Origin of the sequence: Phyllobacterium sp. NPDC097923 (genome assembly GCF_044760925.1) — a bacterium.
GTDB classification, from domain to species: Bacteria; Pseudomonadota; Alphaproteobacteria; order Rhizobiales; family Rhizobiaceae; genus Phyllobacterium; species Phyllobacterium calauticae.
The window spans coordinates 1-115,343 of record NZ_JBIWBL010000007.1; the positions used below are offsets into that span (position 1 = coordinate 1).

103 protein-coding genes (1 of these 103 running past the window's edge) are annotated in these 115,343 nt (G+C 62.0%); 61 read left to right on the forward strand and 42 right to left on the reverse strand.

All coding sequences use genetic code 11. From position 1 onward, the window contains the following. Window positions 1–34 precede the first annotated feature (34 nt). The 7 genes from ACIQWS_RS22825 to ACIQWS_RS22855 all read left to right on the forward strand — a co-directional run bounded on the left by ACIQWS_RS22825 (window position 35) and on the right by ACIQWS_RS22855 (window position 5,634). Window positions 35–301, forward strand: coding sequence for a flagellar biosynthetic protein FliQ (locus tag ACIQWS_RS22825; protein ID WP_105735188.1), 267 nt, complete (start codon window positions 35–37; stop codon window positions 299–301). A gap of 504 nt (window positions 302–805) precedes the next feature. After that, entirely contained in the window at window positions 806–2,896 is a 2,091-nt protein-coding gene (gene flhA, locus ACIQWS_RS22830) for a flagellar biosynthesis protein FlhA (protein WP_403184601.1), read from the forward strand. 11 nt (window positions 2,897–2,907) lie between these two features. Beyond that, complete coding sequence (fliR, locus tag ACIQWS_RS22835) at window positions 2,908–3,666, forward strand: flagellar biosynthetic protein FliR (protein WP_403184603.1); 759 nt, start codon at window positions 2,908–2,910, stop codon at window positions 3,664–3,666. A 1-nt stretch (window position 3,667) separates the two neighbouring features. Further along, window positions 3,668–4,078, forward strand: a complete 411-nt coding sequence (locus tag ACIQWS_RS22840; RefSeq protein ID WP_403184605.1) for a hypothetical protein — start codon at window positions 3,668–3,670, stop codon at window positions 4,076–4,078. A gap of 49 nt (window positions 4,079–4,127) precedes the next feature. Beyond that, window positions 4,128–4,688, forward strand: a complete 561-nt coding sequence (locus tag ACIQWS_RS22845; RefSeq protein ID WP_403184608.1) for a rod-binding protein — start codon at window positions 4,128–4,130, stop codon at window positions 4,686–4,688. Between the two features lie 26 nt (window positions 4,689–4,714). Further along, the gene (locus ACIQWS_RS22850; RefSeq protein ID WP_308526412.1) at window positions 4,715–5,152 is read left to right on the forward strand and encodes a flagellar protein FlgN; all 438 of its coding nucleotides are present in this window, start codon (window positions 4,715–4,717) and stop codon (window positions 5,150–5,152) included. Next, window positions 5,149–5,634 carry a hypothetical protein gene (locus ACIQWS_RS22855; RefSeq protein WP_223615455.1) on the forward strand — a complete coding sequence of 162 codons (486 nt, stop codon included), beginning with the start codon at window positions 5,149–5,151 and terminating at the stop codon, window positions 5,632–5,634. The genes ACIQWS_RS22850 and ACIQWS_RS22855 overlap by 4 nt, the downstream gene beginning before the upstream one ends. Window positions 5,635–5,640: 6 nt before the next feature. On the opposite strand, the gene ACIQWS_RS22860 is transcribed toward ACIQWS_RS22855, so the two are convergent. From ACIQWS_RS22860 to ACIQWS_RS22885, 6 genes are all read right to left on the reverse strand, one after another. Then, on the reverse strand, window positions 5,641–5,982 hold the full coding sequence (locus tag ACIQWS_RS22860; protein WP_346307662.1) for a PilZ domain-containing protein: 342 nt from the start codon (window positions 5,980–5,982) through the stop codon (window positions 5,641–5,643). 195 nt (window positions 5,983–6,177) lie between these two features. Continuing rightward, window positions 6,178–7,443, reverse strand: a complete 1,266-nt coding sequence (locus ACIQWS_RS22865) for an ABC transporter substrate-binding protein (RefSeq protein ID WP_403184611.1) — start codon at window positions 7,441–7,443, stop codon at window positions 6,178–6,180. Between the two features lie 25 nt (window positions 7,444–7,468). Beyond that, window positions 7,469–8,305 carry a carbohydrate ABC transporter permease gene (locus tag ACIQWS_RS22870; protein ID WP_288193878.1) on the reverse strand — a complete coding sequence of 279 codons (837 nt, stop codon included), beginning with the start codon at window positions 8,303–8,305 and terminating at the stop codon, window positions 7,469–7,471. Beyond that, the gene (locus ACIQWS_RS22875; RefSeq protein WP_403184614.1) at window positions 8,302–9,246 is read right to left on the reverse strand and encodes a carbohydrate ABC transporter permease; all 945 of its coding nucleotides are present in this window, start codon (window positions 9,244–9,246) and stop codon (window positions 8,302–8,304) included. Before ACIQWS_RS22875 ends, ACIQWS_RS22870 begins: the two co-directional genes overlap by 4 nt. Continuing rightward, a complete protein-coding gene (locus tag ACIQWS_RS22880; protein WP_403184617.1) occupies window positions 9,239–10,393 on the reverse strand; it encodes an ABC transporter ATP-binding protein in 1,155 nt (384 codons plus the stop codon). The genes ACIQWS_RS22875 and ACIQWS_RS22880 overlap by 8 nt, the downstream gene beginning before the upstream one ends. After that, entirely contained in the window at window positions 10,390–11,226 is an 837-nt protein-coding gene (locus ACIQWS_RS22885) for a metallophosphoesterase family protein (RefSeq protein WP_403184619.1), read from the reverse strand. The genes ACIQWS_RS22880 and ACIQWS_RS22885 overlap by 4 nt, the downstream gene beginning before the upstream one ends. Window positions 11,227–11,548: 322 nt before the next feature. On the opposite strand from ACIQWS_RS22885, the gene ACIQWS_RS22890 reads away from it, so the two are divergent. The 4 genes from ACIQWS_RS22890 to ACIQWS_RS22905 all read left to right on the forward strand — a co-directional run bounded on the left by ACIQWS_RS22890 (window position 11,549) and on the right by ACIQWS_RS22905 (window position 16,364). Continuing rightward, window positions 11,549–12,736, forward strand: coding sequence for a serine hydrolase (locus tag ACIQWS_RS22890; protein ID WP_403184621.1), 1,188 nt, complete (start codon window positions 11,549–11,551; stop codon window positions 12,734–12,736). A 59-nt stretch (window positions 12,737–12,795) separates the two neighbouring features. Next, entirely contained in the window at window positions 12,796–14,052 is a 1,257-nt protein-coding gene (locus ACIQWS_RS22895) for an ATP-binding protein (RefSeq protein ID WP_403184623.1), read from the forward strand. A 346-nt stretch (window positions 14,053–14,398) separates the two neighbouring features. Beyond that, window positions 14,399–15,691, forward strand: coding sequence for an NCS2 family permease (locus ACIQWS_RS22900; RefSeq protein ID WP_346307670.1), 1,293 nt, complete (start codon window positions 14,399–14,401; stop codon window positions 15,689–15,691). Window positions 15,692–15,764: 73 nt separating this feature from the next. Then, the gene (locus ACIQWS_RS22905) at window positions 15,765–16,364 is read left to right on the forward strand and encodes a deaminase (RefSeq protein WP_403184848.1); all 600 of its coding nucleotides are present in this window, start codon (window positions 15,765–15,767) and stop codon (window positions 16,362–16,364) included. Between the two features lie 59 nt (window positions 16,365–16,423). On the opposite strand, the gene ACIQWS_RS22910 is transcribed toward ACIQWS_RS22905, so the two are convergent. Further along, window positions 16,424–16,555, reverse strand: a complete 132-nt coding sequence (locus tag ACIQWS_RS22910) for a hypothetical protein (RefSeq protein ID WP_403184626.1) — start codon at window positions 16,553–16,555, stop codon at window positions 16,424–16,426. A 6-nt stretch (window positions 16,556–16,561) separates the two neighbouring features. Between ACIQWS_RS22910 and ACIQWS_RS22915 the strand changes: the two genes are divergently transcribed. Next, window positions 16,562–17,176 carry a LysR substrate-binding domain-containing protein gene (locus ACIQWS_RS22915; RefSeq protein ID WP_403184628.1) on the forward strand — a complete coding sequence of 205 codons (615 nt, stop codon included), beginning with the start codon at window positions 16,562–16,564 and terminating at the stop codon, window positions 17,174–17,176. 124 nt (window positions 17,177–17,300) lie between these two features. On the opposite strand, the gene ACIQWS_RS22920 is transcribed toward ACIQWS_RS22915, so the two are convergent. Both ACIQWS_RS22920 and puuE read right to left on the reverse strand, forming a co-directional pair. After that, window positions 17,301–17,804: an ureidoglycolate lyase gene (locus ACIQWS_RS22920; RefSeq protein ID WP_403184630.1), complete on the reverse strand. Its 504-nt coding sequence runs from the start codon at window positions 17,802–17,804 to the stop codon at window positions 17,301–17,303. Window positions 17,805–17,813: 9 nt separating this feature from the next. Continuing rightward, window positions 17,814–19,232: an allantoinase PuuE gene (gene puuE / locus ACIQWS_RS22925; RefSeq protein ID WP_403184632.1), complete on the reverse strand. Its 1,419-nt coding sequence runs from the start codon at window positions 19,230–19,232 to the stop codon at window positions 17,814–17,816. A gap of 181 nt (window positions 19,233–19,413) precedes the next feature. Between puuE and uraH the strand changes: the two genes are divergently transcribed. Genes uraH through xdhC form a run of 4 tightly spaced genes read left to right on the forward strand, consistent with a single transcriptional unit; the run spans window position 19,414 to window position 24,481 of the window. Continuing rightward, complete coding sequence (uraH, locus tag ACIQWS_RS22930; protein ID WP_403184635.1) at window positions 19,414–19,782, forward strand: hydroxyisourate hydrolase; 369 nt, start codon at window positions 19,414–19,416, stop codon at window positions 19,780–19,782. A 6-nt stretch (window positions 19,783–19,788) separates the two neighbouring features. Next, entirely contained in the window at window positions 19,789–21,267 is a 1,479-nt protein-coding gene (gene xdhA, locus ACIQWS_RS22935) for a xanthine dehydrogenase small subunit (protein ID WP_403184637.1), read from the forward strand. A 9-nt stretch (window positions 21,268–21,276) separates the two neighbouring features. Continuing rightward, window positions 21,277–23,613, forward strand: coding sequence for a xanthine dehydrogenase molybdopterin binding subunit (gene xdhB / locus ACIQWS_RS22940; RefSeq protein ID WP_403184639.1), 2,337 nt, complete (start codon window positions 21,277–21,279; stop codon window positions 23,611–23,613). Between the two features lie 7 nt (window positions 23,614–23,620). Next, entirely contained in the window at window positions 23,621–24,481 is an 861-nt protein-coding gene (gene xdhC, locus ACIQWS_RS22945; protein ID WP_403184641.1) for a xanthine dehydrogenase accessory protein XdhC, read from the forward strand. A 3-nt stretch (window positions 24,482–24,484) separates the two neighbouring features. On the opposite strand, the gene ACIQWS_RS22950 is transcribed toward xdhC, so the two are convergent. Then, on the reverse strand, window positions 24,485–25,399 hold the full coding sequence (locus ACIQWS_RS22950; RefSeq protein ID WP_105735167.1) for a LysR family transcriptional regulator: 915 nt from the start codon (window positions 25,397–25,399) through the stop codon (window positions 24,485–24,487). A 134-nt stretch (window positions 25,400–25,533) separates the two neighbouring features. Between ACIQWS_RS22950 and ACIQWS_RS22955 the strand changes: the two genes are divergently transcribed. Both ACIQWS_RS22955 and guaD read left to right on the forward strand, forming a co-directional pair. Next, window positions 25,534–26,775, forward strand: a complete 1,242-nt coding sequence (locus ACIQWS_RS22955; protein ID WP_403184643.1) for a urate hydroxylase PuuD — start codon at window positions 25,534–25,536, stop codon at window positions 26,773–26,775. Next, entirely contained in the window at window positions 26,772–28,127 is a 1,356-nt protein-coding gene (gene guaD, locus ACIQWS_RS22960; RefSeq protein ID WP_403184645.1) for a guanine deaminase, read from the forward strand. The genes ACIQWS_RS22955 and guaD overlap by 4 nt, the downstream gene beginning before the upstream one ends. 43 nt (window positions 28,128–28,170) lie before the next feature. On the opposite strand, the gene ACIQWS_RS22965 is transcribed toward guaD, so the two are convergent. Then, entirely contained in the window at window positions 28,171–29,001 is an 831-nt protein-coding gene (locus ACIQWS_RS22965) for an IclR family transcriptional regulator (protein ID WP_403184648.1), read from the reverse strand. Window positions 29,002–29,168: 167 nt separating this feature from the next. Between ACIQWS_RS22965 and gcl the strand changes: the two genes are divergently transcribed. From gcl to ACIQWS_RS22985, 4 genes are read left to right on the forward strand one after another with little or no spacing between them, the layout of a single operon-like run. Beyond that, window positions 29,169–30,953 carry a glyoxylate carboligase gene (gene gcl / locus ACIQWS_RS22970; protein ID WP_403184650.1) on the forward strand — a complete coding sequence of 595 codons (1,785 nt, stop codon included), beginning with the start codon at window positions 29,169–29,171 and terminating at the stop codon, window positions 30,951–30,953. A 25-nt stretch (window positions 30,954–30,978) separates the two neighbouring features. Further along, entirely contained in the window at window positions 30,979–31,794 is an 816-nt protein-coding gene (gene hyi / locus ACIQWS_RS22975; protein WP_403184653.1) for a hydroxypyruvate isomerase, read from the forward strand. A 4-nt stretch (window positions 31,795–31,798) separates the two neighbouring features. After that, window positions 31,799–32,683, forward strand: a complete 885-nt coding sequence (locus ACIQWS_RS22980) for a 2-hydroxy-3-oxopropionate reductase (RefSeq protein ID WP_346305692.1) — start codon at window positions 31,799–31,801, stop codon at window positions 32,681–32,683. 33 nt (window positions 32,684–32,716) lie between these two features. Continuing rightward, window positions 32,717–33,994: a glycerate kinase gene (locus tag ACIQWS_RS22985; protein WP_403184656.1), complete on the forward strand. Its 1,278-nt coding sequence runs from the start codon at window positions 32,717–32,719 to the stop codon at window positions 33,992–33,994. Here the strand turns inward: ACIQWS_RS22985 and ACIQWS_RS22990 are convergent. Together ACIQWS_RS22990 and ACIQWS_RS22995 are read right to left on the reverse strand one after the other, a co-directional pair. Continuing rightward, complete coding sequence (locus tag ACIQWS_RS22990; RefSeq protein ID WP_403184658.1) at window positions 33,991–34,158, reverse strand: DUF1127 domain-containing protein; 168 nt, start codon at window positions 34,156–34,158, stop codon at window positions 33,991–33,993. The two genes, ACIQWS_RS22985 and ACIQWS_RS22990, sit on opposite strands and share 4 nt — an antisense overlap. Before the next feature lie 130 nt (window positions 34,159–34,288). Continuing rightward, a complete protein-coding gene (locus tag ACIQWS_RS22995; RefSeq protein ID WP_223615429.1) occupies window positions 34,289–34,741 on the reverse strand; it encodes an Lrp/AsnC family transcriptional regulator in 453 nt (150 codons plus the stop codon). 123 nt (window positions 34,742–34,864) lie between these two features. Between ACIQWS_RS22995 and ACIQWS_RS23000 the strand changes: the two genes are divergently transcribed. After that, entirely contained in the window at window positions 34,865–37,918 is a 3,054-nt protein-coding gene (locus ACIQWS_RS23000; protein WP_403184661.1) for an aminotransferase class III-fold pyridoxal phosphate-dependent enzyme, read from the forward strand. An 85-nt stretch (window positions 37,919–38,003) separates the two neighbouring features. Then, on the forward strand, window positions 38,004–39,020 hold the full coding sequence (locus ACIQWS_RS23005; protein WP_403184663.1) for an amino acid ABC transporter substrate-binding protein: 1,017 nt from the start codon (window positions 38,004–38,006) through the stop codon (window positions 39,018–39,020). A 54-nt stretch (window positions 39,021–39,074) separates the two neighbouring features. Here the strand turns inward: ACIQWS_RS23005 and ACIQWS_RS23010 are convergent, their stop codons facing one another. From ACIQWS_RS23010 to ACIQWS_RS23030, 5 genes are all read right to left on the reverse strand, one after another. Beyond that, window positions 39,075–40,622, reverse strand: coding sequence for a DHA2 family efflux MFS transporter permease subunit (locus tag ACIQWS_RS23010; RefSeq protein ID WP_403184665.1), 1,548 nt, complete (start codon window positions 40,620–40,622; stop codon window positions 39,075–39,077). Continuing rightward, the gene (locus tag ACIQWS_RS23015) at window positions 40,615–41,835 is read right to left on the reverse strand and encodes an HlyD family secretion protein (protein ID WP_403184667.1); all 1,221 of its coding nucleotides are present in this window, start codon (window positions 41,833–41,835) and stop codon (window positions 40,615–40,617) included. Before ACIQWS_RS23015 ends, ACIQWS_RS23010 begins: the two co-directional genes overlap by 8 nt. Then, window positions 41,828–42,292: a MarR family winged helix-turn-helix transcriptional regulator gene (locus ACIQWS_RS23020; RefSeq protein WP_105735155.1), complete on the reverse strand. Its 465-nt coding sequence runs from the start codon at window positions 42,290–42,292 to the stop codon at window positions 41,828–41,830. The genes ACIQWS_RS23015 and ACIQWS_RS23020 overlap by 8 nt, the downstream gene beginning before the upstream one ends. Window positions 42,293–42,464: 172 nt before the next feature. Further along, entirely contained in the window at window positions 42,465–43,319 is an 855-nt protein-coding gene (locus tag ACIQWS_RS23025) for a ferredoxin--NADP reductase (RefSeq protein WP_346307656.1), read from the reverse strand. Between the two features lie 250 nt (window positions 43,320–43,569). Next, a complete protein-coding gene (locus ACIQWS_RS23030; protein WP_346307655.1) occupies window positions 43,570–44,556 on the reverse strand; it encodes an aldo/keto reductase in 987 nt (328 codons plus the stop codon). 177 nt (window positions 44,557–44,733) lie between these two features. On the opposite strand from ACIQWS_RS23030, the gene ACIQWS_RS23035 reads away from it, so the two are divergent. Genes ACIQWS_RS23035 through ACIQWS_RS23045 form a run of 3 tightly spaced genes read left to right on the forward strand, consistent with a single transcriptional unit; the run spans window position 44,734 to window position 47,371 of the window. Then, window positions 44,734–45,594, forward strand: coding sequence for an ABC transporter substrate-binding protein (locus ACIQWS_RS23035; RefSeq protein WP_346307654.1), 861 nt, complete (start codon window positions 44,734–44,736; stop codon window positions 45,592–45,594). Continuing rightward, a complete protein-coding gene (locus ACIQWS_RS23040; protein ID WP_346307653.1) occupies window positions 45,591–46,586 on the forward strand; it encodes an iron ABC transporter permease in 996 nt (331 codons plus the stop codon). Before ACIQWS_RS23035 ends, ACIQWS_RS23040 begins: the two co-directional genes overlap by 4 nt. Next, complete coding sequence (locus ACIQWS_RS23045) at window positions 46,583–47,371, forward strand: ABC transporter ATP-binding protein (RefSeq protein WP_346307652.1); 789 nt, start codon at window positions 46,583–46,585, stop codon at window positions 47,369–47,371. Before ACIQWS_RS23040 ends, ACIQWS_RS23045 begins: the two co-directional genes overlap by 4 nt. Window positions 47,372–47,639: 268 nt before the next feature. On the opposite strand, the gene ACIQWS_RS23050 is transcribed toward ACIQWS_RS23045, so the two are convergent. Next, window positions 47,640–49,904, reverse strand: coding sequence for a mechanosensitive ion channel family protein (locus ACIQWS_RS23050; RefSeq protein WP_403184672.1), 2,265 nt, complete (start codon window positions 49,902–49,904; stop codon window positions 47,640–47,642). 207 nt (window positions 49,905–50,111) lie between these two features. Between ACIQWS_RS23050 and ACIQWS_RS23055 the strand changes: the two genes are divergently transcribed. Both ACIQWS_RS23055 and ACIQWS_RS23060 read left to right on the forward strand, forming a co-directional pair. Further along, window positions 50,112–51,356, forward strand: coding sequence for an efflux RND transporter periplasmic adaptor subunit (locus ACIQWS_RS23055; protein ID WP_346306940.1), 1,245 nt, complete (start codon window positions 50,112–50,114; stop codon window positions 51,354–51,356). Continuing rightward, window positions 51,353–54,475, forward strand: a complete 3,123-nt coding sequence (locus ACIQWS_RS23060; RefSeq protein ID WP_403184675.1) for an efflux RND transporter permease subunit — start codon at window positions 51,353–51,355, stop codon at window positions 54,473–54,475. The genes ACIQWS_RS23055 and ACIQWS_RS23060 overlap by 4 nt, the downstream gene beginning before the upstream one ends. A 13-nt stretch (window positions 54,476–54,488) precedes the next feature. Here ACIQWS_RS23060 and ACIQWS_RS23065 read toward each other — a convergent pair whose 3' ends face one another. After that, window positions 54,489–56,177, reverse strand: coding sequence for an AMP-binding protein (locus ACIQWS_RS23065; protein ID WP_403184677.1), 1,689 nt, complete (start codon window positions 56,175–56,177; stop codon window positions 54,489–54,491). Window positions 56,178–56,239: 62 nt separating this feature from the next. Then, on the reverse strand, window positions 56,240–57,997 hold the full coding sequence (locus ACIQWS_RS23070; RefSeq protein ID WP_403184680.1) for an ABC transporter ATP-binding protein: 1,758 nt from the start codon (window positions 57,995–57,997) through the stop codon (window positions 56,240–56,242). Between ACIQWS_RS23070 and ACIQWS_RS23075 the strand changes: the two genes are divergently transcribed. From ACIQWS_RS23075 to ACIQWS_RS23105, 7 genes are all read left to right on the forward strand, one after another. Continuing rightward, window positions 57,990–58,373 (forward strand): hypothetical protein, encoded by a 384-nt coding sequence (locus tag ACIQWS_RS23075; RefSeq protein WP_403184682.1) that lies wholly within the window; start codon window positions 57,990–57,992, stop codon window positions 58,371–58,373. The two genes, ACIQWS_RS23070 and ACIQWS_RS23075, sit on opposite strands and share 8 nt — an antisense overlap. A 70-nt stretch (window positions 58,374–58,443) precedes the next feature. Then, window positions 58,444–58,713 carry a hypothetical protein gene (locus tag ACIQWS_RS23080; RefSeq protein WP_223615414.1) on the forward strand — a complete coding sequence of 90 codons (270 nt, stop codon included), beginning with the start codon at window positions 58,444–58,446 and terminating at the stop codon, window positions 58,711–58,713. A gap of 250 nt (window positions 58,714–58,963) precedes the next feature. Continuing rightward, window positions 58,964–61,678 carry a magnesium-translocating P-type ATPase gene (gene mgtA / locus ACIQWS_RS23085; RefSeq protein ID WP_403184685.1) on the forward strand — a complete coding sequence of 905 codons (2,715 nt, stop codon included), beginning with the start codon at window positions 58,964–58,966 and terminating at the stop codon, window positions 61,676–61,678. A gap of 72 nt (window positions 61,679–61,750) precedes the next feature. After that, window positions 61,751–62,053, forward strand: coding sequence for a hypothetical protein (locus tag ACIQWS_RS23090; protein ID WP_346305746.1), 303 nt, complete (start codon window positions 61,751–61,753; stop codon window positions 62,051–62,053). Window positions 62,054–62,092: 39 nt separating this feature from the next. Further along, on the forward strand, window positions 62,093–62,584 hold the full coding sequence (locus tag ACIQWS_RS23095; RefSeq protein WP_403184687.1) for a DUF2493 domain-containing protein: 492 nt from the start codon (window positions 62,093–62,095) through the stop codon (window positions 62,582–62,584). A 21-nt stretch (window positions 62,585–62,605) separates the two neighbouring features. Beyond that, window positions 62,606–63,325: an MgtC/SapB family protein gene (locus tag ACIQWS_RS23100; RefSeq protein WP_346305744.1), complete on the forward strand. Its 720-nt coding sequence runs from the start codon at window positions 62,606–62,608 to the stop codon at window positions 63,323–63,325. 192 nt (window positions 63,326–63,517) lie between these two features. After that, complete coding sequence (locus tag ACIQWS_RS23105; protein WP_346305743.1) at window positions 63,518–64,234, forward strand: L,D-transpeptidase; 717 nt, start codon at window positions 63,518–63,520, stop codon at window positions 64,232–64,234. A gap of 44 nt (window positions 64,235–64,278) precedes the next feature. Here ACIQWS_RS23105 and ACIQWS_RS23110 read toward each other — a convergent pair whose 3' ends face one another. Continuing rightward, complete coding sequence (locus ACIQWS_RS23110; protein ID WP_105735390.1) at window positions 64,279–64,701, reverse strand: helix-turn-helix domain-containing protein; 423 nt, start codon at window positions 64,699–64,701, stop codon at window positions 64,279–64,281. A 70-nt stretch (window positions 64,702–64,771) separates the two neighbouring features. Between ACIQWS_RS23110 and ACIQWS_RS23115 the strand changes: the two genes are divergently transcribed. After that, window positions 64,772–67,036 (forward strand): heavy metal translocating P-type ATPase, encoded by a 2,265-nt coding sequence (locus tag ACIQWS_RS23115; protein ID WP_403184690.1) that lies wholly within the window; start codon window positions 64,772–64,774, stop codon window positions 67,034–67,036. 35 nt (window positions 67,037–67,071) lie between these two features. Here the strand turns inward: ACIQWS_RS23115 and ACIQWS_RS23120 are convergent, their stop codons facing one another. The 7 genes from ACIQWS_RS23120 to ACIQWS_RS23150 form a co-directional block, all read right to left on the reverse strand. Further along, a complete protein-coding gene (locus ACIQWS_RS23120) occupies window positions 67,072–67,758 on the reverse strand; it encodes an ABC transporter ATP-binding protein (protein WP_403184851.1) in 687 nt (228 codons plus the stop codon). Then, a complete protein-coding gene (locus tag ACIQWS_RS23125) occupies window positions 67,755–68,504 on the reverse strand; it encodes an ABC transporter ATP-binding protein (protein ID WP_403184692.1) in 750 nt (249 codons plus the stop codon). Before ACIQWS_RS23125 ends, ACIQWS_RS23120 begins: the two co-directional genes overlap by 4 nt. Then, on the reverse strand, window positions 68,497–69,480 hold the full coding sequence (locus ACIQWS_RS23130; protein ID WP_403184694.1) for a branched-chain amino acid ABC transporter permease: 984 nt from the start codon (window positions 69,478–69,480) through the stop codon (window positions 68,497–68,499). The genes ACIQWS_RS23125 and ACIQWS_RS23130 overlap by 8 nt, the downstream gene beginning before the upstream one ends. A gap of 8 nt (window positions 69,481–69,488) precedes the next feature. Continuing rightward, on the reverse strand, window positions 69,489–70,409 hold the full coding sequence (locus tag ACIQWS_RS23135; RefSeq protein WP_346305739.1) for a branched-chain amino acid ABC transporter permease: 921 nt from the start codon (window positions 70,407–70,409) through the stop codon (window positions 69,489–69,491). A 75-nt stretch (window positions 70,410–70,484) separates the two neighbouring features. Next, entirely contained in the window at window positions 70,485–71,621 is a 1,137-nt protein-coding gene (locus ACIQWS_RS23140) for an ABC transporter substrate-binding protein (protein ID WP_130272211.1), read from the reverse strand. Between the two features lie 70 nt (window positions 71,622–71,691). Then, window positions 71,692–73,110, reverse strand: a complete 1,419-nt coding sequence (locus ACIQWS_RS23145) for a 3-hydroxyacyl-CoA dehydrogenase NAD-binding domain-containing protein (protein ID WP_403184698.1) — start codon at window positions 73,108–73,110, stop codon at window positions 71,692–71,694. Window position 73,111: 1 nt separating this feature from the next. Beyond that, on the reverse strand, window positions 73,112–73,876 hold the full coding sequence (locus ACIQWS_RS23150; protein WP_403184699.1) for an enoyl-CoA hydratase-related protein: 765 nt from the start codon (window positions 73,874–73,876) through the stop codon (window positions 73,112–73,114). Window positions 73,877–74,013: 137 nt separating this feature from the next. Between ACIQWS_RS23150 and ACIQWS_RS23155 the strand changes: the two genes are divergently transcribed. From ACIQWS_RS23155 to ACIQWS_RS23185, 7 genes are read left to right on the forward strand one after another with little or no spacing between them, the layout of a single operon-like run. Continuing rightward, window positions 74,014–76,311 carry a bifunctional salicylyl-CoA 5-hydroxylase/oxidoreductase gene (locus ACIQWS_RS23155; RefSeq protein WP_403184700.1) on the forward strand — a complete coding sequence of 766 codons (2,298 nt, stop codon included), beginning with the start codon at window positions 74,014–74,016 and terminating at the stop codon, window positions 76,309–76,311. Between the two features lie 3 nt (window positions 76,312–76,314). Then, window positions 76,315–77,076: an SDR family NAD(P)-dependent oxidoreductase gene (locus ACIQWS_RS23160; protein ID WP_403184853.1), complete on the forward strand. Its 762-nt coding sequence runs from the start codon at window positions 76,315–76,317 to the stop codon at window positions 77,074–77,076. Then, complete coding sequence (locus ACIQWS_RS23165; protein WP_346305733.1) at window positions 77,073–77,576, forward strand: MarR family transcriptional regulator; 504 nt, start codon at window positions 77,073–77,075, stop codon at window positions 77,574–77,576. The genes ACIQWS_RS23160 and ACIQWS_RS23165 overlap by 4 nt, the downstream gene beginning before the upstream one ends. Then, on the forward strand, window positions 77,569–78,381 hold the full coding sequence (locus ACIQWS_RS23170) for an enoyl-CoA hydratase family protein (RefSeq protein ID WP_403184702.1): 813 nt from the start codon (window positions 77,569–77,571) through the stop codon (window positions 78,379–78,381). The genes ACIQWS_RS23165 and ACIQWS_RS23170 overlap by 8 nt, the downstream gene beginning before the upstream one ends. A gap of 1 nt (window position 78,382) precedes the next feature. Then, window positions 78,383–79,537 carry an acyl-CoA dehydrogenase family protein gene (locus tag ACIQWS_RS23175; RefSeq protein ID WP_403184704.1) on the forward strand — a complete coding sequence of 385 codons (1,155 nt, stop codon included), beginning with the start codon at window positions 78,383–78,385 and terminating at the stop codon, window positions 79,535–79,537. Window positions 79,538–79,542: 5 nt separating this feature from the next. After that, the gene (locus tag ACIQWS_RS23180; RefSeq protein ID WP_346305730.1) at window positions 79,543–81,168 is read left to right on the forward strand and encodes an AMP-binding protein; all 1,626 of its coding nucleotides are present in this window, start codon (window positions 79,543–79,545) and stop codon (window positions 81,166–81,168) included. A gap of 29 nt (window positions 81,169–81,197) precedes the next feature. After that, window positions 81,198–81,596, forward strand: coding sequence for a RidA family protein (locus ACIQWS_RS23185; RefSeq protein ID WP_288193455.1), 399 nt, complete (start codon window positions 81,198–81,200; stop codon window positions 81,594–81,596). A gap of 23 nt (window positions 81,597–81,619) precedes the next feature. Here ACIQWS_RS23185 and ACIQWS_RS23190 read toward each other — a convergent pair whose 3' ends face one another. The 5 genes from ACIQWS_RS23190 to ACIQWS_RS23210 are packed head-to-tail and all read right to left on the reverse strand — an operon-like array spanning window position 81,620 to window position 85,696. Continuing rightward, complete coding sequence (locus tag ACIQWS_RS23190) at window positions 81,620–82,120, reverse strand: GAF domain-containing protein (protein WP_403184708.1); 501 nt, start codon at window positions 82,118–82,120, stop codon at window positions 81,620–81,622. A 23-nt stretch (window positions 82,121–82,143) separates the two neighbouring features. After that, complete coding sequence (locus ACIQWS_RS23195) at window positions 82,144–82,884, reverse strand: ABC transporter ATP-binding protein (RefSeq protein WP_403184711.1); 741 nt, start codon at window positions 82,882–82,884, stop codon at window positions 82,144–82,146. Then, window positions 82,881–83,717 (reverse strand): ABC transporter ATP-binding protein, encoded by an 837-nt coding sequence (locus tag ACIQWS_RS23200; RefSeq protein ID WP_403184712.1) that lies wholly within the window; start codon window positions 83,715–83,717, stop codon window positions 82,881–82,883. The genes ACIQWS_RS23195 and ACIQWS_RS23200 overlap by 4 nt, the downstream gene beginning before the upstream one ends. Next, the gene (locus ACIQWS_RS23205; RefSeq protein ID WP_223615392.1) at window positions 83,714–84,619 is read right to left on the reverse strand and encodes an ABC transporter permease; all 906 of its coding nucleotides are present in this window, start codon (window positions 84,617–84,619) and stop codon (window positions 83,714–83,716) included. Before ACIQWS_RS23205 ends, ACIQWS_RS23200 begins: the two co-directional genes overlap by 4 nt. 9 nt (window positions 84,620–84,628) lie before the next feature. After that, the gene (locus ACIQWS_RS23210; protein ID WP_403184855.1) at window positions 84,629–85,696 is read right to left on the reverse strand and encodes an ABC transporter permease; all 1,068 of its coding nucleotides are present in this window, start codon (window positions 85,694–85,696) and stop codon (window positions 84,629–84,631) included. 203 nt (window positions 85,697–85,899) lie between these two features. On the opposite strand from ACIQWS_RS23210, the gene ACIQWS_RS23215 reads away from it, so the two are divergent. From ACIQWS_RS23215 to ACIQWS_RS23270, 12 genes are all read left to right on the forward strand, one after another. Next, window positions 85,900–86,481, forward strand: a complete 582-nt coding sequence (locus tag ACIQWS_RS23215; protein WP_346305724.1) for an XRE family transcriptional regulator — start codon at window positions 85,900–85,902, stop codon at window positions 86,479–86,481. Window positions 86,482–86,532: 51 nt separating this feature from the next. Beyond that, window positions 86,533–88,122, forward strand: coding sequence for an ABC transporter substrate-binding protein (locus ACIQWS_RS23220; protein WP_403184716.1), 1,590 nt, complete (start codon window positions 86,533–86,535; stop codon window positions 88,120–88,122). A gap of 72 nt (window positions 88,123–88,194) precedes the next feature. Further along, window positions 88,195–89,283, forward strand: coding sequence for a Xaa-Pro peptidase family protein (locus tag ACIQWS_RS23225; RefSeq protein WP_346305722.1), 1,089 nt, complete (start codon window positions 88,195–88,197; stop codon window positions 89,281–89,283). A gap of 112 nt (window positions 89,284–89,395) precedes the next feature. Next, window positions 89,396–89,983 (forward strand): ANTAR domain-containing response regulator, encoded by a 588-nt coding sequence (locus ACIQWS_RS23230; protein WP_403184719.1) that lies wholly within the window; start codon window positions 89,396–89,398, stop codon window positions 89,981–89,983. Between the two features lie 30 nt (window positions 89,984–90,013). Continuing rightward, complete coding sequence (locus ACIQWS_RS23235; RefSeq protein WP_403184859.1) at window positions 90,014–91,288, forward strand: CmpA/NrtA family ABC transporter substrate-binding protein; 1,275 nt, start codon at window positions 90,014–90,016, stop codon at window positions 91,286–91,288. A gap of 348 nt (window positions 91,289–91,636) precedes the next feature. Next, complete coding sequence (locus ACIQWS_RS23240) at window positions 91,637–92,935, forward strand: CmpA/NrtA family ABC transporter substrate-binding protein (RefSeq protein ID WP_403184721.1); 1,299 nt, start codon at window positions 91,637–91,639, stop codon at window positions 92,933–92,935. A gap of 10 nt (window positions 92,936–92,945) precedes the next feature. Beyond that, the gene (gene ntrB, locus ACIQWS_RS23245; protein ID WP_346305718.1) at window positions 92,946–93,836 is read left to right on the forward strand and encodes a nitrate ABC transporter permease; all 891 of its coding nucleotides are present in this window, start codon (window positions 92,946–92,948) and stop codon (window positions 93,834–93,836) included. A gap of 10 nt (window positions 93,837–93,846) precedes the next feature. Further along, entirely contained in the window at window positions 93,847–94,644 is a 798-nt protein-coding gene (locus ACIQWS_RS23250) for an ABC transporter ATP-binding protein (RefSeq protein ID WP_403184725.1), read from the forward strand. Between the two features lies 1 nt (window position 94,645). Continuing rightward, the gene (gene nirB / locus ACIQWS_RS23255; RefSeq protein ID WP_403184727.1) at window positions 94,646–97,111 is read left to right on the forward strand and encodes a nitrite reductase large subunit NirB; all 2,466 of its coding nucleotides are present in this window, start codon (window positions 94,646–94,648) and stop codon (window positions 97,109–97,111) included. A 4-nt stretch (window positions 97,112–97,115) separates the two neighbouring features. Then, complete coding sequence (gene nirD / locus ACIQWS_RS23260) at window positions 97,116–97,445, forward strand: nitrite reductase small subunit NirD (RefSeq protein ID WP_403184729.1); 330 nt, start codon at window positions 97,116–97,118, stop codon at window positions 97,443–97,445. Window positions 97,446–97,451: 6 nt separating this feature from the next. Beyond that, window positions 97,452–100,121, forward strand: coding sequence for a molybdopterin-dependent oxidoreductase (locus ACIQWS_RS23265; RefSeq protein WP_403184731.1), 2,670 nt, complete (start codon window positions 97,452–97,454; stop codon window positions 100,119–100,121). Continuing rightward, window positions 100,093–101,028, forward strand: coding sequence for an NAD(P)-dependent oxidoreductase (locus ACIQWS_RS23270; protein WP_403184734.1), 936 nt, complete (start codon window positions 100,093–100,095; stop codon window positions 101,026–101,028). Before ACIQWS_RS23265 ends, ACIQWS_RS23270 begins: the two co-directional genes overlap by 29 nt. On the opposite strand, the gene ACIQWS_RS23275 is transcribed toward ACIQWS_RS23270, so the two are convergent. Both ACIQWS_RS23275 and gcvA read right to left on the reverse strand, forming a co-directional pair. Beyond that, window positions 101,025–101,759, reverse strand: coding sequence for a glutathione S-transferase (locus tag ACIQWS_RS23275; RefSeq protein WP_403184736.1), 735 nt, complete (start codon window positions 101,757–101,759; stop codon window positions 101,025–101,027). The two genes, ACIQWS_RS23270 and ACIQWS_RS23275, sit on opposite strands and share 4 nt — an antisense overlap. Continuing rightward, window positions 101,749–102,678 (reverse strand): transcriptional regulator GcvA, encoded by a 930-nt coding sequence (gcvA, locus tag ACIQWS_RS23280; protein WP_403184739.1) that lies wholly within the window; start codon window positions 102,676–102,678, stop codon window positions 101,749–101,751. The genes ACIQWS_RS23275 and gcvA overlap by 11 nt, the downstream gene beginning before the upstream one ends. Before the next feature lie 143 nt (window positions 102,679–102,821). Here gcvA and ACIQWS_RS23285 point away from each other — a divergent pair, with 143 nt between their 5' ends. From ACIQWS_RS23285 to ACIQWS_RS23305, 5 genes are all read left to right on the forward strand, one after another. Then, entirely contained in the window at window positions 102,822–103,292 is a 471-nt protein-coding gene (locus tag ACIQWS_RS23285; RefSeq protein ID WP_403184740.1) for a RidA family protein, read from the forward strand. 2 nt (window positions 103,293–103,294) lie between these two features. Continuing rightward, entirely contained in the window at window positions 103,295–104,488 is a 1,194-nt protein-coding gene (locus ACIQWS_RS23290) for an aminotransferase class V-fold PLP-dependent enzyme (protein WP_403184742.1), read from the forward strand. Window positions 104,489–104,514: 26 nt separating this feature from the next. Beyond that, entirely contained in the window at window positions 104,515–105,297 is a 783-nt protein-coding gene (locus tag ACIQWS_RS23295) for an SDR family oxidoreductase (protein ID WP_403184744.1), read from the forward strand. Window positions 105,298–105,474: 177 nt separating this feature from the next. Further along, window positions 105,475–106,311: an oxidoreductase gene (locus ACIQWS_RS23300; protein WP_346308355.1), complete on the forward strand. Its 837-nt coding sequence runs from the start codon at window positions 105,475–105,477 to the stop codon at window positions 106,309–106,311. A gap of 156 nt (window positions 106,312–106,467) precedes the next feature. Beyond that, window positions 106,468–106,611, forward strand: coding sequence for a hypothetical protein (locus tag ACIQWS_RS23305; protein ID WP_163364476.1), 144 nt, complete (start codon window positions 106,468–106,470; stop codon window positions 106,609–106,611). Window positions 106,612–106,673: 62 nt separating this feature from the next. Here ACIQWS_RS23305 and ACIQWS_RS23310 read toward each other — a convergent pair whose 3' ends face one another. The 6 genes from ACIQWS_RS23310 to ACIQWS_RS23335 form a co-directional block, all read right to left on the reverse strand. Further along, the gene (locus tag ACIQWS_RS23310) at window positions 106,674–107,891 is read right to left on the reverse strand and encodes an adenylate/guanylate cyclase domain-containing protein (RefSeq protein WP_346308356.1); all 1,218 of its coding nucleotides are present in this window, start codon (window positions 107,889–107,891) and stop codon (window positions 106,674–106,676) included. Window positions 107,892–107,964: 73 nt separating this feature from the next. Next, window positions 107,965–109,149 carry an SGNH/GDSL hydrolase family protein gene (locus tag ACIQWS_RS23315; RefSeq protein ID WP_403184748.1) on the reverse strand — a complete coding sequence of 395 codons (1,185 nt, stop codon included), beginning with the start codon at window positions 109,147–109,149 and terminating at the stop codon, window positions 107,965–107,967. Beyond that, window positions 109,146–110,243 (reverse strand): glycoside hydrolase, encoded by a 1,098-nt coding sequence (locus ACIQWS_RS23320; RefSeq protein ID WP_403184750.1) that lies wholly within the window; start codon window positions 110,241–110,243, stop codon window positions 109,146–109,148. The genes ACIQWS_RS23315 and ACIQWS_RS23320 overlap by 4 nt, the downstream gene beginning before the upstream one ends. 62 nt (window positions 110,244–110,305) lie before the next feature. After that, window positions 110,306–111,481 (reverse strand): polysaccharide pyruvyl transferase family protein, encoded by a 1,176-nt coding sequence (locus ACIQWS_RS23325; RefSeq protein WP_223615922.1) that lies wholly within the window; start codon window positions 111,479–111,481, stop codon window positions 110,306–110,308. 46 nt (window positions 111,482–111,527) lie between these two features. Next, window positions 111,528–112,703, reverse strand: a complete 1,176-nt coding sequence (locus tag ACIQWS_RS23330) for a polysaccharide pyruvyl transferase family protein (RefSeq protein WP_105735376.1) — start codon at window positions 112,701–112,703, stop codon at window positions 111,528–111,530. 28 nt (window positions 112,704–112,731) lie between these two features. Next, a protein-coding gene (locus tag ACIQWS_RS23335; protein WP_403184753.1) for a glycosyltransferase crosses the window boundary here: on the reverse strand, window positions 112,732–115,343 show its 3' portion. It continues 76 nt past the right edge of the window; the window shows 2,612 of its 2,688 coding nt (coding positions 77–2,688); the start codon falls outside the window, past its right edge — the gene reads right to left on this strand; its stop codon occupies window positions 112,732–112,734.

The window sequence follows — 115,343 nt, forward strand, 5'->3', positions numbered from 1 at the left end:
GGCATCGTCATCAGTTGACAGCCCGCCGCCGACCATGAATGAGGCCGATGCGCTCGACATCGTCAACCAGGCGATCTGGACGGTGATTGTCGCCGCCGGCCCGGCCGTGGGCGCCGCCATGCTGGCGGGCGTCATCATTGCCCTGTTTCAGGCCCTGACCCAAATCCAGGAAGTCACGCTGACCTTCGTGCCGAAGATCATCGTCATTCTCGCCGTGCTTGCGCTGACTGCCCCCTTCGTCGGCTCGCAGATCAACACGCTGACCCTGCTCACCTATTCGCGGATCGAAAAGGGCTTTTGAGCCTTTGGTGCGTGGTTCGACAGGCTCACCATGAGGGAGCCCGGCGCTCCGCAAAAATGCAACCTCCCTCATCCTGAGCTTGTCGAAGGGCGCACGGCAGCTTTGCAACGCATCCCTCATCATAAAAAATCGCGCCAACTTATCCACCACATCTCAACCCGCATTATTCTCATCCCTGTCCTTTCCGGCGGGAATGCTTCCGGAAACCTTCGAAAGTCGCGAAAGGACCGGCGCTTCGGCCTCGCAGGGAAGAAAACCTGTGCGGCTGGAGAGGGAGCGTTCAATGATGCCGCATTGAGCGAAACCGGTTGCCGGGACAGGTGGTCCCCAGGATCGCAAGCATAGCATACCAGAATACCCAAGACCCGCGTTCCAGGGACCGCCCGTCTTTCCCACCTTCTCAATGGCCAGACGCAATTGCGGGCGTGGCGACCGGTCGACGTGGCCGCTTTGGCTTCGCGTAAGCTTCGCTCCCTATGCTTGCTGTGATCATAGGAGAATGCTGTGCAACAAGCTGCCGTAAAGAAACTGGGTGACAAGGGCTATCTGACCGGCAGCGATGTCGGGCTGGCGCTCGGCATCGTCATCATTCTGACCGTGCTCTTTCTGCCCGTCTCGCCGATGGTGCTCGATATTGGCCTTGCCTTTTCCATTGCGCTCTCGGTTCTCATTCTCATGGTGTCCCTGTGGATCCAGCGCCCGCTCGACTTCTCGGCGTTTCCGACGGTCCTGCTGATTGCCACCATGATGCGCCTGTCGCTCAACATCGCGACAACCCGCGTCATCCTCACCCACGGCGATGAAGGCTATGCCGCCGCCGGGCAGGTGATCCACGGTTTCTCCCAGTTCGTCATGGGCGGCGACTTCGTCATCGGCCTCGTGGTCTTTGCCATCCTGATCATCGTCAATTTCCTCGTCATCACCAAGGGCGCCACGCGTATCGCGGAAGTCGGCGCGCGGTTCACGCTCGATGCCATTCCCGGCAAGCAGATGGCGATCGATGCGGATCTTTCCTCCGGCCTGATCGACGAAAAGGAAGCGCAGCACCGCCGCCGTGAGCTGGAAGAGGAAAGCGCGTTCTTCGGTTCGATGGACGGTGCGTCGAAATTCGTGCGCGGCGACGCCATTGCCGGCCTGATCATCACCGCCGTGAATATTTTCGGCGGCATCATCATCGGCGTCACCCGCCACGGCATGGAAGTCAGCCAGGCGGCCGACGTCTTCACCAAGCTTTCCGTCGGTGACGGTCTGGTCACGCAGATTCCGGCGCTGATCGTCTCGCTGGCGGCGGGCCTGCTGGTGTCCAAGGGTGGCACGCGCGGCTCCACCGACAAGGCCGTCTTCGGCCAGCTCGGCGCCTATCCCAAGGCTCTGTTCGTGGCCGCGCTGCTGCTGTTCGTGCTGGGTGTCCTGCCGGGTCTGCCTTCCTTTCCCTTCTTCATTCTCGCCCTTGGTCTCGTCGCCATCGGCATTGCCGTTCCGCGCAAGATCGCCCGGGTGGCGGCAGCAGCCGTAGCCGAGCAGAACCAGAGGAAGAAAGAGGCGGAGGACGAAGATCGCAATTCCGTCCGCGCCTCACTGGAAACGGCGCAGATCGAACTATGCCTCGGCAAGCAGCTGTCGACCCGCCTGATGGCCTCGCAGCTGGAACTGGCGCACCGCGTCAACAAGATGCGCAAGAAGTTCGCCACCGAATACGGCTTCGTGGTTCCCGAGATCAAGGTCACCGATGATTTCCTCATCCCGCCGAAGGTGTACCGCATCAAGATCCACGGCACGGTCGTGGTCTCGCAGGAGCTGCGGGTCGGTGAAATCCTGGTGATCCCCGGCGACAGGCCCATTCCGGAAATTCCGGGTGAAGAGGTGCGCGAGCCCGCCTTCGGCATGAAGGCCTATTCGGTGCCGGAAACCTTTGCCGCCGATCTGAAGCGCGACAACTACATGACCGTCGACAATCTCTCGGTGCTGCTGACCCACCTGAGCGAGATCGTCCGCAACAATCTGGCGCAGCTCCTGTCCTACAAGGACATGCGCGCGCTGCTCGACCGGCTCGGTCCGGAATACCGCAAGCTGCTTGACGATATCTGCCCCGTGCACCTGTCCTATTCCGGCCTGCAGGCCGTGCTCAAGCTGCTGCTGTCGGAGCGCGTGTCGATCCGCAATCTCAACCTGATCCTGGAAGCCATTGCGGAAGTCGCGCCGCATATCCGCCGTGCAGAAATGATCGTCGAGCATGTGCGCATGCGCATGTCGCAGCAGATCTGCGGCGATCTGGCGGACAATGGCGTGCTCAGCGTGCTGCGCCTCGGCAACCGCTGGGACATGGTTTTCCACCAGAGCCTCAAGCGCGATGCCAAGGGCGAAATCGTCGAGTTCGACATCGATCCGCGCCTGCTCGAACAGTTCGGCACCGAGGCCAGCACCGCCATCCGCAAGCATCTGGACGCGGGCGAGCGCTTCGTGCTTGTCGCGTCGCCGGAAGCGCGCCCCTACATCCGCATGATCATCGAGCGGCTGTTCGCCACGCTGTCCGTGCTGTCCCATGTGGAGATTGCCCGTGGCGTCGAAGTGCGTTCGCTCGGCACGATCTCGTGAGGCCTTGATCGATGCTGCAGAACCTGGCGCTCAGCGACATGGTGATCGCCGCCTTTCTGGTGTTCGCCCGCGTCGGTTCGTGCCTTCTGATCATGCCGGGCATTTCCAGCCCGCGCATTCCCATGCAGATAAGGCTGTTTCTCGCCCTGACCTGTTCGCTGATGGTGGTGCCGCTGGTGTTCAAGCAGATGGCGCCGGTGGCCAATGCAGCGCCACTGGTGCTGATGCGCATCATCCTTATCGAAGCCGTCGTGGGCGCGCTGATCGGCATCCTGGCGCGCATATATTTCTGGGCTTTGCAGTTCATGGCCAATACCATCGCCATGGCGACGGGCTATTCCGGCGCGCCGGGGGCGGGCATCGAATCGGAGGAGCCGCAGGCGGCCATCGCCACCATCGTCACCTTGTCGGCACTGCTCATGTTCTTCGTGATGGATCTGCATCTCGAGGTGCTGCGCGCCCTGCTTTCATCCTATTCGGCCATTCCGGTGGATGGGGTATTCCAGCCCGCGACCGCCATGGTCAACCTCACCGATACGCTGTCCAAGGCGTTCTTCAGCACCATCCGCATCGCCGCGCCGTTCATTGTCTTCGCCATTGTGGTGAATATTGCGGTCGGGCTGATCAACAAGCTGACGCCGACTATTCCCGTCTACTTCATCTCCATGCCGTTCGTTCTCGCGGGAGGCTTGATGCTTCTCTATTTCAGCATGCCGGATCTCCTGCGCTTCTTCACCAGCGAGGCCGGCACTTACCTACGGAACTTCTGACATGAGCATCAGGCCCGGCTCGCGCCAATCCCTGCGCGGAATGATCAAACTGCAGCGGCTGACCAAGGCCCGGCACGAGATGGCGCTGGCGCGCCTGAATGCGCAGTCCGCGGCCATCGCGGAAGAGAATACGGCATTGTTCAGGATGCAGAACGACCGCTTCGAGAATGGCGCGGGGATCGTCCCGCCCGATCTCGTCATGAAACGGCTGGAAACCAACAAGGCGAAGCAGGCGGGCCTGTCCGAACAGATGGTGCGGGAAAAGCGCGATCTTTTGGCGGTATCGCGCACCATCGATATTCTGTGCGGCCGCCTGCGCCAGCTGGAACAGGTGATGGAACGGGCCGCTGCTGCCGAGGAAATCGAGGAATATGTCATCCATACAATCGTTGGCGGCACAAGCCTCCCGTAAGTTTGGCGCGGTAAGGTACGAAGCATGAAACACGATGGGACAGTGACCGATGGCCATTAATCCACCTTCCGATCTGGTGCTGGATGTTGCCAATGCAGCCGATCCGGCAACCCTGCAGGCGTCGGTCGAGAAGCTGCGCAGCCTTGCCGCGGCGCGCGTCGAAGCCCAGACACGGCTGTCGCGCGAGACATTCGCGTCCATCCAGCAGGCCGGGACACCAACGGTTTCCGTCGGCAGCACCAGTGCGCCGGGCGCGCCGAACCCCGCCTACAAGAAATTCGAGTCGTTCATGCTGCAGTCCTTTGTCGAATCCATGTTTACCGGCGACAACCAGGCCGTGTTCGGCAAGGGTATTGCCGGTGACTACTGGAAATCGATGATGGCGGAGGCGGTGGCCAAGAAGATGGCCGATGCCGGCGGCATCGGCGTGGCGCGGATGCTGGAACAGCAAAGCGCCAACAAGGCGAAAAGCGCGGCGGCGAGCGCCGCGCCTGCGGTCTCCGGCGATCAGACCCCGGACCCGAATGTCATTTTGTACCAGATCGAACGGCAACTCATTCACAAGCAATTGAAGACGACGAAACCTCTTGACGCGATCAAACGGGGCTGATGCCGGCAAGATTGGAGGAAATGAATATGGATATAGTCAACGATAATGAAGAGAACGGCACCGTGATCGAACACGCTCCCCTTGTACCCGAAGTCGAACCGGCGCTTGAGCCTGTCCTCTTTGCCATCAAGCGCCTCGAAGAGGTCGTCGAGCGCGAAACCAAACTGCTGCTCGATGGCGAGACCATCGATCTTGCTGAAATCAACTCGCACAAGAGCCGTGGCCTGCGCGATTTCAACAAAGCGATGAACAAGGCTGCGAAAACCGCCGGCGTACCGGCGCTCAAATCGCTGCAACCGGTGCTGGATGCCTTGAAGCAGAAGCTGGACCGCAATTGTGATGCCATCAAGCTGCATCTGCGTGCCGTGACCGAGCTGACCGGCCTCATCCGGGATGCGCTGGAAACGCAGGAAGCCGACGGCACCTATACCGCCCAGCAGATGAGGAACGGGCAAGGCGCATGATCCGTATTGTCCTGATCGGCCTCTGGATCTGCGGCGTGGCGCTGGGATCGCTGTATTTTGCCGTGTGGCAGAATTCGGCGACGGCGGCTGTGTCGTCGCAGAGCAAGGATGTGCTCGATTTCGGCAAGACCGACAGTTTCAGTGTCCCGATCATTCTGGACGGGGCAGTGGAAGGCTATATCGTGGTGCAGCTCGGCTATACGCTCGACAGCCGCGTCAAGGCCTCGGTCACCGTGCCCGTTGCGCCGTTCATCAATGATGAAATCTTCCGCCAGTTCTATGGCCGCTTCTCCGATGTGAAAGACGTGCAGAAGGTTGAATTTGCCAGCGTCAAGCAATCGGTCATCGACGGAGTCAACGCCAAATTCCCCGAACCGCTGGTGCGCGATCTCCTGGTCGAGCAGTTCAACTACATCACCGCCAAGGAAATCCGCGACCAGAACACCAAGGGCCTGCAGCGGCAGGCACCCGCGGCGCCCTGATCCACCTCACAAGGAATAGTATTTTCCGGCAAGGGCGCTGAGGACCGCTTCGCTCAGCGGTGTCACATTCGCATCTTCGATGAAGCGCACGCCGAAGTCGCCATCCCGGTGCCAGACAATCTCGGTCATCAGCGCCCCGCGATACTGGTCGTCGAACAGCCAGAAGCGGTTGGGAATGGTACAGGGCCCCACGGTGCGGATGCGGGCACCGCCGCCGGCAATGTTGTGAAAGTGGCACTCGGTCAGAAACTGGCCTTCAAGCGTTGCAAGCTTTCCTGAGCGCAGGCGTGTCCGCTTGCGTTCTTCAATACGCTTTTCCGTCTTGTGGCCGGATTCGGTTGGTGGCATCGATGGCTGGTCCAGCAAGGATTGATGGTCCGGCGCGAGTACGTATCCGGGATACATATTTCAAGCCGGTGGTTGTCCCTGATGGTCATAGTCTCAAACCATTGCAAAACCGTTATACCAAGTTGGCAAATGCGTGTGATGCGGACAGGCGCCTTGTCCCGGCGGGCAGGGCGCCTGTCCTTGATTGAACCGGTGTCAGCGGCGTGGCAGAAGCTTCTGGACCTCGTCGGCCGCGTTGTTCAGGGCTTCCTGCGGTGTGGCCGACTGTTCGACGACACGTGAGAGGTTGTCGACGATGGTCTGGGTCACCTTGACGCCATTGGTGCCGGGGAAGGCATACCAGGGGATCATGCGGTTCATCTGGTTGAGACCAGCCTGGAACAGCGGGTTCTGCTTGTAGAAATCGGCGAGATAGTCCGGCGACTTCGCAGCAAGTTCGTTGTTCGGCACATAGCCGGTGCCGGGAACCACCACCGAAGCGCCGTAGGGACCGGCGGCGAACTTGGCGAATTTCCATGCGGCCTGCTGCTTGGCGGCATCCTTGGTCAGGATGACGACGGCATTGCCGCCCGTGGGCAGATGGCCCTTTTCCGGATTGAGCAGCGGCAGCGGGCCGGTGCGCAGGTCGAACTTCGTGCCGACATTCTTGATCGTGTTGCGCAGCGCGCCCGTGGTCTGGAAGGCAAAGCCCACCTTGCCGGCAACGAAGGCCTGTTCACCCGCCTGCTTGGTCAGGACGGGCATGCCGCCTTCCTTGACCAGACGGCTGACGAGGTTGAAGGCGGCGATGCCTTCCGGGCCGTTGAAGGCGACTTTCTTTTCATCCGGCGAAAGCATGGTGCCGCCGGCGCCGAACAGCAGGGCGGAGAACATCCAGTCATCGCCCTGCCAGCGGAAGTCGATACCTTCATTGCCATTGCCGAGCGCCTTGACCTTGGCACCGAGGGCAATGACCTCGTCCCAGGTCTTCGGCGGCTGGTCGGGATTGCCGCCCGCCTGCCGGATCAGGTCGGCATTGTAGTACATGATCGGGTTGGAGGTGGCGAAGGCAAGGCCGACCTGCTGGTCGCCGACCTGGGCAAGGCGAAGGATGTTGTCGCTGAAGCCCTGGGCCGCCATATCAGGCTCCTTGGCGATCAGCGGCTTCATGTCGACATTGACGCCGCGCTCGGCAATCATCCGCAGGCGGTTGAGGCCGATGAAGGTGATATCGGGCATTTCGGCGGTTCCCGCCTGCCGCAGGATCGTCTGGATGCCTTCCTCATAGGTGGCCGAGGGGCTGACGAAGCTGATCTTGATATCGGGGTTTTCTTCCATGAACTTCTTGGAGATGACATCCATCACATCCTTGAAGAAACCGGGCATCGGGTAGTGCACGTTCAGGGTGGTTTCCGCGAAAGCGGGAACACTGAACGCGGTGGCGATAGCGGCTGCCGCAATCGTCTTTCGGAAGAAGCTCATTGTTATCTCCTGGTCTTGGGAACGGTCAGCCTTTGAGGCCGGTGAGGGTGATGCCTTCGATGAAACGCCGCTGCGCCAGCAGAAAAGCGGCAACGAGCGGCAGGGTGATGATGAGGGTTGCGGCCATCAGCGCGCCGTAGTCGTCGCCGGCTTCGGCGGCGCGGAAGAACAGGAGGCCCAAAGGCGGTGTCGCCCGTTCGCTGCCGGTGATGACGATGAGCGGCCAGAACAGGTCGTTCCAGTGCGCGACCACCGAGAAGATGGCGAAGGCGGTGACCGCAGGCCAGGCATTGGGAACGATCACCCGGTTGACGATGGCAAGCTCCGACATGCCGTCGAGCCGGGCGGCCGAGATCAGGTCGTCCGGCATGGCGCGGAAAAACTGCAGGAACAGGAAGATGCCGAAGACCGAGATGAAAAACGGCGCGGACAGGGCAAAATAGCTGTTGAGCATGCCGGCCTTGTTCAGGGCGACATAGATGGGCAGGGCAGTGGCATGAATGGGGATGAGCAGTCCGAGCATGACAAGCGTCATCATCGTGCGGGCGGCGCGGAATTTCAGCTTGGCCATGGCATAGGCGCAGGGAATGGCGATGACCACCTGGAAGAAGAAGATCAGGCCGCAGACCACAAGCCCGTTCCACAGGAGCTGGCCCATCGGCACCCGGGTGAGCGCCTTGGCAAGGTTTTCCCACAGCGCCCAGTGCTGCGGCAAAAGGGTGAGCGAGGAGGAAAAGATTTCCTCGCGGGATTTCGCCGCGGTGGAAATCATCCAGATATAGGGCGCAAGGAAAACGAGGGCTCCGGCCGAAAGCATGGCGAGGCGCAGGTTGCGCATGGAGAAGAAGGCGGTGTTTTTCATGTGTAGTGCACCCGTCTGTCGAGAACCCGGTATTGGACGAGCATCAGCACGATGAGGAAAGCGAGGAAGATGACGGTCATGGCCGAGGCATAGCCGACGCGCAGATAGACGAAGCCCTCCTGATAGATGGTCCACAGAAGCACTTCCGAGGCTTTGTTCGGGCCGCCTTCGGTCAGCGTCTTGACCGTCTCGAACACCTTGACCGCATTGATCACGCTGATCGTGGCGACGAACAGGGTCGTCGGTCCGAGCATTGGCCAGGTGACGAGCCGGAAGCGCTCCCAGCTGCCCTTGGCGCCGTCCACTTCCGCCGCGGCATAGAGCTCGCGCGGGATGGCGGTGAGGCCCGCGAGAAACAGCACCATGTTGAACCCGACCGACTGCCAGATGCCGATGATCGCCAGGCTGATCAGCACCGTGCTGCTGCTGCCGAGCCAGTTGGGACCGGCAATGCCAAGCATGGACAGCATGGCGTTGACCGGGCCGATGGTCGGGTGCAGCAGGTACTGGAACACCGTGGCCATGGCCACCAGCAGCGAAGCGACGGGCAGGAAGTACACGGTGCGAAAGAAGGCGCGGCCGCGCGTCTCGCTCTCGATGAGGAGGGCGACGCCAAGGCCGATGAACACGGAAAAGGGCGTAACGATGGCGGTATAGACGGCGGTGTTCTTCAGCGAGATGAGGAATGTCCGGTCGGCGAAGAGCTCGATGTAATTGCCGAGGCCGATGAACTGGAAATCATCATAGCCGAGCTCGTAATTGGTCAGGCTGAAGACAAAGACGGCAAGTGTCGGCAGCAATATCAGGACGATGATGAGCAGGATTGCCGGTGCAGCCAGCTGCCAGGCCACGCGCTCTTCGCGTTTGGCGGCGCGGATGGCTGCCTGCCGGGCGGTGGTCCGGGCGGCGGGAAGAAGATCGGGTATCGCGGTCTCATGCATCGACGGCAACCCTTGCCGTTGCCCGCAGCGGCACGCGCAGCCCGTCCTGCCCGAAGACGAGGCAGGCATCTCTGTCGATCTCGAGCGTGACCGGCGATCCCATACCCAGATGGGTCACATCGGCCGGGGCGGCCTTGATGACAATGCCGTCTCCGGCGCCATCGGCCTGCGTTGTCACCAGCACTTCCGAGCCGAGGAACTCCAGCCGGGTGACGGTGGCGGCAATGCCCTTGGCGCCCTGCGGCCTCAGCCTGATGCGCTCCGGCCGTATTGCGAGCTGGACCGGGGTGCCGACCGGACCGGTAACGCCGTCGACCACGGCCTTGCCGCTGAAGAACACCGTGCCATTGTCCGCGGTCACGGCATCGATGATGTTGATGCGCGGGCTGCCGACGAATTTTGCCACCTCGACATGGCGCGGATCGTCATAGATCTCGGCGGGCGAGGCGAATTGCAGCACCTTGCCGCCCATCATCACGGCGACCCGGTCGGCCATGCTGAGGGCTTCGGACTGGTCGTGCGTGACATAGATGGTCGGCACGCCGGTGCGCCGGTGCAGGTCGACGATCTCCGCGCGGGTGTGCACGCGCAGATTGGCGTCGAGATTGGAAAGCGGTTCATCCATCAGGAACACGCCGGGCTGGCGCACCAGCGCCCGGGCGAGCGCCACGCGCTGGCGCTGGCCGCCGGACATCTGCCCCGGCTTGCGTTCGAGCAGGTGGTCGATCTTCAGGCTGGTTGCCGTGGCCAGCACCTGCTGTTTGATTGCCGCCTGCGCGGCGCTCCTGCCCGCGATGAAGCGGCCAAGCAACGGCATGCGCTGCAGGGTGGAAAGCGTGCGCATGGCCAGCGGCACGGCAATGTTCTGCTCGGCGGTCAGGTGCGGATAGAGCGCATAGGACTGGAACACCATCGCCACATTGCGGTCGGCCGGATGCTCCGCCGTGATTTCGCGGTCGCCCATCCAGATGCTGCCGGCATCGCCATGGTCAAGACCGGCGGCAATGCGAAGCAAGGTGCTCTTGCCGCAACCCGACGGCCCGACGAGGGCGATGAACTCGCCGTCTTCCGCTTCGATGCTGACATCGTTCAGGATGCTGTTCGTGCCGTAGGATTTCGAGATATTCCTGAGGGCGAACGCGCTCATGCGGCTGTCTCCGGTGCCTGCGCGATGCGCGCACGCGGATAGACCTCCTCGATGACGTCGTCGAGGATGAAGCGCGAAAGGCTGCCGATCTCGACGATGTCTGTTTCAACAGTGTCGGTCAGCGTATGGATCGCCGCGCCGACAATGCGCTGGCCGGGCATGTCCCGCTCCATATCCCCGACGACGAACGACGAAGCCGGGGCCCAGACGAGACTGGTGTCGTTGTGCATGCCTTGCCAGGCGCGGTGCAGGTGTCCGCTGGCATGCAGGGCCACATCATATTCCCCGATCAGGTCGAGCAGCCGCTTGCGCGGCGCAGGGCGAACGCTCCAGTAACCGGTTTCGCCTTCGTCGGCCGCGTCGACAAACAAGGGCTTGTGCGCGAAGAGGGCGATGCGGCGGGTCTCCGCTTCGGCAAGCGCGTCCTCAAGCCAGTCGAACTGTTCTTCCTCTTCGAGGCTGTCATTGCCGAGGATCAGGCTGTTGAGACCGACCAGCCGCCAGCCGTCCATGTCGTGAATCCAGCGGTCCGGTCCGACCATTTCGCGCCAGCGGTCGATGCGCGTGGCGTTGACCGGCTGCGGGCTGCCGGGCATGTGGCCGATATCGTGGTTGCCGGGCAGGCTCAGGACCTTGACGGGAAGCGCGTTCAGCAATCCGGCGGAGAAGGCCAGGTCGTCCTCGATATCCGCGCCGTTGATGGACAGATCGCCCGTGTGCACCACCAGGTCCGGCTTCTGCTCGGCGACCCATTGGGCCAGGGGTGACCAGTTGGCGTTGAAATGGGCCTTGGAAGGGCTGAGGTGAGTGTCGGTGATCTGGATGATCCGCACAGGATATCTCTCTTCAAAATCGAACAATGGGGGCGCATGTGGTGCTGGGGGAAAGCCGTTTCCGACCCGACCCGGCGCGGGGTCTTCTTAGGCTTGGTCTGTGACAGCTGCGTTTCAAGCCAATGACAATTCAATGAACCTCGTTGCCCCATGCGGGTCGGACGGGGCGGATAGGCCGGCCGCAATTTCTGCTCAATCAGCGGTGAAGATCAGGCCGTTCACCATGGTTGTTTACACCTTATCAACCTCGGCCTCAGTAGTCTCAACCGACGCCCAACCCGTTGAATTATGCCCTTCGCCCCTTTCGCATGGAGATCCCGCAATGCTGCTTGGTTTCGCTCGTCAAAGCCTGTTGTACCGCGTCAGAACGCTTGCGCTGGCCTGTGCCCTTGCCACCGGTTTGGCGGGCGCGGCGCAGGCAGCGGACCAGCCTTGGCTGGTGCTCGACGTGCCGACCGGCAAGGTCCTGGGCGAGGGCAACGGCTATGCGCCGCACGGACCGGCCTCGCTGGCCAAGATGATGACGCTGTATCTGACCTTCGAGGCGATCCGGAAGGGCAAGCTGAAGTGGGATGATCGTATCGTCATGTCGGCCAACGCTGCCCGGAAGATTCCGGCGAAGCTGTGGATGCGCGGCGGCGATACGCTGAGCGTGCGCGAAGCCGTGGATGCCATGATCATCCTTTCGGCCAATGATGCGGCTTCCGCCATGGGTGAGCATCTGGCCGGATCGGAGGCGCGTTTTGCACAGCAGATGACCCAGCGTGCACGGCAGCTTGGTCTCAGAAACACGGTGTTCCGCAATGCATCCGGCCTGACGGAAAAGGGACAGACGACAACGGCGCGGGATATGGCTGTGCTGGGCGTGGCCGTGATGCGCGATTTCCCCAAGGAGTATGGTCTTTTCTCGCAGCGGTCCTTCGTCTTCCGCGGCAAGCAGATCAACGGTCACAACAATCTGATGTATCGCTATGCCGGCGTTGACGGGATCAAGACCGGCTATACCGACGCTTCAGGTTTCAATCTCGTATCCTCGTTCACTGACAACAACAGGCATATTGTCGGTGTTGTCCTCGGCGGCAAGACCGGACGGTCGCGCGATGACCGGATGGCGGAGCTTTTGACCCAGTACATGCCGCTTGCAAGCGATGCGGGCAAACGTGGCAATAATCTTGTTGCCAAAGCCGAACCGCAGCGCAAACCCGGCATTGCCGAACTTATCGATGAATCCAATATCGAACAGGGCGATGGCGGGTTACAGCCTTTGCAGACAAGCGGCCAGTGGAATATCCAGATCGGTGCGGTGGATACGCGCGCCGATGCCAACCGGCTGCTGGGCAAGGCGGATCGGCTGGTCCGTTCGATTTTGCCCGAGGCCAAGGGTTATATTGAACCCGCAGCCAAGCGCTTTCGGGTGCGGTTTGGTGGTTTCACGGATCTACAGGCTGCAAGTGCCGCCTGTTCCGAACTGAAGCGCCGCTCGTTCGCCTGCATCACCTCACGCATGTAATTTTAAAATAGACGTCTATTCGCTTTAAATCAGACGGTAAATGATTTAAGAGTGGACGCATGAGTGATTCCCCGCCTGAAAAGCATGGCCTGATCGAAAGACGCGTCGGGCCGCACGTCGCAACCGCCCTGTCGGATACGCGGGTCGTGCTGATCGCCGGTCCGCGCCAGGCGGGCAAGACGACGCTGGCCCGCCAGTTCTCGGGTGCCGACAGGCCCTATCTGACATTGGACGATGCCGCGACCCTGCAGGCGGCCCGTACCGATCCGGTCGGCTTCATCCGCGGGCTGAAACGGGCCGTCATCGACGAGGTGCAGCGCGCGCCGGAACTGATGCTGGCGATCAAGGAGAGCGTCGATACGGATCAGGAGCCTGGGCGGTTCCTGCTGACGGGATCGGCCAATCTCGCCACGGTTCCGGCCATCGCCGATTCCCTCGCGGGACGCATGGCGGTCATCCCGCTGCTGCCGTTTGCCCAATGCGAACTGGCGGGAACGCCGGGCAATTTTCTCGACCGGCTGTTTGCCGGGGACGATCTGCAGCTGGCAGCCCGGCCGGTCACCGGACAGGCCTTGAGCGATATCGTGCTGCGCGGCGGCTACCCCGAGGTCGTGCGCCGGTCGTCGCCAGCGCGCCGCAAGGCCTGGCTGGAAGACTACGTTGCCCTCATTCTCGACCGCGACGTGCGGGACATCGCCAATATCGATCAGCTGGACCGCCTGCCGCGGCTTCTCGACGTGCTGGCCGAACATGCGGGCCAACTGACCAACCATTCCAGTTTCGGTGCGGCGCTCGGCCTTTCCAGCGTGACGGCGCAGAAATATGTCGCCATTCTCGAACGCCTGTTCCTGGTGCGCACCTTGCCGCCCTGGTCCACCAACCGCCTGACCCGGCTGATCAAGACGCCCAAGCTGCATTTTCTCGATACCGGTTTGCTCGGCGCCCTGCGCGACACCGATGCCGACGATGTGCTGAGTGACCGCACGCGGTTCGGCGCCATCCTGGAAAGCTTTGTCGTGTCGGAAATCTTCAAGCTGGCGGCCTGGTCGGAGCGCCGCCTGACCTTTTCGCATTACCGCACTAAGGATCAGGATGAGGTCGATCTGGTCATCGAGGACAGGCGTGGCCGGGTCATCGGCATCGAGGTCAAGGCGGCGGCCACCGTGCGCCAGCAGGATCTGCGCGGGCTGCGCCAGCTGCAGGAGGCGGTCGGCGACCGCTTCGTCCATGGCATTGTGCTGCACGATCACGACCGGATAACGCCCTTCGGCGAAAAGCTGCATGCAATGCCGCTGTCCGGCCTGTGGTTGAGTTAAGTCAGCGCAGGATGCTTGCGGGATGCGGCAAATGTTTCTATGAATGCGAGGGATAGCCGCCGCCGCTATCTGCTTCTTTTCCCATCCGAAACTTAGCTGGCATCAATAAAATATTGAAGCTGTTTCGCTCATGTCTGCGGAAATCATGGCCTAGCATCGCCGCGCCGGAAGACGCACTATCAGCCCCGCAGTGGAAGCACTGAGGAGAGGCTGGCTGTGGAGGAGCTGCGCCAGTTTTCTCTTGATTGAAGACGTTCGAAAACTCAAAACAGGCAGCCATGCGACTCGCCGATCCAAGGGGGTCACGCAGCAACCGGAGACTCGGCGAGAGCCAGGGGGAGGAATCATGCTCGAAAAGCTTTTCAAGCTACGAGAACACAACACATCCGCACGCATCGAAATGCTCGCGGGACTGACGACATTCCTGACGATGTCGTACATCATATTCGTCAATCCGGAGATTTTGTCGTCGACGGGAATGGACCGCAATGCCATCTTTGTCGCCACCTGTATCGCCGCGGCGGTCGGATCGCTGGTCATGGCGTTTGTCGCCAACTGGCCCATCGGCATGGCGCCGGGCATGGGCCTCAATGCCTTCTTCGCCTTCACGGTCGTGGCGGCGATGGGCTTCTCCTGGCAGCAGGCGCTGGGTGCCGTTTTCATTTCCGGATGTATTTTCATCCTGCTCACCGTTACGGGCGTGCGCAGCTGGCTTGTTGCCGGCATTCCCAAATCGCTGCGCAGTTCCATTGCGGCGGGCATCGGCCTCTTCCTTGCCTTCATCGCGCTGAAGAATTCCGGGATCATCGTCGCCAACCCCGCCACCTTCATCGGTCTGGGCCATCTCGGCAGCACGCCCGCCCTGTTCGCCATGCTGGGCTTCTTCATCATCGCGGCGCTGGATGCCCTGAAGGTGCGCGGTGCGATCCTCATCGGCATTCTCGTGGTCACCGTCCTGTCGATGGCCGTGGGCGCCAGCGAGTTCAAGGGCGTGTTTTCCGCGCCGCCGAGCCTGGCGCCGACATTCCTGCAGCTTGATATCATGGGCGCCCTGCATACGGGCCTGCTGCAGGTGATCCTGGTTTTCGTGCTGGTCGAGGTATTCGATGCCACGGGAACGCTGATCGGCGTGAGCAAGCGTGCCGGCCTGATCGAGGAGGGGAAACCCAACCGTCTCGGACGCGCCCTGTTTGCCGACAGCACCGCCATCGTGGCCGGTTCGCTGCTGGGCACCAGCAGCACGACCGCCTATGTCGAAAGCGCATCGGGCGTTCAGGCCGGCGGTCGGACCGGATTGACGGCACTCACCATTGCCGTCCTGTTCCTGGCGGCCCTGTTCATCTCGCCGCTGGCCGGTTCCGTTCCCGGTTATGCCACGGCACCGGCCTTGCTCTACGTCGCCGGCCTGATGATGCGTGAACTCACCGACATCGAATGGGGTGATGTGACCGAGGCCACTCCGGCGGCACTGACCGCGCTGATGATCCCGTTCACCTACTCGATCGCCAACGGTCTTGCCTTCGGCTTCATCAGCTACGTCGTGATCAAGACGTTCACCGGCCGGGTCAAGGACGTGCATCTGGCAACGTGGCTCGTGGCGATCCTGTTTGTCGTCCGTTACACCCTGTTCCCTGTGTGAAAAAGCGGCCCGGATGCATGCCGTATCCGGGCCAGACTGTTTGCAGGCTTAAGCGAAGGACACGTCAATGACTGTGGAAAGACCAACGATCGCGACGATCGATGCGCTGCTCGACGCGATGGAGCATCACATCATTCCGATGACGGAAAAGGGTGTGGCGGCAGGCAACAAGATTTTCGGCGCCGCCTTGCTGCGCAAATCGGATCTGTCGCTCGTTCTGGCGGAGACGAACAACGAGACGGAAAACCCGCTCTGGCACGGCGAGGTGCATACGCTCAAGCGCTTCTACGAGGTGAACCCGGACAAGCGCCCGGACCCCAGGGATCTCATCTTCCTGTCGACGCACGAACCCTGCTCGATGTGCCTTTCGGCCATCACCTGGGCCGGCTTCGACAATTTCTACTATTTCTTCAGCCATGAGGATTCCCGCGATGCCTTCGCCATCCCGCATGACCTGAAGATTCTGAAAGAAGTCTTCACGCTGGAGCCCGGCGGTTACAACACTGAAAATGCGTTCTGGAAAAGCTATGCCATCCACGCGCTGATTGCGGCGCTGCCGGAGCCGGACCGCGGCAGGCTGCATGCCCGTGCCGCCCGGATCGCCAAGAAATATGCGGATCTGTCGAACCAGTACCAGGCGGGCAAGGATCAGAATTCGATCCCGCTGAACTAGAGCTTGACCCATCGATACATGGACGAGACGGGGTGTGCGCCCCGTCTCGTCTGTTTTGGCTAGTTGCTGCCGAGAAGTGGCAGTGTCCGCAGCGATTTTGCCAGCCGGATCGCGCTCCACGGCATGTATTCGGCGATCGCCAGCCCGACAATATCGGCTTCGGCATCCACGGCCCGCAAAATTCCGGCCACGTCGCGGTGACACCGGAGGGCGAGGAATATTACCGTCATGCGGCCCGTCTGGTGGCGGAGATCGACGAGGCCGACGGTGCGGTGCGCGGCAGCAAGCTGACACCGCGCGGGCATCTGCGCATCGAGTCCACCGCCACGTTCGCCCAGAATATCCTGATCCCGCACCTGCCGGATTTCCATGCGCAATACCCGCACATCACCATCGCCTTGGGCACCAGCAACCGAACGGCGAACATCGTCGGCGAGGGCGTGGACTGCGCGATCAGGGCCGGGGACATTGGCGACCTGTCCCTCGTGGCACGGCACCTGTTCGATGCCGGGTTCGTGACGTGCGCGTCGCCAGCCTATCTCGAGCGCATGGGGACGCCTGCGGCCCCGCAAGAGCTTGAGGGCCGCCACTGCAAGGTTGGCTTCTTCTCGCATGCGGACGGCAAGGCCAAGCCGATGTTGTTCGTGAAACCCGGTGACAGGTACACCGTCAGCGAGCTGCAATTCTCCGCCAATGAGGACAATGGCCAGATCGCCATGATGCTGGCAGGGCTCGGTATCGGACAGAATCTCAGGCCGTTCGTCCAGCCTTATCTGGAGTCCGGGCAACTCGTTGAAATCCTCGGCGAATGAAGCCATCCGCCGCTGCCGTTCCATGTGGTGTATCCGCCCGGCAGGCATCAGAGCGCCCGGCTGAAGGCCTTGATCCAGTGGCTTATCGAGCGCTTCGGCAAAGCCGGCATGCCGCCGGCCAGGCTCAGCGGACGATGAACGGTTCGGGGTAAAAATGTTCCTCGAGATTGTTGCCGTCGCCGCCGCGATCCACGACGATAAAATCCGAGATGCCGCCGAGGGGCGTGAGGATGCCATGCCAGATATTGCGATGGATGTTCACACCCTGTCCCGGTCCCGTCAGGAAGGCGATGGGATCGCCCGCCCCGTCGGGCAGGTCATGGGCGATCACGACCAGCAGGGGATGGGCGGACAGCGGCATGAAGGCCTGGCTGCCGAGCGGGTGCCGTTCCACCATCGTCAGCGTCAGCGGCAAATCATAGGGCTTGCCGCGCAGGAGGCTGATCAGAACGCGCGGGTTTTCCCCGGTTGTCTCGACCTTCGCCAGGTCGTGGTAGCGCGTGCACATGCCGTGATTGATGGGAAAGCTGGACGATCCCTCCACCTCGATCACGTCGCCGAAGGGCTGGAACGCTTCACGGGTAAGGGGCTGTATCCGAATCTCGCGCGTGGCTGTTGAACCTGACATGGTCATCCCTCAGTTTGGCAGCATGCCCTGCAGGCGCAGAAACGCGATCCGCTCCACCTGCCGGCAGGCGGTGTTGAATTCGGTTTCCCGGTCATTCTTGACGCGTGCCCTGAAGGCTTCAAGGATGCCATCCTTGCTGTGGTCCTTGACCGCGATGATGAAGGGGAAGCCGAAGGTTTCGACGTAGAGGCCGTTGAGCGCTTCGAACTGCGCTCGCTCCGCGTCGGTCAGGGCATCGAGACCGGCGGATGCCTGTTCCTGCGTGGAACTTTCCGTCAGCCGCTTGGCCTGCGCCAGTTTACCCGCCAGATCCGGGTGGGCGGTAAGCACGGCAAGCCGTTCCTCCGCCGACGCGCCGCGGAAAACGGTGGTGAGCAGGGCATGCAGCCCCGCTGCCGTGTCGTGCCCATAGGAAAGCTCGCAGGCAAAGGCGCGCTGCGCGATCCATTCGGAATGTTCGAACACGCCGCCAAAGCGCGTCACGAATGCCGCTTCCGCCAGTCCCGACGGGCGCGGTTCGCCGGATGGCTGCGGATGGGTTTCTGCCCAGTGCCGGGCAATGTCGATGCGCCGCGCCAGCCAGACATGGCTGTGGCTCTGCACATAGTCGATGAACCTTGCGACAGCGGCCGCACGCCCCGGCCTGCCGGCAAGGCGGCAATGCAGGCCGATGCTCATCATCTTGGGAGAACCCGCTTCGCCTTCGGCGTAGAGCGTGTCGAAACTGTCCTTGAGGTAGGAGAAGAACTGCTCGCCGGAATTGAAGCCCTGCGGCGTGGCGAAGCGCATGTCATTGGCATCCAGCGTATAGGGGATGATCAGCTGCTGCCGCCCGGCGGCCGCGTGCCAGTAGGGCAGGTCGTCGGCATAGGAATCCGACACATAGTCGAAGCCACCTTCCTCTGTTGCAAGGTCGACAGTGTTGACCGAGCAGCGGCCGGTGTACCAGCCCTTCGGCCGCTCGCCGGTGATATCCGTGTGGATGCGGATGGCCTCGCGCATGTGCTCGCGCTCCGCCTCCCTGGTGTAGTCCTTGTATTCGATCCACTTCAGCCCGTGCGAGGCGATCTCCCAGTCCGCATCCAGCATGGCGCGGACCTGTGCCGGCGAGCGTTGCAGGGCGGTTGCCACGCCATAGACGGTTACAGGCACCTTCCGGTCGGTGAACAGGCGATGCAGGCGCCAGAAACCGGCCCGCGCGCCATATTCGTAGATCGATTCCATGTTCCAGTGCCGCTGGCCCGGCCAGGCCTGCGCGCCGACGATTTCCGAGAGAAAGGCTTCCGATGTGGCATCGCCGTGCAGCACGCAGTTTTCGCCGCCTTCCTCATAGTTCACAACGAACTGGACAGCGATTTTTGCGCCGTCCGGCCAATGGGCCTGCGGCGGGGTTTCTCCATATCCATGCAAGTCTCTGGGATATCTCATGGCAGCGATCCGTCCTCCACTCTGCTGGTCCGATCCCATGAATAATCAAATAAGCGGAGATGCATTCCCCCAGAAAATTTTGAAAGTCCTGCAAGGAAGCGCCGCCTACTGCACCGGCGCCGCGCCGGGCAAACTGGGCGATGCAAAAGTGGAAAATCCGCCTTGGGAGGGAGGAACGCTCATGAGTTCTCAGAACGAAACGACAGGCCGTCTGACGACGCATGTGCTGGATACCGCCAGCGGCAAGCCTGCCGCCAACCTACGGGTCGATCTCCTGCGTCTTGACGGCGAGCAGTTCTCGGCACTGCGCAGCACGCGCACCAATGCGGACGGGCGCTGCGATGCGCCGCTTCTGGCCGGTGCGGAGATGCGTGCCGGCACCTACGAGCTGCGGTTTCATGTCGGCGCCTATCTCGGCGGGCAGGCCGATGGCGCCGTGCCGTTCCTCGATGTGGTGCCCATCCGCTTCGGCATTGGCGATGAGGCCGCGCACTACCACGTGCCGCTGCTCGTCGCGCCCTACGCCTATTCGACCTATCGCGGGAGCTGACCGGCCATGGATATCCAGACCCGCACCAGCCTCCGCTTCCTGCTCAATGACCGGCTCGTCGAACTGACCGATGTGGCGGCAACCCAGACGCTGCTCGATTTCCTGCGCCTCGATCGCCGGTTGCGCGGCACGAAAGAAGGCTGCGCCGAAGGCGATTGCGGTGCCTGCACCGTCCTGGTCGGCCGCCTGACCCATGGCCAGCTGACCTATGAATCTGTCAATGCCTGCATCCGTTTTGTCGGCTCGCTCGATGCCTGCCATGTCGTCACGGTGGAGGCGCTTGCCGCAGCCGACGGCACGCTGCATCCGGTGCAGCAGGCGATGGTCGACACCCACGCGTCCCAGTGCGGCTTCTGCACACCCGGTTTCGTCATGTCGCTCTACGGCCTGTGGATGCACAATCCGAGCCCGGCAGTGCGGGACATCGAGAAGGCGCTGCAGGGCAATCTGTGCCGCTGCACCGGCTATGCCGCCATCATCCGCGCGGCGCAAAGCGTGTCGGCGCGCAATGCCGGCAGTGATCCGCTTGTCGCCGAGCGCGCACGGGTCATCGAACAGCTGCAGGCGCTGAAGGACGGCAGGCGCGTCGATATCGGCGAAGGAAAGCAGCGTTTTATCCTGCCCGCCGATGTGGATGATTTCGCCACTGTTCTCGACGCCAATCCCGGTGCCACCATCGTTGCCGGTTCGACCGATGTCGGGCTGTGGGTGACGAAATTCATGCGGGAGATCGGTCCCGTCATCTTCACCGCGCATCTCGACGGGCTGCGCCGGATCACGGCTGACAACAGAGGACTGACACTCGGTGCCGGTGTGAGCTACACCGACGCCTATCCGGTCATCTCGGAACATTTCCCGCAATTGTCGGAGCTGTGGAACCGCATCGGCGGCGAGCAGGTGCGCAACATGGGCACGATCGGCGGCAACGTCGCCAATGGTTCGCCCATCGGCGATACGCCGCCGGCGCTGATTGCGCTCGGCGCAAGCGTGCACCTGCGCAAGGGGCCGAACCGCCGGTCCGTGCCGATGGAAAAATACTTCATCGACTATGGCAAACAGGACCGCGTGCCGGGAGAATTCGTCGAGGCCATTCACATTCCCGCCCTCAAGCCGGGCGAACTGTTCGCCGTCTACAAGATATCGAAACGGCTCGACGAGGACATTTCGTCGGTGTGCGGCGCATTCAAGGTGCTGCTCGATACCGCGGGCAATGTGCAGGCTGCCACCATTGCCTTCGGCGGCATGGCGGGCACGCCAAAGCGCGCTGCCGCCGTCGAAGAGGTGCTGACGGGCTCCTCATGGGATGAGGCGACCGTCGAGCGGGCCATGGCGGCCTTTACAGCGGATTTCACGCCGCTGACCGACTGGCGCGCCTCGGCGGACTACCGCCTTTTGACCGCCAGGAACCTGCTGCGCCGCTTCCATCTGGAGACGACGGGCGAAGACAATATCCGGCTGAACCGTTATGCCGCGGTTGCGGGCTAGGAGGAGAGCATGAATTCGATCCAGCCGATGGCCCGCATCAAGGGCGGGGTGCACGAACAGCAGCCGCATGAATCCGGCCACAAGCACGTTTCCGGTTCCGCCGAATATATCGATGACATGCCCGAACCGGCCGACACGCTGCACGCCTATCTCGGCCTGTCGCAGCGTGCCCATGCGGAAATCCTGTCGATTGATTTCGAAGCGGTCAGGGCATGTCCGGGTGTCATCGGTGTGCTGACGGTGGACGATATCCCCGGCCACAATGATGTGAGCCCGGCCGGCAAGCATGACGATCCGGTCTTTGCGGTGGGCAAGGTGGAGTTCCATGGCCAGCCCATGTTTGCCGTCATTGCCGAAACGCGGCAGATTGCCCGGAATGCGGCCGCGAAGGTCAAGGTGGAGTACCGCGATCTCGATCACGCCATCGACGTGCTCGATGCTGAAAAAGCCGGCTATCCGCTGGTCATCGATCCACTCAAGCTCGAGCGCGGTGACATTGCCGAGGGGCTTGCCAAAGCAACGAACCGGCTGAACGGTGAAATGCGCATCGGCGGGCAGGATCATTTCTATCTCGAAGGCCATATCGCCTTTGCCATGCCCGGCGAGGATGACGAGGTGACGGTGTATTCCTCGACCCAGCACCCGAGTGAGACCCAGCACATGGTCGGCCACGTTCTCGGCGTACCCGCCAATGCGGTCACGGTCAACGTGCGGCGCATGGGCGGCGGCTTCGGCGGCAAGGAAACGCAGGCCAACCTTTTCGCCGCCGTCGCTGCGGTTGCGGCGAAGAAATACAAGCGGGCGGTTAAAATCAGGCCGGACCGCGACGACGACATGGTTGCCACAGGCAAACGCCACGATTTCCATGTGGCCTATGAACTGGGTTTTGACGATGACGGCCGCATCGAAGCGGTGGACGCGACGTTTTCGGCGCGTTGCGGTTTCTCCGCCGATCTGTCCGGACCGGTCACCGACCGGGCGCTGTTCCACGCCGACAACTGCTATTTCTACCCGAATGTCCGCCTGCGTTCGCGGCCGCTCAAGACCAATACGGTGTCCAACACGGCGTTTCGCGGCTTCGGTGGCCCGCAGGGCATGGTCGGAGGCGAGCGGATGATCGAGGACATCGCCTATGCGCTGGGGAAGGACCCGCTGGAGATCCGCAAGGCCAATTTCTACGGCGATGCCGGCAGGAACGTCACGCCCTACCATCAGACCGTCGAAGACAATATCATTCCACAGATCGTCGCCGAACTGGAGGCATCGTCGGACTACGCTGCGCGGCGCGAAGCGGTTCTTGCCTTCAACCGCGACAGCCGGATCATCAAGCGCGGTATCGCGCTGACACCGGTCAAGTTCGGCATCTCCTTCACCAAGACCGAATACAACCAAGCGGGCGCGCTGGTGCATGTCTACAGCGACGGCTCGATCCATCTGAACCATGGCGGCACGGAAATGGGGCAGGGGCTCTACACCAAGGTGGCGCAGGTGGTGGCCGATGAGTTCCAGGTCGATCTCGACCGCGTCAAGGTGACCGCGACGACCACGGCGAAGGTGCCGAACACATCGGCGACGGCAGCCTCGTCCGGGTCCGATCTCAACGGCATGGCCGCCGCCAATGCGGCGCAGCAGATCAAGGCGCGGCTGGTGGACTTCGCTGCCGAACATTATGCGGTTGCGAAGAGCGAAGTCTTCTTCGAACCCAACGCGGTTCGGGCCGGCAATCGCCTTATCCCGTTTGCCGATTTCATCCGGACGGCCTATGGCGCGCGCGTGCAGCTGTCGGCGGCGGGTTTCTACAAGACCCCGAAAATCCACTGGAACCGCGCGGAAGGCAGAGGCCGGCCGTTCTATTACTTCGCCTATGGCGCCTCGGTCTCGGAAGTCAGCATCGATACGCTGACCGGCGAATATCAGGTCGACCGGACGGATGTGCTGCATGATGTCGGGAAGTCGCTCAATCCGGCGCTCGATCTCGGGCAGGTCGAAGGCGCCTTCGTGCAGGGCATGGGGTGGCTGACCACCGAGGAACTCTGGTGGGATACCAAGGGACGCTTGCGCACCCATGCACCCTCCACCTACAAGATCCCGCTCGCCTCGGACCGTCCGCGCCAGTTCAATGTGGAGCTGGCCACCTGGTCCGTCAACCGCGAGGAGACGATCCGCCGTTCCAAGGCGGTCGGCGAGCCGCCTTTCATGCTGGCCATCTCCGTGCTCGAGGCAATCTCCATGGCAGTCGCCAGCGTTGCCGACTACCAGGTCGCGCCGCGCCTCGATGCCCCGGCGACACCGGAACGCGTGCTGATGGCGGTCGAACGGCTGCGCGCTGCGCGGAACGGGAAGTGAGCGTCCCATGCCGTCGAACCGCGATGATATCAGGGATTTTCTCAACCGGCGCAAACATGTGGTGCTGGTCGAGGTGAAATCCGCCAGCGGCTCGACGCCGCGTGAAGCGGGCGCCTGGATGCTGGTTGCGGTCGATTGCATTTTTGGGACCATCGGCGGCGGCCAGCTCGAATTCATGGCCATCGACCATGCGCGGCGGCTGCTGAGCGAAGGCGGGGCGGATGCGGACGATATCTCCGTTCCGCTCGGACCGGAGATCGGACAATGCTGCGGCGGGCGGGTTGGCCTCGGTTTCAAGCGGGTGGACAGGCCCCTGCGCTCGGCGCTGGTGGAAAAGGTCGATCTGGAAATCGCCCAGCGCCCGCATGTCTACATCTTCGGGGCGGGGCATGTCGGCGACGCGCTGGCCATGGCCCTGTCGCTGGTGCCGCTGCGCATCGTTCTCGTCGACACGCGCGAGATCGAACTGTCCGCCACGCGGGTCCCCGGCATCGAAACCTGCCTGACGGCAATGCCGGAAATGGTGGTGCGCGATGCGCCGGCGGGCAGCGCCTTCGTTGTCCTCACCCATGACCATGCGCTGGATTTTCTCATCACGGCCGAAGCCCTGGCGCGGGGCGATGCCGCCTATGTCGGCATGATCGGTTCGAAGACCAAGAAGGCGACCTTCCGCAGCTGGCTGGAGCGGGAAGTTGGCCGCCCGGACATTTTTGACGGGCTGGTCTGCCCGGTGGGGGGAACCGCGGTCAAGGACAAGCGCCCGTGCGTCATTGCGGCGCTGGCGGCGGCCGAAATCATGACCTCAGCCCTCAACCACCGGATCGGCGAGGAGCGCCTGCCCAGGCAGAAGGCGCGCCTGCACGCCTGATGCCTATTCGAGCATGGCGCTGATCAGCCGCTGGCAGCGCTCGGTCATGAAATCGATCATCAGCCGCACCTTCGGGTCCTGGAACCGCTTGTGCGGATAGATCGCCGCAAGCTGGATGCTGACCGGTGGCGTATTCTCAAGGATCGGCTGCAATGTCCCGTCATTGATGTGGTTTTTGACCTCGAAGAGCGGCTTGTTGATGATGCCGCGGCCATCGAGCGCCCAGCGGGTCAAAACATCCCCGTCATCGGAATCATAGGGGCCGCTGACCTCCAGCTTGCGCGGGCCTTCCGGCGTCTGCAGCGTCCAGTAATATTCCTTGGAGCCGGGATAGCGCAGAAGCAGGCAATCGTGATGCCCGGTTATGAGCTCGTCCGGGCTGGCCGGGATGCCGCGCTTGGCAAGGTAATCCGGCGAGGCGCAGATCACCCGCTCGCAGTTCATGATGCCGCGCATGCGCAGGTTGGAATCCTCGAGAATGCCGAGCTTGAAGGCGACGTCGACGCCCTCGCTCATGATGTCGATATTGTGGTCCGACAATCGCAGCCGAACCTCGATATCGGGATATTTGTCGTGGAATTCCGGCACGCCGGAGGCGATCAGCCGGCGGCCGATGCCGAGCGGCGCGGTGATGCGGATGGCGCCCTTCGGCTTTTGCGACAGGTCGGCAATCGCCGCTTCCGCCTCGTTGATCGCCTCGATGATCTTGACCGCCCCTTCATAGAAGACGCGGCCATGCTCGGTCGGCGTCAGCTTGCGCGTGGTGCGGTTGAAAAGGCGCACGCCGAGATAGCGCTCCAGCTCCTTGATGCGGTTGCTGGCGACAGCCGGGGACGCCCGCTGGTCCCGGCCGGCGGCAGAAAGGTTTCCCAGTTCGACGACGCGAACGAAAACACGAAGATTATCGAAATATGACATGGTTCCCACCCCTGTCTTACACCGTTCCATGCTGTAGCATTTTATAGTTTTTTTTGAAAGAGATGGGCGATTTATGGCGTTTTCCTGCGGCTCAGGCTTTGGCACATACTCTTTCGCATAAAAGGGAGAGCCGCATGTATGAATATGCCATAGCCTGGGAATGGCTGAATTTTGCCGTCCGCTGGTTGCACGTGATCACCGGCATTGCGTGGATCGGCTCGTCATTCTATTTCGTGGCGCTTGATCTTGGCCTGCGGCAGCGTCCGGACCTTCCGGTCGGCGCCCATGGCGAGGAATGGCAGGTGCATGGCGGCGGTTTCTATCACATCCAGAAATATCTGGTCGCCCCGGCGCAGATGCCCGAACACCTCACCTGGTTCAAATGGGAATCCTATGCGACGTGGCTGTCCGGCTTCGCCATGCTGTGCATCGTCTATTATGCCGGCGCCGACCTCTACCTGATCGATCCGCATGTGCTCGACGTGTCGCGCCCGGTGGCCATCGCGGCCTCGCTGGCCTCGATCTTCGGCGGCTGGGTGGTCTATGACACGATCTGCAAGTCGCCGCTGGGCCGCAACGATACGCGGCTGATGGTGCTGCTCTATTTCATTCTGGTCGGAATGGCCTGGGGCTATACCCAGCTGTTCACCGGCCGTGCCGCCTTCCTGCATCTCGGCGCCTTCACGGCGACGATCATGTCGGCAAACGTGTTCATGATCATCATTCCCAACCAGAAGAAGGTGGTTGCGGACCTCATTGCCGGCAAGACGCCAGACCCGAAGCTGGGCAAACAGGCCAAGCAGCGCTCCACCCACAACAATTACCTGACGCTGCCGGTGCTGTTCCTGATGCTGTCGAACCATTATCCGCTGGCATTCGGCACCCAGTACAACTGGATCATCGCGTCGCTTGTCTTCCTGATGGGCGTCACCATCCGCCACTGGTTCAACACGCGCCATGCCCGCAAGGGCGACCCGACCTGGACGTGGCTGGTCACCGCCATCCTGTTCATCGTCATCATGTGGCTGTCGACGGTGCCGAAAATCCTGTCGGGAGGCCCGGCCGCCGACAAGGTATCGGCCGTGCAGCAGCCCTTCATCGCCTCGGCGGAATTTCCCAAGGTGCGCGATACGGTCCTCGGCCGCTGCTCCATGTGCCATGCGAAGGAGCCGGGCTGGGAAGGGCTTATCGCCCCACCCAAGGGTGTCATGCTGGAAACCGATGGCCAGATCGCAGCGCATGCCCGCGAGATTTATCTCCAGGCCGGGCGCTCGCACGCCATGCCGCCGGCCAACGTGACCGCTATCTCCAACGAGGAGCGGCAATTGCTGGCCAAATGGTATGAGAACACAGTCAAGGGAGGAACAATCCAATGAGCCAACTGCTGCTGCGCGGCCGGGTGCTGACCTTTACCGATGCGCCGAAGGCCATCGATGACACCGCGTCCTATTCCTATTTCGAAGATGGTGCCGTTCTCATCGAAAACGGCAGGGTTGTCCGCGTGGGTGACCATGCAACGCTTGCGCCTCAGGCCGGGCCGCAGGCGCAGATCGTCGATCACCGCCCGCACCTGATCCTGCCGGGCTTCATCGACACGCATCTGCACTTCCCGCAGACGCAGGCCATCGCCTCCTACGGGGCGCAGCTGCTGGAATGGCTCAACACCTATATTTTCGTCGAGGAGCAGAAGTTCGCGTCCTCCGTCCATGCCGATTTCATCGCCGGGCGCTTCATGGATGAGCTGCTGCGCAACGGCACCACTTCGGCAGTTGCCTATTGCTCGGTGCATCCGGAAAGCGTCGACGCCTATTTTGCGGCAGCGGAAAAGCGCAACATGCTGATGATCGGCGGCAAGGTCATGATGGACCGCAATGCGCCGGAAGGGCTGCGCGACACGGCGCAAACAGGTTACGACGAGACCAAGGCGCTCATTGCAAAATGGCACGGCCGGGGCCGGGCGCTTTATGCCATCAGCCCGCGCTTTGCCATCACCTCGACGCCCGAGCAGATGGAGATGAGCCGGGTTCTCGTGCGTGAACATCCCGAATGCTACGTGCAGACGCACCTGTCGGAAAACCGTGACGAGGTTGCCTATGCCACGTCGCTGTACCCCGCCGCCAAGGATTATACCGACATCTATGCAGGCTATGACCTCCTGGGCAAAAAGATGCTGCTCGGACACTGCATCTACCTCTCCGACCGCGAAATTGCGGCGCTGGCCGAAACCGGGTCCGTGGCGGTCTTCTGCCCGACCTCCAATCTGTTCCTCGGCAGCGGCCTGTTCGACCGCGACCGGTTCCAGACGCTGGGGGCGCGGTTTTCGGTGGCGACGGATGTCGGCGGCGGCACCAGCTTCTCCATGCTGGAGACGATGGCCGAGGCCTACAAGGTGCTGCACGTGCAGGGCCAGCGCCTCTCGCCCTTCGCGTCCTACTACATGATGACGCTCGGCAATGCGCGGGCGCTCGGCCTTGAAGACCGGATCGGATCGCTGCATGCGGGCGCCGATGCCGATATCACGGTTCTCGACAGCCGCGCCAAGCCGGCGATGGAATTGCGCATGCGCACGGCAACCACGCTGGCCGAAGAGCTGTTCATCCTGCAGACCATGGGGGACGACCGTTCGGTGGCCGAGGTCTATGTGGCGGGCAAGCCGATGAAGAGCAGGCTCGACAAACATCCGGCGGCGGGGCCGGCCCGGTCGTCGGCCGATCTGCAGATCGCCTGAGGATGACGAAAAAGGGGCCAGCGGCCCCTTTTTGCTTTTCCCGCTAGAGTTCGTGCGGTTTGCGGCCACCCATGGCCTGCGTCAGTTCATCGGCGGTCCGGCGGATGACTGGTCCAAACACATCCAGCTTGTTCTTGGGCAGGCGCACGGCCGGGCCTGAAATCGAAATCCCGGCGATGGCCTCGCCGTGTTCATTGAAAACGGGTGCTGCGATGCAGCGCATGCCGAGCGTGTGCTCCTCGTCGTCGATCGACCAGCCGCGTGCGCGGATCTGCTGAATGTCCTTCAGGAGGGCGGGCAGCGTATCGAGCGTGCGGTCGGTGAAATGCGCCAGCGTCTTGCCGCTGAGCATCTGGCCGATATCGGTGTCGGACCAGGTCGACAGGATCGCCTTGCCGATGCCGGATGCATGGATGGGGCCGCGCCGTCCTGGCCGGAAGAAGGCGCGCATCGGCGCATGGCTCTCGATCTGCGAGATGAACACCACATCGCCTTCGTCCTCGATCGCGACATTGGCGGTCTCGCCGCACGCGTCCATCAGCTTTTTCAGGAATGGCCGGCTGATGCTGCCGAGCTTGCGGTAGCGCAGGAAGGCATTGCCGATTTCAAAGGCGCGCACGCCGACCGTCCATTCGCCGGATTCCGGGTCATGCGCGAGCATGCCGTGATTGGCAAGCGAAGTCAGCAGGCGATGGACGGTCGATGGCGCCATGCCCGTGTGGTCGGCGAGGTCCGTCAGCGTCGATCCGTCATTGTCGGCGACGATGCTGAGCAGATGGAGGCTGCGGTCAAGCACCTGAACCGAGGAAGGCACGGCATTCTCCCCCGCCTTGCGTCCCCGTCTGCCTTTCGCTGCTGTCGACTGTGAGGCCATGCTGCCGTCTTTCCCCTTGCATTACGATGCATTGGCATAATCCGGCGCGGTTGATTTTACCAGTTTTATTGAAAATCTTTATTTCCATATAATGAGAATGATTTCCAGAAATTCATTGTGCGATTCATGAAACGGATTATGATCCCACTAAATCTGGAGGAATGATCATGACCAAAATGCGTGCTGTCGATGCTGCGGTTCTTATCCTGGAAAAGGAGGGGATCGATTGCGCTTTCGGTGTGCCGGGCGCGGCCATCAACCCGTTCTATTCGGCGCTGCGCGCCCGCGGTTCGGTCCGCCATATTCTGGCGCGCCACGTGGAAGGCGCTTCGCACATGGCGGAGGGCTATACCCGCGCCAATCACGGCAATATCGGCGTGTGCATCGGCACATCCGGCCCGGCCGGTACCGATATGATCACCGGTCTTTACTCGGCCTCGGCCGATTCCATCCCCATCCTCTGCATCACCGGACAGGCGCCGCGCGCCCGTCTCGACAAGGAGGATTTTCAGGCCGTCGATATCGCTTCCATCGCCAAGCCGGTGACCAAATGGGCGGTGACCGTGATGGAACCTGGCCTCGTCCCCTACGTCTTCCAGAAGGCTTTTCACATCATGCGCTCGGGCCGTCCGGGGCCGGTGCTGATCGACCTGCCGCTGGATGTGCAGCTGGCGGAAATCGAATTCGACGCCGACACCTATGAACCGCTTGAGCCGTACAAGCCCGCCGCAACGCGCGCGCAGGTGGAAAAAGCACTGGCCATGCTCAATGCGTCGGAACGCCCGCTGATCGTGGCGGGCGGCGGCATCATCAATGCGGACGCCTCCGATCTCCTGGTGGAGTTCGCTGAAATCACCGGCGTTCCCGTTATCCCGACATTGATGGGCTGGGGAACGATCCCGGACGATCACCGGCTGATGGCGGGCATGTGCGGCCTGCAGACCTCGCACCGCTACGGCAATGCCACGCTGCTGGCATCGGACTTCGTGCTGGGGATCGGCAACCGCTGGGCCAACCGCCATACGGGCAATGTCGCGACCTATACGGAAGGGCGCACATTCGTGCATGTCGACATCGAGCCGACCCAGATCGGCCGCGTTTTCGCGCCGGATTTCGGCATTGTCTCCGATGCGGGCAAGGCGCTGAAGCTGTTCCTCGACGTGGCCACCGAATGGAAGGCCGCAGGCAAACTGCGCGACTGGTCGGCATGGGCGCGGGAATGCCAGGAGCGCAAGCGCACCCTGCTGCGCAAGACGCATTTCGACCAGACGCCGCTGAAGCCGCAGCGCGTCTACGAGGAGATGAACAAGGCGTTCGGCCGCGACACTTGCTATGTCACGACCATCGGCCTCAGCCAGATCGCCGGGGCGCAGTTCCTGCATGTCTATCGCCCGCGCAACTGGATCAATTGCGGTCAGGCCGGGCCTCTCGGCTGGACCTTGCCCGCAGCCCTTGGCGTGCGTGCCGCCGATCCGCACCGGCCGATCGTGGCGCTCTCCGGCGACTATGATTTCCAGTTCATGATCGAGGAACTGGCCGTCGGCGCCCAGCACAAGCTGCCCTATCTGCACGTGGTCGTGAACAATTCCTATCTCGGGCTGATCCGCCAGGCGCAGCGCGGCTTCAACATGGATTTCGAAGTGTCGCTTGCTTTCGACAACATCAATGCTTCTGATGATGCGGAGAAAGGCTACGGCGTCGACCATGTGGCGGTGGTCGAGGGTCTCGGCTGCAAGGCCATCCGCGTGCGCAGCCCCAACCAGTTTGCCGACGCCTTTGCGCAGGCGCAGGCGCTGATGGACGAACACCAGGTGCCGGTGGTCATCGAGTTCATCCTCGAGCGGGTGACCAATATCTCGATGGGCGCCGACATCAATGCGGTAGTCGAGTTCGAGGAGCTGGCCGAACAGAAACAGGATGCGCCGACCGCCGTCGCGGCATTCCTTGACTGACATTCACTGACTTTCCGGAGGTCTCATGCCCAAATTTGCAGCCAATCTGACGATGCTCTTCAACGAGGTTCCGTTTCTCGATCGCTTTGCACTGGCCAGCCAGGCGGGTTTCGATGCGGTGGAATATCTCTTCCCCTATGAATTCGACGCCGCCGTTCTCAAACAGAAACTCGGACAGCACCGGCTGGTGCAGGTGCTGCACAATCTTCCGGCCGGCAACTGGGCGGGCGGCGAGCGCGGCATCGCGGTGCTGCCGGACCGCATCGATGAGTTCCGGCGCGGCGTTGCCACGGCCATCGACTATGCCACCGAGCTGGGATGCAGGCAGATCAACTGCCTTGCCGGCATCGCGCCGGTCGGGCTGGCGGCCGATGTGCTGCGCACGACATTCGTGCACAATCTGCGCCTGGCGGCGCAGGAGCTTGCCAGGCATCAGATCCGCCTGCTGATCGAGCCGATCAACGCCTATGATATTCCCGGTTTCTACCTGAATACCGTCGAACAGGCCGCATCGATCATCGACGAGGTCGGCAGCGACAATCTCTTCATCCAGTACGATCTCTATCACCAGCAGCGCACGCGCGGCGAACTGGTGGCGACCTACCAGCGCCACAAGGACCGGATTGCCCATATCCAGCTGGCCGACAATCCCGGCCGGAATGAGCCGGGCACGGGCGAAATCAACTATCCCTTCGTGTTCGAGGCTCTGGACGAGGCCGGTTACACCGGCTGGATCGGCTGCGAATACAAACCAAAGACTGAAACGCAACGCGGACTGGGCTGGCTGAAGGATTTTTCCGACGCGCAGAAATCCGCCGACATCTTGAGAATGAGGAGCTGAGGATATGGCTGACATAGGTTTCATCGGACTGGGCATCATGGGCACGCCCATGGCACGTCACCTGCAGGATGCGGGGCATGACGTCTACACCTCGAAATTCTTCATCGAGCCGCGCCCGGAACTGGTCGAGAACGGCCTGAAGATCGTTGAAAGCCCCAAGGCTCTCGCCGAAAAGACGGATATCATCATCCTGATGCTGCCGGATACGCCCGAGGTCAAGGACGTGCTCTTCGGCGAAAACGGCGTGGTCTTCGGCTTGAAGCCGGGCAAGCTCGTCATCGACATGAGCTCGATCTCGCCGATTGAAACGAAGGAATTCGCCAAAAGGGTTCGCGAGACGGGCAGCGAATATATCGATGCGCCGGTGTCCGGCGGCGAGGTGGGCGCCAAGAACGCCACGCTCAGCATCATGGCGGGCGGCGAGCAAAGCGCCTTCGACCGGGCCCTGCCGCTGTTCAAGCTGATGGGCAAGAACATCACGCTTGTCGGCGATTGCGGCGACGGCCAGGTGACCAAGGTTGCCAACCAGATCATCGTTGCGTTGACCATCGAAGCCATTTCGGAAGCGCTGGTGCTGGCGTCGAAGGCGGGTGCCGATCCGGCGCGGGTGCGCGAGGCCCTGATGGGCGGCTTTGCCTCCTCGCGCATTCTCGAACTGCATGGCGAGCGGATGATCAAGCGGACATTCGAACCGGGGTTCCGCATCTCGCTGCACCAGAAGGACCTCAACCTTGCCTTGCAGAGCGCCAAGACGCTGGGCGTCTCGCTGCCCAACACGGCATCGACGCAGGAACTGTTCAACAGCTGTGCGGCGAACGGCGACAGCGGTCTCGACCACTCCGGACTGGTCAAGGCGCTGGAGCGCATCGCCAACCACGCGGTCGCCTGAGTTCGACAGACAAGGCCATGGGGGCGGACAATAATGACATTGAAAACCGCCCCCAGGGCATTGCTGACATCCCTGTTTGACGCCGCCGTGGCGGCGGCGCAGGCCGAGCGCACCGTTGCCGCCAACCTGCCGGACCGCCCGAAAGGGCGTACCATCGTCATCGGCGCCGGCAAGGGCTCGGCGCAGATGGCGCGCGCCTTCGAACAGGCCTGGGATGGCCCGCTGCAAGGGGTTGTCGTCACCCGTTACGGTTTCGGCGTGCCATGCGAGCGGATCGAGATCATCGAGGCGGCACATCCGGTGCCCGATGCGGCAGGTCTGAAGGCCACGGCAAGACTGTTTGACGCGGTTGCCAATCTGACAGAGGACGATCTTGTGGTGGCGCTGATATCGGGCGGCGGTTCTGCGCTGTTGCCGGCACCGCCGGAAGGCATGACGCTCGATGACGAGATTGCGGTCAACAAGGCATTGCTGGCATCCGGCGCACCCATCGCCGCGATGAACACGGTGCGCAAGCACCTTTCAACCGTCAAGGGCGGGCGGCTGGCCGCCGCCGCCTTTCCGGCCAGGGTCGTTACCTTGGTCATATCCGATATTCCGGGCGACAACCCGGCTCTGGTCGCATCGGGTCCAACCGTGCCGGATGAAGCATCGCTCGACGATGCACGGGCGATCGTGCGCCAGTACAATCTTGCATTGCCGTCCGCGGCCTTGCGGCATCTGTCGCTGGATGCGGCCCGCGCACCCAATCCCGGCGATCCCGGTTTTGCCCGCAACACGGTCCGCATCATCGCTTCGGCGGCGGTCTCGCTCGAGGCGGCCGCAGCGGCGGCGCGGCATCAGGGCGTCGACGCGGTCATCCTGTCCGATGCCATCGAGGGGGAGGCGCGGGAAGTCGCGCATGTGCATACCGCGCTTGCCCGCGAAGTTTTGACCAGAAACCGGCCGTTCACGGCGCCGGTGGTTCTCCTTTCCGGGGGAGAAACCACGGTCACCGTGCGCGGGAAGGGCAAGGGCGGGCGCAACACGGAGTTTCTTCTGTCTTTTGCGCTTGGTATCGCCGGGGCCGGGGGCATCTCGGCACTGGCCGCCGATACGGACGGCATCGATGGTTCGGAGGACAATGCCGGAGCCTTTGCCGATGGCAGCACCGCCGCGCGGCTGGCGGGTCTTGGGAGGGACGCGCGCAGCCTGTTGAATGCCAATGATGCGTGGTCGGCGTTCGATGCTCTCGGTGATCTTTTCGTGCCGGGCCCGACGGGCACCAATGTCAATGATTTCCGGGCCATTTATATCGATGGCAGTAGCTAGTTCCTTTCGCGCTGATTGCCCGAATAGGAGCGGACGGGAATGCCAAGGACATGGCTGAGGGGATCAATGCCCAGGTCTGCCAATTGATCCAGCGGCAGGCTGTTGAGTTCGGCAATGGTGCGGCGCGCATTGCGCCAGGCAATAAAGTTGCGGTAAATGTTCATTTTCATACCTCGTCTTTGTTCGTCAAATAGACCTGTGAACACGACGGAGTATGCGCGGCCATGTCAAAAACCGGTATCCCGTTTGGCCGAAGAGATTGCCTGATCCTCCGAGAGTGAATCCGGCCGGCGGTTATTCTCCCGCGTCGCCGCCCATCCGGTCGATGTCGCGGCGCAGAATGATCGATGTGGTGACGTCATCCACTTCCTCCAGCAGCGCCACCGTGTTGCGGATCGTGTTGAGGTGATTCATCGACGGCACCTCGACCTCGACAATCAGATCGAGCTGCCCGCTGACCGAGGAAACGCGCCGGACTTCCGGACGGGCCGCAAGCTGGTCCAGCACGCCGAGCGCCGGGGTGCGCACCAGGCTGATCAGCAGGAAGGCGCAGATCACCCCCTCGTTCAACTGTCCGATATCGGCCCGGTAACCGCGGATGACCCCCGACCGTTCGAGAAAAAGAATGCGCTCGCTGGTTGCGCTGCGTGACAGACCGATCTTTCCGGCGAGCGTCTTCAGCGGAATCTTGGCATCGCGCGACAGGATGCTCAGAATGTTCCGGTCCTTTTCATCGAGTTCCTTCATTGCCCTCTTCTCTTCCCCCGACCAAATGCCGGTTCAGGCCGTCCTTCTGACGGTCAAACCGGCGGATTAACGGATGCCCCATTTTGAGGCCCGTGCCAAGCTCTGGCGAAAAGGAGTTGATGCATGATCAATCTGTCCCATCCGGCACCGGCATTTTCGAATGCGGAAGCACTCGCCATCGCCAAGGAGCATTTTGGCGTGGAGGGCCGGATCAGTTCGCTCGCCAGCGAACGCGACCAGAATTTCCGGATCGATGCATCGGATGGCTCCATCTGGATTCTCAAAGCCGTCAATTCCAGCGAGCCGAAGGACCAGAGCGATTTCCAGACGGCGCTGCTGCATCATCTCGAAGCCAATGCCTCCGATCTGCCGGTGCCAAGATTGCGTCGGTCGCTGGACGGGCAGGTGCTGGTGCAGGTTCAATCCTCGACCGGCGATCAGCATTGCATCCGCATGGTGTCGTGGCAGGACGGCGATCCCCTGGCCGAACGCGAACGTACGCCGGCGGTCCTGCAAAGCCTCGGCGGGATGCTCGGGCGGCTGGACAGGGCCATGCAGGGCTTCATGCATCCCGGCGCGCTCAGGACATTCGACTGGGACATGCGGGCGGCGGGCCTGTCGCGCCAGCGCCTGAAATATATCGACAATGCCGAGGATCGTGCGTTGCTCGGCCGCTTCCTCGACCGGTTCGAAGCGCGGGTGGCGCCGCGTCTGCCATCCCTTCGTGCCGCCGTCATCCACAATGACGCCAATGACTGGAACGTGCTGGTCGATCCGGATAATCCCGCCGAGATCGCCGGCCTGATCGATTTCGGCGATGCGCTGCACAGCGTGCTGATCGCGGAAGTGGCGGTGGCCTGCGCCTATTCCATTCTCGATCTCGACGATCCCATCGGCGCGGCAGTCGCCATCGTTGCGGGCTTCCATGCGGAATATCCTCTGCAGGAACAGGAGCTGGATCTGCTGTTCGACCTGATCGCCATGCGGCTGGTCACCAGCGTCACGCTGTCGGCGCAGCGCAAGGACAAGACGGATGATAATCCCTATCTCGCCATCAGCGAGGCCCCCGCATGGGCATTGCTGCGGCGTCTCGATGTGATCAATCCGGGCTTTGCCACGGCGATTTTCCGCCATGCCTGCGGATATGATGCGTCTGCCGGGGCCAAGGCGGTTGCCGGCTGGATCAAGCGCAACAACCGGACTTTTGCTCCGGTTCTCGCGCAGCATCCGGCCACCGCGGCCAAGGCGCTGGTTCCCTATGGCGATCCCGAAAATGCCATGACCGTCTGGTCCGCGGCGCAGCAGCCGGACAAGGCAACCGCGTGGTGGGATGGCTATTGTGCGGAAAACGGTATTGCGCTTGGCATCGGGCCGTGGGGCGAGGAACGCTCCGTCTATACCGGCGTGATGTTCGAATCGCGTTTCATTGCCGGCGAGCGGCGCACCCGGCATCTTGGCCTCGACCTCTTCATGGCTGCGGGCACGAAACTGTTCACGCCCATCGCGGCGACTGTCGCAGAAGTCGTCATCGAGCCAGATCCGCTCGGCTATGGCTGCCTCGTCAAGCTCGAGCATGCGCCGGACGGCTGCCCGCCCTTTGCGACGCTGTGGGGGCATCTTGCGCATGAGGCCCTGACGCGGCTGCGCCCGGGCGACGTGCTTCAAGCGGGCGATCTCGTCGGCCAAATGGGCGCGCCGGCGGAGAATGGCGGCTGGGCACCGCATCTGCATCTGCAATTGTCGGTTGATACATCCCTGTCCGCAACGGCCATCCTCGGCGTCGGCGAAGCGCGCTATCTCCCGGTCTGGGGCGAGCTGTTCCCGGATCCGGCCAATTTCATCGGCCTGCCACGCGAGACATTCCAGCAGACGGGGCGCAGCCGGGAGGCTATCGTCGCGGCGCGCCGCACGTCGCTCCTGCCCAATCTCTCCATTTCCTATGCGGAGCCGATCAAGTTCGTGCGCGGCGACGGTGTCTGGCTGATCGACGATCGCGGCCGGGCCTATCTCGACTGCTTCAACAATGTCTGCCATCTCGGCCATGCCCATCCGGATGTGGTGAGGGCCCTGTCATGGCAGGCGGGCCTGCTCAACACCAACACGCGCTATCTCCACGACAATATCGTCACCTATGCGGAGCGGCTGACCGCGACACTGCCGGGAGACCTCGCGGTCGCGACCTTTGCCTGTTCGGGCAGCGAGGCCAACAGCCTGATGTTGCGGATGATGCGGGCGCATACGGGCCGCGAGGAGGCGATTGTGCTCGATTGGGCCTATCACGGCACGACGCAGGAACTGATCGAGCTCAGCCCCTACAAATACAAGCGTCGGGGCGGCAAGGGCCGCAAGCCGCATGTCTATGAGGCCGCCATTCCCGATCCTTACCGCGCGCCCTCCGACTGGCAGCAGGCGGAGATTGCCAGCCGCTATGCGGAAAGCGTTGCCGAACAGATCGAACAGATGCGCCGGGCAGGCAAGGCGCCGGGCCTGTTCCTTGCCGAGTCCATTCCCAGCGTTGCCGGTCAGGTGTTCCTGCCGGATGGTTACCTCAAAGAGGTCTACGCGATGGTGCGTGCCGCCGGCGGTATCTGTGCGGCGGATGAAGTGCAGGTCGGTTTCGGCCGCGTCGGCAGCCATTGGTGGGCGTTCGAGACGCAAGGCGTGGTGCCCGACATCGTCACCATGGGCAAGCCCATCGGCAATGGTCACCCCATGGCGGCGGTGGTGACGACGCGCGAGATCGCCGCCTCGTTCAACAACGGCATGGAATATTTCAACACATTCGGCGGCAATCCGGTGTCCTGTGCCGTGGGCCTTGCGGTGCTCGATGTGATCGAGCGCGACAATCTGCGGCAGAATGCGCTGGAGACAGGCAATTACCTGCTGCAGCGCTTCGAGGAGATGAAAGCCCGCCATGCCGTCATCGGCGATGTGCGCGGACAGGGCCTGTTTCTCGGCATCGAGCTGGTGACGGACCGCAGCACCAAACATCCGGCCACGGAGATAGCCCGCGCCATCAACAACGGTGCCAGGGAGCGCGGTATCCTGATGGGAACGGAGGGACCGCACGACAACATCCTGAAGCTGCGCCCGCCGATGATTTTCAGCCGGGCCAATGCGGATTATCTGATCGACGTGTTGGAGGACACGTTCACGGCCGTCCTGGCGAACCAGTGATCCAAACACCGAAGAACGAACGAACCGCCGGGCAGCTGTCCGGCGGACGGGAAAGATTTATTCAATCACAATGAGGGAGAACACCATGAAACGGACTGCACTTCTCGCCCTGCTGCTGGCATCGGCAGCCTTTACCGCCACCCCGGCCAAGGCCGACACGCTGTCGGTGATCAAGGAACGCGGCCGCGTCAATTGCGGCGTCAGCCAGGGCGTCCTCGGCTTTTCCAATGCGGACAGTACGGGCAAATGGACCGGCTTCGACGTTGATTTCTGCCATGCGGTGTCAGCGGCAATCTTCGGCGACCCGGACAAGGTCAACTTCATTCCGCTTTCCACCAAGGACCGCTTCACCGCGCTGCAGTCCGGCGAAGCCGATCTGCTGTCGCGCCAGACCACGTGGACCCTGTCGCGCGATACCACCATGGGCCTCAAATTCGTCGGCACCGCCTATTATGACGGGCAGGGCTTCATGGTGAAGAAGTCGCTGGGCGTGAAGAGCGCAAAGGAGCTTTCCGGCGCCTCGCTGTGCACGGAGACCGGCACGACAACCGAACTCAACGTTGCCGATTATTTCAAGGCGAACAACATCACCTACGAGATCGTCTCGTTCGAACGCCCGGATGAAACCATTGTCGCGCTGAACAACGGCCGCTGCGATGTCTACACGACGGATGCCTCCGCACTCTACGCGCAAAGACTGACCCTGTCCGACCCCGAGGGGTTCATGGTGCTGCCCGAGATCATTTCCAAGGAGCCGCTGGGACCGGCGGTGCGCCAGGGCGATGACCGCTGGTTCAACATCGTCCGCTGGACGCTGTTCTCGATGATCGAAGCGGAAGAGCTGGGCATTACCAGGGAGAACATCGCCAAGCAGGTTGAATCCGGCAATCCGTCGATCAAGCGCTTTCTGGGCGCCGAGGGGGATACGGGCGCGCCGCTGGGCCTCGACAAGGGCTGGATCTACAACATCGTGTCGACAACCGGCAATTACGGCGAAATGTTCGACCGCAATCTCGGCAAGGGCAGCCCCCTGAAGATCGACCGGGGCATCAACGCCCTGTGGAATGCCGGCGGCCTGATGTATGCGCCGCCGGCGCGGTAAGACGCGTTACCATGATAAAAGGGCGGGCGGTCCGGTGGACCGCCCGCCCTTGTTTCATTCCATCACCGCATGTTCCGGCGGCGCGGCGCTGGGTGCCGGCTTGCGCAGCAGGAACACCAGCGGGATGGCCGCCAGCGACATCAGCATCAGCAGCTTGAAATCGTCCATATAGGCGATGATCGTGGCCTGCAGGGTGATGATGCCGTCAAGCGAAGCACGGCCCGCCGCCTTCAGCGGGTCGAGATGCTGCATCACGGCAGGCGCATTGAAGGCGTGGTTGAACGGCGTGACATAGGCGGCGATCGAGGCGTGGTTGGTCTGCACATTCTCGGTGATCAGCGCCGTGACGATGGAAATGCCGACGCTGGAACCGATGTTGCGCGACAGATTGTACAGGCCCGTGCCTTCGCCGCGCATGCTGGCGGGCAGGGTGGCAAAGGCAATCGTCGTCAGCGGCACGAAGAGGAAGCCGAGGCCCGCACCCTGGATGAAGCCCACCGAAACGATGGTCCACTGCGATACGTCAGGCGTCCAGCCGGTCATGTCGTACATGGCCCATGCGGTCAGCCCGAGGCCGAGCACCAGGAGGAAGCGCGTGTCGACCTTGCCGATGAGGCGGCCGACGATGAACATGCACACCATCGTGCCGACACCGCGCGGGCCCATGACGATACCTGCCGTGGTGACGGGATAGCCCATGAGCGTCTGCAGATACGGCGTCATCAGGGCAAGCGAGGCGAGATAGGTCACGCCGACGATGAAGATGAAGAACATGCTGACGGCAAAGTTCCGGTCAAGGAACAGCCTTGGATTGACGAAGGACCGTTCGGCCGTGAAGGTGTGGCTGAGGAACAGGTAGAAGGCGCTGACGCAGACCAGCGCTTCCAGCTGGATCTCGCCGGAGGAAAACCAGTCGAGCTGTTCGCCGCGGTCGAGAAAAAGCTGAAGGGCGGCGATGGCAAGGCTGAGCGTGCCGAAGCCGAACCAGTCGAGCTTGGCCTTCAGCTCCCGCCCGGTTTCGGTGACGAAGGCAACAATGCCGACAAAGGCGAGAAGGCCGATGGGAACGTTGATGTAAAACACCCAGCGCCAGCTGATATTGTCGGTCAGCCAGCCGCCGATGACAGGGCCGAGCACGGGACCGACCATGACGGAAACGCCGAACAGCGCCATGGCCGAGCCGCGCTCCTCGACGGAATAGATGTCGAGAAGAATGCCTTGCGACAGGGGGACGAGCGAGGCGCCGAACAGGCCCTGCAACAGCCGGAAAGCCACGATCTGCGGCAGCGACTGGGCGATGCCGCACAGCACCGACGCCACGACGAACCCGGCGATGGCGGTGAGCAGCACGCGCTTGCGGCCGAAGCGGGCGGCGAGAAAGCCCGACGGCGGCGTCATGATGGCAGCAGCGACGATGTAGGAGGTCAGGACCCAGTTGATCTGGTCGGCGCTCGCCGCAACGCTGCCCTGGATATAGGGCAGCGCCACGTTGGCGATGGTCGTATCGAGCGCCTGCATGATCACGGCGAGAATGACACAGGCCGTGATCGCGCCGCGATTGGCAACCGGCGCGGTGCCCGGCAGTGCGACGGTGCTAGACATGATCCTTGCTGCCCAGGAGCGATTGCACGAACTGCGGCAGGCCGCGTGCATGACCGGTATCGACTTCGGCCGTCACGCTCATGCCGACGCGCAGGGGCGGCTTGCCAGCCATATCGTTAATGCTGACGAGCATGGGGATGCGCTGAACAACCTTAACCCAATTGCCGGTTGTATTCTGCGCGGGCAGCAGCGAGAAGCTCGAGCCGGAGGCCGGGCTGATGCTGGCAACCGTGCCCTTCCATTCGACGCCCGGATAGGTGTCGACGGTCACTGTCACGGGCTGGCCGGGCTTCACATAGGTCAGCTCGGTTTCCTTGGGGCTGGCGGCGACCCACATATGGGTTGTCGAAACCAGGCTGAAACCGGCCTGCGAGGCCTGGAGATAGGCGCCGACCTGCAGCGAACTGACATTGGTCACGATCCCATCGAAGGGCGCACGCACCGTGGTCGCGTCAAAATCGTGCTGGGCCTTGTCGACGGTTGCCTTTGCCGCGAGATAGGACGGGTTCTGCTCAACCGGCTGGTCGGCATTGTTGCCCAATTGGGCGAGCGTGGTGGCAGCCTGTGCCCTGGCGACATCGACCTTCTGCTGCGCGGCGTCGAGATCATGCTTGGCCTGATCATAGGTGGCCTTGGAAACGGCGGCGGTGTTGGTCAGGTCCGCCTGGCGCTGCAGGGTCTTCTGATAGAAGGGAATGTCGGATTCCGCCTGGGCGATTTCCGCCAGCGTCTGCTTGTAGCTCGCCTGCAGGTTGAGAATCTGGTTGCGAACGGTGCCGAGCTGCGCCTGCGCACCCTCCAGAGCGATGCGGTAGACGTCGGGGTTGATGCGGAACAGGATCTGTCCCTGCTTGACGACCTCGTTGTCATGCACGTCGATGGCGCTGACCAGCCCCGATATATCGGTGGAAACGCCGACCATGTCCGCCTGCACATAGGCGTTGTCGGTGGACATGACCTGCCCGCCGGTGACGTAGAAATAGCCGCCGACCACGAGGGCAAGCGGCAGCGCGGCGAAGAGCACGGGGCGCAGACGGTTGCGGCGGGTTTTCGGCGGCGTGATATCGGGCAGCGGCACCGGTTCGTTGACGCGGGCGGTTACCGGCGCTTCGCCGGGTGCTTCGGTCTTTTCCAGAACGGGCGCGGCATGCCCCGGCGCGGCGGGGTGATCGGTATTGGCGGGAATGCGGGAGTTGAGAGATCCGTCAGCCATGGTGTGTCTTCCTGTCATCGACCGGTGTCTGACAGGCATCGATCAAATTGGACTTCATAAGGGTTAGAGTGCGGATGAGATGTTCGCGGTCTTCCGCCGGCACATTTTCGAGGGCTTCGGACCGGGTGACTTCGCCGATGACGCGCATATCCGCCAGATGCGGGCGCGCTTCATCGCGCAGGAACAGCAGCCAGATGCGGCGGTCGGTCGGGTGCCGGCGCCGCTCGATCAGGTTGCGCTCCTGCAGCTTGTCGAGGATGCGCACCAGCGTGATCGGCTCGATTTCGAGGATTTCCGCGAGGCCAGCCTGATGAATCCCCTCGTTCTTGGACAGATAGGCCAGCGTCTGCCACTGCGACCGGGTCAGGCCGAGGCATTTCGCCCGCTGTTCAAACCGCTTGCGCAGCAACCGCGCAACATCGTGCAGCAGAAAGCCAAGAGTGGGTGTGTCGTCCATGATGTGGGGTTTTGAAACTCATAAGGGTGCTTATAACATTCACACATATAGCATGTGGACTCATGTTTTAGAAGAGACAAGGTGTCACAAGTCAGTGAGGCAAGCCGCATAACAAAATGCCCGGCCTCAAGGAGGCCGGGCACGATATTCCAGATGTTTCTGCAGGCAGGTTTCAGCCGACGAAGGCCCGCTCGACCACATAGGTCGCCGGTTTGTTGTTGGCGCCTTCGACCAGGCCGAAGGATTCCAGAATGGCCTTGGTGTCGTGGATCATGTGCATCGAGCCGCAGATCATGCCGCGGTCGGTTTCGGGATCGAGCGGCGGCAGGCCGAGATCGTTGAACAGCTTGCCGCTCTGCATCAGGTCGGTGATGCGGCCCATATGGGTGAATGGTTCACGCGTGGTCGTGGTGTAGAGCCGCAGGCTGTCGGCGGCGAATTCACCGATCAGCGGGTCATCCTTGATGCCCTCGACCATTTCGGTGATGTATTTCAGCTCGGCGATATCCCGGCAGGTCTGGATCAGGATGACCTCTTCGAATTTTTCGTAGGTCTCGGGGTCGCGGATCAGGCTGGCGAAGGGGGCGACGCCGGTTCCCGTCGACAGCATGTAGAGCCGCTTGCCGGGAAGAAGTGCATCGAGAACCAGCGTTCCCGTCGACTTCTTGCGCAGGAGGACCGTATCGCCGCGCTTGATCTTTTGCAGATGTTCGGTCAGCGGGCCGTTGTCGACCTTGATCGAGAAGAATTCGATTTCCTCGTCCCAGGACGGGCTGGCGATGGAATAGGCGCGATAGACAGGCTTTTCCGCATTGGGCAGGCCGATCATGACGAATTCGCCGGAACGGAAGCGGAAGCTTGTGGGCCGCGTGATACGGAAACGGAACAGGCGATCGGTATAGTGGCGCACCTCGGTGACCGTTTCCGCGAACACATTGTCGGGAATCGCAAATGCAACCGGTGCCGAAAGGTCATCCGTTGCATGAATAGGTGCCGCCGTGACGGTCGCTGACGAAGATGCAGTCATCCCTGGGTCTCTCGCTCAATACTTCGTGTCAACACATGAAAGAGAGCCGGGCGTTGCTCCATTCATTGCCTGATTTCCGGCCGCCGCATATGCCAGCCGGGCGCGCTGAACGAAGTCAGCGAGCCCTTATGTAATCAGATGAGCGGAATATGCAATGGCTGATATTGCAAGGCAGATCAGCAAATTAGCGGTTGCTGCCACCCGATGAAACCCATGCCGATACTAATCCGGAGCGATCTTTTAGAAGAATTTAGCGAAGGACGAAACGTTCGCAGTCGGTGTATACAGATTCCGGGACTTTCGTGGATAAAATTTCCAGATTGCGGGTCAGGCTCGAGGGCTTGGCGGTGCCGATCAAAACATTCGCCACAACCGGTTCACGGAACGGAAACTGGATGGCGGCGGCTGCCAGCGGCACATTTTCAGCTTCCGCGACGGCCTGCATGGCGCGGACGCGCTCGAGAATATCCGCGGATGCCGGGCCATAATCGAAGTGCGCGCCGGGCACCGGCCCCGTCGCCAGAATGCCGGAATTGAACACGCCGCCAATGACGAGGGAGGTGTTCTGCGTCCGGCAGAGGTCCAGCAGGCCGCGTTCGGCCGCGCGGTCGAGCAGGGAATAGCGCCCGGCGAGAAGAATGCAGTCGAGCGGATGCCGGGCCAGCACATCGAGGCAGACCTCGACCTCGTTCACCCCCAACCCATAGGCGGCAATCGCCCCGGCCGACTTGAGTTCGTCCAGCGCCTTCAGCCCGCTGCCGAGCAGCTGGTCCATATAGACGGCGTTTTGTTCGGTGCCGTGGGTGTAGGCACCGATATCGTGCACGTAAAGGATGTCGGTCCGGTTCAGGCCGAGGCGCGCCAGGCTGAATTCGAAGGAGCGCATGATGCCGTCATAGCTGTAGTCATAGTCGACGGCGAAGGGCAGGGGATTGACGTAGGAATGATCGGGGACCTGATCCTCCGGCACCGGGCGCATGAGGCGACCGACCTTTGTCGAAAGCACGTAGCTGTCGCGCGGCTTGTCGCGCAGGAAGTCGCCGGTGCGGCGCTCCGACAGGCCGAAACCGTAAAACGGCGCCGTGTCGAAATAGCGTATGCCGGCATCCCATGCGGTCTGCAGGGTTTCCATTGCGGCGTCGCGCGTGCATTCACGATACAGCCCGCCAATCGCCGCCCCGCCGAAGCCGATTTCAGTGACGGCCAGCGGCGTTTTACCAATCTTGCGAATGTCCAATTGTCTCTCCCGGAATCTGTCCCATGGTGGAAGCGGCAAAACGGGATGTCAACCGGTCAGACGATGGATATGCCGCAGGAATGACTATACGCCGGACGATATTGATGGCAGCTATAGGCAGGTCGCCGCATGCCGCCAAGGTTTCGGCTGTATGAGGGGCAAGGGGAGTTTGCGGGCGTGAGCAGGGGATACAGACGGGCTGTCGGCGCAGGCGCGGCGTGGTTGGCATCCGCCATTGCGCTGCTTGCCACGGTCGATTCCACGTCGGCCGAAGCACCGGGGCGTGTCGTCTCCATGAACCTTTGCACTGATCAGCTGGCGATGCTGCTGGCATCGGGCGGGCAGCTCGTTTCCGTGTCCTATCTCGCCGCGGATGCGACCGTATCGGTTCTGGCCGGGGAGGCGGGGGCGTTTGCGCTCAATCATGGTCAGGCGGAAGAGATATTCCTGATGCAGCCGGATCTCGTCCTGACCAGCACCTACACCACGCGGGCCACGACCGCTATTCTCAGGCGGCTGGGATTTCGCGTCGAGGAATTCCCGCCGGAAGCCTCCTTCGACGATATCCGCGCCAATGTGCGGCGGATGGGTGCCCTGCTCGGGCGCGAAGCCAGGGCGGAAGAACTGCTGGGCGCCATGGACACGGCCCTGGCAAGCATTCCGGCACGCAGCGCCGATGCACCCACCGTCGCGCTCTATTATGCCAACCAGATTACCGCGGGCCGCAGCACCCTGGCCGGTGAGGTCGTCAACCGGGCGGGGCTGATCAATATGGGCGAAAAGCTGGGCCTCGACGGCACGCAAAAATTGTCGCTGGAACAACTGGTCATGGCCAAGCCGGACCTGATTGCCACCCACAACGCCTATCCGGCGCCTGCCCTTGCCTATGACGCGCAGCTCCATCCGGCGTTCCGGGCGGCGCTGCAGGGGCGGCAGCCCGTCGATATCCCCGACAAGTACTGGATATGCGGCGGACCGTTCACGGCAGAGGCCGTCAAGCTGCTGTCGGATGCGGCACGGCGGGAGGGCTCCAGATGAAGGATCATTACCGTCTTCTCCTGTCCGGGCTTGCGCTGTTGACCCTTGTCCTGTTCGTGCTGTCGCTGCTCGCCGGTCCGGCCGCACTGGGCATGTCGGACAGTATCCGCGCCCTGCTGACGGGACAGGGCGATGCCATCGTCATCGTCATGCGGGAAATACGGCTGCCGCGCGCGCTGCTCGGCCTGATGATCGGGGCGACCCTCGGGCTCTCCGGCGCGGTGCTGCAGGGCTATCTGCGCAATCCGCTGGCGGAACCGGGCCTTCTCGGGGTGAGTGCGTCGGCATCGCTCGGCGCGGTGATCGCCATCTATACCGGCCTGTCCCTGGCTTTTCCGCTTGCCCTGCCGCTGATGGCGCTGGCAGGCGCCGTTCTCGCGGTCTTCCTGGTGCAGGCGCTGGCCGGCCGCGGCGCGGGCACGCTGACCATCATTCTCGCCGGTGTCGCCGTCTCGAGCTTTGCCGGGGCGATGACCACGCTGGCGCTGAACCTGTCACCCAACCCGTTTGCCGCGATGGAGATCGTCTACTGGATGCTGGGATCCCTCACCGACCGCTCCATGCTGCATGTGCAGCTTGCCGCCCCGTTCATCCTTGCGGGCTGGGCGCTGCTGTTCAGCCTCGGCCGCGCGCTCGACGCCCTGACACTCGGCCCCGATGCCGCTGCCAGCATGGGCATCAACATCCGGCGGGTACAGTTCTTCGCCATTCTGGGCACGGCCGCATCCGTCGGGGCGGCCACCGCCGTTGCCGGTGCCATCGGCTTTGTCGGCCTGATCGTGCCGCATGTGCTGCGGCCGCTGGTGGGTGCCCGGCCGTCGCGCCTGCTGCCGGCCAGCGCGCTTGGCGGCGCATCGATGCTGCTGGCAGCCGATATTCTCGTGCGCCTGATCGCGCCGGGCCGGGATTTGAAGCTCGGCGTGCTGACGGCCATGATCGGCGCGCCCTTCTTCCTCTGGCTGGTGTTCCGCACGCGAAGGACGCTGATATGACGATCCTCAGCCTGTCCCATGTCCATGCCTCGCTCGGTTCCAGGGCCGTCCTGCACGATGTATCGCTCGACGTTCGCGCCGGTGAATTTGTCGGGCTGATCGGCCCGAACGGTGCGGGCAAGTCAACTCTTCTGCGCAGCATCCTCGGCCTGGTGCCGTCGAGCGGCGACATCGGCATTGCCGGAAAACCGGCGCGGCGGATGAACGTCGGGGAGCGGGCAAAGCACGTCGCCTATCTGCCGCAGGACCGGGAAATCGCCTGGGCCGTGTCGGTGGAACATCTCGTCTCGCTCGGCCGCACGCCCTACCGCCGCGGATTTTCCCGGCCGAGCGCGCATGATGCGGCGCTGGTCGAACAGGCGATGCAGCGGATGGATGTCCAGCAGCTGCGCCATCGTTCGGCTCTCGACCTTTCCGGCGGTGAGCGGGCGCGGGTGCTGATCGCCCGTGCCCTGGCGCAGGATGCGGCGCTCCTGCTTGCGGACGAACCGGCGGCGGGGCTCGATCCGGCGCATCAGATCGGCTTGATGCAGTCGCTCGCCGATCTGGCCGGCAAGGGCTCGGCGGTGGTCGCATCCCTGCACGACCTCAGCCTTGCCGCGCACTGGTGCAGCCGGCTGGTTCTCATCCACGCAGGCAGGATCGTTGCTGACGGCAGGCCCGCGGAGGTGCTGACGGCCGATCACATGCGCCGGATCTATGGTGTCGAGGCCTATCTCCAGGCAACGGAGCAGGGGCTGATCGTCCAGCCTGTCGCGCTTGCCGGCACGCCGGAGTGGCACTAGAGCCTTTCCTGTTTAAATAGAACCAGTTCTGTTTCCCGGATGGCGAGACAATCCACGCGGAAGGTAGCGAGGCCGATGTTTACCCATCGGGCGAAGCTGCCTGACAAGGTGGGTGTCCGCCAGCCGGAAACCCGAAGGGCCGGGCGAATTTGGCCCAATGCCATCGGGCTTCGGCTTCGCCCGATGGAAAGACATCGGTCTCGCCAAACCCCTCGCCCTTGAACCAAATTCCCTCCGGCAGAACGATTCTATTTAAGCAGGAAAGGCTCTAGCCCGGCTTGGCCGCCTGCGTCGACGCGAGTTCGGCGGCCTTCTCCAGGGCGATCTGGGTTGCCGCACCGGCACCGGCCGCGTCGTTGGTCCCCGACCGCACGGTCACCGCATTGGATGCCAGCAGGAGACCGGCTTCGCGGAAGGCCACGAGCAGCCGCTTCATCGCCTCACGCTGGATAAGCGACGGGTTGCCCGGTTTGGCAGTGAATTTGAGCCGGACGATCATCGAATTCTCGGTGATGTCCTGAATGCCCTGGAATTTCAGCGGAACCAGAAATTCCGGGCCGAATTCCGGATCCTCGAGCATGTCCTGGCCGACCTTCTTGACCGTCTTGCGGATCTTTTCCGGATCGGTGTCGCGATCGAAGCGCAGCTCGAACTTGATCGTGCTCCAGTCCCGGCTGTAATTCGTCACCGACTGGATCTGTCCGAAGGGGATGGTGTGCACCGGGCCGTTCTGATGGCGCAGCTGCAGGGAGCGCAGCGTGATGCGCTCGACGGTGCCCTTGAGCTTGCCGGTATCGATATATTCACCCGTGCGGAATGCGTCGTCGGCAATGAAGAATATGCCCGAGACCACATCCTTCACCAGCGTTTGCGAGCCGAAGGAAATGGCCAGCCCGAGAACGCCGAAGCCGGCAAGCAGCGGTCCGATATCCATGCCGAGGGATGAAAGCACCACGAGTGCCGTGATCGCAACGATGGCGCCAAAGGCGAGATCGCGCACCAGCGGCAGGATCGTCGAGAGGCGTCCGGCGGCGGTGCGCGTTGGACCGTCCGTGTCCTCCTGTCCCGGCAGCAGCGGCCGCGAGGAAGGAGAGAGGGCGGTGAAATAGTGCCGCAGGAAACTCCAGATGGCCCAGCCGACGACCACGGCAACGCTGATCCTGAGCAGGCCGGTGATGAGCGACAGCGCCATGGCGTAGGCGCTGTCCATATAGCTGGTCCACAGACGGATAATGAGGAAGAGACCGAGAAGCCAGATGCCCCCGGTCGCCAGTGTCTGGATGGCCGCGATGAAAGCCTGCGCCAGCGGCGGCAGCGGCTTGTCATTCTTGTGCCGCTCCTGCATGGCCGCAATCAGCGCATGCATGCCAAGGGCGATGATGGGTATCAGCAGGATGATGACCTGGGTTGCGCCCGCCGCTTCCCCCCAATGGGCGCGCTGCGGAGCACTGGCTGCCATGCAGCCGACAATCCAGATCAGGATGGCAACCAAAGACAGGAATGCCGGAAGCGCGCTTGCGATGACCTGCCGGGTCATGCTCGGTGCCGGTCCGGCAAACACCGCGGTGATGTCCTTGCGCCCGCCTATGAACCACCAGAGCTTCAGAACCGTAACCACGGTCGCTGCAATCAGGAACCAGCCTTCGGTGACGCCGCGGCTGACACCGCTTTCCAGGGACAGGCGGACGAGCTGGCCGACCAGGGCGCCGGTGAGGCCATAGGCAACCAGCATGCGGAAGTGCCATTGAGGATTGTTGATGGGCAGAAGCCTTGCCTGGGGATCGCCGGGCGAAAGGAACAGCCGTCCGACCGCCGCGTAGACCAGGGTCAGCGCTGCGGCGTGCAGCAGCCTCAACGTCAGGGTGGAGGCCATCGGCGCGTCCGCCGTCAGGATGTTGATGACGATGTGCCCGACGGCAATGAAGGCGCAAATGCCGGCGATGTCGCGCACCGTGCGGGCGAGCGAGCCGCGGGCGCGATGGACGAGATCGGCATCCTCGCCGAGCGGGCGGACGATCAGGGCCGTGCCAAGCCGGAAGACGATCCAGCCTGCGGCGGCGGCGGCAAGCAGCGCACCCAGCGTAACGAGGGAAACCTGACTCCAGTCGCCGCCCTGGCTTTGCAGCCCCTTGTCCATCATGAAGGGCAGTTCGACGATGTGGCCGATGCCCGTGAGCCCGACGGAGAGACCGGTGCCGAATGAATCCAGCGCATTCTCGGCCAGGGCTTCGGCCTGATCGAGCGGGCTATCGCCCGGCTGCGCGGCGGGCAAGGCCTTGGCTTTTGCCGGTGCGGGCGCGGGTGCCGGATCCTCCCAACGCACGACAACGTTGCGGCCGCTGGCATAGGCGGCCCGCAGCGTGTTGTTGATGTCGGCTTCGCTTTGGCCCCGCTGCAGCACGATGGTGACGGTTTCCGGCGCCGCGGTCTGCGCGCAAGCGGTTGTGGCCGCTGCGAAAACGCCGGAAAGTGCCGTGCACAGACACAAAAGGACCACGCGCATTGCCGATGGAATGTTCAGGTGTTTCAGCATCGCGGTCCCCTTCGTTCTCCTGATAGGAGTACGCGCATTGCTTGGTCGGCTTCAAGTGCTGATTGCATTGCCCGATCCGGGCGATTGCCGCCCTGTGCATTGCAGCAAACATGACAAAATGGTCATTCGACAAGATGCCGGGAAGGTGAGAGAGTCAATAGCCGATACATTGTTGGCTAACGGGCGGTGCCCTGGAGGTAGCGTGCAGTGAAACGTCTGGGTCTTTTGATCGCGTTCGTTGTATTGGCCGGACTCGGCTACATCTTTCTCTCTCCCCATCTGAACGCGCCGCCTGCCGGCAAGGGGCCGACGACGGTTGCCGCGACAGCGCCGGCCGCAGGGTCCGGCAAGGGACGGTCTGCCGCCGTTCCATCGATTGTTGCCGCCACGGCCAAGACCGAAGACGTGCCCATCACCAAGACGGTTGTCGGCAATATCGAGCCAATCAACACGGTTGTCATCCGGCCGCAAGCCGATGGCGTGGTGATGGCGACCAATGTCAAGGACGGGCAGATGGTCAAGGCCGGAGACGTGCTTTTTCAACTGGATGACCGGACGATCCGAGCGACGATCGAGAAGGACAAGGCGGCGCTGGCCAAGGACCAGGCCAATCTCGATTCCGCCAATCAGGACCTGATCGCGGCGCAGGCCCTGTCGAGCCAGAAAATCAATACGCAGCAGCAGACCTATCAGGCGCTTGCCGTTGTCAATGCGTTGAAAGCGTCGATTGCCATGGATACGGCGCAGATCCAGGCCGACGAGGTCCTCCTGTCCTACATGACCATCAAGGCACCCATCGATGGCCGTGTCGGAGTGGTCAACACATCCGTCGGCAATTTCGTGCGCACCGCGGATACCGGCGGCGGTCTTTTGACCATCACGCGCATGGCGCCGCTGCGTGTTTCGTTCACGGTGGCGGAAAGCGATCTGCCGACATTGCGCGATGCGATGAAGGAACGTCAGCTCGACGTTCTGGTCAAGGTTCCCGGCAGCAAGGAAGTGATTGCGTCAGGCCCGCTCAACTTTGTCGATTCCAGCGTCGACACGGCCTCCGGGACGATTGTCCTGAAGGCGGATGTGGCCAATGATGACGGCGCGCTGTGGCCCGGCCAGTACATCAACGCAACGGTCGAAATCGGCACGCACAAGGACGCCGTGACGGTACCGCTGATTGCCATTCAGCAGGGCAATGACGGGACATTCGCCTTTGTCGTCGGCCCCGACAAGAAGGTGATCAAGCAGGCGGTGACCGTGGTTGAAACGGTCGGCGATACCGCCGTCACCACTGCGGGCCTCAAATCCGGCGACCATGTGGTCATCGACGGGCAACTGCATCTGCAGGACGGCTCGAGCGTCATTGAAACGGTGGCCGATGTGGACACTGCGGCGCCCGCGCTGTCGGCGGCCGATGCGGTTGCACCGGATCCGATCAAGACGGACACGGTGCAATGAACATCTCCGCCATATTCATCCGCCGGCCCATCGCAACAATCCTCCTCTCCGTCGCGCTGGCCGCATCGGGCCTGTTTGCCTATCAGTTCCTCCCTGTTGCCGCCCTGCCGCAGGTCGATTTCCCCGTCATATCGGTTTCCGCCCAGCTGCCGGGTGCCGCGCCCGACACCATGGCCAATGCCGTGGCAACGCCGCTGATCAAGCAGTTCGCCACGATACCCTCCGTTTCGACGATCAGCGCCACCAGCACGCAGGGACAGACCCGCGTCACCATCGAATTCGAGCTGGACAGGAACATCGATCAGGCCGCCGCCGACGTCCAAGCGGCCATCGCACGGACGCTGCGGCAACTGCCGGCAAGCATGACGACGCCGCCGAGCTATCGCAAGACCAATCCCGCCGACGCTCCCATCCTGCTGATCGCGCTGCAAAGCGATATGGCGCAATTGTCAAAGCTCGACGATTATGCCGAGCAGGTCATCTCACCGTCGCTATCGACCGTGGATGGCGTCGGCGAGGTCCAGGTGTTCGGGGCCAAGCAGTTCGCCGTGCGCATCGAGGTCGATCCCAATGCCATGAAGGCACGCGGCATCGGCATCGATGAACTGACGAGCGCCGTGGCCGACAACAATTCGATCGCGCCGGTGGGAACGCTCACCAGCCCCACCCAGCAGATGGCAATCGAGGCCGACACGCAGTCGAAGAACGCCGACACATTCCGCCAGATTCTGATCGCGTCGCCCAATGGCAAGCCGGTGCGCCTGGGCGACGTGGCGCGTGTTGTCGATTCCGTTGCCAATACCCAGACCGAGAGCCGCTATGACGGCAAGAAGGCGCTGGTGCTGGCCGTCTTCCGCCAGCCCGGCGCCAATACGGTCGATGTGGTGGACCGCGTGCGGACCATGCTGCCGAAATTCGCCGAAGAGCTCGGCGCGTCCACCAGCCTCAACGTGCTCAACGACCGCTCGACGTCGATCCGGCAGGCCGTATCGGATGTGCAATTCACGCTCATCCTGATCATCGCGCTGGTCGTGATGGTGATCTTCGTGTTCCTGCGGCGGATCGCGGCCACGCTTATCCCGACGATTGCCGTGCCGCTGTCGCTGATCGCCACGCTGGGCGTGATGTATGTCTTCGGCTTTTCCATCGACAATATCTCGCTGCTGGGCCTGACGCTTTCCGTCGGGCTGGTGGTGGACGATGCCATCGTCATGCTGGAGAACATATCCCGGCATATCGAGGAGGGCATGCCGCCGCGCGAGGCGGCGCTCAAGGGCAGCGAGGAAATCGGTTTCACCATCGTGTCCATCACCGCGTCGCTCGTGGCGGTCTTCATCCCCGTCCTGCTGATGGGCGGCGTGGTCGGGCGCATCTTCAACGAATTTGCCGTCGTGGTGACGGTAGCGATCGTGGCGTCGGCGCTGATATCGCTGACCTTGACCCCGATGCTGTGCAGCCACATGCCGGCCATTCCGCATGACGATGGAAAGGGCCGCAAACCCCTGACGGAGCGGGTTTTCGATGCGGTCCTTGGCGGCTACCGCTGGATGCTCGATGTCTGCCTGCGCTTCCGTATCGTTGTCTTCGGAATCTTTCTCCTGACGGTTGTTGCAACGCTTTATCTCTTCTCGTCCATCGACAAGGGCTTTCTGCCGACCGAGGATATCGGCCAGCTTTCCATCTCGACCGAAGCGCGGCAGGACATTTCATTCGATGCCATGGTGGCGCTGCAGAAGCAGGTGGCCGATGTCCTGAGGAGCAAGCCCTATGTGGCCCATGTGGCGTCAACCATCGGCGGCGGCTTCAATTCATCGAGCCTTAATCAGGGCAGTTTCTTCGTTGAGCTCAAACCCAAATCCCAGCGCCTGGCGCTCGACCCGCTGCTGACGGACCTGCGCCAGTCGCTGGCCAAGGTGCCCGGCATCAACAGCTATCCCATCGCCATCCAGAACCTGCGCATCGGCAGCACGTCGTCGCGCGCGCAGTACCAGTTCGTGCTGCAGGGCATCAATGCCGACGATCTCTATCCATGGTCGCAGAAATTCCTGCTGGCGCTGCAGCAGGACCGGCAATATTTTGCCGATGTGACCAGCGACCTGCAGAACAATGCGCTGCAGGCCAATCTGGTGATCGATGCGGACAAGGCGCGGCTCCTCGGCATTTCATCGACGCAGCTGCGCAATTCGCTCTATTACGCCTTCGGCACCAATCAGGCCTCGACCATCTTTTCCACCGGCGACAGCTACGAGGTGATCCTCGAGCTCGATCCGTCCATCCCCTGGACGACCGACAAGCTCGACCAGATGCAGATCCGCTCGACCACCACCAACAAGCTCATTCCGCTGTCTTCCTTCGCCCATGTGGAGCGGCGTGCCGGGCTGCTGGCCGTCAGCCAGTTGAGCCAGCTGCCGGCGGTGACCATCTCCTTCAACCTGCCGCAGGGCATTGCCTTGGGCAGGGCGGTGGAAGAAATCAACAAGATCAAGGCGGAACTGAATGTTCCCGACTCGATTTCCTCGACATTCACCGGCACCGCCAAAGTGTTCCAGCAGGCGCTGTCCAATCAGGGCCTGCTGATCGGCGCGGCGATCCTGACGATCTATATCGTGCTCGGTATCCTCTATGAGAGTTTCATCCATCCGCTGACCATCCTGACCGGCCTGCCGGCGGCGGCGGCCGGGGCGCTGGCGACGCTGCAACTGTTCGGCTTTGACCTCAGCGTGATCGCCATCATCGGCATGCTGATGCTGATCGGCATCGTCAAGAAGAACGCCATCATGATGGTCGACTTTGCCCTTGTCCGGCAGCGGGCGGGCGATACGCCGCATGATGCGATCCGCGAAGCCTGCCTGGTGCGGTTCCGGCCGATTATGATGACGACACTGGCTGCGCTGATGGGAACCCTGCCGATTGCCATCGGTGCGGGCGCCAGTTCGGAATTGCGCCAGCCGCTTGGCGTGGCCGTGGTCGGCGGCCTGTTCGCCTCGCAAATCCTCACGCTGTTCATCACGCCGGTGATCTTCCTCTACATGGAAGACATGTCGCGCGGATCGACGCAGCTGTGGCGCAGGGTCTTCGGCAAACGCGGCACAGTTGCGGCGCCGCACGCGGCGGAATAGGTGCCCCCGCCACTCAGGCGGTTTTTGCTTCCATGAGGCCCAGTTCGTCGATCATGGCCTGCCGCATGATGAATTTCTGGATCTTGCCCGTCACGGTCATCGGATAGTCCTCGACGAAGCGGATATGGGCCGGCACCTTGTAGTGGGCGATCCTGCTCTTGCAGAACTGCAGCACCTCCTGTTCGCTGAGGCCGGCGCCGGGCCGCACCTTGATCCAGGCGCACAGGCATTCGCCATACTTGCTGTCCGGGATGCCGAACACCTGCACGTCGGCGATGCCGGGATGAGTGTAGAGAAACTCCTCGATCTCGCGCGGATAGATATTCTCGCCGCCCCGGATCACCAGGTCCTTGATGCGCCCGACAATGTTGCAATAGCCCTCCGCATCGATGGTTGCGAGATCGCCGGTATGCATCCAGCGCGCCGCGTCGATGGTGGCTGCGGTGTTGGCATCATCGCCCCAATAGCCGCGCATGACGCTGTAACCGCGCGTCAGAAGCTCACCGGTAACACCAGGCGCGACAATGGCGCCATCCGCATCGATGATCTTGACCTCGACATGCGGATGAATGCGCCCGACCGTCGAAACGCGCCGCTCCAGCGGGTCGGTGGCGGAGCTCTGGAAGCTGACCGGACTGGTCTCCGTCATCCCGTAGGCGATGGTGATTTCGCCCTGGTGCATGTCGTGGATGACTTTCCGCATCACCTCTATCGGGCAGGGCGAGCCCGCCATGATGCCGGTGCGCAGGCTGCTGAGGTCGAAGGTCTTGAAGTCGGGATGCCCGAGTATGGCGATGAACATGGTCGGCACGCCGTGCAGTCCGGTGCACTTCTCGGCCTCCACCGTCTGCAGCACCGCGAGCGGATCGAATGCCTCGCCCGGTATGACCATGCAGGCGCCGTGGGTCAGGCAGGCAAGGTTGCCCAGAACCATGCCGAAGCAATGGTAGAACGGCACCGGGATGCACAGGCGGTCGATTTCGGTGAGGCGCATCGCCTCGCCTATGAAGAAGCCGTTGTTGAGAATATTGTGGTGACTGAGCGTCGCGCCCTTGGGGCTGCCGGTGGTGCCGCTGGTGAACTGGATGTTGATCGGGTCGTCGAACTGCAGCATGGCGGCCAGCGCCTGCAGCTGTTGCGTGGCTTCCGGGGTCGCTGCCTGTTCGAGATCGGCGAAGTTGAGCATCCCCGGCGTCTGGTCTGCGCCCAGACGAATGACGGTTCGCAGCGTCGGCAGCTTCGCTGACCGGAGTTCGCCGGGCGCGCAGCTGTCGAGTTCCGGGGCGATCTCGCGCAATATGTCGAGGTAATTGCTGGTCTTCAGGGCGGGCGACAGGATCAGCGCGGCACAGCCGACCTTGTTGACGGCATATTCAAGCTCGTGCGAGCGGTAGGCCGGATTGATGTTGACGAGGATGAGCCCGGCCTTCGCGGTGGCGAACTGGGTCAGCACCCATTCCAGATTGTTGGGTGACCAGATGCCGATGCGGTCACCAGGCTTCAGGCCGAGGGCGATGAGGCCCGCTGCGACGGCGTCAACGCGCTGCTTCAGTTCGGCATAGCTCAGGCGCACATTCTGGTGGCGGACCACAAGGGCGGGACGGTCGGGAAACCGCCCGGCGATATGGTCAAAATGCCGCCCGATCGTTTCGCCGATCAGCGGCTGGCTGCTTGCACCGTGAACGTAGCTTTCCCTGATCATCGCTTGCTCCTCCCAAAGCGTTCAGCAGATGGAGCATACGTTTCTGACCGGCGCTGTAAAGTTCAGGCTTTCCCGTTCACCCGGTCAAGCAGGATTTCCGCGCCCGCATCGCCGAACTGCACCTGATAGAGCCGCTTGTAGGCGCCGCCTGCGGCAAGCAGTTCGCTGTGGCTGCCCTGTTCCAGAATCCGGGCATCATCGACCACGACGATACGGTCGGCGTTGCGGATCGTCGCCAGCCGGTGCGCGATGACCAGGGTCGTGCGGCCCTGTGCCAGTTCGGCGAGGGATGCCTGGATTTCGCGCTCGGTCTGCGTGTCGAGCGCCGATGTCGCTTCATCGAGAATGAGGATGGGCGGGTTTTTCAGGAACATGCGGGCGATGGCAAGCCGCTGCTTCTGGCCGCCCGACAGCTTGACGCCGCGCTCGCCGACAATGGTCTCAAGCCCGGCAGGCAGACCGGCTATCATTTCGTCGAGGCGGGCGCGGCGGGCGGCGAGCGCAATGTCTTCATCCGACGCATCGAGGCGGCCATAGGCGATGTTCTCGCGGATGGAGCCGCCGAACAGGAAGACATCCTGCTGCACAACGCCGATCTGGCTGCGCAACGAGGCGAGCGTCATGTCGCGGATGTCGATGCCGTCAACGGTGATCGCGCCGGAGTCGACCTCGTAGAAGCGCGGAAGCAGTGAACAGAGGGTGGTTTTCCCCGCACCGGAAGAGCCGACAAAGGCAACGGTCTCACCGGCCCTGATCTCCAGATCGATATCGCGCAGCGCAGTCCGGTCGGCGGTGTAGCCGAAATTTACCTTGTCGTAGCGGATGTTTCCCTTGAGGCCGCTGACATCGGTGGCACCGGGCCGGTCGGCGATATCGGGCTCGGTGTCGAGAAGCTCGGCGTAGCGCTTGAACCCGGCGATGCCCTTCGGATAGGTCTCGATAACCGAGTTGATCTTTTCGATCGGCCGCACGAACACCGTCACCAGAAGCAGGAAGCTGACGAAGCCGCCGTTGGAAAGGCTGCCGGTGATGACGAAGTAGCTGCCGGCGATCATCACGATCAGCTGGATCAGCCGCATGCTCATATAGTTCAGCGAAGTGCTTGCCGCCATGATGCGGTAGGCGCTCAGCTTGGTTTCCCGGTAGCGGGCATTGTCATGGGCAAAGAGATCGCGCTCATGATCCTCGTTGGCGAAGGCCTGCACGACGCGCATGCCGCCGACATTCTCCTCGATGCGGACATTGAAATCGCCGACACGCCGATAGAGGCTCTGCCAGTTGCGGGTCATGCGCCCGCCATAGCGGCTGGCGACCCATGCAACGAAGGGAACGATGGCCAGTGTCAGCAGGGCGAGATGCGGGTTGATGAGGAACATCAGCAGGAATGCGCCGATGAAGGTCATGATGGCGATGAACAGATCTTCCGGGCCGTGATGCGCCACTTCGCCGATCTCCTCGAGATCCTTGGTCACGCGGGCGACGAGATGGCCTGTTTTGTGGTTGTCGTAGAAGCGGAAGGAGAGCTTTTGCAGGTGATCGAAGCTCTTGCGGCGCATCTCGGTTTCAATGTTGATGCCGAGCTTGTGCCCCCAATAGACAACGACCGCCGTGAGGCCGGAATTGAGGAGATAGACAGCAAGCAGTCCGGCCGCCGCCAGAAGAATGTAGCTCCAGTTTTCGCTCGGCAACAGCACATCGATGAAGGCGCGCACGGCCATGGGAAAGCCGAGTTCCAGCAGGCCGGACAGGACAGCGCAGGAGAAGTCCAGCGCGAACAGCCCTTTGTAGGGCGCGTAATAGGCGAAAAAACGTTTGATCATGGGCACGTATGGCGAGAGCCGGAAGCTCTCTGGCTTGAATGGAACTGTTGGGGAAGCGTTAGCACGCCGCTCCCCCATAAGCGAACATGTTTTGCGGGCGCTGGATGCCGGGCAGGCCGATTTGGGGCCGGAATTCAAGCCGTTGCAGCCGATACGATCAATTTCGCGCGACAAAAATCGCGATGGCCAAGCTTTCCGGTTGACAACCCGCATCAAGCAGGCGTATCGCGGTTTTGCTTGGGTTACCCAGGTCATTTTTCAAATCACAAAGAAGACGATGGACAGCAAATCTAGCTGCGCCCTGACTGCCGTTGATGCGGGAGGCCGGGCGCTTGAAACAACTAACGAGCAGGACTCGATCCGGTACACCGGATGAGCAACGTTAGGGCCTAGGGCTCCACCGTCGCTCACCCCGGCCGGATCGCTTCCGGTCAATGAGGTGAGCCATGAACATCACGTTCGCAACTCTTCCAGGCGTTCGCGCCTTCGCCAACCGCGCCCGCGGGCGGCTTGCCGTGCAACGGAACAGCGTTTCCGCAGCACCCCAGAAACAGCACCTTTTTTCCAATCTGCAGGCGGATTGGCGCGTCAATCCGGTCAATGGCCGGCTTGAAATGCGCTGGCATGCCGATAATGAGCCGCCCGCACCCGTTTTGGACCCGGTTGAAAAACTCGGGCTGGTGCTGGCGGTCTATCAGTCGGGCCGCATGATCTGACCGCTGTTTTACCAAACGCCGCGCAGGCGCCTTCGGGCCATCGGGTGCGGCATGAAGGAGTATCCCATGGACGACTATCCTAGTAGGCCCGCCGTGCTGCCGGTGACCGGCAAGCATGGCGGGCGATCCCAAAGAGCAGATTCCCCAAAACCGACCGTGGACGTGACGGCTCGGCACGGCTTGTTGCGCCTGAATTTCAGGTGATCCGGAGCTGGTGTCGCTGTCGCGCAAAGCGGCAGGAGACCAGAAAATGAACGTCATTCTCAAGAATTCCGCATTGAATGCGGAGAAGAAGGACAGCCGCAAGCTGTCCATGCGGGCTGTGCGCGAAGCCCAGAACGATATCGACATCACCCTCGCCAACGTCAAAAGCCACCGGGACGGCCTGACGATCCGCGATGCGACGGAACGCCTGGCCAAGGACGGGGCAAACGAGGTCGCCCATGACCGGCGCCCGCATGCGCTCGTCCAGTTCATGTCGGCTTTCAAGAACCCCTTCATCATGGTGCTGATCGTCCTTGGCCTGATCAGCGCTTTCACCGATTGCTGGCTGCCCATGCAGAACGGCGATGCGCCGGATCCGACCAAGGTGATCATCCTCACCGTCATGATCCTGGCCAGCGGCATCATGCGCTTCGTCCAGGAATACCGCTCCGGAAAGGCGGCCGAAGCCTTGAAGGCGATGGTGCGCACGACGGCCACGGTGCTGCGCCGGAACCGTGCGACGACCCCGTCCGAAATGCTCGAAATTCCGATGCGGGAACTCGTGGCGGGCGATGTGGTGCGCCTGTCCGCTGGTGATATGATCCCGGCCGACGTGCGTCTGATCGAATCGCGCGATCTCTATGTCAGCCAGGCGGTCCTGACGGGCGAAGCCATTCCCGTCGAAAAATACGACACGCTCGGCGCGGTTGCCGAGAAGTCGGCACTGGGCATTGCCTCGGATCAGACCGACATGCTGGATGTTCCCAATATCTGCTTCATGGGCACCAATGTGGTCAGCGGCACGGCGACAGCTGTCGTCGTGGCGACGGGATCGCGCACCTATTTCGGTTCGCTTGCCAAATCCATCGTCGGTTCGCGCGCCCAGACCGCTTTCGACCGCGGCATCAACAGCGTCAGCTGGCTGCTCATCCGCTTCATGCTGGTGATGGTGCCGGTCGTTTTCCTGATCAACGGTTTCGTCAAGGGTGACTGGCTGGAAGCCCTGCTGTTCGCGCTTGCGGTTGCCGTCGGCCTGACGCCGGAAATGCTGCCGATGATCGTCTCGTCCAACCTGGCCAAGGGCGCCGTTGCCATGGCCCGGCGCAAGGTCGTGGTCAAGCGCCTCAACGCCATCCAGAACTTTGGTGCCATGGACATCCTGTGCACGGACAAAACAGGCACGCTGACCCAGGACAAGATCATCCTCGAGCATCATGTCGATGTCTACGGCAAGCGCGACGAGACGGTGCTGCGCCTTGCCTGGCTCAACAGCCATCACCAGAGCGGCGTGAAGAACCTGATGGATCAGGCCGTGCTGCGCTTTACCGATGCATCGGCCGACAACATGCGGACTGCCGCCTTCTATCGCAAGGTCGACGAGATGCCGTTTGATTTCATCCGGCGGCGGCTGTCGGTGGTGGTCGAAGGCGTGGCCGGCGAGCACCTGCTGGTCTGCAAGGGTGCCGTGGAGGAAATGCTTGGTATTGCCACCCGCATGCGCGACGGGAACGATGTCCGCGTGCTCGACGACACCAGCCGCAAGGCACTGGTTGCCATCGCCCGCGCCTACAATGAGGACGGGTTCCGTGTTCTGGTGGTCGCCACCCGGGAAATCCCGGCCGGGGACGCCAAGGCACAATACGGCATCGCGGATGAAAACGAGCTGATCGTCGAGGGTTTCCTGACCTTCCTCGACCCGCCCAAGGAAACCGCCGGACCGGCGATTGCGGCGCTGGCCGAACATGGCGTCGCGGTCAAGCTGCTGACCGGTGACAATGAGGTGGTCAGCCTCAAGATCTGCCGTGAGGTCGGGCTTGAAGCGGGGATACCGCTGCTTGGCCGTGACATCGAGAAGCTGGACGACAGCGCACTGCGTCATCTGGTGGAGGAGCGCGTCGTCTTCGCCAAGCTGACGCCGCTGCAGAAGTCGCGGGTGCTCAAGGCCCTGCAGGCCAATGGCCACACGGTCGGCTTCCTCGGCGACGGGATCAACGATGCCCCGGCGCTGCGCGATGCGGATGTCGGCATTTCCGTCGACAGCGGTGCGGATATCGCCAAGGAATCGGCCGATATCATCCTCCTGGAAAAGAGCCTGATGGTGCTCGAAGAGGGCGTCATCAAGGGTCGCGAGACCTTCGGCAACATCATGAAGTACCTGAACATGACGGCCAGCTCCAACTTCGGCAATGTGTTCTCGGTTCTCGTGGCCAGCGCCTTCATCCCGTTCCTGCCGATGCTGGCGATCCATCTGCTCATCCAGAACCTGATGTACGATATCTCGCAGCTGGCATTGCCGTGGGACAAGATGGACAAGGAATTCCTCAGCAAGCCGCGCAAGTGGGATGCGAGGAACATCGGCCGCTTCATGCTGTGGATCGGACCGACCTCGTCGATCTTCGACATGACCACCTTCGCCCTGATGTGGTTCGTCTTTGCCGCCAATGCGCCCGAGCATCAGTCGCTGTTCCAGTCCGGCTGGTTCATCGAGGGGCTTCTGTCGCAGACGCTGGTCGTACACATGCTGCGCACGCAGAAGATCCCCTTCATCCAGAGCACGGCGGCCCTGCCGGTCATGCTGATGTCGATCCTGGTGATGGGCCTCGGAATCTATGTGCCGTTCTCGCCGCTCGGCGCGCTGGTCGGGTTGCAGCCTCTGCCCTGGAGCTACTTCCCCTGGCTGGTGGCTACCCTGTTCAGCTACTGCGTCGTCGCCCAGACGATGAAGGCGATCTATATCCGCCGCTTCGGCCAGTGGTTCTGAACCGTCACACAGCGGGCGGCATTGGCCGCCCGTCATCCTCCCGTTCCGCAAGACCGCCAGAGGAGATCTGATATGGTCATGACCGATTTCATCCTGCACTTTCAGGCGAGCACGCCACCCCATGGTTCATGGGGTGGTTTGCCCAAACGCGGCTCGCTTTCGAAACGCCCGGAACCGCGCCGTTCACGGATAAGGGATCAGTTCCTGCGATGGCTCTGCTGGCTTTTGGCCGTGACAGGACAGGGATTGTTCTGGCTTGCCACGCGCCTGCACCGCCGGGGCGTTCTCAATCGCAGGCGCAGCTGGCGCCTCATCCAGTGGTCGTCCTCCCTGAACCAGAGCGCCATCCGCATCATGCGGCGGGCACGCTGGTAGCACGCCTCCCATTTCAACACAGACTGCAAGGAGCACATCATGCGCCTTTTGATTTCCGGTGGCCGGCATTTCGATGTCGCCGAAGCCATTCTCGACGAACTGAACCGCATCCATGCGGCCTGTCCGGTGACGGTTCTCATCCATGGCGGTCTTCCCGCCCTGGGATCGGTGGCCGAGGACTGGGCCCGGCAGAACGATGTCCATATCGTCCGCTATCCCGCCAACTGGTCGCTGCTGGGCAAGCAGGCCGACACGAAGCGCAACCGCTTCATGCTGGAAGACAGCCGCCCCGATGCGCTGCTGGCCTTTCCCGGCGGCAGGCATCTGCAGGAACTGGTGCAGCAGGCCCATGCCAGGCATATTCCGGTGATCACGACCCGAAGCCTGGAGCGATCTTCCGACGGCGAGGCGGGGGCGCCTGCGGATCATTGCGCCGACAGTCCGGAGGGCGACATGCCGCGCCAAGCCGCCCATCTGGCGATGACAGGGACTGTCATCATTGTTAACCGGAGAAATGCTAGCCTCGCATGACGAGCCAGCTGCGGTGACCCCATGAAGTTCATACAGACATTCGACCTCTATCCCTTTCTCGATACGACCATCAGCTTCGTCGCCGCCTTCATCTTCGGCACGCTGATTGGCGCGGAGCGCCAGTACCGGCAGCGGACGGCCGGGCTGCGCACCAATGTACTTGTCGCCATTGGTTCGGCGGCCTTCGTCGATCTGGCGCAGCGGATTGCCGGGACGACGGAAGCCGTCCGGGTGATTTCCTACGTGGTTTCCGGCATCGGCTTTCTCGGTGCGGGCGTGATCATGAAGGAAGGGATGAACGTGCGGGGGCTGAACACCGCGGCAACGCTCTGGTGTTCGGCGGCGGTGGGTGCCTGTGCCGGCACGGACATGCTCGCCGAAGCGGCGCTGCTGACGGTGTTTGTGCTTGCCGGCAATACGCTGCTGCGCCCGCTGGTCAATGCCATCAACCGCATCCCGATCAGCGAGCAGGCGGCGGAGGCGACCTATGAGGTCAAGCTGATATCGACCCGCGCGGCCATGCCAACCATGCGCGACCTTCTGGTCGAACGGCTTGAAGAGGCGGATTATCCCGTCAGCGACGTCGAAATCACCGATCAGGGCGATGACGAGACCGTGGAAATCGTGGCCACGCTGGTCAGCACGGCGATCGATCCCGATGAGATCGACGCAGTGATTGCCCATATGGAAAAGCAGCACGGCATTTCCCACGGAACGTGGGAGGGCAGCACAAAGGACTAGGGTAATGTTGCGTTATCACGCAAGTTTACAGTCTGATATATACTGTGATCATAATGCAACAGTGCCACAGACATTACGTTCTGCCTTGTTTTTGACACACGGTTGCCGCGATCCGTTTTAAAAGGATAGGGGCAAGCGGTGACCACGACCGCCTGTCCGCCCCGCCTGTCCCATCGTTTGAAAGCATACAGAATGTCATCCCTCGTTTCGCGCCGGTCATTCCTGACCGGCCTGTCGCTCCTTGGCGTTTCAGCCGTCGCTGCCTGTGCCCAGTTGCCCAAACAGTCGCTCGATCTTGCCGGTTCGCAGGATGCCGTGCCGGCGGACAAGCCGGCACCCGTCGAGGTTGCCGCACCGGCACCGGTAAAGCCCGATTACATCAGCATGTATCAGGCAGTCGAAGAGGAGGGCTACAGGCTGCCGGCGATACCCTTTGCCAAGGTCAATGAAAAATTCCTGCGGCAGGTCGTCGACGATCCGACAGGGGAGAAACCCGGCACGATCGTCGTCAATACCGTCGACAAGTTTCTCTATCTGGTTCTGAAGAACGGCAAAGCGATGCGCTATGGCGTCGGGCTCGGCCGGCAGGGCTATTCCTGGAAGGGCCGCGCCATTGTCCAGTGGAAGCGCAAGTGGCCGACCTGGACACCGCCATCGACCATGATTGCACGCGATCCGAAGCTGGAAAAATGGCGCCAGGGCATGCCGCCGGGTGTCAACAATCCCCTGGGTTCGCGAGCCCTCTACATCTTTCAGGGCGGTGTCGACACGCTGTACCGCATTCACGGTTCGCCGGACTGGAACTCCATCGGCAAATCCGCATCGTCGGGCTGCGTGCGCATGTTCAATCAGGACGTGATGGATCTCTATGAGCGCGTCCCCGGCAAGGCCCCGCTGCTGGTTATTTAGGACCAGGATTCATAAACGTGGCCGCAGCCGGTTGTGACTGCGGCCTAGTGTTGCGCATGCGCGCATTTGCCGTGATCGGCCAGAATTTCGATGACGCGGCATTCGGCAACGCGGCCGTGCCGGCATCCCTCCACCATCAGTTCCAGCTCGGCCTTCAGCGCATTCAGGCTGCGGATGCGCTGCTCGACCTCGATGAGGCGCGCATTGGCAATGCCGTCGGCGGTTTCGCAGGGCTGGTTGGGGTCATCCTGCAGGTGCAGCAGGGTGCGGATCGAGTCGATCTCGAAACCCAGCTCGCGCGCATGGCGGATGAATGCCAGCCTGCGGATGTCCGTGTCCTCGTAGTGCCGGCGGTTGCCGTCGGTGCGCGCCGGCGCTGCCAGCAGCCCGATCTGTTCGTAGTAGCGGATGGTCGGCACTTTGACGCCGCTGCGCTTTGCTGCTTCGCCGATCGAAATTTCTTTCAACATTTCGCTTGCTCCTCTAGTCGCTAGAGCATGTAGCCTGGCCGGCAACAGAGTCAAGAGAGGTTGAATCATGACAGCAGCGCCAACGCAAACCCGCTTCCGGGTCGAGGGCATGGACTGTGCAAGCTGTGCGGCCAAGATCGATACGGCGGTGCGCCGGTTGCCTGGCGTGGCCGACATTTCCGTGTCGGTGACGGCGGGCACGATGACGGTCAAACACGACGACACCGCCGATCTCGGTGTTCTCGAGAAAAAGGTGAATGGTCTTGGCTACAAGGTTTCGCCGCTGACAGCCAAGAGCCCGGCGCCGGTGGCGGCGCCGTCATGCAGCGGGCATGACCATGCCAACCACAATCACGTGGATCATGATCACCACGACCATGAGCATGCGGACCACGATCATGCCGGGCATGCCCACGCGGACACAAACGCGGCTGTGGCCGCTGCTCCGGTGCAAAGCGCCGGGCCGGCCCGCTGGTGGCAGAGCCGCAAGGGCTTTCTGACCATCATCAGCGGTGTCGCCCTTGTCGCGGCCTATGCCGTCGGCAAGCTTTTTCCGGATATCGCCAACGGAGCCTTTGTCGTGGCGATGCTGGTCGGGCTTGTGCCCATTGCCCGCCGTGCACTGATGGCGGCGCGTTCAGGCACACCATTTTCCATCGAAATGCTGATGACGGTCGCAGCCATCGGCGCGGTGATCATTGGCGCGGGTGAAGAAGCCGCCGCCGTGGTCTTTCTGTTCCTGATCGGCGAAATGCTTGAGGGCGTTGCCGCCGGCCGTGCCCGCGCCAGCATCCAGGGGCTCGCCGATCTCGTCCCCAAAACCGCATTGGTGGAGCGTGGCGGCAACACGGTCTCGGTTCCTGCCGATACCTTGGCTGTTGGCGATATCATTCTGGTGCGGCCGGGTGACCGCATTCCCGCCGACGGCGACATCACCGAGGGAACCAGCGAGATCGACGAAGCGCCGGTCACGGGCGAAAGCACGCCCAAGCGCAAGAATGCCGGTGATCCGGTTTTCGCCGGAACCATCAATACAGATGGCGTCCTGCGGATCGCCGTCACCGCAACGGCAAGCGACAACACCATCGCCCGGGTGATCCGTCTCGTGGAAGAAGCACAGGAAAGCAAGGCGCCGACGGAACGCTTCATCGACGGTTTCTCGCGCTACTACACACCGGGCATCATGGTTGTCGCGGCGCTTGTTGCTATCGTCCCGCCCTTGTTCATGGGCGGCATCTGGAGCGAATGGGTCTATAAGGGCCTTGCCATTCTCCTGATCGGCTGCCCCTGCGCGCTTGTCATCTCGACACCGGCTGCGATTGCCGCCGGCCTCTCCGCCGGTGCGCGGCGCGGCCTGCTGATGAAGGGCGGCGCCGTGCTTGAAACTTTCCGCAAGGTGACCGCCGTCGCCTTTGACAAGACCGGCACCCTGACCGAAGGCAAGCCCGTGGTCACGGATATCGTGTCATTCGGCCTGCCGGAACAGGAAATCCTGTCGCTGGCCGCGGCGCTGGAAACCGGTTCGAGCCATCCTCTGGCGGTGGCCATTCTGGACCGGGCCAAGGCGGATGCGGTTGCCATTCTTCCGTCCACCGCGGCAAAGGCCGTTTCCGGCAAGGGCGTCGAGGGAACCGTTGGTGGCAAGGACGTGTTCCTCGGCTCGCCGCAGGCCGTCGCCGCAACGGCGCCGCTCAGCGCGGAACAGACGGCGTCCATCGCCGCGCTGAACGACCAGGGCAAAACGGTTTCCCTCGTGGTTGTCGATGGCAAGCTTGCGGGCCTGCTGGCCATGCGCGACGAGCCGAGGGCTGATGCGGAGCGCGGTCTTGCCGTTTTGAAAGAGCAGGGCATCAAGGCCGTCATGCTGACCGGCGACAACAGCCGCACCGCGAAAGCCATTGCCTCCAAGCTGGGGATCGAGCCGAGGGCGGAACTGCTGCCGCAGGACAAACAGCGGATCGTCGGCGAGATGCAGCGCGCCGGCCTGACCGTTGCCAAGGTCGGCGACGGCATCAATGACGCTCCCGCGCTTGCCGCGGCCGACATCGGCATTGCCATGGGCGGCGGTACGGATGTGGCGCTTGAAACCGCCGATGCGGCAATCCTGCACGGCCGGGTGATCGATGTCGCCAACATGATCGACCTGTCGAAAACGGTGATGAGCAATATCCGCCAGAACATCGGCGTTGCGCTCGGCCTGAAGGCCGTCTTCCTGGTGACGACGATCATCGGCCTGACCGGTCTGTGGCCGGCAATCCTTGCCGATACCGGCGCGACGGTGCTGGTGACGGCCAATGCCATGCGGCTTCTCGGCTGGAAGGGCCGCGCGTAAGACATGACATGTGCGGCCTCCCGTCGGGGAGGCCGTCAGACGCCGAGATAGCGGTCTTGAATCGCGCCGGTCAATTCGGCCGGTACACCGCTCCAGACGGTGCGGCCCCGCTCAAGCACAAAGCAGCGGTCGGCCACCGGAAGCAGTTCGGACAGGGTCTTGTCGACAACCAGAATGGACTGACCCTGCTGTTTCAATGCGGCGATGGCTTTCCAGATTTCCTGCCGGATAACCGGCGCAAGGCCCTCCGTCGCCTCATCGAGAACGATCAGCTTCGGGTTGGTCATCAGGGCACGCCCCACGGCAAGCATCTGCTGCTCGCCGCCCGACAGCGTGTTGGCATATTGCCCGGACCGCTCCGCCAGGCGCGGGAAGAGGGCATTGACCTCCTTGATCGTCCAGAATCCCTTTCGCGCCGAAGCCAGCAGATTTTCCGCCACCGTCAGGTTGGGAAAGCAGCGCCGTCCTTCCGGCACCAGTCCCAGCCCAAGCCGGGCGATGCGATAGGGCTTTGCCGACGAGATATCATGGCCGGCGAAACGCACCGTGCCATGGCGCAGAGGCGAGAGCCCGAAGATCGAGCGGATGGTGGTGGTCTTGCCCATGCCGTTGCGGCCCATCAGCGCCACGGCTTCGCCTTCCGCCATCGCAAGATCGACGCCGAAAAGCGCCTGCGACGCGCCGTAGAATGTCTCGACTCCGGCAAGTTCCAGCAGCATCAGACGCTCTCCCCGAGATAGGCTTCGCGCACCAGCGGATTGCGGCGGATGTCGTCGACCGTGCCGGTGGCGATGATGCGGCCATAGACCAGCACCGAAATGCGGTCGGCGAGGGCAAAGACCGCATCCATATCGTGTTCGATCAAAAGGATCGGTGCCTCGTGCCGCAGCGTGTCGAGAAAGGCGGTGAGGCGTTTCGAGCCTTCCGGGCCCATGCCCGCCATCGGCTCATCGAGCAGGAAGGCTTTCGGACCGAGCGCCAGCGCAATGGCAATTTCCAGCTGCCGCCGCTCGCCATGGGAAAGTTCGGCGCTGGGCATATCAGCCCGGTCAAGCAGTCCCACCCGGCCGAGCATGTCGCGCGCGGTGTCCTTGAGCGATGCATCCGCCATGACAGGCTTCCAGAAACGGAAACTCGACCCTTGATTGGCCTGCACGGCCAGCATGACATTGCGCAGTGCCGAAAACTCGGGCGTCAGCGACGAGATCTGGAAGGTGCGGCCGAGCCCCAGTTGCGCGCGGTGTGAGACGCCAAGCGCCGAGACATCCCGGCCCATGAAGTGGATGGAGCCGCTATTGTGCTTCAGCGTTCCGGCGATCTGGTGGATCAGTGTCGATTTTCCCGCACCGTTCGGGCCGATCAGCGCGTGGATTTCGCCGGGATGAAGATCAAGACTGACATCGTCGGTGGCCTTCAGCGCGCCGAAGGATTTGCACAGGTTTCGGATGCTGAGAACGGGTTCAGCCATGACGCACCTTCCCGGCCAGAAGCCCGATGAGACCGCCACGCCCGAACAACACGATAGCAAGCAGAATGAGGCCGAGGAACAGCTGCCAATGCTCTGTCAGCCCGCCGAGGGCAAATTCGAACAACACGAACAGGATGGCGCCGGCGACGGGCCCGAAGAGACGGCCGGTACCGCCCAATATGATCAGCACGATGAGTTCGCCGGACATGCTCCATGACAGCATGGAGGGGCCGACAAAGCGGTTGAGATCGGCAAACAACGCACCGGCAATGGCGGTGATCATGCCCGACAGGATGAAGGCGACGAGGCGGATGCGCAGCGGCCGGATGCCGATGGACGCCACCCGCACCTCGTTCTGCCGCGTGGCCTGCAGCGCCGCACCGAAGCGTGAGTCCCTGAGCCGGGAGAAGGCGAACAGCGCCAGCAGGAGCAGGCAATAGGCGATCAGGAAGAAGCTGAGGGGATTGAGCGTGTTCACCCCGGGAAAGCCGTTGCGCATGGTGATCGACAGGCCGTCCTCGCCGCCATAGGCGGGCCACGAGATGGCGAAGTAGTAGATCATCTGGGCAAAGGCGAGGGTGATCATGATGAAATAGACGCCGGAGGTGCGCAGGCTGATCAGGCCGATCAGCAACGCGGCCAGACCGGCGACGGCAGCACTCACCAGCCAGATCACCGGCATCTGGTTTGTCGCCATGAGCACGACGGGGGCGGTGAGCAGAGGTATCTGGTTGAAGGCATGGGTGGCAAAGATACCGGCGGCATAGCCGCCGATGCCGAAAAAGGCCGCATGGCCGAAGGAGACAAGGCCGCCGAGGCCAAGGGCGAGGTTCAGCCCCACCGCGGCAAGCGCGAGAATGGCAATGCGGGTTGCAAGGGTCACGTAGAATGGCTCGCCCATGCCATGGGCGGCAATAGCGCAGGCCGGCACGACCAAGGCCAGGGCGATATTCACAAGGCGTTCGCGATCAGCCATTCCGCCCCTCACGCATTGACCGCAAAGAGGCCCTTCGGCCTCACTGCCAGAATGAAGGCCATGACGATGTAGATGAGCATCGAGGCGATGGCCGCGCCTGCCGTTGCCGCCTGTGACGGCTGCATGAACAGGGCAAAAAGCTGCGGGAGCAGGAACCGGCCCATGGTATCGACCACGCCGACAAGAATGGCGCCAGCCAGCGCGCCCTTGATGGAGCCGATGCCGCCGATGACGATGACGACGAAGGCGAGGATGAGCACCGGTTCGCCCATGCCGACCTGCACCGATTGCAGTGCACCGACAAGCGCGCCGGCGAGGCCAGCCAGCGCAGCGCCAAGGGCAAAGACGATGGTGTTGAGAGAAGCGATGTCGACGCCGAGCGCGCCGATCATTTCCCGGTCGGATTCACCGGCGCGGATGCGCATGCCGAGCCTTGTCTTTGCGATCAGCAGATAAAGCCCGATGGCGACGATGAGACCGGCGCCGATGATGGCAAGCCGGTAAAGCTGGTACTGCCCGCCGCCCGGCAGGCTGATCGCGCCCTGCAGCACCTTCGGGATGTCGAGATAGAGCGGAAAGGAGCCGAACACCCAGCGCGTGCCCTCGGAAAAGATCAGGATGAGCGCGAAGGTGGCAAGCACCTGATCCAGGTGATCGCGGTTGTAGAGACGGCGGATCACCGTGACTTCGACGATGGCGCCTGCGGCGGCAGCGGCAATGAGGCTTGCCACCAGGCCGAGCCAGAACGAGCCGGTATAGGCGGCAACCGCCGCGCAGGCGAAGGCCCCGACCATGTAGAGCGAGCCGTGGGCAAGGTTGATCACGCCCATGACGCCGAAGATCAGCGTCAATCCGGCGGCCATCAGAAACAGCATGACGCCGAACTGCAGGCCGTTGAGGGCTTGTTCGATGAGGAGGGCCGAAGACAAGGTTCAATCCAATCCGATGAGACGATCACAGGTATAGAGGGCGCGCGGATTTTTCGCCCGCGCGCCCTCTATCGTTCACATCTTGCAGCTGGCCGCGTAGGCATCCTGATGATCGGTGAAGCTGGTGGCGACGATCTTGTTGGTGAGAACGCCGTCTTCCTTGATCACTTCACGCACATAGATGTCCTGGATCGGGTGGTTGTTGTTGCCGAACTTGAATTTGCCGCGCACGGAATCGAACTTGGCTTCCTTGAGGGCGGCGCGGAACGCATCCTTGTCCTTGACGCTGGCCTTGGCGACGGCCGAAAGGATCAGGTTCGCTGTGTCGTAGCCCTGTGTCGCATAGAGCGACGGCAGGCGCTTGTACTCGGCCTTGAACGCAGCGACATATTTCTTGTTGGCGGCGTTATCGAGATCCTTCGACCAGTGCGACGAGTTCTTCACGCCGATGGCCGCATCGCCGATGGCGCCGAGCACGTCCTGATCGAAGGAGAAGCCGGGACCCATGACCGGCGTGGAAATGCCGGACTGCGAATACTGCTTCATGAAGGCGATGCCCATGCCACCGGGCAGGAAGAAGTAGACGGAATCGGCACCCGAAGCGCGGATCTGCGCGATCTCGGTGGCATAATCGGTCTGGCCGACCTTGGTGTAGAGCTCGCCTGCCAGCGCACCCTTGTAGAAGCGCTTGAAGCCGGTGAGCGCATCGGTGCCAGCGGGATAGTTCGGCGCAAGAATGAAGGTCTTCTTGTAGTTTGCCGTGTTGGCGTAATTGCCCATGGCCTCATGCAGATTGTCGTTCTGGTAGGCGACGTTGAAATAGTTCGGATTGCAGTTGGCGCCGGCAAGTGCGGAGGGGCCGGCATTCGTCGACAGGTAGAAGGTGCCCTGGCCGACAACGCCCGGCACGACCGCCATGGCGAGGTTGGACCAGACGATACCGGTCAGGATGTCGACTTTTTCGCTCTGGACCATCTTGTCGGCGATCTGCACGGCAAGTTCCGGCTTCTGCGCATCGTCCTCGACGATGACCTTGATGTCCTTGTTGCCGGACTCCTTGATGGCGAGAAGGAAGCCGTCGCGTATATCGATGCCAAGGCCTGCACCGCCGCCGGACAATGTCGTGATCATGCCGATCTTCACGGGTTCGGCCATGGCCTGACCGGCAAAAGTCAAACCCGCCATCAATGCCGCTGCTGCTATTCGTTTCATTGCGTCGTTCCCCTTATTTTATGGTTCATCTCAATTCTAAATTGATTCGCGATGCAAGTGCCCGTGCTGACTAACTCTGGGTTGATTTCTCCTGCGCAAAGCTGGTCAAAGCCGGGCACGCATCATACCGCCCGGAAGGGTGGATATGGCCGCAACGCTCCAGCGTGTTGGTGATCGCCGCGATCCAGAGCGCCTCCAGCATCTCGTGCGGGCCGTGGCGGAAATTCAGGCCGAGTTTCAGCGCGGTATCGATTCCCGCTGTCGTGGCCAGTCCCTGCCCGAAGGCGAAGGCTGCCTCATTGACCAGCATGGCCGCCACGCGCAGGAATATGAGGCCGGGCGTGTCCGTCACCTCGTGCAGTTCAACACCCAGCGATTTGGCCTGCAGCGCCATGGACCGGATATCGGCGTCGCGCAGATCATGCTGGGCGAAGGCGAGGGAAACGGGGCCGCGCCAATGGCCGATCTGCCGGTCAAGCACGATGACCGGCTGGCGGCTGTCCGTGGACAGTTCGCGGGCCGTCCGCCCGTCGCTCAGATGCACGGCAACACCGGTGCGTGTTTCCAGTTGCCGCTTCAACTCGTCGACAGTCGATATGGAACTGTCACCGGGCAGCACATTGTCCTGACGCGGATAGGTGAAAAATCCGCTTCCGGTTTTGCGGCCGAGCCTGCCCCCGGCCTTCATATTCTCGAGGAGCGGTGACGGCTTGAAGCGTGGCGACCGGTCGAATCCCTGCCATACGGAGGCTGTTGCGGCGAGGTTGATATCCACGCCGACAAGATCGATCAGCTCGAACGGCCCGAGCGGAAAGCCGCCTGACGATGTGAGGCACATGTCGATGGTTGCGGCATCGGTAACGCGATCTTCCAGAAGTTGCAGCGCTTCGCCGTAGAAGGGCCGGGCACAGCGATTGACGAGAAAGCCGGGGCTGTCGCGCACCTCGACGGGCTGCTTGCCCAAGATCTTGACGAGACCGGACAGCCGCTCCGTCACGCCTGCTTCCGTTTGTGGCCCAGCGACGACCTCCACCAGCTTCATCAGCGGGGCGGGGTTGAAGAAATGCAACCCGGCAAAGCGCTGGGGATGCCGGATCGTGCGGGCAATGGCTTCGACGGAAAGGGAAGAGGTGTTGGTGGCAAGGAGGCAATCCGTGGCGCAGACCTTCTCCAGTGCCTGAAACAGGTCTGCCTTGGCGTCCAGCGTCTCGATGATCGCTTCGATGACGAGATGCGCCGGCGCCATGTCCTGCAAGGTGTCGGCGATGACGATGTTCCCGGCGCAGGCGTCGCGCTCGCCTTCCGTCGATTTGCCGCGAGCGATGCGCTGGCCGATATCGGCAAGGATCGCAGCCTTCGCCTTGGCGGCCATGCCGTCCTGCGTGTCATAGAGGATTGTCTTTATTCCGGATCGTGCCAGCAGATGCGCGATGCCCCGGCCCATGGTGCCTGCACCGGCAACGCCAACAATGTTGACCGGCTTGCCCACGCTAGCGCCCCCGGAATTCGGGTTGGCGCTTGGCGCGGAAGGCGGCAATGCCCTCGGCCTTGTCGTCAGTCGAGAGCAGCAATTCGAACGACCGGCGCTCCAGCGCCAGGGCATTCTGATCGTCCAGTGCTGTCAGCACCGCCTGCTTGACGAACTGCTGGGCCAGCGGTGCGCCCTTGGCGAGTTTCGCGGCAAGGTCTTCAGCCGTCGCGAGGCTTTCCCCGGCCGGGGTGCCGTGCGACGCAATACCCCAGTCGAACGCATCGGTGCCGCTGATGGTTTCACCGGTCAGCAGCAGCCGCATTGCCCGGGATTTTCCCAGAAGCGCTGTCAGCCGCTGAATGCCGCCCGCACCGGGAATAAGGCCGAGCCGGATTTCCGGCTGCCCGAAGGTGGCATTGCCGGCAGCAACGATCAGGTCGCAGCGCTGCGCCAGTTCAAATCCGCCGCCGAGACAATAGCCCTCCACCGCCGCGATCAGCGGCTTGCGCACCCTGGCGATGGCGTCCCATGCATGCAGGCGCAGATCGTGCACGCCATCGACGGATGTTTTGTCGGCGATTTCGCCGACGTCAGCGCCAGAAGCAAAATTGCCCTCGGCGCCGGTGAGGATGATGGTGCGGATTTCGGGGTCGCGGTCAAAGCGCGCGAGGCTGTCGGCCAGCTGCTTGAGCATGCTGGTGTTCAGCGCATTGCGCGCCTCGGGGCGTGTCAATGTCAGGATGGCGTAACCATCCTTCACGTCGGTTTGGATATAGTTTTCCATATCGCATCCCCCCTGCAGTTTGCTCTGCTTGACCAGACTATCCCTATAAATCGGAAATTATTCAAGCTTGAAATTTCATGCTTGAAATTATTTTGATGCGGTGACACGATGAGCAAGGTCAAACGGGAGTGTGCCTGATGAAGATCGCCTGTCTTGGAGGAGGGCCCGCCGGTCTCTATTTCGCGATCAGCATGAAGCTGCGCGATCCCGGCCACGACATCACGGTGATCGAGCGCAACAGGGCCGATGACACCTTCGGCTGGGGCGTGGTGCTGTCAAGCGAAACCCTGTCCAATCTCGCCGCCAACGATCCCGTCAGTGCCGATGCGATCCGCGACCATTTCGCCTATTGGGACGATATTGCCGTTCATTTCAAGCAGACCGAGACGGTGTCGACCGGCCACGGCTTTTGCGGCATCGGGCGCAAGACGCTGCTGATGCTGCTGCAGGAGCGGGCGCGCGAACTCGGCGTCAAGCTGCAGTTTGAAACACCTGTCGAAGACATCGCCGCCCTTGCCAAGAATTACGATCTGGTCGTTGCCGCCGACGGGTTGAATTCCCGCGCCCGCTCGACCTTTGCCGCGCATTTCAAGCCGGAAATCGACACGCGCAAATGCAAGTTCGTCTGGCTTGGCACACACCAGAAATTCGACGATGCCTTCACCTTCATCTTTGAGGAAACCGAGCATGGCTGGGTCTGGGCGCATGCCTACCAGTTCGATGCGGATACGGCGACATTCATCGTCGAATGCAGCCAGCAGACCTGGGACAAGTTCGGCTTTGGCGCAATGAGCCAGCAGGAGTCGATTGCGGTCTGCGAGCGGATTTTCGCCAAATATCTTGGCGGCCATGCGCTGATGACCAATGCCAACCATATCCGCGGTTCGGCCTGGATCAGTTTTCCGCGCGTGCTGTGCGAAAAGTGGTCCCACGACAATGTGGTCCTGCTGGGCGATGCGGCGGCGACTGCGCATTTCTCCATCGGTTCCGGTACCAAGCTGGCGCTGGAAAGCGCGATTGCGTTGGCTGGTTATCTGCATTCGGAAAAGTCCGTTGCGGACGCCTTTGCCAAATACGAGGACGAGCGGCGGCTGCAGGTGCTGCGGCTGCAATCGGCTGCACGCAATTCACTCGAATGGTTCGAGGAGGTCGAGCGCTATTTCGATCTCGATCCGGTCCAGTTCAACTATTCGCTTCTGACCCGCTCGCAGCGCATCAGCCATGAAAACCTGCGGCTGCGTGACAGGGCGTGGCTGGGAAGCGCCGAAGCGTGGTTTCAGGAAAAGGCCGGGGCGAAGCGGGGAACGCAGCGCGCACCGATGTTTGCACCGTTCAAACTGCGTGATCTGACCCTGAAGAACCGCATCGTGGTCTCTCCGATGGCGCAGTACAAGGCTATCGACGGGACACCCACCGACTGGCATCTCGTCCATTACGGCGAGCGCGCCAAGGGCGGGGCGGGTCTGGTGACCATCGAGATGACCTGCGTCAGTTCGGAAGGGCGGATCACGCCCGGCTGCACCGGCATGTATGCGCCGGAGCATGAGGTGGCGTGGAAGCGCATTGTCGATTTCATCCATGCGGAGACGGGGGCGAAGGTCAGCTGCCAGCTTGGGCATTCCGGTGCGAAGGGCTCGACGCGCCTTGGCTGGGAGGGAACGGATGTGCCGCTGCCTGACGGCAACTGGCCGGTCCTGTCCGCCTCCGATCTGCCGTGGTCAGCGGACAACCAGACACCTACCGCCATGACCCGGGCCGATATGGATCGGGTTCGTGACCAGTTCGTTGCCTCGGCCGAAATGGCTGACCGGGCCGGGTTCGACATGCTGGAAATCCATGCGGCGCATGGCTATCTCCTGTCGTCGTTCATAACGCCGGTCATGAACAACCGCACCGACGCCTATGGCGGCTCCCTGGAAAACCGTATGCGCTATCCCTTGGAGATTTTCCGTGCGGTGCGTCTCGTCTGGCCGTCGGGAAAGCCGATATCCATGCGCATTTCCGCCAATGACTGGGTAGGCGAGAAAGGCATAACCCCGCAGGATGCCGTCGATATTGCGCGGATGCTGCAGGAGGCGGGTGTCGATATCTGCGACGTGTCGGCTGGACAGACCTCGATAGACGCCAAGCCGGTGTATGGCCGCATGTTCCAGACGCCGTTCTCCGACCGCATCCGTAACGAGACGGGCATGGCAACCATGGCCGTCGGCAATATCTACGAGCCGGATCACGCCAATTCCATCCTGCTTGCCGGCCGTGCCGATCTTGTCTGCCTTGCACGCCCGCATCTCGCCGATCCCTACTGGACCCTGCATGCGGCCGTGGCGCTGGGTGACAAGGGCGTGGACTGGCCGAAACCCTATTATCCCGGGCGGGATCAGATGTACCGGCTGGCGGAGCGTGCCGAAGTCATTGCTCCCATCGAGGGCGCGTAGATGATGCAGTCACTCCAGGGCAAGGTCGCATTGGTCACCGGCGGCGGCTCCGGCGTCGGCGCCGCCATCGCGCTTGCCCTGGCGGGCGAGGGGGCAAAGGTGGTGATTGCGGGCCGCCGGATGGATGCCTTGAATGAGATCGCGGCACAGTCGGAACGCATTGTTCCCATCGCTGCCGATGTCACGGATGAGGGTTCCTCCCGCCAGCTGTTCGAACGCATCCGCAGCGAAGCCGGTCCGCTCGACATCGCCATTGCCAATGCCGGGTCGGCTGCCAGCATGCCATTCCAGAAACTTGACCTTGCGACATGGCAAAGCCAGATCGATCTCAACCTGACCGGCGTGTTCCTGACCTTCCAGCAGGGATTGGCGGATATGTTGGCGAAAAATGACGGACGGCTGATTGCCATTGCCTCGACGGCGGGGCTGAAGGGCTATCCCTATGTCTCAGCCTATGCCGCGGCGAAACACGGCGTGATCGGGCTGGTGCAATCGCTGGCGCTGGAACTGGCGAAGACCGGGGTGACAGTCAATGCCGTCTGTCCCGGCTTCACCGAAACGCCGATGCTTGAACGCGCCATCGAAACGATCATGCAGAAGACCGGCAAGAGCCATGCGGACGCCGTTGCAGCGCTTGTTGCATCCAATCCGCAGAAACGCCTGATCCAGCCTGCGGAGATCGCGCAGACGGTGCTCTGGCTGTGCGGCGCGCATTCCGGCTCCGTCACCGGGCAGGCCATATCCATTTCAGGAGGCGAAGTATGAGCAGCAAGACCAGCCCGTCCGCCGCCCGCAAAGCCGGGCCCGAGCAGGTGAAGCAGAGCCTGCGCGTCTGGCTGAAAATGCTCAAGGCGACCAAGCATGTCGAGGCGGTGGTGCGCGAAAACCTGCGGGTCGAGTTCGATACGACCCTGCCGCGTTTTGATGTCATGGCCGCGCTCTACCGGTTCGAGGAGGGGCTGAAAATGAGCGAGCTCTCCTCGGCGCTGCGGGTTTCCAACGGCAATGTCACCGGCATCATCGAGCGGCTCGTGTTGGATGGGGCGGTGTTGCGGGTGCCGGTTGCGGGTGACAAACGCGCCATGCTGGTCCGGCTAACCCAGCGGGGCCGGGATGAGTTCGCCCGGATGGCCGCCGCGCATGAGCTTTGGATCAACGAGATTTTCGGCAGCCTGCCGGTGGATGTGACAGCCGGGCTGCTCGCCACGCTGGACACGATTGAACATGCGCAAGGACTGCACAGCGAGGGGGAACACGATGCGTGAGATGGCAAATTACACGGCGACCCATTTCAAATGGCATGTCACCGACGGCATCGCGGTTATCTCGCTTGATCGGCCGGAGCGCAAGAACCCGCTGACATTCGACAGCTATGCCGAATTGCGCGACTGTTTTCGCGCGCTCGTCTATGCCGACGACATCAAGGCCGTGGTTTTCGGCTCCAATGGCGGCAATTTCTGCTCGGGCGGCGATGTGCACGATATCATCGGCCCGCTTCTGCAGATGGACATGAAGAGCCTGCTGGAATTCACCCGCATGACGGGCGATCTGGTCAAGGCCATCATGCATTGTGGCAAGCCGGTTATCGCCGCCGTGGACGGCGTGTGCGTGGGTGCAGGCGCGATCATCGCCATGGCGTCCGATCTGCGTCTGGCGACACCGGCCGCCAAAACCGCCTTCCTGTTCACGCGTGTCGGACTTGCCGGCTGCGATATGGGCGCCTGCGCCATCCTGCCAAGGATCATTGGCCAGGGCCGCGCAGCCGAGCTGCTTTATACCGGGCGCAGCATGTCGGCCGAAGAGGGCGAGCGCTGGGGCTTCTACAACCGCATTGTCGATGCGGAAACACTGGACGCTGAGGCGCTGAAACTGGCAAGGCGCCTCGCCGAAGGCCCGACATTCGGCCATATGATGACCAAGACCATGCTCAATCAGGAATGGTCCATGTCGATCGATCAGGCCATCGAGGCGGAAGCGCAGGCGCAGGCTCTGTGCATGCAGACGCAGGATTTCCAGCGGGCCTATGATGCCTTCGTTGCGCATCAGACCCCCGTGTTCAAGGGCGACTGAGATGATGGACCGCAGCTTCCTGTCATGGCCTTTCTTCGACGATGTGCATCGCCGGCTCGCCGATGCGGTGGAGCAGTGGGCCACGGACAACACCGGCCATATCGATCATGAAAAGGTCGATGACGCCTGCCGCGAACTGGTTGCCAGGCTTGGAGCGGCCGGTCTTCTCAAGCACACGGCAATTGATCCGGCAGCCGGTGGCAAGCTTGACGTGCGCAGCCTTTGCATCATCCGCGAGACGCTGGCGCGGCACGATGGTCTGGCGGATTTCGCCTTTGCCATGCAGGGGCTCGGCACCGGCGCACTCTCCCTGTTCGGGACCGATGCGCAGAAGCGGGAATGGCTGACGCGGACGCGGGCGGGCAAGGCGCTCTCGGCCTTCGCCCTCAGTGAACCGCAATCGGGATCCGACGTTGCCAATCTTGAGCTGTCAGCCGTGCGCGATGGCGACGGATTTGTCCTCAACGGCGAAAAGACCTGGATTTCCAATGGCGGCATCGCCGATGTCTATACGGTGTTTGCCCGCACCGGTGAGGGGGAGGGTGCCAAGGGCATTTCTGCCTTCATCGTGCCCGCGGCTACGCCGGGCCTGATCATTGCCGAACGTCTTGAAGTGATCGCGCCGCATCCGCTGGCGCGGCTGGTCTTCGATAATTGCCGGATTCCGGCATCCGCGCTGATCGGTTCACCGGGGCAGGGTTTCCGCATCGCCATGTCGGTGCTTGATGTTTTCCGCTCGACCGTTGCGGCAGCCGCGCTGGGCTTTGCCCGTAGGGCGCTCGAGGAAGCGGTCAAGCGCGCCAATGGCCGCCATCTCTTCGGTGCACCCATGTCCGAGCTGCAGATGGTGCAGGGGCATATTGCCGACATGGCGCTCGACATCGATGCGGCGGCGCTGCTCGTCTACCGGGCGGCGTGGCTGAAGGACAGCGGCGCTGAACGGGTCAGCCGGGAAGCCGCTATGGCCAAGCTCTATGCCACCGACCGCGCGCAGAGCGTGATCGACAAGGCAGTCCAGATCCACGGCGGGGACGGCGTGCGCAAAGGCAGTGTCGTCGAGCGCCTCTACCGGGAAATCAGGGCATTGCGCATCTATGAAGGTGCGTCGGACGTACAAAAAATAATCATCGCAAGGCATGAACTTGCAAGGGGATAAAGAGAATGTTGGGACCATCGGCGCATACGGATCACTTTACCCGGGATAATCTTCCTCCGCTTGAGGAATGGCCGGAATTGCTGATGGAAAATTTCCAGTATCCGGAATGGCTGAATGCCGCCGTGGAACTGACCGACGCGATGGTGGCCAAGGGGTTCGGTGACAATACGGCGCTGATCGGCAATGGCCGCCGCCGCACCTACAAGGAACTGACCGACTGGACCAACCGCATCGCCCATGCGCTGGTGGAGAACTACGGCGTTGAGCCGGGCAACCGCATTCTGATCCGCTCCGCCAACAATCCGGCCATGGTCGCCTGCTGGCTGGCGGCAACCAAGGTGGGTGCCGTCGTCGTCAATACCATGCCGATGCTGCGGGCCGGCGAACTCACCCAGATCGTCGACAAGGCGCAGATATCCCTGGCGCTGTGCGATACGCGGCTGCTCGAAGACATGGAGACCTGCGCCAAAACGAGCAGGTTCCTGAAGCGCGTTGTCGGCTTTGACGGCACGGCCAATCACGAGGCGGAACTGGACCGGATCGCGCTCGACAAATCCGTGCGTTTTGAGGCGGTGAAGACCGGCCGCGACGATGTTGCGCTGCTCGGCTTCACATCGGGCACCACGGGCGAGCCGAAGGCGACGATGCACTTTCATCGGGATCTTCTCATCATCGCCGACGGCTATGCGAAGGAAGTGCTTGATGTGCGTCCTGACGATGTATTCGTGGGCTCGCCGCCGCTTGCCTTCACCTTCGGTCTTGGCGGGCTGGCGATCTTCCCCCTGCGGTTCGGCGCGGCGGCAACTCTTCTGGAACAGGCGACACCGCCGAAGATGATCGACATCATCGAGACCTACAAGGCAACGATCAGCTTTACCGCGCCGACCGCCTACCGGGTCATGCTGCAGGCGATGAACGAGGGGGCGGATCTTTCCTCGCTGCGCATCGCGGTTTCGGCGGGCGAGACGCTGCCAGCGCCGATCTACGAAGCCTGGATGCAGAAGACCGGCAAGCCGCTGCTCGACGGTATCGGCGCCACGGAAATGCTGCACATCTTCATCAGCAACCGGCTGGAGGATTCGGGGCCGGGCAAGACGGGCAAGCCCGTCAGCGGCTACCAGGCCATTATAGTCGATGAGGCGATGCGCGAAGTGCCGCGCGGCGAGATCGGCAGGCTGGCGGTGCGCGGGCCGATCGGCTGCCGCTATCTCGCCGACAAGCGCCAGAAGAATTATGTGCGCGACGGCTGGAATTTGACCGGCGATTCTTTCTTTCAGGACGCGGATGGCTATTTCCATTTCGCCGCGCGCTCGGACGACATGATCATCTCCGCCGGTTACAACATTGCCGGTCCCGAGGTGGAAGCGGCACTGCTCGCCCATCCCGATGTCAGCGAATGCGCGGTCATTGGCGCTCCCGACGCGGAGCGCGGCCAGATCGTGCAGGCGCATGTGGTGCTGCAGGCGGGTGTGGCGGCCAGCGAGGAAACGGTCAAGCGCTTGCAGGACCATGTCAAACAGGTCATAGCGCCGTACAAATATCCGCGTTCGATCAAGTTCCTCGATGCGCTGCCCAAGACGGCGACCGGGAAAATACAGCGCTTTCAATTGCGCAAGGCATATCAGCAATAACCCATTTAATAATCAGGCAGGAAACTCGAATGGCAGAGATCATACACCCGCAGGGCTGGCCGGCGGCAAAGGGATACTCCAACGGCATGGCAGCCGAGGGGAAGGTCATCTTTGTCGGCGGCCAGATCGGCTGGACCAAGGACCAGACATTCGAGACCGATGATTTCGTCGAGCAGGCCGAGCAGGCGATGCGCAACATTGTCGATATCCTGGCAAGTGCGGGTGCCGAGACAACCGATCTCGTGCGGCTGACCTGGTTCATCACCGACAAGAAGGTCTATGTCGCCGAACAGAAACGGCTGGGCGAAGCCTATCGCCGCGTTTTCGGCCGGCACTATCCGGCGATGACCCTGGTACAGGTCGTGGCCCTCCTGGAAGATCGCGCCTTGGTTGAAATCGAGGCGACAGCCGTCATTCCTGCCCGCTGATTGCACGGGCAGGAGCGCACTGGCTAGGCGGCCTTGCTGGCCGCCAGAAACGCCAGCTTGGCCGGAATGGCCAGCAGTTTGGAGCGCTCGACCCGCTCCGGCGTGTAGTGGTGCTCGACATCGAGGCAATTGACCGTGCCGAGCAGCTCGCCCGCAATCACCACGGGAATGTTGATGACCGAGCCGCAGCCGAGCGCCCAGATCGTTTCATGGTCGGAAAACACCGTCGCGATATCGGCGATGGTGTTGGCAACGAAGGACTGCCTGTCCTTGTGCACGGTGTCGAACCAACGGTCGTAATGGATCGGCTTGGTGCCGGACATCGGATAACTCTCGGCGTCGGAGGTGTATTCACGGCGGGCCAGCTCGTTCTTCATGTCGACGGTCATGATGGTGAACAGCTTGGCGCCGATGATCTTCTGCGACAGCGTCTGCAATGCCTGCCACGGCGCTTCGGCATGGGTGCCCGCGGCAATGGCCGCGTCAAATTCGGCCAAAGCCGTTGCTACTTCATCCTGTGTCATTTTCATTTCCTTGGGGTCATTGTTCAACCGGCATGCGCGACGCTGATATCCATCAGTTCACGCGAATAGGTTTCCTGGAGCGCACCGCGCTTGAGGTCGGCCACAGCGGCGATCTCGACAATCCGCCCGTGGCGCATCACCGCCAGACGGTCGCAGAGGAAGGACACGACAGGCAGGTTGTGGGTCACCATGAGGAAGGTGAGGTTCTGTTCGCGGCGCAGGCGCTTCAGCAGATTGAGAATCTCGGCCTGTACCGAGACATCGAGCGCCGAGGTCGGCTCGTCCAAAAGCAGGAGCTTGGGTTCAAGCATCAGGGCGCGGGCGATGGCGACGCGCTGGCGCTGGCCGCCGGACAATTGATGGGGATAGCGGAAACGGAACTTGCGGTCGAGCCCGACCGCAACCAGCATATCCTCGACCCGGCCGTTCTGATTGCCGATGCCATGGATGGCCAGCGGTTCGCTCAGGATGGCATCGATGGTTTTACGCGGATGCAGCGAACCATAGGGGTCCTGAAACACCATCTGGCAATGCCGGGCGAAATGCTGGTCGATACCATGCGTGCGCGCCTGGCCGAAAGCGGTGATCGATCCGGTCCATTGTGGTGCGAGACCGGCAACCGCTTTCAGCACCGTCGATTTGCCGGAGCCGCTTTCGCCGACCAGCGCAAAGCTCTCGCCCTCCGCGATATCGAGGGTGATGCCGTGGGTGATCTGGGTCTCGCCATAGGAGATGTCGAGATGTTTCAGGGAAAGCGCGGTCATTTGGCCACCCATGCGCTGCGGTCGAGAACGGGCAGTTCGTCACGCGTTTCATCGAGCCGCGGAATGGCGGCAATCAGTCCGCGCGTATAGGGATGCACGGCGTTGCGCAATTCGCCCGCCTGGCATTCCTCGACGATCTCGCCGGTGTTCATCACCAGTATGCGGTCGCAATAGCTGGAGACGAGGTTGAGGTCATGGCTGATGAAGATCAGGCCCATGCCTTTGCGTTTGACCTGCTCGTCGATGATATCGAGAACCTGTGCCTGCACCGAAACGTCGAGCGCCGAGGTGGGCTCGTCGGCAATCAGCAGATCAGGCTCGGGGATGAGCATCATGGCGATCATCACCCGCTGGCCCATGCCGCCGGATATCTCGTGCGGATAAAGGCTGGCGACCCGTTCGGGATCATCGATGCGCACGGCTTCGAGCATGGTGAGCACGCGCCTTTGGGTTTCCCGGCGGGGCGGGCGCTGGTGGGTTTGCAGGGCTTCGGCAATCTGCTCGCCCACAGTCATGACGGGGTTGAGCGAGAATTTGGGGTCCTGCATCACCATGGAGATGCGGGCGCCGCGAATGCCGCGCATTGCCCTCTCTGACTGTTGCAGCAGGTCGATACCGTCGAAGCGGAACCTGTCAGCACGGATCGTTCCCGGCGCGCGGATGAGTTTGAGTATGGCGCGCCCGGTCATCGATTTGCCCGAGCCGCTTTCGCCGACAATGCCCAGCCGTTCGCGGCCAAGCGTGAAGGAGGCACCGCGCACCACGTCGATCATGCCCTTGTGCGTGGGGAAGGAGACCCGCAGGTTTTCAATCTCAAGCAGGGGCTTACTCACCGCTGTTCTCCGCTCTTGGGATCGAGGACATCGCGCAGGCCGTCGCCGAGGAAACAGAAGCCGAGGCTGACAATGATGATGGCAAAGCCCGGCATGGTGGCGACCCACCACTGGTCGAGGATGAACGAGCGGCCGCGCGCAATCATGGCGCCCCATTCAGGCAGCGGAGGCTGCGCCCCGAGGCCGATGAAGCCGAGACCGGCGGCGGTCAGGATGATGCCGGCCATGTCGAGCGTGACGCGCACGATCATTGAGGAGGTGCACAGCGGCAGCACGTGGCCGAGAATGACCCGCAGCGACGATGCGCCCTGCAGGCGGATGGCGGCAATGAACTCCGCATTCTTGAAGGTGAGTGTTTCCGCCCGGGCGATGCGGGCGTAGCCAGGCCATGAGGTGATGGCGATGGCGATGATGGCGTTCTCGATGCCGGGCCCCAATGCCGCGACGAGGGCGAGCGCCAGGATGAGTTTCGGCATGGACAGGAAAATATCGGTGACGCCCATAAGGACGCGGTCAATCCATCCGCCGAAATATCCTGATATGGCGCCGATGATCAGGCCGGCAGGCGCTGCCAGCACCGCGACCAGCACGACGATGACCAATGTGATGCGCGCGCCGTAGACGACGCGGGACCAGATGTCCCGCCCCAGCTCATCGGTCCCCATCCAGTTGCCGCTGCCGGGCGGCAGCAGGCGCTGCGCCAGATCCTGCTTCAGCGGATCATGGGTTGCGATCAGCGGCGCGAAGATCGCCGTGAGGATCAATACCAGAATGATGATCGCGCCGACGGCTGCCAGCGGATTGCGCGACAGGGCGCCGCATATCCGGTAGAGGCGGCCGAGCCGGGCCTGCAGGCGGGAGGCGGGGCTGTCATCGATCAGCCAGCTGTGGACGTTTGCCATCAGGAGCTCCTAACGCGCACGGGGATCGAGGACGCGGTAGAGCACGTCGGAAATCTTGTTGATGCCGATGAACACCGCGCCGATCACCAGCGTGGCACCGAGAACGGCGGACATGTCGGCATTGAGCAGCGCCACGGTGAGATAATTGCCGATGCCCGGCCAGGAGAAGATCGTCTCGATCATCACCGATCCCTCCAGCAGGCCCGCATAGGAAAGGCCGATCACGGTGATCAGGGGAACCAGAATGGGCCGGAAGGCATGGCGCCAGATGACCAGCCGCTCCGAAACGCCCTTGACGCGCGCGGTCGTCACATATTCCTGCGACAACTGGTCGAGCATGAAGGAGCGCGTCATGCGCGCGATATAGGCAAGGCTGAAGAAGCCGAGCACGGAGGCCGGCAAGGCCAGATGCCAGAGCGCATTGACAAAAATCTCGGGTTCACCGGCAAGCAGGCTGTCGATCAGCACGATGCCGGTGACGGGATCGACGAGGCCATCATAGAAGATGTCGAGGCGGCCGGGTCCGGCGACCCATTTCAACCGTGCATAGAAGACGGCAAGGCCGACAAGGCCGAGCCAGAAGGCTGGCACGGCATAGCCCAAAAGCCCGATCACCCGGATGACCTGATCAACGAGGCTGCCTCTGCGGCTCGCCGCATAGACACCCATGGGAACGCCGAGCAGGACGCCGATGATGATGCCGAGCGTTGCCATTTCGAGTGTTGCGGGGAACACGCGCTTCAGGTCGTCGAGAACGAGTTTGCCCGTCGACACGGATGTGCCGAGGTCGCCCGACAGGACTGAGCCAACATAGCGGATGAACTGGATGGGAGCGGGCTGGTCCAGGCCCATCTGTAGCCGTGCCGCCTCGTAGACAGCGCGCGGCGCCCGGTCACCCACGACGGCCAGAACCGGGTCGATGGGAACAACGCGGCCGATAAAGAAGGTGATTGCCAGAAGCCCGAGAAAGGTGATGAGCACCGATACGACGAACCCGGCCAGCCCGAGCAGCAGGCGGGCGCCACGGCTCCTGTGCAAGCCCGGCCGTCTGACCGGCTTGGTGGCAATATCTGCCACTGTTTCGGATTCGAATGCCAAACCCAGAGCCTTCCCCATTTTGGGCCATTGGGTTGGCCCATGTGTGTCGATTGTTCCCGTTGATCCCGGTCTGAAAGTCGCAGGTGTAATGACACTTTCCCTGACCTCGCCGAAGATTCTGCTTGGACCATACAAAAATTTTTGCTTAGATCAAAGAAATTTTACTGGGATTGGAATCGCCCATGACGTCCGAACTTCGCAACGCTGCGCCACAGCCCAAGGTCGGGGCCATGATCCGGGCACGCCGGCGGCAACTGCAGCTGACATTGCAGGAAATCTGCGACGCTGCAGGTATTTCGGTCGGCTATCTCAGCCAGGTCGAGCGCGATCATGCCACACCGTCGCTGGGAACGCTTGCACAGATTGCGCGCAGTCTCGACGTCGGAGTGGATTATTTCATTGCCACGCCCACGGCGGAAGATGCGCTGACCCGTCAGGGCGAGCGGCAGAAGTTTTCGGTCGACGGTTCCTCCATTGTCTACGAACAGATCGCCGCGGATTTTGCCGGGAACGTCCTCTCGTCCGTCATCATGCACATACCGGCGGGTTATCGTTCCGAAACGGTCAGCCACGAAGGCGAAGAAATCCTCTACGTGCTGGAGGGTGCCATCACCCACAGGCTCGATGACGAGGAAGTGGTGATCTCGGCGGGCGACAGCCTGCATTTTCGCGGCAACCGGCCCCATGCCTGGTGGAATGACACCGGCAAGACGGCGCGGGTTCTGTGGACGGGGACACTGCCCGTGTTCCGGCCCCGGCTCTAAAACCTTCAACAAAAAACCCAACAACAAGAACAATCCAGAGGAGAATGAAGAATGAAACTGTTCAAGGCGGCACTGCTGGCCGCTTCCATGATCGTATCGGCAGCGCCGCTTGCCCATGCGGCAACGCCCGGCAATGCGCTTGTCGTGGCCCAGAATATCGACGACATCGTCAGCATCGATCCGGCCGAGGCCTATGAGTTCACCTCGGGCGAATATGTGACCCAGACCTATGACCGTCTGGTGCAGTATGATGCGCCCGATGTGAAGACGCTGGCGCCAGGTCTGGCGACGGCATGGACGGCGGATGATGCCGCCAGGACCATCACCTTCACCCTGCGGGACGGCGTGAAATTCACATCCGGCAACCCGCTGCGTGCGGAAGATGTGGTCTATTCCTGGAAGCGCGTCATCGCGCTGAACAAGGCGCCTGCCTTCATCCTGGCGCAGCTGGGCTGGACCCCTGCAAACTATGACAAGATGGTCACGGCTTCAGGCAATAAGATCGTCGTCAAATATGATGGCGATTTCTCGTCCGCCTTTGTGCTCAACGTTCTTGCCGCCCGCCCGGCCTCGATCATCGATGCGGTGACAGTGCAGGGCCACGAAGCCAATGGCGACATGGGCAATGCCTGGCTCAAGGCGAATTCCGCCGGGACAGGCCCCTTCGTCCTGAAGGCTTTCCGTCCGGCCGAGATCATCAACCTTGCCGGCAATCCCAACTATTTCGGCGGCGCACCGGCAATGAAGTCGGTCATCATCCGCCACGTGGCGGAAGCGGCGACACAGCAATTGCTGCTCGAATCCGGCGATGTGGACATTGCCAAGAACCTGACGCCGGATCAGGTCGCCAGCCTTTCGACCAAGGGTACGGTCAATGTGGAAACCTATCCGCAGGCCGCCGTGCATTTCCTCAGCCTGAACCAGAAGGACGAGGCGCTGACCAATCCGGCCATCTGGGAGGCCGCACGTTATCTCGTCAACTACAAGGGCATGACGGACTCGTTCCTCAAGGGGCAGATGCAGGTGCATCAGGCATTCTGGCCGGCGGGTTTCCCCGGATCGCTCGATGAGACGCCCTATACCTATGATCCGGCCAAGGCGAAGAAGATCCTTGCCGATGCCGGCGTGAAAACCCCGATCAAGGTGACGCTGGATGTGATCAATTCAACGCCGTTCACCGATATGGCGCAGTCGCTGCAGGCGGGTTTTGCCGAAGCCGGGATCAACTTCAACATCATTCCGGGAACGGGCAGCCAGGTCATCACCAAATACCGTGCCCGCACCCACGAAGCCATGCTGCTCTATTGGGGCCCGGATTTCATGGACCCGGATTCGAACGCCAAGGCATTTGCCTTCAACGAGGACAATTCGGACGGCAATTACCAGTCGACCACCACGTGGCGCAATGGCTGGGCGGTGCCTGCCGAACTCAATGCTGCAACCAAGGCGGCGCGCGCTGAGGCGGACCAGTCCAAGCGCAATCAGATGTATGTCGACCTGCAGAAGCAGGTGCAGGCGAAATCACCGATCATCGTCATGTTCCAGGCGGCCACACAGGTTGCGCTCGCCAAGACTGTTTCGGGCTATGTGAACGGTGCAACATCGGACTTCGTCTTCTACCGCCTCGTGAAGAAGAACTGACCAGAAACTTTAAAGGCCGTCCGGATCGTCGGGCGGCCTTGCCACGGCATCCATAACAACGGGAATAGTAAAATGTCTGAACTTCGGATGGCGCGCCTGCGGGAGCGCATGGCTGAAACCGGAACCGACCTTGTCGTCGTTGGTCCGTCCTCGCATATGGTCTGGCTTGCCGGGCTCTCGCCGCATGGCGACGAGCGGCCGGTCATGCTGTTTGTCGGCAGGGATCACGCCGGGATACTGATGCCGGCACTCAATGCCGACAGCTCGCGCCAGCATACCGACCTGCCGTTCTACCCATGGACGGATGGCGAGGGTCCCGATGCGGCGCTGGCCGCTGTTTTGAAAGACGTCGTCGGGACAAAACAGGATATCAGGATCGCGCTTGATGAAACGATGCGGGCGGATTTCGCCCTGCTGGTGATCGATGCGCTGCCGGGTGCCAGGCGCACCTTCCTCAACGACACCGTCGGCTATCTGCGCGCCCGCAAGGACGAGGCGGAATATGCCGCGCTCAAGGCCAATGCGCTCATCAATGACGGCGCGATGCGGGCAGCTTTTGCCGCGTTGAAGCCCGGCGTGACCGAGCTCGAGATTGCCGGTGTTGTCCGGGACTACTACAAGGCAAACAATGCGAAGCCGGAATTCACCAGCGTCTGCTTCGGTGAAAATGGCGCATATCCGCACCATCACACCGGCGAGCGCGTGCTGAAGGCCAATGAAGCGGTGCTGATCGACATTGGCGGGCGCAGTGACGGCTATCCCAGCGACATGACCCGTGTTGCCGTCTGCGGTGAAACGCCCGCGGATTTCGACAAGGTGCACGCGGTTCTCGATGCCGCCGTCAAGGCGGCGCTGGCTGCAGCCAAACCGGGGGTTGCCGCCAAGGAAGTTGACAAGGCGGCGCGCGATGTCATCACGCAGGCGGGTTACGGTGAATATTTCCTGCACCGCACCGGCCATGGCATGGGTATCGACATCCACGAGCCGCCCTATATCACCGCGACTTCCGAGGCCATTCTCGAGGACGGGCATGTGTTCTCGATCGAGCCGGGCATTTACCTCAGCGGTAAATTCGGCGTCCGCCTTGAGGAGATCGTCATTATGCGCGGCAACAGGGCGGAAGTGCTGTCCGAACTGCCGCGGGCTGCCTTCAAGGCCTGATCCATTGCGCTGAAGGCGGCCGTTTCGGGTGTGAAGCGGCCGCCCGCACTACTTTTGTTGATGTGCGCTAATGTAGCATTGCACAATTTGAGGGCATGCGCAAAATTAAGGCATGTCTACACCGCTATCGATCATGGTCTTCGACGAAAACCGTATCCGCGCTTCCATTATCGAAGAGGGATTGCGGGAGGCCGGCCATGATCGCGTCGTTGTTTTGCACGACATCGTCGGTCTTGCCCGGCAGATCGAGCGGATCGCGCCCGATGTCATCGTCATCGATATCGAAACCCCCAATCGCGACATGCTGGAGCATCTGTTCCAGCTCAGCCGTTCCGTGCGCAAGCCGATCGCCATGTTTGTCGACAGCTCCGATACGGCGTCGATCGAAGCGGCGGTGGATGCCGGTGTGTCCGCTTATGTGGTCGACGGCCTGAAGAAGGAGCGCGTCAAACCCATTCTCGACATGGCGGTCAGCCGCTTCAAGGCTTTCAGCCGGCTGCAGCAGGAACTGGCGGAGGCAAAAAGCGCCCTGGAAGAGCGCAAGGTCGTCGAGCGCGCCAAGGGTATTTTGATGAAATCGCGCACAATATCGGAAGACGAGGCTTATGCGCTGCTGCGGCAGGCCGCCATGAACGAGAAGAAGAAGCTCGCCGATATTGCACAGAGCGTCGTCATGGCGGCAGCCATGCTCGGAAGCTAGAAAGAGAGGTTGGCCGTGAGTTTTATCCGGATGGACAATGGCCAGGGCATGGGCGGTGGCCTCGCGGCGCCGGCAGCGGTCCGCCGTGACGGCGTCTCCGTCGTTCGCGCGGGCTTCATTCCGCTTGTCGATGCTTCCGTTCTCATCGCGGCGGCCGAATTCGGATTTGCCACGCGCGAAGGCATTCAACTTGAACTTGTGAAAGACGTGTCCTGGGCCAATATCCGGGATCGGCTGGCGTTCCGGCAGTTTGATATCGCGCACATGCTGGCGCCCATGCCGGTCGCCTCCGCCTTGGGGCTCGGTTCCAATCCGTCAGCGGTCATCACGCCGTTCACGCTGGGGCGGGGCGGCAATGCCATTACCCTGTCGGTGAAGCTGTATCGCCGCATGCAGGCGCTGGCGGATCTGGCCGGAGACGAGGGCGCGCTTGCCAATGCCGAAGCCCTCAAGTGCGTGATTGACGACATAAAGGTTCGTGGCGAGCCATTGCCGGTGCTTGGCACGACCTATCCGTTTTCATCGCACAATTATGAATTGCGTTATTGGCTGGCGGCCGGCGGCATCCATCCGGACCGCGACGTCAAACTGGTGGTCGTGCCGCCGCCCATGACATCCGATGCCCTGTCGGCGGGGGCCATTGACGGCTTCTGCGTCGGCGCGCCCTGGAATATGGTGGCTGTCGCCCGCGAGGTCGGACGGATTGTTGCGGTCAAGGAGGATATCTGGCCATCCAGTCCGGAGAAGGTCATCGGCGTGCGGCCGGAATGGGCGGATACCAATCCTGAAACGTTGGCGAGGCTGATCGTCGCGCTGGATCGCGCCGCCGCATGGTGCGATGTGCCGGACAACCGGCGCGTCCTTGCCGATGTTCTGGCCGAGCCGCGTTATATCGATGCGCCGGAGGACATTCTGCACCGGGTTCTCATGGGCAGGTTCACCACCGACCCCGACGGGCACGAGCGGACGGTCTCCGACTACTTCACCTTCCATCGCGATGGCGCGAATTTTCCGTGGATCAGCCAGGCGCAATGGATATTCAGCCAGATGGTGCGGTGGGGGCAGGTTGATCACTCCAAGGAAAAGCAGGAAAAGGTTGCGACCGCCTTCCGTCCCGATCTCTACCGCCATGCGCTGGGACCCCGCGCCGACATACCGTCGGCGGATGTGCGCGTGGAGGGCGGCCAGCGCCAGGACGGGTTCATCGATGGGGCTGTCTTCGACCCCCAGGACATTCCCGCCTATCTCAAGGGCTTCAATGTCCACAATCTTGAAAACCCGGTTACAACACGGGATGAAACCTGATGGGTAGAATTTGTGCTCTGCACAATAAATGAGCGGGTTTGATGGCCGTTCTGCCCATTTCGCCTGCGCCGCTCTTCGACTGCCGTCAGTGAAAAATAGCTGAACTATAAAAATATATATCAATTACAATGGCTTATAAATATAATATCCGGTTGGCACGCTTATTGCTTTTATAAAACCGTTCCGTCAACGAAGACAGGAACCGCGAGCATCGCCATCGGATGCTTTCAAAGACACAGACGTCGCTTGGGCGAGTTCATTCACCGGATCGGGTGAATGCACTTCATCCGGCGGCGTTTTTTTATGGCTCAAGCTGCACCAGAAGCAGCGCTGCGAAGGGGAATTGCGATGAAGGTGATTTTGCCGACAGGCTTGACAAGACGAACGCTTTTGCAGGCGGGCGGCACGCTGGCGCTGCTGGCGGCGGCAAAGGCTGCGCTTCCGGGCGGCGCCTATGCGGCCGCTGCCGGACCCGAGACCACCAAGGCGACGCTCGGTTTCATTGCGCTGACGGATGCATCGCCGCTGATCGTTGCCAAGGAAAGGGGGCTTTTTGCCAAACACGGCATGCCCGATGTCGAGGTCGTCAAGCAGGCATCGTGGGGCACGACGCGGGACAATCTGGTGCTCGGCTCGGCGGGCAATGGCATTGACGGCGCGCATATCCTGACGCCGATGCCGTATCTCATCAGCACCGGCAAGGTCACCCAGAACAATCAGCCCCTGCCGATGGTCATCCTTGCGCGCCTCAATCTGGATGCGCAGGGTATTTCGGTTGGTTCGGCCTATGCCGGTCTGAAAGCCGGGGTCAATTCGGGCGTGCTCAGGGAAGCCTTTGCCAGGAAGAAGGCGGAAGGCAATGCGGCAAAGGCCGCGATGACCTTCCCCGGCGGCACGCATGATCTGTGGATCCGCTATTGGCTGGCCGCCGGCGGGATCGACCCGGACAAGGACGTGGAAACCATCGTGGTTCCGCCGCCGCAGATGGTTGCCAACATGAAGGTCGGCACCATGGACTGCTTCTGTGTCGGTGAACCGTGGAATGCGCAGCTCGTCAATCAGGGCATCGGCTATACCGCGGTCAACACAGCTGAAATCTGGGCCAAGCATCCGGAAAAATCCTTCGCTATGCGGGCGGACTGGGTGGAGAAAAATCCCAATGCCACCAAGGCCCTGCTGATGGCTGTCATGGAGGCGCAGCAATGGGCGGATGATCTCGCCAACAAAGATGAACTGGCGGCAATCGTCGGCAAGCGCGCGTGGTTCAATGTGCCTGCAAGCGATATCGCGGGGCGGTTGAAGGGCGACTACGACTATGGTTCGGGACGCGTCGAGACAGCCAGCCCGCATCTGATGAAGTTCTGGCGCGATCACACATCCTATCCCTTCCAGAGCCATGAAAAATGGTTCCTGACCGAGAATATCCGCTGGGGCAAATTTGCACCGGACACCGACATTTCAGCGCTGGTCGGCAAGGTGAACCGCGAGGACATCTGGCGCGACGCCGCCAGGGAACTTGGTGTTGCTGCGGCCGACATTCCGGCTTCGACATCACGGGGTCCCGAAACCTTCTTCGATGGCAAGGTGTTCGATCCGGATGCCCCGCAGACCTATCTCGCCAGCCTTGAAATCAAACGTTTTGCGTGAGGAAACCGGCATGACAGCCAGCCCCGTTCCCATCCGTCCGACCGAAAAGCCCCAGGCGGCCAAAATCATGACGCTTTCCATCCCGCCGAAAACCGGTTCATCCCGCCGCCTGCCGCCATGGCTCACCTCCCTGGCGGCACATGTGGTGCCGCCCATCATCACGCTGGTCTTCCTGCTGGTGCTGTGGGAAATCCTCTGTTCGTCGCCGACGGCGAGCGTGCCGCCGCCCTCACGGGTGGTCTCGGAGACCTGGGAGCTGATCATCCATCCGTTCTATGCCGGACAGGGTGTCGATCAGGGGCTGTTCTGGCATATCCTCGCAAGCCTCCGGCGGGTTGCTATGGGCTATTGTCTCGCCGCCGTGGCGGGCATTGCGCTCGGCACCCTCGTCGGGCAGAGCGAATGGGCGATGCGCGGGCTCGATCCGATCTTTCAGGTGCTGCGCACGGTGCCGCCGCTCGCCTGGCTGCCCCTGTCGCTGGCCGCGTTCAAGGACGGCAATCCCTCGGCGATCTTCGTGATCTTCATCACGGCCATCTGGCCGATCATCATCAACACCGCTGTCGGCATTCGCAATATTCCGCAGGACTATCAGAATGTCGCGCGGGTGCTGCGTCTCAACCAGTTCGAATATTTCACCAAGATCATGATCCCCGCCGCCGCGCCCTATATTTTCACGGGCCTGCGCATCGGCATCGGCCTGTCATGGCTCGCCATCGTGGCCGCCGAGATGCTGATCGGCGGCGTCGGCATCGGGTTCTTCATCTGGGATGCGTGGAACTCGTCGCGCATCAGCGACATCATCCTGGCCCTGATCTATGTCGGCATCGTCGGCTACCTGCTTGACCGCGCCATCGCCTTCGTCGCCCGGACTGTCACCCGCAACACCGCAAGCGCTTGAGGAAGCCATCATGTCGAAACCCTATCTCTCCCTCGAACAGATCGATATGGTGTTCAGCCGTGCCGGCACCAGCACGCAGGTTCTCAATCAGGTCTCGCTGAGCGTCGACAAAGGCGAGTTCATCTCGATCATCGGCCATTCCGGCTGCGGAAAGTCAACGCTGCTCAACATCGTTGCCGGGCTGACGCAGGCGACGCGCGGCGTGGTGTTTCTCGAAGGCAATGTCGTCGACACGCCGGGACCCGACCGTGCCGTGGTGTTCCAGAACCATTCGCTGCTGCCCTGGCTGACCGTCTATGAAAACGTCAAGCTGGCGGTCGACAAGGTCTTCTCGTCCAGCAAAAGCCGGGCGGAACGGCATGAATGGACCATGCGCAATCTCGAACTGGTGCAGATGGTGCATGCCAGGGACAAGCGTCCCTCGGAAGTCTCTGGCGGCATGAAGCAGCGCGTCGGCATTGCCCGGGCGCTGGCCATGGAACCCAAGGTGCTGCTGCTGGACGAGCCGTTCGGTGCGCTGGATGCGCTCACCCGCGCGCACCTGCAGGATCAGGTCATGCAGATCCATACGGAGCTTGCCAATACGGTCTTGATGATCACCCACGATGTCGATGAAGCCGTGCTGCTTTCCGACCGTATCGTCATGATGACCAATGGTCCTTCCGCCAGGATCGGCGAAATCCTCGATGTGCCGCTGGTTCGCCCGCGCCGCCGCATCGAGCTTGCCGCCGATGCCACCTATATCCGCTGCCGTTCGTCCGTGCTGAAATTCCTCTACGAGCGGCACCGTCTTGTGGAGGCCGCGTAAGATGGAAACAACCGCGAAAAAGCAAAAACTCGTCGTCATCGGCAATGGCATGGCGCCGGGCAGGGCGCTGGAACATCTCTTCGAGATGGCGCCCGATATCTATGATGTCACCATTTTCAATGCCGAGCCGCGCGTCAATTACGACCGGATCATGCTGTCGCCGGTTTTGTCAGGCGAAAAGGAATTCGAGGAAATCATCATTCATGGCGATGGCTGGTACATCAAGCACGGCATTACGCTCTACAAGGGCCACAAGGTTATCGGGATCGACCGGGAGGCAAAGACGGTCACCTCCGATGCCGGGGCGACCGAAAGCTACGACAAGCTTTTGATCGCGACGGGTTCGGTCCCCTTCGTTCTGCCTGTTCCCGGCAACAACCTGCCGGGGGTCCTGACCTATCGCGATCTTGACGATGTGAATGCCATGCTGCTTGCGGCCCAGTCCCGCGCGCGGGCCGTGGTGATCGGCGGCGGCCTGCTCGGTCTGGAAGCGGCTGCCGGCCTGAAATCGCGCGGCATGGATGTCACGGTTCTCCATATCATGCCGACGCTGATGGAGCGCCAGCTCGATCCCGCTGCGGGCTATCTGCTCGAACAGGCGGTGGAACAACGCGGCATCCGCGTGATGACCAAGGCCAGCACCAAGGAGATCATCGGTCAGAACAGGGTTGAAGGCGTTCTGCTTGCCGATGGCACAACATTGCCTGCCGATCTGGTGGTCATGGCGGCGGGTATCCGCCCCAACGCCCTGCTTGCGAAGGAGGCGGGCCTTGCAACCAATCGCGGCATCGTTGTCGACGCCGGTATGCGGAGCTCCGATCCCGATATTTTCGCCATCGGGGAGTGCGCCGAGGTGGGCGGACAATGCTACGGGCTCGTCGCACCGCTCTATGAGATGGCGCGGGTTGTGTCGGCGCAACTGGCGGATGATGCGGAGGCGAAATTCGTCCACAGCGAGACGCCGACCAAACTGAAGGTGACGGGCATCAACCTGTTCTCGGTCGGTGATCTTGGCGAGGGCGACGACCGGCAGGAGATCGTCCTGCGCGATGCCGCCGCCGGTGTCTACAAGCGGCTGGTGCTGAAGGATGACCGCATCATCGGCACGGTGCTCTACGGCGAGACATCCGACGGCGCCTGGTTCCATGACCTGACCAAAAAACGCACCGACATTTCGGAGATGCGCGACACATTGATTTTCGGCCAGTCCTATCAGGGAGGGTCCCCGCTGGACCCTATGGCGGCCGTTGCAGCCTTGCCAGATGATGCGGAAATCTGCGGCTGCAACGGCATATGCAAGGGCAAGATTACGGGTGCCATTTCAGGCAAGGGGCTGACCTCGCTGGATGATGTGCGGGCCCATACCAAGGCGTCCGCCTCCTGCGGCAGCTGCACCGGGCTGGTGGAACAGCTTCTGGCCCTGACCCTCGGCGATTCCTACAATCCATCGGCGGTGACGCCCATGTGCAGTTGCACCGATCTTGGCCATGACGATGTCCGCCGGCTGATCAAGGCAAAGAAGCTGAAGTCGATTCCGGCCGTGATGCAGGAGCTGGAATGGAAGACGTCGTGCGGCTGCGCCAAGTGCCGCCCGGCCTTAAATTATTATCTCGTTGCAGACTGGCCGGATGAATATGCCGACGACTACCAGTCCCGCTTCATCAACGAGCGGGTGCATGCCAACATCCAGAAGGACGGGACCTATTCGGTCGTGCCGCGCATGTGGGGCGGCGTCACCAACTCAAGGGAATTGCGGGCAATCGCCGATGTGGTCGACAAATTCGCCATTCCGGCTGTCAAGGTCACCGGCGGCCAGCGCATCGACATGCTGGGCGTTAAGAAGGAAGACCTGCCTGCCGTCTGGGCCGATCTCGGCAAGGCCGGCTTCGTCTCGGGTCAGGCCTATGCCAAGGGGCTGCGCACGGTAAAAACCTGTGTCGGGACCGACTGGTGCCGCTTCGGCACGCAGGATTCGACCGGGCTCGGCATTCGCATCGAAAAATTCATGTGGGGATCGTGGACCCCCGCCAAGGTCAAGATGGCGGTATCGGGCTGTCCGCGCAATTGCGCCGAAGCCACCTGCAAGGATGTCGGCATCATCTGTGTCGATTCCGGATACGAAATCCATTTCGCCGGGGCGGCGGGTCTCGACATCAAGGGGACGGAGGTTCTGGGGCTGGTCAAGACCGAGGATGAGGCGCTGGAACATGTGGTGGCGCTGACGCAGATGTACCGCGAACAGGGCCGTTATCTCGAACGCATCTACAAATGGGCCAAGCGTGTCGGCCTCGATGAAATCCGCCGTCAGATCATGCAGGACGCGGTGAGGCGGCGGGGCTATTTCGACCGCTTTGTCTTCAGCCAGAGATTCGCGCAGGTCGATCCGTGGTCCGAGCGGGTTTCGGGCGTCGACAAGCATGAATTCCAGCCGATGGCCAAAATCGGTTACCAGCAGGCAGCGGAGTAGAGTGATGAACTGGGTTGAGATTGGAACAATCAACGACATTCCGCGCCGGGGCGCCCGCTGCGTGAACACGCCCGAGGGCAGGATCGCGGTTTTCCGCACCATGGAAGACCAGATTTTTGCCATTGACGATCAGTGCCCGCACAAGGGCGGGCCGCTCAGCCAGGGCATCGTCCATGGTGCTGCAGTGACCTGTCCCTTGCACAATTGGGTGATTTCGCTGGAGACGGGCAAGGCGCTTGGCGCGGATGAAGGCAGCGTGAAAACCATCGCGATCCGGCTGGACGGCGACCGGATTCTGGCGCTGCTTGAGCTGGCCGCTATGGCCGCGGAGTAGAGCAGCATGGACAATCCGGTGCTTTCTCCCGATACGGTTCGCACCACCTGTCCCTATTGCGGCGTCGGATGCGGCGTGCTCGCGACCCCCGGCAAAGACGGTACGGTTGCCATTGCCGGAGACCCCGATCACCCCGCCAATTTCGGGCGGCTCTGCTCCAAGGGATCGGCGCTTGGTGAAACGGTTCATCTGGATGGCCGATTGCTGGAGCCACGGGTCGAGGGCAAGGCGGCGAGCTGGGACAAGGCCCTTGATCTCGTCGCCAGCCGTTTCAGTGATGCCATCAAGACGCATGGTCCCGACAGTGTCGCATTCTATGTCTCGGGCCAGCTTCTGACGGAGGATTATTACGTCGCCAACAAGCTGATGAAAGGTTTCATCGGCTCGGCGAATATCGATACCAATTCGCGGCTGTGCATGTCGTCGTCGGTGGCGGGGCATATGCGGGCTTTCGGGTCGGATACCGTGCCGGGCACCTATGAAGACCTCGAGCTCGCCGATCTCATCGTGCTGATCGGGTCCAATCTTGCCTGGTGCCATCCCGTGCTCTATCAGCGGATTGCAGCGGCCAAGGTGAAGCGCCCGCAGATGCGTGTTGTCCTCATCGATCCGCGCCGCACCATGACCGCCGATATCGCCGACATGCACCTGCCGATCCGCGCCGACGGGGATACGGCGCTGTTTATCGGGCTGCTTGGTTTTCTGGCCGGGCAGGGGGCCTTGGATCGCGCCTATATCGGGCAGCACACGACGGGTTTTGCGGCGGCGCTGGCCCTTGCCAGTCCCTACGATCTGGACGCGATTTCGCAGCACGCCGGGATTGCGCCGGATCAACTGCTCGCCTTTTTCACGCTGTTCGCCCGGACAGAGCGCAGCATGACGATCTACAGTCAGGGCGTCAACCAGTCGGCATCGGGCACGGACAAGGTCAATGCGATTATCAATTGCCATCTGGCAACGGGGCGTATCGGCCGCCCCGGCATGGGGCCGTTCTCGGTCACCGGACAGCCCAATGCCATGGGCGGGCGCGAGGTGGGCGGGCTCGCCAATATGCTGGCCAGCCATATGCAGATCGAAAATGCCGGGCACCGGCAACTGGTGCAGGATTTCTGGGCTTCCCCGATCATGGCAGCGAGGCCGGGCCTGAAGGCCGTCGATCTGTTCAAGGCGGTTGGTGACGGGCGGATCAAAGCCCTGTGGATCATGGCGACCAATCCTGCCGATTCCATGCCGGAAGCCGATCGCGTGGCGAAGGCGCTGAAGACGTGCCCGTTTGTCGTGGTTTCCGACATCAATGCCGAAACCGACACGACCGCCTATGCCCATGTGCTTTTGCCCGCAGCCGGATGGGGCGAGAAGGACGGCACGGTCACCAATTCCGAACGGCGCATCAGCCGGCAACGGCCATTCCTGCCGCTGCCGGGTCGGGCGCGGCCGGACTGGTGGATCATCACCGAGGTGGCGAAACGTATGGGGTTTGCCGCCGCATTCGCCTATCAGAATCCCGCGCAGATCTTTGCCGAGCACGCCGCTTTGTCGGGAGTGGAGAACAAGGGCAGCCGCGATTTCGATATCGCTGCCCATGCCGGCATATCTGCGCGCGCGTATGACGAGCTTGCCCCGTTTCAATGGCCGCAAAGCCGGGACGCTGCGACAACGGACGGACGCTTTTTTGCACAAGGCGGCTTCTTTACCGGGGATCGCCGGGCACGGTTCATTGCGGTATCGCCAGCCGATACCGGCGCGATCGATCGGTGGTTCACCTTGAACACCGGGCGTGTGCGCGATCACTGGCACACGATGACGCGCACGGGAAAAAGCGCGCGCCTGTCCGCGCATTTCGCCGAGCCTTTCGCGGAGATACATCCGCTCGATGCCGCCGGGCAGGGAATTGCCGATGCGAGCCTTGTCCGGTTGTATAACGCGCATGGCGATATCATCGTCCGGGCGCTGCTGACGGACAGGCAGGCGCGCGGCAGCGTGTTCGTGCCCATGCACTGGACCAATCAGTTTGCCGGTAGTGCCCGGGTGGACGTACTTGTGACATCGCGGACCGACCCGGTCTCCGGCCAGCCTGCACTGAAGATGGCAAGGGTGGATATCGAGCCTTTTGCGGCTCTCTGGTACGGGTTCGCGGTCCTGCGCGACAAGCCTCGGAGGATTGCGGCGGATTATTGGGCGCTTGCCAAGGCCAATGGAGGATACCGGATCGAACTTGCCGGTCTTCACGAGCCGGATGACTGGGCGATGTTTGCCGGAGAATTGTTTGGCTGCGGCGATGACGCGCCGCTGCTGCGTTACCACGATGCAAGGAATGGCCAGCACCGCGTGGCTGCCTTTGCCGGTGATGCCCTGATCGGCGCGCTCTACATCGCGCGCCAGCCCGTCGCCGTGTCCCGCAGTTGGGCCAGTGATCAGTTGTCGCAGCACTTTCCTGCTGCGCAGAACCGTTTCCAGCTTCTGGCGGGACGGCCCGGCGGGGATATGCCCGACAAGGGCGCGATTGTCTGTTCCTGCTTTTCCGTCGGTCATAACGAGATCGCCGGCGCGGTGCGCGGCGGCTGCCGGACCGTTGCCGCCATCGGTGAGGCTTTGAAGGCCGGAACGAATTGCGGCTCGTGCCGCGCCGAAATCAGGGGGATTGTCGATGCAAATCTTGTCCAGGCCGCAGAATAGCCCGCGCCCCGGCAGTATCGGGCAACTGGCGGTGCTGCCGGTGTTTTTCAGCCTTCAGGGCAAGCGCGGTGTCGTTGCCGGCGGGATGGCCGCCGCCGCATGGAAAGCCGAACTGCTGGCCGCGGCGGGCGCCGAGGTTCATGTCTACGCCGAAGCCATGAGCGAGGAAATGTCCGCCCTGATTGCGGCAGGACCGTTCGTCTATCATGCGCGCAGGTGGTCGGCAAGGGATTTGCGCGGTGCTGCCATCGCCGTTGCCGACGCCGCGACGGAACAGGAGGCTGAAGCATTTCTGCATGCGGCGACGCAAGCCGGTGTGCCGTGCAACGTCATCGACAAACCGGCATTCTGCGCGTTTCAGTTTGGCACCATCGTCAATCGTTCGCCCGTGGTGGTCGGCATATCGACCGATGGCGCAGCGCCTATATTGGGGCAGGCGATCCGCCGGCGGATCGAGACGGTCCTGCCCGCATCGCTGGCAGCTTGGACGCAACTGGCACAACAGTTGCGCGGTTATATTGCGCAAACACTCCAGCCCGGCCGCCAGCGAAGGCTGTTCTGGGAGGATTTCGTCAATCGCGCCTTTGGCGTGGACCCGTTGCCCGATGAAAGAGCCAAACTGCAGGCACGGGCGATGGAGGTCGCCAATGACCGCAACACACGCACGGGCATGGTGGCCGTCATCCCGGTGGAGAGTGATGACCCCGAGCTTCTCACACTCAAGGCCATGCGTCTGCTGCAAATGGCCGATGTGATCTTTTATGGCAGGAATGTTCCGGCTGCCGTTCTGCAGCTGGCGCGGCGGGAGGCCAGGCGCATTCCCCTGGCCGATAAACCGTTTCACGACGCTGCTGCACAGCGTCTTTGCGCCGACGGCAAGAACGTCGTTGTTCTCAAGCGCGCCTAGACGGCGTCCTGATCGAGTTCGGGGTAATGGCGGAAAATGCCTGACTCGTTGAAGGGAATACGCCGCGGCGAGGCGAGATACCGGGCAATGTTGGGTCTATCCTGCACCTGATCATGCAAGGCTATCAGCAGAGGGTATTGCCGGGCGAACAACTGCGTGGCGCGGGGAAAGGCATATCTCAGTCCCTCGATCACCTGAAACAGCGAGAGGTCGACATAGCTGAGCCCGTTGCCGATGCTGTGCCTGTCACCAGCGGGATTATTGGCAAGGTTGCGCTCGAAATAGCCGAGATATTTCGGGATGCGATGCTCGATGAAGCTGGCCGAACGCGCCTTCGCCGCGTCCTTCTGATCCTCGTAGTAAAGCTCGGTGGCAAGCGGATGATGCGTGTCGTGCACCTCGCAGACAAAGTCGGTGATGGTCAGTTGCAGACCATTGGCGATAGAGCGCAATCCCTCATTCTCCGGCACCAGACCGAGTTTGGGTCCGAGATAGAGAAGAATATTGGCGACGTGTGAAACAAGCAGTTCGCCGTCTTGCAGAAAGGGCGGGGCGAACGGCGTGTGCGAGGTATCGGCGCCTTTCAGCATCCGCATCATTGCGGATGTGCCGCGCCCGCTGCCGGTTTCGCGGGTGATGTCGACATAGGCCGCCCCGGCTTCTTCCAGCGCCAGCCGGATGAACTCGCCGCGTCCCTGTATGCCGTCCCAGTAATAGAGTTCATAGGGCATTGCCGGTTTCTCCATTGCTCTGATTGGATGCCTTTGCGGTTTCCGCGATCAGCCAATCGATGAATATTTGCGCCGCCGGAGCGCTGCTGGCCCCTTTGGGCGTCACCAGCCAATGGGCGGTGCGGGTGGAGGTGATCGTCTGCGCGCATGGCTGTACCAGACGTCCGGTCCGCAGGTGATCGCGGATCAGCAGCATGCGGCCGATGGCAATGCCCTGACCATCCAGCGCCGCCTGCAGGGTGATGTTGTAGTCCGTCAGCTGGATGGTGCGGGCGCCGGCCAGATCAAGGCCCACCGCATCGGCCCAGACCTGCCAGTCGACGGGCTTCCTGGCGAACAGCAATGTGTGGCGCAGCAAGTCCTTCGGCGTCTCGATGGCTTTGTCCGATTGCAGAAGTGCCGGGCTGATAACCGGGCTGAGCTGTTCGGCCATGAGCAGGCGCACATCGACCCCGGGCCAGTTTCCGTCGCCATAGCGGATGGCGATGTCGGCCTCCCCGGCGGCAATGTCTGCGCTGCGCAGGGTGGGATCGAGTTCGAGGTTGATATCAGGGTGCAGCGATTGAAAACCGTGCAGGCGCGATACGAGCCAGTTGGCGGCAAAGGAGGGCAGCAGGCTGATACGGACCACTGTGCGCTTATTCCTGCCGCGCAGGTCTGCGGTGGCGGCGGCGATGAGGCGGAATGCATCGGTGGTGCGGGCGCGATAGTCCTCGCCCTCCGGCGTCAGGGCGATGCTGCGCGCCTTGCGCACAAACAGCGGCAGGCCGAGAAACTCTTCCAGCTGGCGGATATGATGGCTGACGGCGCTTTGCGTGATAAGCAGTTCTTCGCCCGCCCGGCGAAAACTCATCAGCCGCGCGACGGCCTCGAAGGCTCGAAGTGCCTGCAACGGCGGCAAGGTGGTGGAGGAGCGCATTTCGCCTCATGCTTTCGACTGCGTGTCATCAGCTTATCCGGGTTTTCAGGCATTAGCCAGATCGATCAGTGACGCCGGTGTTTTGAATTGGACCTGCGGAGCAGGGCCGTTGATGATGCCGGCATAGTCAGCCGGAGATGATGATGTCAGCCACCATAGCAAAGAAGCTTGCAAGTCTTGGTCACGACCTCCCGGTCGCGTCCGTACCCGTTGCCAATTACGTATCGGTCGTCCGCGCCGGCACCCTGTTGAGTATATCGGGGCAGATCAGCCGTATCGATGACGGGAATGTCGTCCTCGGTGTTGTCGGCGCGTCTGTTTCCCTTGAGGAAGGCCGCAGGGCAGCCGAGATCGCGGCGCTCAACGTGCTGTCGCAGATCGCCGCGGCCACCGATGGGACGATTGCCAGCGTGCGGCGCGTCGTGCGTCTCGGCGTCTTCGTGGCGGCGACGCCTGACTTTACCCAGCACCCGCAGGTTGCCAATGGCGCATCGGACCTGATGGTTGCCGTGTTCGGCGATGCGGGGCGTCACAGCCGTGCCGCCGTCGGCGTCAGCTCATTGCCGCGCGGCGTTGCTGTCGAAGTGGATGCGTTGGTCGAGCTGGAGGGCTGACGGTGACCCAAGTGCTCGATATTGAACAGTTGCGCTCGGAAACGCCGGGGTGTGCCATCAGCACCCATTTCAACCATTCCGGCTCGTCGCTGCCTTCCAATGCAGTGCTGGCGGCGGTGACGGAACATCTCCAGCGTGAATCGCTTTATGGCCCCATGGAAGCTGCGGCCAATGCTGCGGGCCTGATCGACGAAGCGCGGGCGGATGCCGCCGGTCTCATCGGTGCGACGCCTGCCGAGATTGCCTTCTCCAGCAGCGGGTCTGCCGCCTGGGGACTGTCCTTTGCCGCTTTGCCGCCGCTTGTTGCGGGTGACCGCATTCTGGTCGGCCGTCAGGAATGGGGCGGCAATCTGTCGACGATGCAGGCGGTGGCCAAAAGGGCAGGTGCGTGCGTCGAGACCATCCCGGTGAATGAAGACGGCAGTGTGGATGCCCATGCGCTCGCTGCCATGATCGATGACCGTGTTCGCCTTGTTGCCCTGACGTGGCTTCCCGCCAATGGCGGACTTATCAATGATGCCGCTGCCATCGGCAGGGTCACGCGCGCGGCGGGCATTCCCTATTTCATCGATGCGGCGCAGGCGCTCGGCCAGCTTCCGGTGGATGTCAGCGCCATTGGTTGTGACATGCTGAAGGGGTCGGGTAGAAAATTTCTGCGCGGCCCGCGCGGCGCGGCCATCCTCTATCTGCGCAAGGCTTTTCTTGAAACACTCGAACCAGCCTATCTCGATGTCCTTTCCTCCACATGGGGCGAGGACGGGCCACATATGCGGACCGATGCGCAGTGTTTCGAGACGAGTGAAAAGCCTATCGCCCTGCTGCTTGGATTGGGAGCGGCACTGAAACAGGCGCGCAGCCTCGGCATGGGTGCGATCCGCCAGCGGATCAGGGAACTTTCCGGGCAATTGCGCGGTCAACTGGCTGCCATTCCCGGTGTCGCGATTCATGACCTCGGCACGGAGAAATCCGGATTGGTCTCTTTTACGGTGGCGGGCATTGCGCCGCAGGCTCTGCGCGGCAAACTTGCGGAAAAGCGGATTACAATTGCGGCAAATGGGATACCCTACACACCGCTTGATATGACGGCGCGCGGCCTCAACGAGATTGCGCGTGCATCGGTCAGCTATCTGAACACAACGGACGAAATTGACCGTCTTTGCGACAATGTTGCTGCTCTTGCACGGCAGGCCGCTTGACGGAATGAAGGACAGGTGAGGACAGAATGGATCTGGGAATCAGGGGCAGGCGGGCAATCGTCTGCGCGAGTTCAAAAGGGCTTGGCCGCGGCGTTGCGGAAAAGCTGGCGGAAGCAGGCGTTGACCTGACGTTGAATGCCCGCACGGAAGCGGTGCTGCGCGAGACGGCCAAGGAAATCGCCGATACCTACGGCGTCAAAGTGCAGATCGTTGCGGCAGATGTGACGACGGAGCAAGGCCGCAAGGAATTGCTGGCTGCCGAACCGCGGCCGGATATTCTCGTCAACAATGCCGGCGGGCCGCCGGCCGGCCTCTGGTCGGACTGGCATGAAGAGGAGTGGCTGAAGGCGGTCAATGCCAATATGCTGACGCCGATCTACCTGATGAACGCGATCCTGCCCGGCATGATCGAACGCAAATGGGGCCGCGTGGTCAACATCACCTCCGGCTCGGTGAAATCTCCCATTGCCCAGCTCGGCCTGTCGAATGCCGCGCGCAGCGGCCTGACCGGTTTTGTTGCCGGAACTGCGCGGCAGGTGGCGCGCCACGGCGTGATCATCAACAATCTCTTGCCGGGCTCGCACGAGACCGACCGGATCAAGGGATTTCTGGAAAAGACTTCGGAAACCAAGGGCATCTCCATCGAACAGGCGCGCGCTGAAGCCCATGCCGCCAATCCGACCGGCCGCTTCGGCACCAAGGAGGAATTCGGCGCGGCGGCCGCCTTCCTGTGCAGCCAGTATGCCGGCTTCATCGTCGGGCAGAACCTACTGCTCGATGGCGGCGCCTTCAACTCGACACTGGGGTGAAAGCCTGCATCGATGCCGTGAGTTCCATAATTAAACTTATGCAACTCACGGCATCGCGAAATCCGGAGGATCAGGCAATCCATCCGGAGTTCCGGTCTACGTGCTTTCCCGCCTGCCGTCTTATGTTCACGTCGTGGCCCCAAGGGGCTCTGTTTTAGCACGACAAGGAAATGCAGGATGAGCAAGACATGGTTTATCACCGGTGCCGGACGGGGTATCGGCGCGGAAGTCGCCAAGGCTGCGCTGGCAGCCGGTGACAATGTGGTCGCAACCGGCCGCAATCGCAAGCAGGTGCAACAGGCGTTCGCGGGCGTCGAGGGGCAATTGCTGATTGTTGAGCTGGACGTGACCAAGCCGGATCAGGCGGATCAGGCGGTGGACGCTGCCGTCACCCATTTCGGCGGCATCGACGTTCTCGTCAACAATGCCGGCTACGGCCAGCTGGGTCAATTCGAAGAAAATGGTGCCGACGACATCGAACGGCAATTCGCCACCAATGTATTCGGCCTGTTGCACGTGACCCGCGCGGTTCTGCCTGTGATGCGCTGGCAAAGATCGGGCCGCATCTTCAATCTGTCCTCCATAGGCGGCATGGTCGGGTTTGCCGGTGCTTCCGTCTATTGTTCGACGAAGTTTGCGGTTGAAGGCTTCTCGGAATCGCTGGCCATGGAAGTGGCCCGCTTCGGCATCCATGTGACCATCGTCGAGCCGGGGTTCTTCCGCACGGATTTTCTCGATGAAAGTTCGGTTCGCTATGGCAATAAAAGCATTGAGGACTATGCCGAAGCCTCGCGTGAAACGCGCACGACCTATGACGGGTACAGCTACAAGCAGGCGGGCGATCCGGCAAAGCTCGGGTCGGCATTGATTGAACTGGCCGCCTCGCAGGAGCCACCCCTGCGTTATGCCGCCGGTTCCGATGCGGTCAAAGGCATCGCGACGAAGCTGGATTCGGTTCACGCGGAAATCAACAAATGGCGATCCCTGTCGATTTCCACGGATGGTAATTTTTGAGCCGCTTTTCTGCCCAGAGATCAACACGATCTTCCCGGAGAAATAGGCAATCACCTCGGTGGATCGGTATACCGCCTCGCCCTTCCGCCATGCGATATTCAGACTGGGAATAAACCCCCGCTATTCAAATCACTTAAAAAGAAAGGGATATTTGCAATGAACATCCAACTCCCCACCCTTTCACCGTATCTCAAGCCGGGCTTTTCAACGCTGAAACTTCTTTCACGCGTGCTGCATCCGATCAAGACCAAGAAAGATCGCGATATGGCAGAACTGGCAAAGCGATATTTAAACGGATAATCAGCGCCTTTTGATGCGCTTGTGAAAGCACAGGAAACCCGCAATGCCCGGCATTGCGGGTTTCAACGTTTTTCGGCGGGGTCGAGGGTGAACAGTTCCTGCGCCCGCCCGACGCCGCGCAAGGCGAAACGCCCGACGCAAACCAGTTTGGAGCGAAGTTCTTCCGGCAGGAATGCGGCGAAGCGGTCCGAGATCAGGACATCCTGATCGACGGACCGGCACATGGATGCGATGCGGCTGACTTCATTGACGGCCGGTCCGACGACGGTAAAATCCAGCCGCGTGTCGCTGCCGATATTGCCAAAGAACACCTCGCCCACATGCATGCCGAGATAGACATTGGTGATCGGCTGTTTCTCGGCGGCGCGCCGCTCATTGAGCACGATGAGCCGCTTGCGCAGGAGGGCTTGGGCCTTCAGCGCCGCGGCGCAGGCCGTCTGCGACCCGCCTTCGGTGAAGATGGCCAGGGTGCCGTCGCCGATGAGCTTCAGCACGTCGCCGCCCGCTTCCTGGATCGACGAGATGACCGCATCGGCATAGTCGTTCAGCATCGGGATTATGGCATCCGGTCCTGCCGCGTCGGAAATGCGCGTATAGTCGCGCAGGTCCGAATACCAGAGAACCGCTTCGATCCGGTCGGCCGCGCCGCGATTGATGCGCCCGGCCAGCACGCGTTCGCCCGCATCGTGCCCGAGATAGACCTCGGCCACCGTGCGCACGATCCGCGCCAGCGAGGAGCATTTGATCGCGAGCGCCAGCCCCCGCGCCAGACGTTTCAGGGTTGCAATGTCGCTGTCCACAAAGCCGTCGGCATGCGCCGTGGACCATTGCGAATAGAAACAGTCCATTTCGCCGATGCTGCCCTGCGTCGAAAAGCGGTGGACCAGCGCGAGATAATCGGTGAGCCCTTCGGCCTTGAGGTTTTCCAGATGCAGAAAGCCCGGTTCGTCCATTTCGCCGATGCGGCGGCGGAGCGAATCCTCGCCGGACTGCAGCAGGTGGTAGAAAGTGGTCCGCTGCCAGCTTTCGGCGCCGGGGCCCTGGGTGCTCGAGCCATACTCGATCACCGGCTTTTCCACCTCCTCGCGCTGGCGCCAGTGGAACGCCCTGCCCTCGTAGATGGGATGCAGCGTATCGACAAAGGTCAAGGCGCGTTCGAGCGTGATGCCAAGGCCGCAGCACCGCACGCAGAAACCGTTCAGCAGTTCGGTTTCGCTGGCGCCGGCCAATCCCTGCGCGTCGAGCCATTCTTCAATCGCAACTATGTCGGCTTCCGTCATGATTCCCGCTCACTTGTCCGCCTGAACGGGTATCACGTCCGTGCCGTTTGACAAAGATGGCAGTAGCGGGAACTCAGGCGCTTGGCGCTGGCGCTTCCACTTTAGCCGCCGGTTGTGCGGCAGCGGCAGAGCCATTGGCCGCGCTTCCGGCCTTCTCGATGGCGCAGACCTTCAGGTTGCCGGTGAAAAGAATGCCGCTGATCGGCAGTGCCGGTTCGGCCGGGAATGTTTCATGCCTGATGCTGTCCTTCGGCACGTGCAGCTTGTGTTCGCCGCCTTCACCGCCGCCCCCGAGCGTGAGCGCGAGGGATGGCTGGGTCTGCAGCAGCGTGACGCCGTACAGGAACTCGAAGCTCAGCATCGACACCAGGAACTTGTAGGTGCCGTCGCGCACACCGCCCTTGAGCAGGGCGGCGCGGTGCGTCTCCTCGCCCATGTGCACATCGAGCGGCGGAATGTTGGGCTCGCAGACATAGGCCATGGCCAGGAGCTGCCCCTTGTCCACTTCGAATTTCAGACGGTCGCGGCCAAGATCAAGGGCCGAGACGGAAAATCGCCGGTTGCTGTATTCGACCGGCAATCGTCCCAGCCTTTTGCCCAGCTGCACGCCATCGAGCGCGCGCGCGCCGGCAAAATGGTCGGGGTCGATGGGCGGCTGCAGGGCAGCCGCCTTGTGCGGGCGCAGCAATGCCGGTTCCAGTTCATCGGCAATGAGGTTGGCGACAACGGTCGTCGCGACTGGCCGCGCATAATGCCCTTGGTCGGAGTAGAAACTGGGATGGCCGACGACATCACGGCCCAGCCGCTGCATCAGGTGGCGCGAAACGTCGACGCAGATGGTGCCGTACCACTGCGAGATGTAGTTGATCCCGGCATCGATGGATGGCACGGCGCTGAGGAAGGAGCCGTTGCGGGCGCCGAAGACAAGGGTGGCAATGCGCAGGTTGGGGTTCTGCTCGAGGGCATAGCGGATGATCCCCTCGTAAAACCGCGCCCAGTGGCGGAAAGGCCGCCGCTCGTCACCATAGACAAAGGCATCATTGAGTGCGTACTCGATCAGCAGCAGATCGCAATCGGCAAGCTTGTCGTAGGTCTTGAGCTGGTAGAGGCCGAAGGCGCTGGTCGTCCCGCCCACGGCCAGGTCGGCGGCAATGTCGAGGTCGATGCCGCGCCGGGCCATGGTCGCCAGAAGCGACGGCAGGTAGCCGGGCAGCATGACGGTATTGGAGCCACCGATGATGACGGTTTTCAGTTTCATGGTGTCACCACTGCTGCCCGGCCCGCGGGAGAAAGTCCCCCGCAGCGCCAGACCCCATATCCCTTTGCATCCCAATCGAAATAGTAGGCGGCGGCCACCCGGCCCGTTCCCATCAGTTCGGCGAAGCGGCTGCGTGCCGCCTCGACCAGCTGTTCCCGTGAGCCGTCATTGGCCGGACATGTGGTCGCCGTGTTGGAAAAGCCCCATTCGGTGATCCAGCACGGTTTGCCGTCGGGCTCCGAGCGGCAGATGGACAGCGCCTGGCTGACATGCGCTGCGCGGGCTGCTGCCGTGCCGTTGCTGCCGGGGTAGATGTGGATGCCGTAGCCGTCCACGACCTTGTCGAGCCCATGCTTGCGCATGAGATTGGTAAAACTGGCGGGATCGATGCTGTCGATGCCGCGCCGGTCGGCGTCGGCGACCGGGATATCGGACAGCCCCGCCGAAATGACCTTGGCGTTGCGGCTATATTGCGTTGATTGCAATTCCCTGCGGACCACGGCGGCAAGCTGGACATACCGGGCTGCGCCCTGCTCGACGGCCGGCAAATTGTCGAGATCCGCCAGCGAGCGGGCGGTGCGGCTTTTGGCCTTTGCCTTCACTTCCAGATCGCCATTATAGGCGCCCCAGTTGATCTCGTTTCCGGCCTCCACGGCAACAAGCGGAATCTTGAGCGCATCGATCTTGCGCAGGGCATCGCCGACGACGGAACGGAACTGATCCGGCGCAATATCGGAAAGCCGGTACATGTCCCATATCCGGCCAAGGCCGGAACGGGGTTGCGTGCCCTCGGGATAGAACGCCGGATTGTTGAGCGATATTTCCAGGAGGATGGCGAGGCCCTTGGCGTGGGCAACGCGGACCGCGTCAATGCTCTGGTCGATCGGTTTTGTCAGGGACAGGCGCACCGCCACGACGCCGTTCTTGACCATGAGATCAAGAAGCTTCTCCCGTTCGGCGGGCGAAAGCCAGGCCAGATTGACCCGGTTGACGCCAAAGCGGGTATCGCCCGCCGCATGCGCCGGTGTTACCGGCTGAACGCCGATAACAATCGCTGCCACGATACCGGCGGCACCGGCGGCCAACTTACGCATGTGCACTTTCCAGCCCATGGTTTCATGCCTCCTCATAAGGTGGACGCCGGGACAAGTACCGATCACCGGATTCCAATATCTTTCAACGCGGCGTTGAAATTGGCTTCGCAGGCGGAATAGCGGTGGATGGCGGCGGGAACGTCGATCTTCGACAGGAAGTCCTGCAGGAAGGCCTTCTTTTGCGGCTCGCGGTTCCAGACCGATGCCTCGATATGGGGAAAGCCGACAAAGTCGAGCATTTCGCGCATCCGGTCGTCGACGGCGATCATCAGCGCCGGAATGCCCGACTGCATGCCGATGATCGAACCATGGAACCGGCGGCCAAAGCAGAAATCCTGGCCGGAAACCCAGCTGCGCCACTTATGCGTGTCGAAGAATACGAGATAGTCGCGCTTGCGCTGCCATTTCTCCGCATGCTTGTACTCGGTCGGCGCGGTGATGCGGCTGGCCGCCGGATCATAGGCTTCGGTGCCCTCGTCGCCCACCATGTTCATGTTGTAGACGATGACTTCGTCCTGGATGACATAGCTTGCCGTGCTGTCCTTGTGCAGGAGCGCATGGGCATCGACGATGGTGTCGGGAACGCTACCGAGATAACCGCCAAAGGCGATCTTCTGCGATTCCGCCAGGCCCGGATCGGCCAGGCGGCTGAGCGAGCGCTTCATCTGGGCCGGATCGTAATAGAGGGAGGGGCAACCGGTCGGGCGCACATATTTCATGCCCTCGGCCTTCAGGAATTCCGCCGTGAAGTGCCCACGGGTGAGGAAGAACGTTTCCTTCTTCTTCAAGACGTTGAGAAAGCGCTGCGTGCCTTCCGGCAGTTCGGCTTTCAGGTTTTCCTTCTTCTGAATGCCGATACCCATGACGACGATCGGCATGTTGAGACGCTCGAACACATGGGATTCCGTCGCCGCTGCATAGCCGGGCCGAAGCAGGTTGGCCGATGCGAACAGGCACAGATCAAAGCTCTCGTTCAGCCGCGCATAGGTCTCGGGCGAATGGATGCTGTTGGCCAGATGCCAGAACGGAATATAGGTGACGTCGTGGCCGCGTACGCTGTTGGCCGCGCCTTCACCGATGAGATAATTGCCGGTATTGGCAATCCGCTTGACCTGGTCGATGACATCCTTCTTCGTCCGGATGTTCTCGAAATAGGGACGGTGCTTGACCGTTGCCCCGGAAACGCTGTCGACTGTCCGCATCAGATATGATGGGATGCCTGTGATCATTATTCGCATGTTCGTCCATCTTGGGTTGGAGCTTCCGGAGCACCGGATATGGGAGTTATCCGATGCCGATCTCGGTCAGGACCGAGCGGAAGCTGCGTTCACGGTCAGAGTATTTTTCGATGACCTGCGGGATGTTCATCTGCGCCAGATGGTCGGAGATGAAAGCCGAGCGGTCGTTTGCAGAATTGAGGTCGTTGGCCTCGACTTTCGGCAATCCGGAAAAGTTCAGCATTTCGCGCATGCGGTCATCGACGGCCACGATCAGGCTTGGCACGCCGGACTGGAGCGCAATGATGTTGCCGTGAAAGCGCCGGCCGAAGGAGAAGTCCATCGAGGATGTCCAGGCGCGCCACTGGTTGGTGTCGAAAAATGTGTGAACCTTGATCTTCTTCTTCAGTTCGCCGGAGCCCTTGAACGTCAGGTCGCCGATCATCTCGCCCGAGGTTGAATCGTAAACGCGGCCATCCTCGTTGGGCTCGACCTGCATGTCGAAATGCAGGGGCTCGTCCTGGATGACATAGGCCGACCGGCCGTCATCGGACGACAGTGCATTCATGTCGCCGATCGTATCCAGCGCGGCACCCATATAGCCGGTGAACACGGTCCGCCCCTCGCCTACCTTGACATCAGGCAGACGGCGAATGGCCTTGCGCACATTGGCGGGCATGAAATACATCGACGGGCAGCCGACGGGCCGCACGAACGAGAACCCCTGGTCCTTGAGATAGGAGGCGGTTTCATCGCCGCGGGTGAGGAAATAATGTTCCTTTTCCTTCAGCACCTGCAGCAGGCGCTGGGTGCCTTCGGGCAATGATTCTTCAAGGTCCGGGCGGTTCTGGATGCCGATGCCCAGCATGACCACAGGCATGTCGAGCTTGGACAGGACCTGCGCTTCCGCATCGGCCGACAGGCTTTTGCGCAGGAGGTTGGCGCAGGTGAACACGCAGATATCAAACTGCTTGTTGATGGAATCGAGACCGGTGCCATTGTTGACGGCATTGTACAGATGCCAGAACGGAATATGGGTGGCATCCGGGGACAGTGCGCGCAAGGCGCCCTCCCCGATCAGGTAATTGCCTGTGTTGCTGATGTTCTTGAGTTCGCGCAGGTAAGCATCCTTGCTTTCCGGCTGCGGCTGTTTCTCCGAGTAAAAGACCCGGGCGTCTTCAGCGCGCTGGATAAGGCGTGTCACGTGGCCTGGGATGCCTGTAAGGAGAATTCTGGGGCTCATGGGGTTCACAAAACCTTTCTGGTGATCGTCACGCGACAGCACGGCCGGAAAGCACGGCGGTGGCATCGAATTCTGGGATGATTTCCGGCGCATCCGCATTCCGTTCGAGCGGAAGAGCCGGTTCGATGGTGTTGCTCCAGTGAATGAAGCTGGCAAAGGATGAGGTCCAGGAACGCTCGGCAGCCGTGGCAAGCGCGCCTTCCGCCGTGCGGGCCAGCGCCGTGCGGTCCTGGGCGAGAATGGTCAGCAGCCGGGCGATATCCGATACGATCTGCGCATCATTGCCATTCTTGATCAGGATGCCGTCCTGACCATGGATGATCAGCTCATCGACCGCACCGACGGCAGTCGCCACCGGAACGCAACCAAGTTGCTGCGCTTCGGCAATCATCAGCGGCGCGCCTTCCCAGCGCGACGGCATCAGCAGCACGTCGGCCCAGGCGAGTTGGGCCGCGATATCCTTGCCGCTGAAAACCGGCGGTGAAACGCGGACACCAGCGTCCTTGAGGCGCGCCATCCATGAAGAACTCGGATCGTCGGAGAGAATCTCGCCGCCAATGGCCTGGGCTTCGAAGGCGATGCCGCGCTCGCGCAGTTTGATGATGGCATCGTGCAAGCGGTCAATGCCCTTCTGGCGGTCCAGCCGACCCATGTAGAGAATGCGCAGCGGTTCGGCCGGCTGCGGCGTCTTGCGAGCACCGGTAACCTGCGCGCGCAGCTTGGCATCGATGGAAAAGCTGGCGGCGTTCGGGACGGCAAAGATTTTCTCGAACGGCACGCCAAAGCTGTGCAGATAGGTTTTCAGCTGCTCGGAACAGGTGAGAAACGCGTCATAGGCATGTTCGAATGCAATGGCGGCATAGGGCTGCCCGGCGCGGCGGCGGAAGACGGTTTCATCCACCACATGGAGATAGCAGGCCGTGCGCGTGCCTTCCGAGCGGAGTTTGCCCATCAGCGGATGGGCGGCCATCACATGGTTGTTGACGATCAGGTCGAAGCCGGACAGCTGTCCGCGCAACGCTTCCCAGTCGAGCGGATGATCTTCGGTGATGAAATCCTGCCCGAGGAAACGGTTGGTATCACCCCAGGCCGGTATGCCGTCCTTCCAGAAATGGATGTAGTCGAAGGCCTGGTCGAACTCGTCGAGCACGTCCATGCGGCTTGAACCGAGCACGAACAGATGGGTTTCAAAACCCTCCTGTTTCAATTCGCGACCAGCTGCATAGGCGACCTTCTCGGCGCCGCCGAACGAGGCATTGGGAACCAGCACCGCCGCCGTCTTTTTTCCTGCGGTATTATGGGCGAGCGGCAGGACTGGCGATCCGCCGAGTTCCTTCCTCAGGACCTGATACATATCCGACAGGGCCGGCAGGCGGCGCGGGCGCCACGTCCAGCGTGTGGATGCCGTCTGCTTGAGCGGGCTGGTTGCAATGGCCGTTACAAGGTTGAGCAATGCCTGTTCCGGCCGTGCCAGCGAGCGGCGCTGCCGTGCCTTGGGGAACGGAAAGCGGATTTTCAGGCGCGATGATGTCGGCCACAGCTGCTGGCTGCCGATGGACGAAAACCAGTCAAGCGCATCATTGTCGATGACGTTCTGGATAAGCTTGGTCGAAACGAAGATCAGATCGGCCGGGCCCTGATGCGTGCCGGACGGCATGATCTCGGATTCGATGCGCCGTTCCGAATCCACATTGCCGAACTCGACGAAGACGATATTGGATTTTTCCGCCAGACGCTCGAGATGGCAGAGGATGTTCGGAAACAGCCGCGAGCGGTTCAACAGCTTCAAGGTTTCGTTGCTGCATGCGGCGACAAAGGGCGGGAAATGGAAATTGTCTGGTTCGCCGACGCTGCCCCAATAGGCGCGGATCGCGTCGTCAAAGCCGATCTCACCCGGTGTGCGGGTGGGGTCGGTGAAGGTGCTGAGCGTCCCCTCGCCTGTCCGGATCAGCGCGTAGCGGGGACATTCCTCGTGTTCGAAACCGACCAGGGTCGGCCGGCGGAACAGGGCCTTGTGCCGTTTGCGCAGGAAGTTGATCGATGACGACCGGTCGCGGTTGGCTTCCTTGAAGCGGCTTTCCGCACGCAGACGGTATTCGAAGCCGGTGTCATGGCACGGCTGCCCGGCAAAGCCGGCCTCGATCGCCGACAACCAGAATTCCCAGTCCTCGAAGCCATTCTGACGGTCGTCATCGAAGCGCACGCCGCTGTTGAAGACGTCGATCGAAATCATCGATCCCGTGTCGCAGATATTGTCCGTGATGCAGTGGATCAGCCGCGAATAGCTGTCGCCGTAATGCGCGCGCCAGTTCACCGAGAATGTATCGATATTCGTGTAAATCCACCCTGCCTTGCCGGCGGAAAGGCGGCGGTAAAGTGTATCAACAGTATAGGGTTGGACGCGATTGTCAGCATCCAGAAAATATACTGCCTTTGCTTCGGGTAATTCTTCCAGAATATATTCAATCGCCCGATTGCGCGCGCCGCCCGGCCCGGCATTCGCGCCGAAGATCACATGTATGGACGGATGGGCGGCCGCATAAAGCGCCAACTGATCGAACACCTCATGGCGCGGGTCGCCGTCAACCGAGACAACGATGGCGACGCGGAATTTCGTTATCGATGCCAGTGCCGATTCAA

Bases quoted from the DNA above. Each gene is read 5' to 3' on its own strand.
- ACIQWS_RS22825 (WP_105735188.1), top strand. From the start codon at position 35: ATGAATGAGGCCGATGCGCTCGACATCGTCAACCAGGCGATCTGGACG.
- fliR (WP_403184603.1), top strand. From the start codon at position 2,908: ATGCTGCAGAACCTGGCGCTCAGCGACATGGTGATCGCCGCCTTTCTG.
- ACIQWS_RS22840 (WP_403184605.1), top strand. From the start codon at position 3,668: ATGAGCATCAGGCCCGGCTCGCGCCAATCCCTGCGCGGAATGATCAAA.
- ACIQWS_RS22845 (WP_403184608.1), top strand. From the start codon at position 4,128: ATGGCCATTAATCCACCTTCCGATCTGGTGCTGGATGTTGCCAATGCA.
- ACIQWS_RS22850 (WP_308526412.1), top strand. From the start codon at position 4,715: ATGGATATAGTCAACGATAATGAAGAGAACGGCACCGTGATCGAACAC.
- ACIQWS_RS22855 (WP_223615455.1), top strand. From the start codon at position 5,149: ATGATCCGTATTGTCCTGATCGGCCTCTGGATCTGCGGCGTGGCGCTG.
- ACIQWS_RS22860 (WP_346307662.1), bottom strand. From the start codon at position 5,982: ATGCCACCAACCGAATCCGGCCACAAGACGGAAAAGCGTATTGAAGAA.
- ACIQWS_RS22865 (WP_403184611.1), bottom strand. From the start codon at position 7,443: ATGAGCTTCTTCCGAAAGACGATTGCGGCAGCCGCTATCGCCACCGCG.
- ACIQWS_RS22870 (WP_288193878.1), bottom strand. From the start codon at position 8,305: ATGAAAAACACCGCCTTCTTCTCCATGCGCAACCTGCGCCTCGCCATG.
- ACIQWS_RS22875 (WP_403184614.1), bottom strand. From the start codon at position 9,246: ATGCATGAGACCGCGATACCCGATCTTCTTCCCGCCGCCCGGACCACC.
- ACIQWS_RS22880 (WP_403184617.1), bottom strand. From the start codon at position 10,393: ATGAGCGCGTTCGCCCTCAGGAATATCTCGAAATCCTACGGCACGAAC.
- ACIQWS_RS22890 (WP_403184621.1), top strand. From the start codon at position 11,549: ATGCTGCTTGGTTTCGCTCGTCAAAGCCTGTTGTACCGCGTCAGAACG.
- ACIQWS_RS22895 (WP_403184623.1), top strand. From the start codon at position 12,796: ATGAGTGATTCCCCGCCTGAAAAGCATGGCCTGATCGAAAGACGCGTC.
- ACIQWS_RS22900 (WP_346307670.1), top strand. From the start codon at position 14,399: ATGCTCGAAAAGCTTTTCAAGCTACGAGAACACAACACATCCGCACGC.
- ACIQWS_RS22920 (WP_403184630.1), bottom strand. From the start codon at position 17,804: ATGTCAGGTTCAACAGCCACGCGCGAGATTCGGATACAGCCCCTTACC.
- puuE (WP_403184632.1), bottom strand. From the start codon at position 19,232: ATGAGATATCCCAGAGACTTGCATGGATATGGAGAAACCCCGCCGCAG.
- uraH (WP_403184635.1), top strand. From the start codon at position 19,414: ATGAGTTCTCAGAACGAAACGACAGGCCGTCTGACGACGCATGTGCTG.
- xdhA (WP_403184637.1), top strand. From the start codon at position 19,789: ATGGATATCCAGACCCGCACCAGCCTCCGCTTCCTGCTCAATGACCGG.
- xdhB (WP_403184639.1), top strand. From the start codon at position 21,277: ATGAATTCGATCCAGCCGATGGCCCGCATCAAGGGCGGGGTGCACGAA.
- xdhC (WP_403184641.1), top strand. From the start codon at position 23,621: ATGCCGTCGAACCGCGATGATATCAGGGATTTTCTCAACCGGCGCAAA.
- ACIQWS_RS22950 (WP_105735167.1), bottom strand. From the start codon at position 25,399: ATGTCATATTTCGATAATCTTCGTGTTTTCGTTCGCGTCGTCGAACTG.
- ACIQWS_RS22955 (WP_403184643.1), top strand. From the start codon at position 25,534: ATGTATGAATATGCCATAGCCTGGGAATGGCTGAATTTTGCCGTCCGC.
- guaD (WP_403184645.1), top strand. From the start codon at position 26,772: ATGAGCCAACTGCTGCTGCGCGGCCGGGTGCTGACCTTTACCGATGCG.
- ACIQWS_RS22965 (WP_403184648.1), bottom strand. From the start codon at position 29,001: ATGGCCTCACAGTCGACAGCAGCGAAAGGCAGACGGGGACGCAAGGCG.
- gcl (WP_403184650.1), top strand. From the start codon at position 29,169: ATGACCAAAATGCGTGCTGTCGATGCTGCGGTTCTTATCCTGGAAAAG.
- hyi (WP_403184653.1), top strand. From the start codon at position 30,979: ATGCCCAAATTTGCAGCCAATCTGACGATGCTCTTCAACGAGGTTCCG.
- ACIQWS_RS22980 (WP_346305692.1), top strand. From the start codon at position 31,799: ATGGCTGACATAGGTTTCATCGGACTGGGCATCATGGGCACGCCCATG.
- ACIQWS_RS22985 (WP_403184656.1), top strand. From the start codon at position 32,717: ATGACATTGAAAACCGCCCCCAGGGCATTGCTGACATCCCTGTTTGAC.
- ACIQWS_RS22990 (WP_403184658.1), bottom strand. From the start codon at position 34,158: ATGAACATTTACCGCAACTTTATTGCCTGGCGCAATGCGCGCCGCACC.
- ACIQWS_RS22995 (WP_223615429.1), bottom strand. From the start codon at position 34,741: ATGAAGGAACTCGATGAAAAGGACCGGAACATTCTGAGCATCCTGTCG.
- ACIQWS_RS23000 (WP_403184661.1), top strand. From the start codon at position 34,865: ATGATCAATCTGTCCCATCCGGCACCGGCATTTTCGAATGCGGAAGCA.
- ACIQWS_RS23005 (WP_403184663.1), top strand. From the start codon at position 38,004: ATGAAACGGACTGCACTTCTCGCCCTGCTGCTGGCATCGGCAGCCTTT.
- ACIQWS_RS23010 (WP_403184665.1), bottom strand. From the start codon at position 40,622: ATGTCTAGCACCGTCGCACTGCCGGGCACCGCGCCGGTTGCCAATCGC.
- ACIQWS_RS23015 (WP_403184667.1), bottom strand. From the start codon at position 41,835: ATGGCTGACGGATCTCTCAACTCCCGCATTCCCGCCAATACCGATCAC.
- ACIQWS_RS23020 (WP_105735155.1), bottom strand. From the start codon at position 42,292: ATGGACGACACACCCACTCTTGGCTTTCTGCTGCACGATGTTGCGCGG.
- ACIQWS_RS23025 (WP_346307656.1), bottom strand. From the start codon at position 43,319: ATGACTGCATCTTCGTCAGCGACCGTCACGGCGGCACCTATTCATGCA.
- ACIQWS_RS23040 (WP_346307653.1), top strand. From the start codon at position 45,591: ATGAAGGATCATTACCGTCTTCTCCTGTCCGGGCTTGCGCTGTTGACC.
- ACIQWS_RS23045 (WP_346307652.1), top strand. From the start codon at position 46,583: ATGACGATCCTCAGCCTGTCCCATGTCCATGCCTCGCTCGGTTCCAGG.
- ACIQWS_RS23050 (WP_403184672.1), bottom strand. From the start codon at position 49,904: ATGCTGAAACACCTGAACATTCCATCGGCAATGCGCGTGGTCCTTTTG.
- ACIQWS_RS23060 (WP_403184675.1), top strand. From the start codon at position 51,353: ATGAACATCTCCGCCATATTCATCCGCCGGCCCATCGCAACAATCCTC.
- ACIQWS_RS23065 (WP_403184677.1), bottom strand. From the start codon at position 56,177: ATGATCAGGGAAAGCTACGTTCACGGTGCAAGCAGCCAGCCGCTGATC.
- ACIQWS_RS23070 (WP_403184680.1), bottom strand. From the start codon at position 57,997: ATGATCAAACGTTTTTTCGCCTATTACGCGCCCTACAAAGGGCTGTTC.
- ACIQWS_RS23080 (WP_223615414.1), top strand. From the start codon at position 58,444: ATGAACATCACGTTCGCAACTCTTCCAGGCGTTCGCGCCTTCGCCAAC.
- mgtA (WP_403184685.1), top strand. From the start codon at position 58,964: ATGAACGTCATTCTCAAGAATTCCGCATTGAATGCGGAGAAGAAGGAC.
- ACIQWS_RS23090 (WP_346305746.1), top strand. From the start codon at position 61,751: ATGGTCATGACCGATTTCATCCTGCACTTTCAGGCGAGCACGCCACCC.
- ACIQWS_RS23095 (WP_403184687.1), top strand. From the start codon at position 62,093: ATGCGCCTTTTGATTTCCGGTGGCCGGCATTTCGATGTCGCCGAAGCC.
- ACIQWS_RS23100 (WP_346305744.1), top strand. From the start codon at position 62,606: ATGAAGTTCATACAGACATTCGACCTCTATCCCTTTCTCGATACGACC.
- ACIQWS_RS23105 (WP_346305743.1), top strand. From the start codon at position 63,518: ATGTCATCCCTCGTTTCGCGCCGGTCATTCCTGACCGGCCTGTCGCTC.
- ACIQWS_RS23115 (WP_403184690.1), top strand. From the start codon at position 64,772: ATGACAGCAGCGCCAACGCAAACCCGCTTCCGGGTCGAGGGCATGGAC.
- ACIQWS_RS23125 (WP_403184692.1), bottom strand. From the start codon at position 68,504: ATGGCTGAACCCGTTCTCAGCATCCGAAACCTGTGCAAATCCTTCGGC.
- ACIQWS_RS23130 (WP_403184694.1), bottom strand. From the start codon at position 69,480: ATGGCTGATCGCGAACGCCTTGTGAATATCGCCCTGGCCTTGGTCGTG.
- ACIQWS_RS23140 (WP_130272211.1), bottom strand. From the start codon at position 71,621: ATGAAACGAATAGCAGCAGCGGCATTGATGGCGGGTTTGACTTTTGCC.
- ACIQWS_RS23150 (WP_403184699.1), bottom strand. From the start codon at position 73,876: ATGGAAAACTATATCCAAACCGACGTGAAGGATGGTTACGCCATCCTG.
- ACIQWS_RS23155 (WP_403184700.1), top strand. From the start codon at position 74,014: ATGAAGATCGCCTGTCTTGGAGGAGGGCCCGCCGGTCTCTATTTCGCG.
- ACIQWS_RS23160 (WP_403184853.1), top strand. From the start codon at position 76,315: ATGCAGTCACTCCAGGGCAAGGTCGCATTGGTCACCGGCGGCGGCTCC.
- ACIQWS_RS23165 (WP_346305733.1), top strand. From the start codon at position 77,073: ATGAGCAGCAAGACCAGCCCGTCCGCCGCCCGCAAAGCCGGGCCCGAG.
- ACIQWS_RS23170 (WP_403184702.1), top strand. From the start codon at position 77,569: ATGCGTGAGATGGCAAATTACACGGCGACCCATTTCAAATGGCATGTC.
- ACIQWS_RS23175 (WP_403184704.1), top strand. From the start codon at position 78,383: ATGATGGACCGCAGCTTCCTGTCATGGCCTTTCTTCGACGATGTGCAT.
- ACIQWS_RS23180 (WP_346305730.1), top strand. From the start codon at position 79,543: ATGTTGGGACCATCGGCGCATACGGATCACTTTACCCGGGATAATCTT.
- ACIQWS_RS23185 (WP_288193455.1), top strand. From the start codon at position 81,198: ATGGCAGAGATCATACACCCGCAGGGCTGGCCGGCGGCAAAGGGATAC.
- ACIQWS_RS23190 (WP_403184708.1), bottom strand. From the start codon at position 82,120: ATGACACAGGATGAAGTAGCAACGGCTTTGGCCGAATTTGACGCGGCC.
- ACIQWS_RS23195 (WP_403184711.1), bottom strand. From the start codon at position 82,884: ATGACCGCGCTTTCCCTGAAACATCTCGACATCTCCTATGGCGAGACC.
- ACIQWS_RS23205 (WP_223615392.1), bottom strand. From the start codon at position 84,619: ATGGCAAACGTCCACAGCTGGCTGATCGATGACAGCCCCGCCTCCCGC.
- ACIQWS_RS23215 (WP_346305724.1), top strand. From the start codon at position 85,900: ATGACGTCCGAACTTCGCAACGCTGCGCCACAGCCCAAGGTCGGGGCC.
- ACIQWS_RS23220 (WP_403184716.1), top strand. From the start codon at position 86,533: ATGAAACTGTTCAAGGCGGCACTGCTGGCCGCTTCCATGATCGTATCG.
- ACIQWS_RS23225 (WP_346305722.1), top strand. From the start codon at position 88,195: ATGTCTGAACTTCGGATGGCGCGCCTGCGGGAGCGCATGGCTGAAACC.
- ACIQWS_RS23230 (WP_403184719.1), top strand. From the start codon at position 89,396: ATGTCTACACCGCTATCGATCATGGTCTTCGACGAAAACCGTATCCGC.
- ACIQWS_RS23235 (WP_403184859.1), top strand. From the start codon at position 90,014: ATGGACAATGGCCAGGGCATGGGCGGTGGCCTCGCGGCGCCGGCAGCG.
- ACIQWS_RS23240 (WP_403184721.1), top strand. From the start codon at position 91,637: ATGAAGGTGATTTTGCCGACAGGCTTGACAAGACGAACGCTTTTGCAG.
- ntrB (WP_346305718.1), top strand. From the start codon at position 92,946: ATGACAGCCAGCCCCGTTCCCATCCGTCCGACCGAAAAGCCCCAGGCG.
- ACIQWS_RS23250 (WP_403184725.1), top strand. From the start codon at position 93,847: ATGTCGAAACCCTATCTCTCCCTCGAACAGATCGATATGGTGTTCAGC.
- nirB (WP_403184727.1), top strand. From the start codon at position 94,646: ATGGAAACAACCGCGAAAAAGCAAAAACTCGTCGTCATCGGCAATGGC.
- nirD (WP_403184729.1), top strand. From the start codon at position 97,116: ATGAACTGGGTTGAGATTGGAACAATCAACGACATTCCGCGCCGGGGC.
- ACIQWS_RS23265 (WP_403184731.1), top strand. From the start codon at position 97,452: ATGGACAATCCGGTGCTTTCTCCCGATACGGTTCGCACCACCTGTCCC.
- ACIQWS_RS23270 (WP_403184734.1), top strand. From the start codon at position 100,093: ATGCAAATCTTGTCCAGGCCGCAGAATAGCCCGCGCCCCGGCAGTATC.
- ACIQWS_RS23275 (WP_403184736.1), bottom strand. From the start codon at position 101,759: ATGCCCTATGAACTCTATTACTGGGACGGCATACAGGGACGCGGCGAG.
- gcvA (WP_403184739.1), bottom strand. From the start codon at position 102,678: ATGCGCTCCTCCACCACCTTGCCGCCGTTGCAGGCACTTCGAGCCTTC.
- ACIQWS_RS23285 (WP_403184740.1), top strand. From the start codon at position 102,822: ATGTCAGCCACCATAGCAAAGAAGCTTGCAAGTCTTGGTCACGACCTC.
- ACIQWS_RS23295 (WP_403184744.1), top strand. From the start codon at position 104,515: ATGGATCTGGGAATCAGGGGCAGGCGGGCAATCGTCTGCGCGAGTTCA.
- ACIQWS_RS23300 (WP_346308355.1), top strand. From the start codon at position 105,475: ATGAGCAAGACATGGTTTATCACCGGTGCCGGACGGGGTATCGGCGCG.
- ACIQWS_RS23305 (WP_163364476.1), top strand. From the start codon at position 106,468: ATGAACATCCAACTCCCCACCCTTTCACCGTATCTCAAGCCGGGCTTT.
- ACIQWS_RS23310 (WP_346308356.1), bottom strand. From the start codon at position 107,891: ATGACGGAAGCCGACATAGTTGCGATTGAAGAATGGCTCGACGCGCAG.
- ACIQWS_RS23315 (WP_403184748.1), bottom strand. From the start codon at position 109,149: ATGAAACTGAAAACCGTCATCATCGGTGGCTCCAATACCGTCATGCTG.
- ACIQWS_RS23320 (WP_403184750.1), bottom strand. From the start codon at position 110,243: ATGCGTAAGTTGGCCGCCGGTGCCGCCGGTATCGTGGCAGCGATTGTT.
- ACIQWS_RS23325 (WP_223615922.1), bottom strand. From the start codon at position 111,481: ATGCGAATAATGATCACAGGCATCCCATCATATCTGATGCGGACAGTC.
- ACIQWS_RS23330 (WP_105735376.1), bottom strand. From the start codon at position 112,703: ATGAGCCCCAGAATTCTCCTTACAGGCATCCCAGGCCACGTGACACGC.